Here is a 113,205-nt window from a genome sequence, read left to right on the forward strand (position 1 = left end):
TCTCGGTGCCGCTCGGCGACGCGGCGGGCTACTGGCACCCCGAGGGCGGCTGGCGGCGCACCCTGGTGGCCGACTGGGAGGGCCTCAGCCGGACCTCCCTGGTCAGCGGACCCGCCGTCGGCTGTCTGTACGAGCACTCCGGCGCCACCCTCCTCGCCTTCGCCGCCGCCGACCCGGTCCCCGAGGCCACGGTCCGCTTCGGGGTCTCCGAGGAGAACGACACCCACGTCGTCCATCTGAGCCTTCCGGCCGCCACCGAGCCGCACCGGCTGCTGCTCGTGCCGCGCGCGCCGTCCGTCGCCGCCGCCCTGCGGCCGCTGCGGACGTGGTTCGCCGCCGCCCACCCGCCGATGCCGGTGCCGGACACGGCCCGCGTCCCGGTGTACTCCACCTGGTACGCCTTCAACCAGGACGTCACCGCGACCGCCGTCGAGGCCCAGGCGGGCCCGGCCGCCGAGCTGGGCTGCGGGGTCCTCATCCTGGACGACGGCTGGCAGCGGTACGGCAACGGCCGGGGCTACGCCGGCTGCGGGGACTGGCAGCCGGACCCCGCCAAGTTCCCGGACCTCGCCGGCCATGTCGCCCGGGTGCGCGACCAGGGGTTGCGCTATGTGCTCTGGGTGGCGCCGCTGCTGCTCGGCCCCGAGGCCGACTGCCACGACCGCTGGGCGGCCTCGGCGCCCGCCCGGGCCACCGTGCCCGGCGCCGTCGTGCTCGACCCGCGCCTCCCCGACGTCCGCCGGCACGTCGTCGAGCTGTGCGTCTCGCTCGTGCGCGACCACGGCGTCGACGGCCTCAAACTGGACTTCCTCGACGAGGCCGGGGTCTACGCGGGCGACGGCGCCGGGGACGTCGGCCGGGCGATGACCGTGCTGCTCACGGAGGTGCGCCGGGCCCTGGAGGCCGTGCGGCCCGGGCTGCTGCTCGAACTGCGGCAGCCGTACGTCGGTCCGGGCATGGCACCGTTCGGGAACATGCTGCGCTCCTTCGACTGCCCGGCGGACGCGACCGCGAACCGGGTGCGGACCCTCGACACCTCGCTGCTCGCGGTGGGCGGGGCCGTCCACTCCGACATGGTGATGTGGTCCCGCTCGGCGCCGGTCGAGACGGTGGCCCGCCAGCTGATCGGGGCTCTGCACGCGGTCCCGCAGATCTCCGTACGCCTGGACGAGGCGCCGCCGGAGCATCTGGCGGCCGTGCGGTTCTGGCTCGGGCGCTGGCGGCTGCACCGGGAGTTGCTGCTCGACGGGCGGGTGGAGCCGGGGCGGCCGGACGAGCTGTACCCGGTGGTGGTGGCGGCGCGCGGCGACGAGTGTCTCGTGAGCGTGCACGGCGACCGGGTGGTGGAGCTCGACTTCGCCGCGTACCGCCGCTTCCACCTGGTCAACGGCTCGGACCGGGACCGGGTCGTGGTGGACGTCACCGGGGGCGGCGGCCGGGTGGCCGCCCGGGTCCACGGGCCGGACGGCCGTATGATGGATGATCCGCTGACGCTCCTGCCGGAGGGGCCCCGTCCCCTGGCCGTCCCGCGTGGCGGTCTGGTTTCGCTCGTACTCACGGAAGGACCGCGATGAAGGTCGGCATCACCGACGTCGCAGCCCACGCACAGGTCAGCGAGGCCACCGTCAGCCGGGTGATCAACCGGCGGCAGGGCGTGTCGAAGAAGACCCGCGAGGCGGTCGAGCAGGCGATGGCCGAGCTCGGCTACGAGCGGGTCACCCAGGGCCAACTGGTCGCGGTGGTCACGGAGTTCGTCTCCAACCCGTTCTTCGCCGACGTCGCCGAGCGGATCGAGTCGGCCCTCGCGCCGCACGGTCTGAAGACGGTGCTCTGCCCCGTCTTCCCGGGCGGTGTGCAGGAGTTGGACTTCCTGACCTCCCTCGTCGACAAGGGCGTCGCGGCCGTCGTCTTCCTCTCCGCGTCCAACACGGTGGAGGGCGCGGACACCGACGGCTACGAACTGCTGCGGCAGCGCCGCGTGCCGTACGTCGGGATCAACGGCGAGTTCGCGGACGGGGTGCCGGCCCCGGTCTTCTCCACCGACGACGCGCTCGCGGCCGAACTGGCCGTGGACCACCTCCACCGCCTCGGCCACCGGCGCATCGGCATGGCGTCGGGCCCGGCGGGGAACCGGCCCGCCGACCGGCGGGTGCGGGGCTTCGTCCAGGCCATGGGCCGGCGCGGCCTGACCGACGCGGAGCGCTGGGTGGTCCGCCAGTCCTACAGCGTGGAGGGCGGGCAGGCGGCGGCCTCGTCCCTGGTCGGCCTCGGCGCCACCGGGATCGTCGCGGCCAGCGACTTCATGGCCCTGGGCGCGGTGCGCGGGATCCGCCGCCAGGGCCTGTCCGTACCGGGCGACGTCTCGGTGGTGGGCTACGACGGGTCGACGGTCACCGAGTTCACCGACCCGGCCCTGACCACGGTCCGCCAGCCCGCGGACCGGCTGGCCCTGGAGGTGGGCCGCAGCGTGCTGGCCCTGGTCAGCAACCGCGAGGTCCCCACGGGCGAGCTCCTCTTCGACCCGGAGCTCGTCATCCGCGCCTCGACGGGTCCCGCGGCCCCGTAGGGTCGCCGGGCGGCGAACGGAAAGGGACACACGCCAGTGACGGAGACCGGCAGGAGCGGAGCGGCCTCGCTCAGCGCGCAGGCGCGCGAGGCCGTCCTCCAGCGCATCGTCGACCGGCGGTACGCCCAGGGCGCCCGGCTCGTCGAGCGGGAGGTCGCCGAGGAGCTCGGCATGTCCCGCGTCCCCGTCCGCGAGGCCCTGCGCGCACTCGTCGCCGAGGGACTCCTCGAACTGCTCCCGCACAGCGGGGTGCGCGTCCGCCGGCTCGAACGCGCCGACGTGGAGCATCTGTACGAGGTGTGGGAGCCGCTGGCGGTCCAGGCGTCGCGGCTCGCGGCGCGGGCCCTGGCGGCACGCGGGGCCGCAAGCGGGGCGGCCGGAACGGAGGGGCTCGCCGCGCTGGAGGCGACCCTCCGGCAGGCCGAGTCGGCGGCCGCGGCGGGCGAGGGGACGCGTGAGGTGGCCGCCCACACCGCGTTCCACGAGGGCGTCGTGGAGCTGGCGGGCAACCCGCTGCTCGCCCGCACCATGGAGCAGCTGAGCTGGCAGCTCCGGCTGCTGTTCGGCCTGCGCGAGGAGCCCGCGCACATGCGGGCCCAGCACGCCGAGATGTTCCGGCACATCGCCGCCGGGGACGCGGAGGCCGCGGCGGCCAGCACGCTGCTGCACGTACGGGACAGCAGGGCCGTCGCACTGCGCTCCCTCTTCGGCGACGCCTGAGAGTATTTGTATACCAAGACGAGTTCAACACCCTCCCCTCGACGCACACCAACGTCGTGAAGTGCGGATTTCGCGGTCTCGCCGGCACCCCCTTGTCCGGCGCCTTCGGCTTGGTATACAAAACGAGGAGTCACCGGCGCCTACTCCTCAAGGAGCTCCCATGCACGCGTCCTCGTCCTCCCCCGGCGCCCTCTCCCGCCGCACGATGCTGGCCGGTGCCGCCGCCATGGCCGGGGCGACGGCCACGACGGCCGCCACCGCGCCCTCCGCCCACGCCTCGGCCGCGTCGTCCGACGCAGCCGCCGTGTCCGGTGCCGCGGGCCGCCACGCCAGGGCCGTCGTCTTCCGGAACGTCCGCCCGTTCGGCGGGGCGAAGACCGACCTCGTCGTCGTCGACGGGCGCGTCGCGAACGGCCCGGCGCCGCGCGGCGCGAAGGTCGTCGAGGGCGGCGGCCGGATCGCCCTGCCCTCACTCGTGGACGCCCACATCCACCCCGACAAGACGACCTGGGGCGGCTCCTGGGTGTCGCGGCGGCCGGCGAGCGGCATCGCCGACTACGTCGCCCAGGACGTCGAACTGTTCAAGGCGCAGCGCCGCCCCGTCGCGGAACGCGCGTACGGGCTGATGACCCACGCCGTCACCCGGGGTACGCGGGCGATGCGCGCCCACGCCGATGTCGCCCCGGCCTACGGCCTTGCCGGAGTGGAGGGCGTCGCGGAGGCCCGCCGGCGGCTGCGCCACGCGCTCGACGTCCAGATCGTGGCCTTCCCGCAGCACGGCGTCATCCGCACGCCGGGCACGGCGGCGCTCCTTGAGCAGGCGGCGCGCGAGGGCACCATCGACATGATCGGCGGCATCGACCCCATCGGGTTCGACCAGGCCCTCGACGAGCAGCTCGACCTCGTCTTCGGCATAGCGGACCGCCACGGCGTCGGCGTGGACATCCACCTCCACGACCGCGGCGAGAAGGGCATCAAGGCGATGCGCGGCATCATCGACCGCACGCGCGCCCTGTCGCTGGCCGGCAAGGTCACCGTCAGCCACGTCTTCTGCCTGCCGGGCCTCTCCGACCGCGAACTCGGCTCCCTCGCCACCGACCTGGGCGCCCAGGACATCGCCCTCACCACGGTCGCGCCCTCCGACTCGCTGGTGCTGCCGATCGCACGGCTGCGCGAGCACGGGGTGCGGGTCGGGCTCGGCTCCGACGGCGTGCGCGACTCGTGGAGCCCGTTCGGCAACGCGGACATGCTGCACCGCGCGCAGCTCCTCGGGTGGGTCACCGACGTACGCCTCGACGAGGAGCTGACAGACTGCTACCGCGTCGCGGCGCACGGCGGCGCGGACGTCATGGGCCTCGCGCACGCCGATCTCACGCCCGGTGCCCCGGCCGACTTCGTCCTCGTCCGGGGCGAATGCCTGCCGCAGGTCGTCGTGGACATGCCCCAGCGGGACATGGTGGTGCACGGCGGGGCCGTGGTGGCCCGCAACGGCGAGTTCCTCGCCTGACGCACGGCGGCGGGGCGTGCCTGCCGGCAGCGGCAGCGCCCCCCCTGCTCCGCCGGGCGCGACGCGCCGTCACCGCCGCTCACGGCCTCGGTCCGCCCCGCTCGGATCCGCTCCGGATCAGCCGTGGGGCCAGGCCTCGGCGATCAGCTTCGCTCGGATCACCTGCCACTGGGCCGCCATGTCGTGCACCAGGTACAGGTCCCGGCTGCGGGTCCACGGCTGGCCGGACTCGGCGTCGTAGGCGTGGGGCATGGCGACGCCCCGGGGAGCGTACGCCCTCATGCCCCGGTCCCGGGTGGTCTGGACGCATCGTTTGTGGTGGTCGCGGAAGCCCACGACGCAGGCGGTACCGATGCCGCCGGGCAAGTGGCGGCGGGCCTCGGCGACCTGGGCGGCCACGCCGTCCGTGCTCAGGTAGGTGATGGTGCCGTCCGGTGCGATCACCGGCTCGATCGCGACGACGTCGGTCATGCCGTGTTCGGCTTCCAGGAAGCGGGCGATCTCCCACTGGGCGTAGACGGGGACGTTCCGCGCGGCGCGTATCCGGGCGACCGTCGCGGCCAGCTCCGCGTTCACGGGCCCGGGCTCGGGCAGCGTCGTCGCGGGGTCCCCGCCCCCGACCGCCGGCCGGTTGCCGAATCCGTACGCGACGACGAAGTCCACGGCGGCCAACGGCGCCGTCTCCGGCTCCCAGTCGAAGCCCACGTCGAGGAGGTGCGGGACGAGCTCCTTCGCCGCCGTCCTGTCGCCCAGCTCACGGGCCAGCACGGGAAGCATGTGGTGGGCGAGCCCCCGGGCTCCCGCCGCTCCGGCGACCCCGGCGGGCCCGCCCCCGCCGGCTCCGGCCGCCTGGGCGGGCGTGGCGGCGAGCACGGGCGGTACGGCGATCGCGGCGGTCAGCGCGGCGGCGAATTGGCGACGGTGCACGTCAGGTACGGCCCTTCGGTATCGGCCGACCGGATGCCGGCACGCCTCGCATGCTCCCTACACCGAACAACCGCCCCATGAACCCTCGATGGCCGCCCCCTTGCGCCGACGGGTCGGCCGGCTCCTCGGGGAAAGCCCGGGACATTCGCCTTGGGAGCGCTCTCAACACCTGAGCGGTACAGATATCCTGGTCCGCGTCGGACCGCAGCTCAGCAGACGCAGACGAGGAGCGACCGCCTTGCCCGATCAGACCACGGGGTCCCGCCCCACGCTGGAAGCCGTCGCCGCACGCGCCGGTGTGTCCCGCGCCACGGCCTCGCGCGTCGTCAACGGGGGTGCGGGCGTGCGCGCTCCGCTGGTCGAGAAGGTGACCAGGGCGGTCGAGGAGCTCGGCTACGTCCCGAACCACGCGGCACGCACCCTGGTGACCCGGCGCAACGGCGCGGTGGCGGTGATCATCGAGGAGCCGGAGTTCCGGATCTTCTCCGACCCGTTCTTCGAGCAGCAGGTGCGCGGCATCAGCCGCGAGTTGACGGCGCACGACTCCCAGCTGGTGCTGCTGTGGGTGGAGGGTCCGGGCGACCACGAGCGGATCGCGCGCTATCTGGGCGGCGGGCACGTCGACGGGGCGCTCGCCTTCTCGCTGCACAGCGACGACGCGCTGCCCGCCCTGATCGACCGGGCCCGGATTCCCGTGGTGTTCGGCGGGCGTCCCGCCCCGGGCACCGACCCGGCCGTCCCGTACGTCGACTGCGACAACCGCGGCGGCGCCCGGGAGGCCGTGGGGCACCTCGTCGGTCTGGGCCGCCGGACCGTCGCCCACATCGCCGGGCCCCGTGACCAGACGTCCGCGATCGACCGGCTCCACGGCTACCACGACGTGCTGCCCGACGCCGACCCGGATCTCCTGTGCCAGGGCTCGTTCACCGAGGAGAGCGGCGCCCGCGCCATGGCCGAGCTCCTCGACCGCAGGCCGGACCTCGACGGCGTCTTCGTCGCGAACGACCTGATGGCGACGGGTGCGCTGCGCACCCTGCGGGAGCGCGGGGTGCGGGTCCCCGAGGACGTGGCGGTCGTCGGCTTCGACGACATGGACTCGGTGATCGGCCGGACCTCGCCGGCGCTGACCACGGTGCGCCAGGACATCGAGGGCATGGGCCGGTTGATGGTGAAACTCCTGATGCGGCTGCTCGACGGGCCGGGCGGCGCGGCCCCCGACTCCGTGATCACCCCGACGTCGCTGGTACGCCGCGACTCGGCCTGAGGGCGGGACGGGGAACGCGGAGCGGCGGGGCCGGAGGTGTCTCCGGTCCCGCCGCTCCTGTGGGGGGTGTCGGGTCAGTCGAACGGGATGACGACCACGGAGCGGTCCGTGCCGGTCTGGACGCGCGCGTCCCCGTTCCCGATGGCGCTCCAGACTTCGAGGCGGACCGTCCCGCCGCTCAGGTTGCCGAGCGTCCCGGTGGCGGACTTGAGGCCGCGGGACTGGGCGTACTCCTCCCAGCCCGTCACCGGGTCGGTCGCGAAGTACTGGTACGTCTCGGTCCGTTCGAAGGTGCCGTCACCGGTGAGGTCGTAGCTGATCCGGGCCTGCTGGCCCAGGCCGACGGCCGTCCCGGCGTCGATCTGGAGGCGGAAGGCGGTGGCCCCGCCGGCCCTGAGCGTGCCGTTGACGCCCTTGACCTCGTAGACGACCGGCCGGTTCGGGGTCCCGTCGTGGTTGCCGCCCTGTGCCGAGAGGACGGTGTCGCTGCCCGCCGTGGCGCCGGTGGCCGTGGTGAGCGTGCCGCCGGTGCGGAGCTGGAAGGTGTTCCCGGTGCCGGGCTGCGGCTCGGGGTCGGGGTCCGTGCCGCCGCCGGTGCCGTTGCCCGTCGCGGTGGAACGCGCGGGGACGGTCAGGGACTTGCCGTCGGAGAAGGTGACCGTGCGGGCGGTGGAGCCGTGGTTGTGGGCCACGTACGTCCGTGTGGTGCCCTTGGTGAAGACAGCCGAGGTGGGGAGGGACCCGGTGACGGAGGCGTCGGGGGCGCCGAGTGCGTCGAGGGTGGTGAGCCAGTGGTAGGTGTGGGCCTTGGACTCCCCCGCCTCCGGGGTGTAACCGGCGTTGCCCGCGTCCCACTTGGCCTTCGCGGCGGCCGGGTCGGCGAAGGACTGGAACTCCCAGAGGATGTCCCGCCATTCGACGGCGGGTCCGCCGTTCTCGCGTTCCAGCTCGGCGATGTTGCGCCGGACGGCGTCCTTGTGGCCGCCGAGGTGGAGTGAACCGCCGGTCACGGGGAGGACGTTGATGCCGTGGATCTCCTCGGGGTTGGCGGTCCACCAGGTCGAGTAGGCGGCGCCGCTGCCCCACACCATGCCGGCCGTGTCGTGTTGGAAGCCCGCCGGGAAGACCTGCTGGTCGGCGTCGAACCAGTACTGGGCGATGGCCTCGCCCTCGGTGGTGAGGAGGTACGTGCCGAGGTCGCGCAGGGCGGTGTCGCCGGTGGCCGAGCCCCACAGCACGAGCGCGGCGCTGAGGTTGGTCGACTCGGAGGACGACTCCTGGTTGTTGCCGGCGGCGAAGCCCTGGTGGCCGCTGGCCCAGCTGTGCCCGGCGTAGACGTCGAAGCCGCGCAGGAAGGGGAAGGCGCCGTCGGTGCGGCTGGGGTTGGCGGTGTCGCGGACCAGGGTCTTCACCATGGAGCCCCAGGCGGAGTCGGCGGCCCAGGCCGGGTCGTACTGGGCGACGATCGCGGCCGCGTAGACGTAGTAGCCGTAGTGGAAGTGGTGGTCGTTGAGCTCGGTGTCGCTGCCGTAGGAGGCGGGGTAGCCCGTGAGGATCTTCCATGCCTGGTCGTACGAGAACTCACTCGCTCCGCCGGCCGTGAACCAGTCCTGGAGGCGGCCCTTGATGAGCCCGAGGAGTTTGTCGCGGATCGCGCCCTCGCCGATCTGGTCGGCGAGCGGCACCAGCTGGGCGAGCTTGCCGAGGGCCTTGCCCGTCCAGTACGTGTCGACGGCGCCGGAGAAGGGGTCGGAGGAGTTCGCGACCTCGTTGAGGTAGCCGCGCAGCCGGGCCGTGTCCACGCCCGCGCCGCCCGGGAGTCCGGGCAGTGTGGCGGCCGCCTTCTGGGTGGTGGTGAAGGAGGCCGACTCGCGGACCTTCATGGTGCCGCGGGGCGAGACGTACGTGTACGGGGTGAGCGGGTCGGTGCTGTGCAGCCACTGGTGCCGGTAGAGCGCCTGGAGGGTGCCGCGCTCGGTGCCCTCCTTCGCCTCGGTGGTGAGGCCGTAGGTGGCCCGGACGGTCCCCGCGTCGTAGCTCCAGTTCACCGTGGATCCGGTGACGAAGCTGTACGCGTACTTCCGGAAGGTCGCCAGCGCGTCGGTGGACGGCAGTACGGCGACGGAGAAGTAGTCCTTGCCGCCGAGGCCCGCCGTGATGGTGGAGCCCGCGACGTTCCAGTCGGTGCCGCCGGGCGCGAAGAGGGCGTAGTGGTGGCCCTCGACGGTGATGCCGAGGACGTTGCCCTGGTCGGCGAAGACGGTGGGCGCGGTGGCGGTGGTGATCCGGGCGTCGCCGCCCGTGCCCTTGGCGTACACGAAGGGCATGCCGTGGCCGATGGTGGTGCGCAGGGTGCGCGCGCCGTCGGACCAGTACGGGGTGACGGTCCAGTCGGACCAGGCGTCGACCTTGGTGTCGGGCGAGTTGAGCCCGGTGAGGCCGAGGGTGAGGTCGCGCTTGTGGGCGTACTCGTACTGGCGGCCGTCGCCGACGACGGCGGGGCTGGTCGGGTAGCCGATGTCCAGGCCGCCGGCGGTGGCCTGGTAGGTGAGCGGATGGCCGTACATGGGGGTGGAGTACGGGTTGTCGCCGTAGCGCTGGAAGGCGAGGGAGGACCACCAGTCGTTGGTGGGCACCGGCTTGCCCTGGGCGGCGGCGGTGACCTTGGGGGTGACCGGTGCGCCGGTGTTGGTGGTGGGGCCGGAGGTGCCGGCGGGGCGGGTGTCGGAGTAGCTTCCGGCGCCCACCGGGACGGTGGCGGCTGCCGCGGGGGTGGCGGCGGGGCCGAGTCCCAGGGCGGCGAGGGCGGAGACCAGGGCCAGGACGGCGACCGGTCGGGTGCGGTGCGCCGGGCGGGCGTGGCGCTCCGGGCGGCTTCGGGGGGCTGGACGCGTGCGGGGGGCTGGCATGAACGGCACCTCATGTCGTCACGACGGATCGAACACGGACGGGGGATGGGGGTGGTGCGGCATGCGTACGGGGCCCTGGAGGGGCTCCGAGGGCCTTCAAAGGCCTCCGAGAGCGCTCTCAAGCGCTTCGGATGGCCGAAAACGTAAAACTCTCGAAACCTGGGTGTCAAGAGAGGGGGTACAGGAGGGAGTTGGGCCCGAGTCCAACCCGTTACGCCTTCAAGTCTTGACGGGACACCCGGAGCGCAGGCACGCTCCAACCGCATTCTTGAGAGCGCTCTCAAGCAGTTCTCTCGCTCGCCCCGTAGCCAAGGGAGGCCCCCCATGCCCATCGCCCGAGCCGCCAGAACCACCACCGCCGTCCGCCTCGGGGCGGTCGTCCTGAGCGCGGCACTGCTCGCCGCCTGCGGAAGTTCACCGGACGGGGCGGCCACGGACGGCGCGGGCGGGAAGGTCACGATCACCGTCGACCTGTTCGGCTCCTTCGGCTACAAGGAGGCCGGGCTCTACGCCGCGTACGAGAAGCTCCACCCCGGCGTCACGATCAAGCAGACGGACACCGAGGACGAGGCCGACTACTGGAAGTCCCTCCAGACCCGGCTCGCCGGCGGCGGCGGTCTGGCCGACGTCCAGGGCATCGAGGTGGGGCGGATCGCCTCCGTCACGCAGCAGCAGGCCGACAAGTTCGAGGACCTGAAGAAGTACGGAGCGGACGGTCTCAAGGGACAGTTCGCCGAGGCCAAGTGGGCGGCGGCCACCGGGAAGAACGGCGAGGTGCTCGGACTCGGCACCGACGTCGGCCCCGAGGCGATGTGCTACCGCAAGGACCTCTTCGCGAAGGCCGGGCTGCCGACCGACCGCGAGGAGCTCGCCAAGCGCTGGTCCACCTGGGACGGCTACCTGGGGCTCGGAAAGCAGTACAAGGCGAAGGCCCCCGGCAAGAGCGCCTGGCTCGACAGCGTCGGCAGCCTCTACTCGATCATGATCGGGCAGGAGAAGGAGCGCTACTACGACGCCTCCGGGAAGCTGATCTGGGAGGACAACCCCGCCCTGCGCGCCGCCTGGGACCACTCCGTCCAGGCCGCCGAGGACGGCCTCAGCGCCGAACTCGACCAGTGGTCACCGCAGTGGAACCAGGCCTTCGCCGCCGGTTCCTTCGCCACGATCCCCTGCCCCGCCTGGATGCTCGGCTACATCAAGGGCCAGGCCGGCGAGACCGGCAAGGGCACGTGGGACGTCGCCGCGCTCCCCGGCGGGGCCGGCAACTGGGGCGGCTCCTACCTCGCCGTGCCGAAGGCCGCGCAGCACAAGAAGGAGGCGTACGAGCTGATCACGTGGCTCACCGCGCCCGAACAGCAGGCCACGCTCTTCGAGAAGCAGGGCAACTTCCCCTCCTCCACCGGCGCGATCGAGAAGGTCGGCGCCGCCACGGACCCGTACTTCTCGAACGCGCCGATCGGCAAGATCTTCGGTGACGCGGCGAAGGCGGCGCCGGTCCAGGTCCTGGGCGTGCACGACCAGAACATCGCCCAGCAGATCACCAACGCGCTGAGCGAGGTCGAGCGCAAGGGCACCGCGCCCGAGAAGGCCTGGGAGAACGCGCGGAAGGGTGTCGCGAACACCCTCGGCTGATCCCGGTGCCGGACGGGCGGCCCGCTCCCCCGCGTACGCCCGTCCGGCACCGCCGTTCCTCCGCCTCGACTCCTCCCCGAAGGGCCGCACCATGACCCTCACCGCACCCGCGACACCGCCACCGTCTCCGTCACCTTCACCGTCCGAGCAGCTCCCCGCGCCCCGGCGGGAGCCGTCCGTCCGGCGGGCCTGGCGGAAGGCCTCGCCGTACGCCTACATCGCCCCCTTCTTCACCCTCTTCGCCGCCTTCGGCGTCTTCCCGCTGATCTACACGGCCTACGTCTCGCTGTACCGGGTCGAGCTCCAGACGCCCGGCGACATGGAGTGGCGGGGGCTCGGCAACTACACCGCGCTGCTCGGCGACACGTTCTTCTGGACCGCGCTGCGCAACACCTTCACCATCGGCGTCCTCTCCACCGTGCCGCAGCTGGTCATGGCCCTCGGGCTCGCGCATCTTCTCAACTACCGGATGCGCGGCCGCACTTTCCTGCGGACCGCGATCCTGCTGCCGTACGCGACCTCGGTCGCCGCCGCCACCCTCGTCTTCGCCCAGCTCTTCGGGCGCGACTTCGGACTGATCAACTACGTGCTCGGTCTCGTCGGCTTCGGCCCCGTCGACTGGCAGACCGGCACGGTCGCCTCGCAGATCGCCGTCTCGACCGTCGTCGTCTGGCGCTGGACCGGTTACAACGCGCTGATCTACCTGGCCGGCATGCAGTCGATCCCGGACGAGCTGTACGAGGCCGCCGCGATGGACGGCGCCTCGCGCTGGCGCCAGTTCCTCCACGTCACGCTGCCCGGGCTGCGGCCCACCATCGTCTTCACCGTCATCGTCTCGACGATCGGCGCGACCCAGCTCTTCGGGGAGCCGCTGCTCCTCGAAGGCTCGATCTCGGGCGGCATCTCGCACCAGTACCAGACGCTCGGCCTCTACATGTACGAGCAGGGCTGGGGCTTCTTCCACCTGGGCCGGGCCGCCGCCATCGCCTGGGTGATGTTCCTGCTCATCGTGGTGCTCGTCGGGGTCAACGCCCTGATCGCGCGCCGCCGTTCCCGCAAGGAGGCCGGCCGATGACCGCGCCGAGCACCACCGAGGTCCCGCCCCGCCCGGCGCGGCCCGCCCGCTCCGTCCCGGCGGCCCCGCCCCGGCGCGGCGGACGCCCCTCCTCCCGGGCGGGCCGCACCCTGCACGCGGGTCCCGTCGCCTACGCGATCCTGATCGTCGCCGTCCTCGTCTCGGCCTTCCCCTTCTACTGGACGCTCGTCGCGGCGAGCCGCTCCAACGCCGACCTGGCGCAGGTCCCGCCGTCCCTGGTGCCCGGCCCACACCTGATACGCAACTTCGAGGCCGTGCTCGAAGAGGCCGACATCGGGAAGGCGTTGCTCAACTCGCTCATCGTCTCCGGGTCGATCACCCTCGGCACCGTCCTGTGCTGCACGCTCGCCGGTTTCGCCTTCGCCAAGCTGCGGTTCCGCGGCCGGGGCGCACTGCTCGCGGTGACCGTCGGCACGATGATGATCCCGCCGCAGCTCGGTGTGATCCCGCTGTTCATGCTGATCGCCGAGCTGGGCTGGGTGAACCAGCTCCAGTCGGTGATCCTGCCGGGATTGGTCTCCGCGTTCGGCGTGTTCTTCATGCGGCAGTACCTGGTGCAGACGCTGCCGGACGAGCTGATCGAGGCGGCCCGGGTCGACGGCGCGTCCACCGCCCGGATCTTCTGGTCGATCGTGGTGCCGATCGCCCGGCCCGGCATGGCGGTCCTCGGGCTGCTGACCTTCATGGCCGCGTGGAACGACTTCTTCTGGCCGGTCGTCGCCCTCACCTCCTCCGAGCCGACCGTCCAGGTGGCCCTGCGGCAGCTCGGCGGCGGCTACGTCCACGACCAGTCCGTGATCATGGCGGGCACCCTGCTCGGCACCCTTCCGGTGCTGCTGGTCTTCGGCCTGCTCGGCCGGCAGATCGTCGGCGGAATCATGCAGGGCGCGGTCAAGGGCTGACCCCCTCCGGCGCCCCGTCCCTCCCCAACAGACGTCTCACTCCCGGGAGTTCCTACCTCATGACCGCGCTCGACGCACGTCCCGACACCTCGACCGTCCTGCGGTTCCCGCAGGGATTCCGCTGGGGCACCGCCACGGCGGCGTACCAGATCGAGGGTGCCGCAGCCGAGGACGGCCGTACGCCGTCCGTCTGGGACACCTTCAGCCGCACTCCGGGCAAGGTGCGCAACGGCGACACCGGCGACATCGCCGCCGACCACTACCACCGGCTCGACGAGGACATCGCCCTGCTGCGGCGGCTCGGCGTCACCGACTACCGCTTCTCGATCGCGTGGCCGCGGATCGTGCCCACCGGTCGCGGACCGGTCGACTCCCGGGGCGTCGACTTCTACCGGCGGCTCGTCGACGGCCTGTTGGGGGCCGGCATCCGGCCCGTGGCGACGCTCTACCACTGGGACCTCCCCCAGGAGCTCGAAGACGCCGGGGGCTGGCCGCAGCGGGAGACCGCGTACCGCTTCGCCGAGTACGCGGGCGTCATGGCGGACGCGCTCGGCGACCGGGTGGCGACCTGGACGACGCTCAACGAGCCCTGGTGCGCCGCCTTCCTCGGCTACGGCAACGGCGTGCACGCCCCGGGGCGCACCGACGCCCTCGCCTCGCTGCGCGCCGCCCATCACCTCAACCTGGCCCACGGGCTGGCCGCGCGCGTGCTGCGCGGGGCGCTGCCCTCCTCGGCCGAGGTGTCCCTGACGCTCAACCTGCATGCGGTACGAGCCCTTTCGGAGTCGCCCGAGGACCGGGACGCGGCCCGCAGGATCGACGCCGTCGGCAACCGGATCTTCCTCGACCCGGTCTTCCACGGCCGGCTCCCCGAGGACCTGGTCCGTGACACGGCCGGGATCACGGACTGGTCGTTCGTCGAGGACGGCGACCTGGCGACGGCGGCGGCGCCGATCGACTCGCTGGGCATCAACTACTACTCCCCGGCGGTCGTCGCGGCGGGCGCCTCCGAGTCGCCCTCGCCGTGGGCGGGCGCCGAGCGGCACGTGCGGTTCGAACCGGCCCCCGGGCCGCGTACCGCGATGGACTGGCCCGTGGACGCGGACGGGCTGTACGAGCTCCTCGTCCGGCTGCGGGACGAACTGCCGGACGTTCCCCTGGTGGTGACCGAGAACGGAGCGGCGTACGACGACTACGCCGACCCGTCGGGGAACGTGAAGGATCCCGAGCGGGTGGCCTATCTGCACGCGCACCTGGCGGCGGTGCACCGCGCCCTCGCGGACGGGGCGGACGTGCGGGGCTACTTCCTGTGGTCGCTCCTCGACAACTTCGAGTGGGCGTACGGCTACAGCAAGCGGTTCGGCATCGTGCACGTGGACTTCGCCACGCAGCGCCGGACGCTCAAGGACAGCGCCCGGTGGTACGCGGAGGTCATCGCCCGAGGGGGGCTTGCGGAGGCCTGAGCGACCGTACGCGTGCCCGGTCCTACGCGCGCAGTGCGCCGGCGACGAAGGACCGGGTCCACGGCACGGCCGACTCGACGGGGATGTGCTGGTCGTCCGCCGGGAAGAAGTCCAGGAACCCGGCGGCCCCGTAGTCCCCGTATGATCGCCGCGATCTTGATCATCATCCGAGGGTCAGCGGCACTTCGCGGGGGAGTCGTCACATGAACAGGTTCCGGGCAGCCGCGGTCGCGGAGACGCGAGGGGGGGTGCCGCGACACCCCCCTCGGGTCCGCGGCACCCCCCGGTCAGCGACCCGTGGGGGTCACAGGGCCTGCCACAGGGCCGGGACGTTCGGCGGCTCCCAGCCGGTCTGGGCCTGGTGGCCCTGGAGGCAGCGGTAGGTCGAGCCGCCGTACGTGACGGTGTCACCGGCCGCGTAGACCTTGCCCGCCGACCAGGTGCCGCCCGGCTGCGGTTCGCCGGGGCCGGGGCCCGGGTCGGTCCCGGTGGTCTTCAGGGTCAGGCCGTAGTTCTGCAGCAGCGGGTTCAGCGGCTGGAAGAAGGTCGTGCCGCCGCTGGAGCAGTTGCCCGAGCCGCCCGAGGTCACGCCCTGGGCCTGGCTGCCGGAGATGTACGAGCCTCCGGAGTCGCCGGGTTCGGCGCAGACGGTCGTGCGGGTCACGCCGGAGATGGTGCCCTCCGGGTAGGTGACGCTGGTGTTGTGCTGCTGGATCGTGCCGCAGTGCCAGCCGGTGGTCGAGCCGGAGCGGCAGACGGACGCGCCGACGGGCTGGAGGACCGAACCGGTCACCTGGACGTTCGCGCCGCCGGAGCCCTTGACGTACGGGGTGGAGGTCCAGTTGGTGTTGGCGGCGACCCAGGCCATGTCGTTGCCGGGGAAGATCGAGCCCTGGAAGCTGCCCTGGGCGACCTGGTTGAAGCCGGTGGTCGTGGTGCCCGCGCGGCCGCAGTGGCCCGCCGTGGCGAAGCCCTGCGTCGTACCGCGGGTCACCGCGAAGCCGACTGAGCAGCGGCCGCCGCCCATGTAGTAGGCGTCGCCGCCCCGGATGTCGTACAGCGGGCGCGGTGCCTCGGCCGTCCTGACCACCCGCACCAGGTCGCGCGGGACTCCGGTGGCCCGGACGAGCCGCGCCCCGGCGCCGGGCCGTGTCTCCTCGACGACGAGGACGTTGGCGCGGACGTCGACGTAGCGGACGGGCGCCTCGGCCGTGGCGGCCCCGTCGAGGGTCCGCTTGGCCCGCTCCAGGGCGGTCAGGCTGTGCGGGACGAGCCGGGCGTCGGCTCCGGTGGCGCGTATCGCGGCCGCGTCGGCGGCGCGGGTGGTGGCCACGGTCAGGGTGCCGGAGTCCGGCCCGTCGACCCAGGCTCCGGCGAAGGCGCCGCCGAGGCCCTGGCGGAGCCGGGCGGCGGTGGCACCGGCCTCGGCCTCGTTGGCGAGCCGGGTCAGGGCCTGGGGGCGGGTGAGTCCCAGGTCGCGCTGCATGGCGGAGAGGAGTTCGGGCTGGGCGGCGGAGGCGGCGAGGGTCCGGGCTGCGGTCTTCGCGGCCGGGTTCCCGTCCGGGGCCGCGGTGGCGGTTCCGGCCTGGAGGCCGGCCAGCGCCATCCCGGCGGCGACCAGCGCGGTACACGCCGCGCGGGCGTGTCGTCGGAGCATGGGGTGTCTCCTCGGTTCTCGGTGGGGGTTCTGCCGGAACCGTAGGGATCCGCCTGGGGGCTACGGGAGTTGTCAGTCGGCCCCTGCCACGGCGTTATGCCCCGGGACGCTGATCCGGCCCGCGCTGTGGGCCAGCGCCTCCGCGTGGGCGGCGCGGGTGTGGTGGAGGACGGTGGCGGCCCGCCCGGCAGTCCGCCCCTCGGGGTGCCAGCCGATGAGATGGCGCCAGACCAGCGGGGCGCCGGTCAGGGGCCGGGTCACGATGCCCGGCGTCGCGGGGAAGGTGGCCCGGCAGAGGCCGACGGCCCGCCCCACCTGGACCAGGTGCACGCAGGAGGCGGTGTCCGTCTCGTACACGCAGGCCGGGGTGAAGCCCGCGCGCACGCACGCGGCGGCGAAGCAGTCGCCGAAGCAGCCGTCGCCCGGGACGTCGGTCCAGGCCTCCGCCGCCAGTTCGGCCAGGCCGAGTTCGGTACGGGAGGCCAGCGGGTGGTCGGCGGCCAGCATCACGTACACCGGGTCGCGGGCGACCTCCGTCCAGGCGAGCCGTCCCGCCTCGGGCGGCGCGCTCTCGCCGCAGACCCCGACCAGGGCGAAGTCCAGCCGGCCGGCGGCGACCCCGCGGGCGATCTCCCGCTCCGACCAGGAGGTGTACGTGGTCACCGGCGAGCCCGGCTCGGTGCGGGCGAGCCGGTCGACGAGGCCGCCGAGCAGCGGGCCGTGGGTGCCGCCGAGCCGGTAGCCGCCCGCGCCCTCCCGGGCGAACCGCACCGCCTCCTCCTGCAACTCGCACACGGCGGGGAGGACGACCCGGGCGCGGTCGAGGACGAGGTCGCCGAGCGCCGTGGTCCGCACCCCCTCCCGTCCGCGCTCGAACAGCGCCCCGCCGAGGGCCCGTTCGATGCGCTTGAGCTGGGCGCTGAGCGCGGGCTGCGCGAGGCCGAGCGCGGTGGCGGCGCGCGTGAGACTGCCCGCGTCCGCGATGGCCCGGATCGCCTTGAGGTGCCTCAACTCCAAGTCCATACCGAGAGCTTGACGCCCCGCCCCCAATAGGTCCAGACCAGGGACGGCCGGGAGCGCGCGTCCACGCGCCTCGATGATCCCCGTCCGCCTCAGTGCCGCTCCGTGAGGAGCGTCGCCAGGTCGTCGGCGAACGCGACGAGCCAGTCGAGCGCGGATCCGCCGCGGGCGTGCCGGAATCCGTGCCGGCGCCCCCAGAACGCGGCCTGCACGGCGTGGAGTTGTGCCCATCGCCGGACCCGCTCGCGGTCGAGTTCGGACGCGTCGACGAAGACGTCCAGCGCGTGCCGGGCGGCCGTGCGCAGGTCGTCGGCTTCGAGGAAGGCGAGGGCCCGGGACTTGAGGAGCGTGCCGCCGTCGTAGGCGGGGTCGCCGACGTACCCCTTGGGGTCGACGGCGAGCCATGGCTCGCGGTCGGCGCTCAGGATGTTGCCGGGGTGGAGGTCGCCGTGGATGAGGGTGTCCGGCTGCGTGGCGCCGAGTTCACGGACGGTCGCCACGGCGGCGTCGACGACGGTGGACGCCAGGGCGCCGGGGAACTCGGCCGCGTCCTCGCGGAGTTGCTCCTCCCAGGCGTCGGCCTGGTCCCGCAGCCGAGGCAGGCCGGGCGGCGCCGGGACGGCGAGCCGCCGGCCGAGCCGCGCCGCGACGGTCAGGACCTCGTCGCCGTCCCGCACCTCGGCCAGGGTCGACGTCCGGGCGCGTTCGAGGAGCATCGCGAAGCGCGCGTCGTCCCGCTCGTGGAGCAGGACGGCCCCGCGTCCGCCCCACGCCTCGAAGGCGTCCGGTTCGTGGATGTTGCCGGGGTGCGGAAAGGACACCTTCAGCGCGGCCGCCCCACCGCCCTTCCGCCGCACCGGGACGATGACGCCGACGCCGCCGTGCATGACGTCCCCGTCGGGGACGCACTCCCAGAGCTGCATCAACTGCTCGACGATTCCGGGCAGTTCCGCGAGCCATGCCGCCCCGGACTCCCCCTCGCGCTCGACGGTGGTCCGCGCGAACGCCTCTGGTGTCCTGATCATCCGTTCACCGTACGCGCCGGGGGAGGCCGCTCCACCAGGACCTTGAAGAATGTTCACATCCGTGACCGTGAATCACATACACATCTATTGACGCGTTCACGGCGAGGCCTCTAGCGTCCCACGGCAAGCGCTTTCTACCCGCCCGTGAACCCCTCACCCTGGAGACCAACGATGCGAACGGGACCCGTCATCGCGTGCGTCAGCCTGCTGGCCGGCACGCTCGTCGCCCTGTCCGGTACGACGGCACAGGCCGCGTCCACCACCTACGAGGCCGAGGCCTCGCCCGCGGTCTGCACCGGCACCGTCGACTCCGACTGGGCCGGCTTCTCCGGCACCGGATTCTGCAACGGCACCAACGCGGTGGGCGCCTACGCGCAGTTCACCGTGAACGCCCCGGCAGCGGGCACCGCCACGCTCGCGGTCCGCTTCGCCAACGGGACCACGGCCGCGCGGCCCGCGGCCCTCACGGTGAACGGATCGGCGGTCTCGTCGTCCTCGTACGAGGCGACGGGCGCGTGGACGGCATGGGCCACGAAGACCTTCACGGTGCCGGTCAACGCGGGCGCGAACACCGTCCGCCTCGACCCGACCGGCGCCACGGGCCTGCCCAACATCGACCGTCTCGACGTCGAGACGGCCGGCACCACCACCCCGCCGTCGGGCGCCGCGCTCTACGTCGCACCGAACGGCACGGACGGCGCCGCCGGAACCCTCGCGGCCCCCACCACACTGAGCTCGGCCATCGCGCGCGTCACGTCCGGCGGGACGATCTACCTCCGCGGCGGCACGTACCACCACTCCCGGACGATCACCATCCCCGCCGGCAGCAACGGCACCGCCGCCGCCCGCACGAAACTCTCCGCCTACCCCGGCGAGCAGCCGGTACTGAACTTCTCGGCCATGACCGAGGACCCGGCGAACCGCGGACTCGCCGTGAACGGCTCCTACTGGCACATCAGCGGCATCGTCGTCGAACGCGCCGGTGACAACGGCATCTTCGTCGGCGGCAGCGACAACGTCATCGAGCGCACCGTGACGCGCTTCAACCGCGACTCCGGACTCCAGCTCTCCCGGATCGCCTCCACCACGCCCCAGAGCCAGTGGCCGTCCCGCAACCTCGTCCTGAGCGCCGAGTCGCACGACAACGCCGACGCGGACGGCGAGGACGCCGACGGCTTCGCGGCCAAGCTCACGGTCGGCCCCGGGAACGTCTTCCGCTACGCCGTCTCCCACCACAACATCGACGACGGCTGGGACCTGTACACCAAGACCGACACCGGCCCCATCGGAACCGTCACCATCGAGGACTCCCTCGCCTACGAGAACGGCACCCTCTCCGACGGCACACAGAACGCCAGCGGCGACCGCAACGGCTACAAGCTGGGCGGCGAGGACATCGCGGTCGATCACGTCGTCCGGCGCAGCATCGCCTACCGCAACGGCAAGCACGGCTTCACGTACAACAGCAACCCGGGCACGATGGCCGTGTCGAACAACCTCAGCGTCGACAACGCGCAGCGCAACTACTCCTTCGACGCGGGCACTTCGGTCTTCCGGAACAACACGTCGTGCCGGAGCGGCAGCGGCACGAACGACCGGACCCTCGGTGACGCCGACGGCTCCAACCAGTTCTGGTCCGGCACGAACGGCTCCCGGTGCGCCGCGTACTCCGGCGCCCTCGGCTGGTCGTACGCCACGGACGGCCGCCTCGCCGTGACCCTCGGCGGCAGGCCGGTCACCCTGTGACCGACCCGCTCCCGTACGACACACCCCGTTCACGGAGCCGACACGGGACTGTCGTACGGGAGCGGGAATGCCCTTGTCTCACAGGCGAGTTGGCCCAGACATGACTCTCGGAGTAGTCCTCAGCACCACCAAGCGCCAGCTCCCGATCGACGACACCGTGCGCCTCGCGCGGGAGGCCCACGACGCCGGGCTGCACTCGGCGTGGTTCGGTCAGTCCTTCGCGTACGACTCGCCCTCGCTCGCCGCGATCGTCGGGCGCGAGGTGCCCGGACTCCATGTCGGCACCGCGGCGATCCCCGTCTTCGGCCGCCACCCGCTGATCGTCTCCAGCCAGGCCCAGACCGCGCAGGCCGCCACCGGCGGGCGCTACCACCTCGGGCTCGCCCTCGGCACCAAGCACTTGACCGAGGAAGGTTTCGGACTGCGGTACGAGCGGCCCGTCCGGCTGCTCCGGGAGTTCCTCACCGCTCTGCGCCAGCTGGTGGAGACGGGCGGCGCGGACTTCCACGGCGAGCTGCTCACGGCCACGACGCCGTGGCCCGCGGCCGTGCCCGGGGCCGAGCCGCCGGTGCCGCTGCTCGTCGCCGCCATGGGGCCGCAGGCCCTGCGGGTCAGCGGTGAACTGGCCGACGGGATCCTGCCGTTCCTGGCCGGGCCGCGCGCGCTCGCCGAGGACATCGTCCCCGCCGTCACCGCCGCGGCGGCCGCGGCGGGCCGGCCTGCGCCCCGGATCGTGGCCATCGTTCCCGGTGTGGTCACCGCCGACACCGAGTCCGTACGGCAGGAGGCGTTCGAATCCCTGTCGCTCTTCGACGGGATCCCCTCCTACCAGCGGGTCATCGCCCGCTCCGGCGGCACCCGGGCCGGCGACCTTGCGGTGGTCGGCGACGAGGAGACCGTCGCCGCCGAGGTGCGGCGCTACCGCGAGGCGGGGGCGACGGAGGTGGTGTTCACGTCGACGCACCTGGGCGGCGAGGCCGACCGCGTGCGAACGTGGAAGCTGCTCGGCGAGCTGTCGAGGGAGTCCGGCGCGAAGGACTCCGACACGAAGGAGTCCGGCACGAGGGGGTGAAGCCCCCCGGCATCACCCCCTCGCCCGTCCCCCTCGTCCCCCGCCCCCCTGGCCCCGTCCCTCCGCCCCTCCGTCAGGAGGCGTTCGGACCCACGTCCGCCGTCGTCAGGGGGCGGCGGACCGGGGCCAGGGTCGAGTACTCGTCCGCACCGATGTCCCGCACGGAGCCACGGGCGTGGCCGTCGAGGTCCTCGACCACGGCCACGCCCGTCAGCGAGGCCGCCCCGATCGCCGGGCTGTCCGCCGCGAGGCGGAACACGCCGTCGGACTCCTGCTGGAGGCGCGGGTCGACGCGGACGTAACCCGCCGCGGGCAGGTTCCCGTCGGCCGCGGCGCCCCACAGGATGTTGCTGTGCCAGGTGAAGCCGCTGGTCGCACCCATCGCGACGAGGCTGCCGACGTCCCCGACCAGCAGGTTGTCGGCGACGACCACGTCCTGGGGTGCGTAGTCCCGGGTCTCGCCCGAGAGGGTGCTCCTGTTGCCGCGCAGGGTGTTGTGCGCGATCACCGCGCGGTCGCAGGCGTCGTTGCCGCGCCGCTCCTCGGTGGTCTCGCCCTCGTGGTGGTCGCGGGTGGAGCCGCTGCCGATGACGAGGGCTCGGCCCGAGAGGCCGGCGAGGTAGTTGTTGACGACGAGGTGGTCGTTTCCGTAGACGCGGACGCCGTCCTTGCCGTCGAGGACGTGGTTGCCGTCCACCGTGGAGCGGTTGCCGTGGCGCAGCACGATGCCGCCGACGCTGTCGCGGATCGTGTTGTACCGGATCGTGTTGTCGGAGGACTTCACGGAGACGGCCTCGGGGTCGCCGTCGCACCGCTCGAAGAGGTTGTACTCGACGGTCGCGTGGGCGCCGGACAGGGCGCGGCCGCTGACGCCGAGGCGGATCGGTTCGCCGCCGTTGGCTCCGGTGTAGCTGTGGTCGGAGAAGTGGTTCCTGAGGATCTGGAGGCGCTGGGCCATGGCCGTCGTGCCGGGGCCGTCGACCACGACGAAGATGCCCTCGGTGGACTTGTCGTGGAAGTGGTTCCGGTCGATCTTGGCGTCGTCGCCGCGCACGACGACCCAGTCGAGTCCGGCGATGTCGGCGAACCGGAAGTCGTTGCGGGTCAGCCGGATGCGCGGGCTGTTCGCCGGGATCTCCAGGGTGGTGCTCTGCCGCAGGGCGAAGCCGCTGACGACGATGTTGCTGGAGTTGTCGAAGACGAAGCTGCGCTCGCCCTGGAGCACGGCGCCGCCGCGCGACGCGGAGACGATGGTGATGGGTGCGCTGCTCGTGCCGTTCCGGCCCGAGACGGTGATCGCGCCACCGGACGGGACGGTGTACGTGCCGGCGGCGACGACGATGCGGTCCCCGGCGACGGCCCGGTCGATCGCGCTCTGGAGGTCGTTCAGATTGGTGACCCGGGTCTCCGTGGCCGCCGAGGCGCCGGTCGCGAGGAGGGTTTCGAGCGGCAGGACGGCGGCGGCCGCTCCCAGCGTGCTGCCCTTGAGAAACGTGCGACGCCGCATGTCGGCTCCTGATGTCGTCCCCGTTGGCGTCCGGACGGTACGGCAACTCCCCCAGCTTGAGGCCGGTCGCTGACGTTCCGCTTACGCGCCGCTAACGGCGGCCGATCGGGTGGACCCTCGACGGGTGGGGGCGGGCAGTGGCATCTTCCCTTCCGGGGCCGGTTCACGATGGCCCGGCGGAGCGCCCCGGTCTCCGCGCCCGCTCGACCACGTGAAGGGGGAGAGATGGCCGGCCGACGCAGGGCGATCGCCCGACTGTTGACGATGTGCCTGGTCGCGGGCGCGGCAGGTGGCTGGGCTCCGGAGGTGCGCGGTGCGCTCCCCGCCGACCAGACGACGATCTCCCAGGACGACCTGCGGACCGGCTGGGACCGGGACGAGCCCGGTCTCGCCCCCGACCAGGTGTCCAGCTCGGACTTCGGCCTCCAGTTCTCCACCACCGTCGACGGCCAGGTGTACGCGCAGCCGCTCGTCGTGGGGCGCACGCTCGTCGCGGCGACCGAGAACAACAAGGTGTACGGGATCGACGCCGCCACCGGGGCCATCGGCTGGACCAAGGACCTCGGCGCCCCCTGGCCGGCCTCGGCGATCAGCTGCGGGGACCTGGTGCCGAACATCGGGGTGACCTCCACCCCCGTCTACGACCCGGCGACCAACGCCGTCTACCTGACCTCCAAGGTCAACGACGGTATCGACGTCCAGCATCCCAACTGGTACGTGCACGCGCTCGACCCGGTGACGGGAGCCGAGCGCGCGGGCTGGCCGGTGAAGGTGGCGGGCGCGCCGGTGAACGATCCGGGGCGGGCGTTCAATCCGTACACGGCGGGGCAGCGGCCCGGGCTGTTGCTCATGGGCGGTTCCGTCTACGCGGCCTTCGCCTCGCACTGCGACCGCGGCCCGTACGTCGGGTACGTCATGGGTGTCAGCACCACGACGCGCCGGACGACGCTGTGGGCCACCGAGGACTCGTCCGCCAACGGCATGGCCGGTATCTGGATGAGCGGTGGCGGTCTGGTCTCCGACGGCCCGGGCCGGATCCTCTTCTCGACGGGCAACGGGGTCTCGCCCGCGCCGGGCCCCGGCAGCCTGCCGCCGGGGCAGCTCGCGGAGTCGGTGGTCCGGCTCGGGGTGAACAGCGACGGGACGATGTCGGCACAGGACTTCTTCAGTCCCGCCAACGCCTCCCAGCTCGACCTGAACGACACCGATCTGGGCTCGGGCGGTCCGGTGGCCCTCCCGGGTCCGGTCTTCGGCACCAGCCGGTATCCGCGGCTGCTCGTCCAGATCGGCAAGGACGGGCGGCTGTTCCTGCTCGACCGGGACGACCTCGGCGGCCGGAGCCAGGGTCCGGGCGGTACGGACAAGGTGCTGGGCGCCTTCGGTCCGTACGAGGGCGTCTGGGGGCATCCCGCCGTGTACGGCGGGCAGGGCGGTTACGTCTACACGATCGGCAGCGGCGGCCCGCTGCGGGCGTTCGCGTACGGGCTCACCGGCTCCGGGCTCCCGGGGCTGACCAACACGGGCAGCAGCGCGCAGCGGTTCGGCTACACCTCGGGCTCTCCGGTGGTGACCTCGACGGGGACGAATCCGGGGTCGGCGCTCGTGTGGGCGGTCGCGTCCGATGGGGCGAGCGGCGCCAACGGGCAGCTGCGGGCGTACGACGCGGTGCCCGTGAACGGGGCGCTGCGACTGCGGTGGTCGGCGCCGATCGGGGTGGCGTCGAAGTTCTCCGTGCCCGCCACCGACGGCGGGCGGATCTACGTGGGGACGCGGGACGGGCACGTGCTGGCCTTCGGGCGGCCGGCCAACAGCGCCCTGACGGGCGCGCCGGTGGACGCCGGCGAGGTGGCGGTCGGGGCGGCGGGGAGCGTCACGGCCACGGTCACGGCGACCCGGGACGTGACGATCACCGGGGTGAGCACGACGGCGGGCGGCCCGTTCTCGGCGACCTCCGCCGGGCTGCCGCGCACGCTGCGGGCGGGCGAGACCCACACCGCGCAGGTGACCTTCTCCCCCACGGCGCCCGGCCCCGACACCTCGGCGCTGACCTTCTCCACGAACCTCGGCGACAGCGCGCTCGGGCTCACGGGGTACGGCACCCGGCCCGGGCTCCTCGCGTCGCCGGGCGCGCTCGACTTCGGCACGGTGCCGACCACGACGAGCAAGTCGCTCGGCGTCACGTTCACGAACACGGGGACGGCCGACGAGACGATCTCCTCGGTCTCCGTCCCTGGCGCCCCCTTCGGCTCGGCGGACCCGCCGGCCGTCGGGACGGTCGTGAAGCCCCGGCAGTCCGTCACCGTGCAGGTGACGTACGCCCCGACGGCCGCCGGGGAGCACACGGGAACGCTCGCCGTCGGCGGCGCGAACGGCACGGCGTCGGTCGCGATCACCGGCACGGCGGTGACCGGGCGGGCGGAGCTCACGATCACGCCCACCTCGACGGCCTTCGGCGAGGTGAAGGTCGGTCAGTCGGTCACCAGGACCTTCGACATCAGCAACACCGGCAACATCCCGCTCACCGTCACCAAGGCGAAGGCGCCCGCGGCTCCCTTCTACGTGAGCAATCCGATCAGCGAGGGCCAGGTCCTGGGTCCCGAGGACGTGGTCCACCAGGCCGTGACCTTCTCGCCCACGTCGATCGGGGCGGTGAGCGCCGCGTACGAGCTGACCTCGGACGACGGGCGGGGCCCGCGCAACGAGGCGCTGACCGGTACCGGCGTGGCCGGCACCGGGGTCACCGTGCCCTCGCCGGGCGCGGGCGGCTGGCGGCTCAACGGCGCCGCCGCGATCTCCGGCAACGACCTCCAGCTCACGCAGGCGAGCGCGTCCCAGCGGGGTGCGGCGGTCTGGCCCGTCCCCGTGCTCACCGACGGTCTCAAGGCCTCGTTCACCACGGTGATCGGCGGCGGCACCGGCGCCGACGGGCTCACCTTCGCCCTGCTCGACCCGGCCGGGACGACGCCGAACGCGCTCGGCGGCGTCGGGGGCGGCCTCGGCTACTCCGGGCTCCCCGGTGTGGCCGTCACCTTCGACACGTACCGCAACCCCGGGGACCCGTCGGCCAACTTCGTCGGCATCGCGACCGGCGGCAGCGGCTCGGCCCTCACGTACGCGGCGACGACGTCCAGCGTCCCGAACCTGCGGGCGGGCACCCACACGGTCACCGTCGCGGTCACCGGCAAGACGGTCACGGTCTCCGTCGACGGCACCCAGCGGCTGCGCACGACGGTGGCCTCGCTGCCGCCGGCGGCCCTGCTCGCCTTCACGGGCGGGTCGGGGGGCCACACCGACATCCACGCCGTGCGCGGCGCGGCGATCACCTCCCCGTCGTACGCGCTGCCGCCGCCGGGCCCGAACGGCTGGTCGTACAACGGCAGCGCCGTGCAGTCCGGCACGAGCCTCGTCGTCAACCCCGCGCAGGCGTACGTCAAGGGCTCGGCGGTCCAGGCCACGGCCGTGCCGTCGGCCCGGCTGCGGGCCCGCTTCACCGCGACGCTCTCGGGCGGCACCGGCGGCGACGGGCTCGCCCTGCTGCTCCTCGACGCGACCCGGAACACGCCGAAGGCGCTGGGGTACGGGGGCGGCGGGCTCGGCTACAGCGGGCTGCCCGGGGTGGCCGTCGCCCTGGACACGTACCGCAACCCCGGCGAACCGTCGTCGAACTTCGTCGGCGTGGCCACGAGCGGCTCGGCGTCCACGCTGCGGTACGCGGCGACCTCGACCGCCGTCCCCGCGCTGCGTACGGGCAGTCACACGGTCGACGTGAACGTGACCGCCGCCGGGCGGCTCCTCGTCCTCGTCGACGGGGTGCAGGTCATCGACGTGGCGGTGACGCTGCCGAAGAACGTCCTGATCGGATTCAGCGGCGCGACAGGCGGCCTGACGGATCGTCATGCGGTGTCGGGGGTCCGTGTCGGCTACTGAGCGGGGGTGCCGGGGCGCCGCCCGTACCGGTGAGCGGCGCACCGCCCCGACACCTGTCCGCATGCCGGACGTGCGCGGTAGTCTTCTCGCCTTTCGGAGCACGTACCCGATCTCTTCCGTGAGGCGAGCGATACACATGACCGAACTGAGCCGGATATTCGTGGACGAGTGCCTGCACGGGGACGGCGACCTCGGCGGGGCCGTCGCCCGGGCCGCCTTCCCCCCGGGCTTCGAGAAGGCCTGGCGGTCGTACCTGCTGCACCGGCCCTGGTTCGTGGACGCCGCGGAGACGGAGGCCTTCGCGCGGGACCTGGGGGGCCTCTTCGACCTCCTGGTGTCGCTGCCGCGGCGGCTGTTCGACGGTGACATGGAGCGGTACGGGGCGGCCATCGGGATCGACCCCCGGCTCGTGTCGCTGCTCCGCCGGGGCGGATCCGGGATTCCCGACCGGCTGGGCCGCGCCGACGCGTACCACGACGGCACCTCGTACAAGCTCCTGGAGTTCAACCTCGGCAGCGAGGTGGGCGGTCTCGAACTGGCCGTGTTCAACGAAGGGCTCCTCGGCGTACCGGAGTTCGGCGCCTTCGCGCGGAAGCACGGGCTCGGCCACGTCGACATCGGCGCCCGGATGGCGGCGGTGCTGCGGGAGCGGGCGAAGCCGGCCGTGTCGGGCGGGGCGGAGCCGGTCGTCGGGCTGATCGAGGGGCGCGGCGGGGTCGCCGCGTACGGCCGGATGATGATCGCCACACAGGAGGCGATGGCCGCGCACGGTCTCGACGTGCGGATCGGCGAGGTCGGGGACGTCCGCACGCGCCCCGACGGCAAGTTGACGCTGGACGGGACGCCGCTCGACCTGGTCGTGCGGAACTTCGCGGCCGGTCAGCTGTGGGAGGATCCGGCGGGGCCGGAGGTGGCGGAGCCGTTCTTCCGCGCCCACGAGGCGGGCAGGACCGTGCTGTTCACGACCCTGGAGAGCGGCTTCTACGGGAACAAGAGCGCGCTCTCGCTGCTCACCGACCCCCGGTGGAGCGGTGCGTTCGACGACGCCGAGCGGGCTCTGGTCGAGCGGCTGCTGCCGTGGAGCCGCACGGTGAGCGGGTCCGGACCTGCCGGGGTCGCGGAGATCGTGGACCTGTGCCGGGAGCGGCGGGAGCGGCTCATCCTCAAGCCCGGGGCCGGGTACGGCGGTCTGGACACGTTCGTCGGCTGGGAGAGCACCGAGTCCGAGTGGCGGGCGGCGCTGTCCGTCGCCGTCGAGCACGGCGGCTACGTGGCCCAGGAGCGGGTCGTCCCGCGCGCCGAGCCCGTGTACGACCCGGCGACGGGGACGGTCGACGACTGGATCGCGGTCCTGGGGGTCTTCCTCACCGACGACGGGTACGCCGGGACGCACGCGCGGGCGAACCGGGCGGACGGGGGCGCGATCGTGGGTCTGAGCAGCAATCCGGGCACGCGCATGGTCGGCGTGTTCTCGCATCCCTGACGGGCGCCCGGAGCTCTCAGCGCGTGCCGTCCTTCTTCCAGGGGCCGATGCCGAGCTTCCCCGTCGTGCCGAGGTCGAGCTCGGGCGTCACCATGACGGGAGCGGCGCCGGGGAGCGCGGCGGCGCTACGCGTGCGGGGTGGCCTCCTGGGGGCGCAGTGCCGCCACCGCGCTGAGCATCAGCTCCAGGGCGAAGGGGTAGCCGCTGTCCTGCATGTCGGCGGCGAGCAGCGGGTAGGTCGCGGCGATGTTCGGGTGGGTGTCCGGCGACAGTCTGCCGTACACCGACTGCCAGACCTCCTGGTCCCCCTCCCTCGCGGCGGGCGGCAGGGCCGCCGCGGCGGCGTCCTGGGCGGCGAAGGCGAGGGCCTGGTCGACGAAGGCGTGGTAGATGCGCACCGCGAGGGGGTCCGGGAAGCCTCCGGAGCGCAGGATGCCGAGGATCCGCTCGACGGCCCGGGTCTCGTGGGGGCGACCGGTCGTGCGGTACGCGCCGAGGACCGCGGCCTGCGGATGATCGAGGTAGCAGGCGTGGATCCGCAGCCCCATCGAGCGGAGGTCCTCCCGCCAGTCGCCCGTCGCCGTCCAGCTCTCCTGCGCCCGGCCGATGAGTTCGTCCGCGATCGCGAGGAGGAGGGCGTCGGTGTTGCGGAAGTAGCGGTAGAGCGCGCTGGGGTCGGAGCCGAGCGCCGCGCCCAGCCTCCGTACCGACAGGGCTTCGGCGCCGTGCTGGGAGACGAGGCGGAGCGCCGTGTCGACGATCAGCTGCTCGGAGAGGACGGCGCCCTGCTTGGTGGGGCGGCGGCGCTGTCGGCTGCTTTCGGGGACCACGCGTTCGGACATGTCCGGGACCTTACGTCAACACCATTGACGTGTAAACGGCCTTGCCGCTTCCATAGCGCCCAACCACCTGCCGCCTCTTGTTCTGGAGCATTCGCATGGCCAAGGCCGATCTGGTCTTCACCCGCGGTCCCGTCTTCACGGTGGACCCGGCCCGCACCCGGGCGACCTCGCTCGCCGTCATCGGCGAGCGGATCGCCGCCGTCGGCCACGACGAGGTGCGCGAGCTCATCGGCCCGGACACCGAGGTCGTCGACCTGACGGGGAAGCTGCTGGTCCCGGGTTTCCAGGACGCCCACGTCCACGCGGTGTTCGCCGGGGCCGAGCTGGCCCAGTGCGACCTGTCGGAGACCGTCAGCGTCGACGAGTACCTGCGCCTGGTCCGCGCCTACGCGGACGCGAACCCGGACCGCGAGTGGATCTCCGGCGGCGGCTGGTCGATGGAGAGCTTCGAGGGCGGTCTGCCGACCCGGCAGCTGCTCGACTCGGTCGTCCCGGACCGGCCGGTCCTGCTGTCGAACCGCGACCACCACGGCGCCTGGGCCAACACGCGGGCGCTGGAGCTGGCGGGGATCACCGCCGACACCCCCGACCCGGCGGACGGCCGCATCGAGCGGGAGGCGGACGGCACCCCCAGCGGCATGCTCCAGGAGGGCGCCGCCGGCCTCGTCGGCCACCTGGTGCCGCCGATGTCGGACGCCGACCGCCTCGCCGGGCTCTACCGCGCCCAGTCGCTGCTGCACTCCCTCGGTGTCACCGGCTGGCAGGACGCCATGCTCGGTGAGTTCCACGGGCAGCCCGACCCCTCCGACGCCTACCTGACGGCCGCCCTCGACGGCACGCTCACCGCCCGGGTCACCGGCGCGCTCTGGTGGGACCGCGAGCGCGGCGCCGAGCAGATCCCCGAGCTGGTCGCCCGGCGCGCGAAGCTGAACGCCGGCCGGTTCCGCGCGACCTCGATCAAGATCATGCAGGACGGCGTCGCGGAGAACTTCACCGCCGCCATGACGACCCCGTACCTGGACGGCTGCGGCTGCGCCACCGCCAACTCGGGTCTGAGCTTCGTCGACCCCGACGCGCTGCGCGGCTACGTGACCGAGCTCGACGCCCTCGGCTTCCAGGTCCACTTCCACGCCCTGGGCGACCGGGCCGTCCGGGAGGCCCTCGACGCGATCGAGGCCGCCATGGCGGTCAACGGGCGGCGCGGCAACCGCCACCACCTCGCGCACCTCCAGGTCGTCCACCCCGACGACCTCACCCGCTTCGCCGCGCTCGGCGCCATCGCCAACATCCAGCCGCTGTGGGCGGCCCACGAGCCGCAGATGGACGAGCTGACGATTCCGTTCCTCGGCGCGGAGCGCGCCTCCTGGCAGTACCCCTTCGGCGACCTCGTCCGCGCCGGGGCCACGCTCGCCGCCGGCAGCGACTGGCCCGTCAGCAGCCCCGACCCGATCGCGGGCATCCACGTGGCCGTGAACCGCCGCGACCCGGAGTCCGCCGACGCGCCGGTCTTCTACCCCGAGCAGCGGCTCGACCTCCCGACCGCGCTGGCCGCCTACACCGCCGGCACCGCCCATGTGAACGGGCACGACGACGCGGGCAGCCTGCGCGCCGGGAACCTCGCCGACCTCGTGGTCCTGGACCGCGACATCCTCACGGCGCCGCCGGAGGAGATCGGTCAGGCCCGGGTGGAGCGGACCTACGTCGGCGGCAAGCTCGTCCACGCGAGCTGACGGGTCCGGATCTAGCCGTGCTTCCGCACCGAGGACGCCCGGACGTCGAGGCGGGTCGGGACGAGCGTCCCGGCCGGTTCCCGGTCGCCGTGCTCCAGGACCCGCACCAGGTGGTCGATGCCGGCCTCCGCGATCGCCTCGGGCCGCAGGCTCAGGGTGGTCACGGGCGGCTCGGTGTGCTCGGCCGTGACGTCCTCGCTCACACAGGCGAGGAGCAGATCGCCGGGTACGTCGTAACCGTGGCGGCGCGCCGCCTCCAGGACGAGGGGCGGGCTCGCCTCGGCGACGACGAGGAGGGCGTCGGGCCGGTCACCGCCGGCCGGACCGCCGTCCTCCGCGCCCGCCGGTCCTCCCGTCAGGGCGGTCTCGACGGCGCGGACCACGGGTCCGTTGCCGTGTTCCGCGACCCGCACGACCCGCTCCGGCAGGCCGTGCTCCGCGCACCACTCCCGGTGGGCGGCGAAGACCTCGGCATGGAAGCGGGTGGTGCTGTCGGGTACGACGAGGACGGGTCTCCGGGCGCCCTGCTCGCGGAAGTGGTCCAGGGCGGTACGGACGGCGGCGCTCGTGTCGACGTCCACCCAGTACGCCCCGGGCCGTCCCTCCACGGAGCGGTCGCTGAAGACCGGGATGCCGGCGGCGAGCACGTCGTCGACGATCCGGTCGTCGGCACCGGGGTCGGTGACGACCACGGCGTCGAGCGGCAGCTCGGACCACTCGTTCTGCAGGGATCCGGCGGGCAGCAGGACCATGGCGTAGCCGCGTCGCAGCGCGGTCGCCGCCGTGGCCCCGGTCAGCCGGGCGAAGTACGGCGACTCCAGGAAGACCGCGGGGGCGTCGGCCATCTCCCCCACCACGTATCCGATCAACTTGGCTCGACCCGCGCGTAGTTGGCGCGCGGTGGCATTGGGCCGGTAGCCCATTCTGCGCGCGGTCTCACGGGCCTTCTCCCGCACTTCGGGAGAGAGCCTTCCGGTGTCGTTGAGAGCCGCCGAGACGGTCGTCTTGGACAGGCCCGCCTCGCGGGCGACGTCGACGAGACGGACGCGCGGGGTGGGTGAAGAGTGCTGCCCGCCGTGCCGTGATCCAGAGGTCATGAACCGATGGTGCCACCCTCCTGACCTTTGCAAAACCGTTCCCGCAGGACCTTGTGCGGGAACGTTCCCGCATTAATACTCGCTCCATCCCCCCAGCGCCCGTCACTACACCCGTAAAGGGGTGGGTCTGCATGCGCATGTCGAGAACCATCGCGCTCCTCACCTGTACCGCCGCCCTCGCCGCCACGACCGCCGCCTGTTCCGGCGCCACGAAGCCCACGGCCGCCCCCGGCGGCGGGCCCGGCTACGAGGTCACCCCGACCTCGCCGCCCGCGAAGGGCACCCTGGACTCCTTCACGTGGTCCCTCTACGCCGAGCCGTACACGCTCGACTACGCCCTCGCGTACGACTACCCGCCGAACACCGTGCTCGCCAACGTGTGCGAGCAGCTGTTCCGGGTCACGCCCGACATGAAGATCGAGCCCGGTCTCGCGGTCAAGTACGCGCAGCCCGATCCGCGCACGCTGGTCTACACCCTCCGCTCCGGGGTGAAGTTCCACGACGGCACGACGATGACCGCCGACGACGTCGTGGCCTCCCTCAAGCGCCAGATGGACCCCGCGACCGGCTCGCCGTGGGGCTCGGCCTTCAAGAACGTCGACTCGATCGAGAAGACCGGTCCCCTGGAGGTGACCCTCCGCCTCGGCAAGGCCGACGTCCTGCTGCACGAACTGATGGCCGCCTCCCCCGGCACCATCGAGAGCGCCGCGTACCTGAAGAAGGCCGGCAAGGACTACGGCACCCCCAAGGGCGGCGTGAACTGCACCGGCCCCTTCTCCCTCGAATCCTGGGACGCGGGCTCCGGCATCACCCTGAAGAAGAACGCCGCCTACTGGGACCCGAAGCTCGCGCCCAAGTCGGAGTCCGTCAAGTTCACCTTCATCGAGGACCCGGCGGCGCGCACCAGCGCCATGCTCTCCGGCACCGCCGACGGCGGGTACATGGTGCCCACGTCCTCGATCCAGCAGCTGCGGACCAGCGGCAAGGGCACGCTGCTCTTCGGCCCGAACACCGCCGCCGCTGACCTCGCCGTCCTCGACCTGCACGGCCCGCTCGGCAACCTCAAGGTCCGCCAGGCCCTCTCCATGGCCCTCGACCGGAAGAACATCGTCAAGGCCGCGGCCGGCGGTGTCGGCGTCCCCGCGAAGGCCCCCGCCGCGCGCGGCGCCTGGTCGCTCGCCCCGGAGAAGACCGCCGAGCTGTACGACACGCTGCCCGAGCCCGTCTACGACGTCGAGGCCGCGAAGAAGCTCGTCCAGGAGTCCGGCGCCTCCGGCCGCACCATCACCCTGGTCACCAGCACCCTCGCCCCCGAGATCAGCATCGTCGCCACCGCCGTGCAGGCCGCCGGCCGGCAGATCGGCCTCGACATCAAGCTGAAGTCCGTCGCCCCCGAGGCGTACAGCAGCATCTTCGTCGACCCCGACGCCCGCGCCGGCCTCGACCTGGTGATCACCAACGGGTACGACAACACGCCCGACCCGCTGGAGTTCTACCAGTACTTCCGCACCGGGGACTTCGGCAACTACGGCAACTGGTCGAACGCCGAGTACGACGTCGCCTTCGACCGCGCCAACTCGGAGCCCGACCCGGGCAAGCGCGCCGAGAAGACCGCCGAGCTCCAGAAGATCGCGCTGCGCGAACTGCCGAGCATCCCCGTGTACGAGGCGCCCTACAACGTCTTCCTCGGCAAGCGCATCACCGGTGCCCCCACCGGCATCGCCCAGCTGTACTACCCGTGGGCCGCGACGATCGGGGCCGCGAAGTAATGACCCGATACCTCGTCGGCCGGCTCCTCGGGCTGGTGGCGGTGCTGTTCGTGACCTCCCTCGTGGTCTTCGGCGCCATCCACCTGGCCCCCGGCGACCCGGTGACCTTCCTGCTCCACGGCCGCCCCGCGACGCCCGAGGCCGTGGCGGCCCTGCGCACCGAGTACCACCTGGACGACCCGCTGGCCGTCCAGTACGCGAAGTGGCTCGGCGGTGTCCTCACCGGCGACTTCGGCACCTCCGCCCAGTTCCACCAGGACGTGGCCGACCTCATCGGCTCCCGGCTGCCCAGCACGGCGCTGCTCGTCGCGTACGCGGCGCTGCTCGTCACGCTGATCGGCGTCGGGTCCGGGATCCTCGCCGCGCTGCGCCCCGGCCCGCTGGACCGGACGGTCCTCATCGGCACCGGTGTCGCCACGGCGACCCCGTCCTTCGTGAGCGCCATCGTGCTCGTGTCGGTCTTCTCGGTGCAGCTGGGCTGGTTCCCCGGCCCCGGCGGCACCCCGGTGGGCTTCTCCCAGCAGATCTACCACCTGACCCTGCCGGCCTTCGCCCTGGCGATGACCTTCGCCGGGCTGCTGGCCCGGGTCACCCGCTCCGCGATGCTCGACGAGCTCGGCCGTGAGCACGTCGAGGTGGCCCGCGCCCGCGGCGTCGCGGGCCGGACCGTGGTCCGCCGGCACGTCCTGCGCAACGCCCTCGGTCCGGTCGTCACGGTCGGCGGCACGATGCTCGCCGGCCTCCTCATCAGCACCTCGATCGTCGAGACCGCCTTCGACGTGCCCGGGCTCGGCTCGCTGCTCGTGTCGTCGGTGACCGCCCAGGACTTCTCGGTGGTGCAGGCGATCACCCTGCTCAGCGTCGCCGCCTTCGTCCTCGTGAACCTCGCCGTCGACCTGCTCGCGCCCCTCATCGACCCCCGGCTGTCGCTCCACGGGGAAGGCTCCTCATGACCACCACCACCTCCACGGTGCCGTACCGCAGGCCCGGCCTCCGCCGGCTGCGCGCCCTCGGCCAGGGTCCCCTCTTCACGGTCTCGGTCGCGGTGCTCGTCGCCCTCGTCCTGGTCGCCGTCCTCGCGCCCCTCCTCGCCCCGTACGACCCCGAGGCCGTCGACCTCACGTCGAGCCTCGTCGGGACCAGCGGCGACCACCTCCTCGGCACCGACCAGTCCGGGCGGGACATCCTGTCCCGGCTGCTCTACGGCGCCCGCACCGGACTCCTCGGGCCGCTGCTCGTCGTCGCCGTCTCCACCCTCCTCGGCACCCTCATCGGCGTCGTGGCGGCCTGGCGCGGCGGCTGGGCGGACACGCTCCTGTCCCGCTCGATGGACATGGTCTTCGCGATCCCCGGGCTGCTGCTCGCCATCCTGCTCGTGACCGTCGTCGGCTCCGGGATGACCGCGCCGGTGATCGCCATGGCCGTGGCGTACACCCCGTACGTGGGCCGGCTCGTGCGCGGCATCGCGCGCCAGGAGAAGGCCCGCCCGTACATCGAGGCGTACCGGGTGCAGGGCTGGTCCGGGTGGACGGTCTGCCTGCGCCACCTGCTGCCGAACATCGCCCCGACGGTCTTCGCCCAGTCCGCGATGAACTTCGGGTACGCGCTGATGGACCTCGCGGCGCTCTCCTACCTCGGCTTCGGCGTGCAGCCGCCGACCGCCGACTGGGGCGCCATGATCAACGAAGGCCAGTCGGCCGTCCAGCAGGGGGCGATGCTGCCCGCCCTCGCGCCCTCCGCGTGCATCGTGCTCGCCGTGGTGGCGTTCGGCATCGTCGGCGAGGGACTCGCCGACCGGATCGCGAAGCGTGAGCGGTGAACGGCATGAAGGAACACAGCGGCACGACGCCGGTCCTGGAGATCGACGGGCTCGACGTCCGGCTCCCCGAGGGCCGCGCCGGACGGCCGATCCTGGACGGCGTCAGCCTGCGGGTCGGCGCCGGGGAGAGCGTCGGTCTGGTCGGCGAGTCCGGCTCGGGCAAGTCGGTGGCCTGCCGCAGCGTCCTCGGACTGCTGCCCGGGGGCGCCCGCACCACCGGCGAGGTCCGGGTCGCGGGCCGTGACGTGCTCGCCATGAACCGCACGGAGCTGGCCGCGCTGCGGGCCCGGCAGGTCTCCATGGTCTTCCAGGACCCGCGGGCCTCCGTCAATCCGCTCCGCCGCGTCGGCGACTTCCTCACCGAGGGACTGCGCGCGGCCGGCACCCCGCCGGCCGCGGCGACCGCGCGGGCCCTGGAGCTGCTCGAAGCGGTCGGCATCCGCGACCCGAAGGGCGCGCTGCGCCGTCGGCCGCACGAGTTCTCCGGCGGCATGCTCCAGCGGGTGGTCATCGCTGCGGCGCTCGCCTCCGAACCCGCGCTGCTCGTCGCCGACGAGCCGACGACCGCCCTGGACGTCACGACCCAGGCGGAGATCATCCGGATCCTGACCCGCCTGCGGGCCGAGCGCGGCACGGGCATGCTCTTCGTCACCCACGACCTCGAACTCGCCTCCGCCGTCTGCGACCGCGTGTACGTGATGTACGCGGGCCGGATCGTGGAGACGCGGGGCACCGACGAGCTGTTCGACCGGCCCCGCCACCCGTACACGGCGGGCCTGCTCGCCTGCACGCCGGGCATCGAACCCGGCTCCCCCGCGCCCCGGCCCATCCCGGGACGGCCCGTCTCCCTGGCCGAGACGCCGCCGGGCTGCGCCTTCGCCGCGCGCTGCGCCCACGCCGTACCGCGCTGCTCCCAGGAGAAGCCGGTCCTCGCCCGGCACGGCGACGGACTCGCCGCCTGCCACCGCGCCGACGAAGGGATCATGCTGTGACCGTGTCGACAAAGGACGCCCCGGTCGTCGAGACCGGCCTGGTCGTCGACGGCCTGCGGAAGGTGTACGGCGACCACACGGCCGTCGACGGCGTGTCCTTCACCCTGGCGCCCGGCTCCTCCCTCGCGATCGTCGGCGAGTCCGGCAGCGGCAAGACCACCACGGTCCGGATGCTCGTCGGTCTGGAGCGCCCGGACGGCGGCACCGTCCGCCTGGACGGCCGGGACCGCTCCACGCTGCCCCGGGGCCGGGCCGAACGGCTGGCCAGGGCCCGGGAGATCCAGATGGTCTTCCAGGACCCGTACCTCTCGCTCGACCCCCGGATCACCGTCTCCGGCTGCCTCGACGAGGTGCTCCGCCTCCACACCGCCCTCGACGCGACCGCCCGCGCCGCCCGGGTCTCCGAGCTCCTCGACCAGGTCGGGCTCGGCACGCGCGAGGCCTCGGCCCTCCCCCGCGGGCTGTCCGGCGGGCAGCGGCAGCGCGTGGCGATCGCCCGCGCCCTCGCCGTGGAGCCCCGCGTCCTCGTCCTCGACGAGGCCGTCGCCGCGCTCGACGTGTCGATCCAGGCGCAGATCCTCGAACTCCTCGCCACGATCCGCCGCGACTCGGGCATCGGCTACCTGTTCGTCACCCACGACCTGGCCGTGGTCCGGCACATCGCGGACGAGGTGATGGTCCTCAAGTCCGGTCAGGTCGTGGAGGCCGGCCCGACCTCGCGCGTACTGGAGTCCCCGGAGCACCCGTACACCCGGCTCCTGCTCGACTCCGTGCCCCGGCGCGGCGGGTTCGCGGCGGCGAGCTGACGGACCACCGGTGGGCCGACGAGCGTCGCGGCCACCGGTCACCTGTCGCCGGTCACCGGTCGGGGGGCCGGTGACCGGTCGCACGCCTCGGGCGCCTCGTGCGCGGGCGCGCGGTTCGGTGACCGGGCGCGCGGTTCGGTGACCGGGCGCGCGGTTCGGTGACCGGGCGCGCCGCCCGGGGGTCAGGCCCGCAGCCGCCGGAGGACGGCGCGCATCGCGCGTTCCACGGCGGCGCGGGACGCGTCGTTGGGGTCGGTCAGTTCGAAGCCGTGGTGGCCCAGCGGCACGTCGACGAGTTCGACCTCCACCCCGCTCTTCGCGGCGGCGTCCAGGAACTCCTGGACCGTCGCCGCGAAGGCGGGGTGTTCGAGTCCGGCCCGGGTGAGGACGACCGGCGGCGCGCCCGGTCCCGGACCGAGCGCGTCGACCGGCCGGAAGCGGGACTCCACCGCGCCCCAGCCGGGCAGCGGCGCGAGGGCGGGGTAGTTCGCCGCCACGCACCGCAGCCACGGCGGGGGCGCGGCGAGCCAGTCCGCCGCGAGGAGTCCGCCGGTGGAGAAGAACCAGAGGGCGATGCGGTCGCCGTCCACGCGCGGGTCGGCGCGGACCAGTTCGACCGCCTCGGCGAGGTCGTCGGCGGCCCGCGGATAGTCGGCGAGGCCGTGCAGCCGGTGGTCGAGGGTCACGCCGACGGCACCGAGGCTCGCCGCGTAGCGGCCGTATCCGAGGAAGAACGGCGTGTCGCGCGGGGTGGGCCGCTGGTCGGGGGCGATCGGCCCGCCGTGGACGAAGACCACGGCCGGCCGGGGCGCACCTGCGGAGTCGCCGGCGTGCCCGTCGGCTTCCGGCAGGTGGAGGTCGACCCGTCCCCGCCGCTCGCGCGGCGCCTCGGGGACGTCCAGGAGGAACGGCAGGAGGTGCGTGGGCCGTTCGGGGGCGTGGACGCGCTCGGGGGCGCTCACCCGGTGGCCCTCTCCGGCCGCCGCGCGCAGCAGCGTCTCGGCGAGCTCCTCGGGGACGGAGAGCATCGGCCAGTGGCCGGTGGCCAGTTCGAGGAAGCGCACCCGGTCGTCGGCGAGCGCCCGGATCTGCGGCGGGCCCACTTCCACCAGCATCTCGACCAGGTCGATGCTCGATCCGTTGGCGGTGCACAGGACGCCGGTGACCGGAAGGGCGGAGCCGGCACCGGTCAGGCGCAGTGGGCGCGTGAGCGTGCCGGGCGGCTGCGGGGCGGCGAGCCGCTCCAGGCGGTCCAGCGCCGCGGCCGGGACGCCCTCGGTGCTGCCCCAGCGCGGCCAGGTGTCGCGCGTCGGCGGCGGGACCGGTCCGTGGTTCTCGGCCGCCCGGGTCGGGTCCGCGAGCCGGGCCCGGACCTCCGGGTCGGGCACGGAGCGTACGGGCGCCTCGCCGTCCTGCGGGAGGGCGGTGTCGAGGGCGACGACCCGGGAGACGCGCTCCGGCAGCCGGTCGGCGGCGCCGAGGACCGGATGGAGCCCGTAACCGTGCCCCACGAGGACGACGTCGGTCGCCCCGATCCCGTCCACGAGCCGCACCAGCTCCTCGACGTGAGTCTCCAGATCGGTGCCGGGCCCGGCCTCGCCGCGCCGGTCGCCCGAGCCGCTGAGCGTCACCGGGTACGCCTCCGCGCCCGCCTCCCGCAGCCGTACGGCCGTCTCCTCCCACACCCAGCCCCCGGTGAAGGCCCCCGGCACCAGCACGAACGTCGTCATGATCGTCTCCTCGTGACTCCTGGTCGATGCGTCGCGGCCACGCTAGGAACTCCCCTTGGGGGAGATTCAAGAGCGAGGTCCAAGAGGGAGCTTCGGGGGGAACTTCGGGGGCGCCGACGTAGGGTTCGACCCGTGGAGTCCGACGGGCTGTGGAGCATCGGGGACCTCGCCGAGCGGGCGGGGGTCACCGTGAAGACCGTGCGTTTCTACTCCGACCGGGGTCTGCTCCCGGAGGCGGGGCGCAGTTCCGGTGGGCATCGGCGGTACGGGCCCGAGGCGCTCGGGCGGCTGCGGCTCATCCGTTCGCTGCGCGCCCTCGATCTGCCGGTGCCGGAGGTGGAGCGGGTCCTCGACCGGGACGAGGCCCTGGAGGAGGTCGTCGCGGGGCAGTTGCGCGACGTGACCTCCCAACTGGCCGCGCTGCGCTGGCGCGAGGCGTCGCTGCGGCTGGTCCGGGACTGCGCGGCCGGGGAGCGCGCCGAGCGGTTGCGGCTGGTCGGCGCCGTGGGCATGCCGCCCGACACGACCGCCCTGGTCCGGTTCTGGCGGCGGACGCTGCCGGTGCGGCTGCCGGCCAGGACCGTGTCGGCGGTCCTCGATTCCGTGGTGCCGCTGCCCCCTCGGGAGCCGAGCCCCGCGCAGGTGCTGGCCTTCGCCCGGCTGCACGAGCTGGTCACGGATCCGCGCGTCGACCGGCCGGAGTTCCGGCCGGCGCCGCCGCTGCCGGACGGGGAGTACCGGCCGGAGGTGCTGTACGAGGGGCTGGCCGAGGCGTACGCGCTGGCCGCGTCCTCGACGGCCGTACGCGGTGAGGCTCTCGACTGTTTCGTCGCCGCGTACGCGCTGGCGCTCGGCGCCCCCGACACCCCCGCATTCCGCCGCCGTCTCCTCGGTCTGCTCGCCCGGAACGACGGTCCCGTGATCCAGCGCTACTGGAAGCTCGCCACCGGTCTCTTCGCCCCGGGCGAACCGGTCCTCGGCGCCCTCCATCACCACCTCTCCGTCGCCCTGCACGCCCAGGTCGAGGCCCGGGCCGTCTGACGGGACCATCCGCATCGTGGGCACCCGGCGTCCACACGCTGGGCGGCCAGGTGGCGGATCTCGCCATGCTCCCGACGTCGCCGCAGGTCAGAGGCGTGCGGAGAGGCCGTCAGGTGGCGCAATACTGCGGCAACACCACCCGGTCCCGTCCGCCGCTACGTTCCGTGGCATGCCAGCCGAACCCGCTTCCGCCGCCCTCCCGCTCGCCGCCGCCCGCCGTCGGCGCCTGCGGGCGGACCGGGCGCGGCAGCTCGCCGACCTGCTGCGTCACCAGATCCTGGCGGGCGGCTTCCCCGACGGGGTGCTGCCGCTGGAGGACGCGCTCGCCGCCGACTTCCGGGCCAGCCGGAACACCGTCCGGCAGGCACTCGACCTGTTGCGCGGCGAGCAGATCGTCGCCCGGCAGCCGGGGGTCGGCACGGTGGTGGTGTGCGAGAAGTTCCCGCACGGTCTGGAGCGCCTCCAGGGGCTTGCCGAGACCCTGCACGAGCACGGCAGGGTCACGAACGAGGTCCGTACGGTCGGGCCGGTCGGAGCGCCGGGGCCGGTGGCCCACCGGCTCGGCCTGCCCGAGCACGCGGACGTGCTCTGCATCGAGCGGCTGCGCCGCCTGAACGGGCTGCCGCTCTCGCTGGACCTGTCGTACCTGCCGATGGACATCGGCGGTGAACTGCTGGGCTGCGACCTGGAGAACACGGATGTGTTCCGGCTCCTGGAGCAGCTCACGGGCGGCCCGTTGGGGCACGCCGAGATCACTCTGGAGGCCGTCAACGCCGACGCCCATTCGGCGGCGGTGCTCCAGGCCCCGCGCGGGGCGGCCGTCCTCATGCTGGAGCGGCTCACGCATCTGCCCGACGGACGGCCGGTGGACCTGGAGTTCATCCGGTTCCGCGGCGACCGCATCACCATGAGCGGCGTCCTGCGCCGCTCCCTCTGACCCCACACCCCTCATCTCGTACCCCCACGTCCCCGTCCTCGTACCCCCACGCCCCCTTCACGCACCCCCACTTCCCCCTTCTCGTACCCCTTTCCTGGAGACAGCCGTGCCTCTCGTCCCCCAGCGCGCCGACGTGCCCGTGACCATCGACGAGTCGAAGTGCATCGACGGCTGCACGCTCTGCGTCGACATGTGTCCGCTCGACTCGCTCGCGATCCGCGAGGACAACGGCAAGGCGTACATGCACGTGGACGAGTGCTGGTACTGCGGCCCGTGCGCCGCCCGCTGCCCCACCGGCGCGGTCACCGTCAACATGCCCTACCTGCTCCGGTGAAAGGCCGAACCCCCATGAACCTCAAGGGACTCCGTCCCCTGCTCCCCCTGGCCCTGCTGCTGCCGCTGGCCACCGCCTGCGGCGGCGCGACCGGCGCCGACGCCGAGGACGGCGCGAAGACGGTCACGGTGACCGTCGGCTACCAGTCGAAGACCATCAACACCGTCACCGCCGGCACGCTGCTGCGCTCCCTCGGCTACTTCGAGGAGGAGCTCACCGCTCGCGGGAAGCGGGACGGCGTCACCTACCGGGTGGTGTGGCAGGACTACGCGACCGGGGCCCCGATCACCGCCCAGATGACGGCCGGGAAGATCGACATCGGTTCGATGGGCGACTTCCCGCTGCTGATCAACGCGGCGCGCGGCGTCCAGCTCAAGGAGCGGACCCGGCTGGTCTCGGTCACCGGGTACAACCCGCGCGGCGGGCTCAACACCGTGGTGACGGCGCCCGGTTCGCCGCTGCGTTCGCTCGCCGACCTGCGCGGCAAGAAGGTGTCCACGAGTGTCGGATCGGCGGCCGACGGCACGCTCGTCCGCGCGCTCCAACGGGCCGGGATCGACCCGGAGAAGGACGTGGAGAAGCTCAACCAGCAGCCCAGCGTGGGGGCTTCGGCCCTGACGTCGGGCAGCGTCGACGCGCTGTCGCAGTTCGTCGCCTGGCCCGGTCTCCTGGCCTTCCAGGGCCGGGCCACGGCCCTGTACGACGGAGCCGAGCTCGATCTGCCGACCTTCCACGGCGTCACCGTCCGGGAGGGCTTCGCCGCCCGGCGGCCGGGGGTCCTCGACGACTTCCTGCGGGCCCAGCGGCGGGCGACGGGCGAGCTCCGGTCCCGGCCCGTCGCCGCCGCCGAGTCGGTGGCGAAGGAGACCGGCCTCCCCGCCGAGGTGGTCTACCTCTACAACGGCTCCCAGGGCATCGCCACGTTCGACCCGGCGCTCCGTCCGGAGCTGATCGCCGCGCTGAAGGACGACGTGTCGGTCCTGAAGGCCGCCGGTCTCGTGAAGGACGTCGACGTGGACGCCTTCGTCGATGCGGCGCCCCTGCGCCGGGCGGTCCGTGACGCCGCCTACCCGAAGGCGGGCGCGGCCAGGTCCGAGCTGTGGCTGAAGGGGCAGGGCACGACCCGTACGTTCGCGACTCCCGGGGAGCTCCTGAAGGCCGTCGCGGCGGCGGGCAAGGACAAGGTGCGGGCCGCGTACGTGCCGGACGCCGTGACCGGGACGCTCTGGTTCGCCGACCGGGCGGTGTGGGTCACGGGCGGTTCCGGACCGCGGGCGTTCGTCACCCGGTCGGGGGCCGAGCGGTACGTCGCCACCCACGCCGGCGCCCGGATCGTCGGGTACGCGGACGCGCTGAGGGCGGCGTCGTGAGCGGGGGCCGCCGGCTGCTGCGGGTCGCCTCGCTCGGCGCCGCGCTCGGGCTGTGGCAGCTGCTGACCGCCCTGGACGTCACGCTGTGGCTGCGGTTCGAGCAGTTCCCCACGGTCGGGGAGGTCGCCGCCGCGCTCGCCGACCGGCTCGGCACCGAGGCGTACTGGCAGGATCTCGGCCACAGCCTGCGCCGGATCGTGGTCGGCTTCCTCCTCGCCGCGGTGCTGGGGGTGGCGGCCGGGACGGCCGTCGCCCGGTCCCGGTGGGCCGCCGACCTCCTCGGCCCGCTGGTGGAGGTGGCCCGGCCGATCCCGGCCATCGCCCTCGTACCGGTGGCGATCCTGCTGCTGCCCACCACCGAGCAGGGCATCGTCTTCATCACCTTCACCGCGGCGTTCTTCCCCGTGCTCGTGTCGACCCGGCACGCGGTGGCCGCGCTCGGCCCGGTGTGGGAGGAGGCCGTGCTCACCATGGGCGGCGGCCGGCTCCGGGTGCTGTTCTCCGTGGTGCTGCCGGGCTCCCTGCCGGGCATCTTCGGCGGTCTGTCGGTCGGCATCGGCGTCTCGTGGATCTGTGTGATCTCGGCGGAGATGATCTCCGGCGAGTACGGGGTGGGCTACCGCACCTGGCAGGACTACACGGTCGTCGACTACCCGGGGGTGTTCGTCGGCATGGCCACCATCGGCGTCCTCGGCTGGCTCACCTCCACCGCGGTCGAGGTGCTCGGGCGCCGTGTCACCGCCTGGCTTCCGCGCCCGGCCGCGCGCGGGACCGCCGGTCCCGTCCGCGCGACGGGCGGCGTCGCCACCGCGGCCTTCCGACGTACCCCCGCCGCCGTCCCCGTGGCGGAGAAGGAGCCGGTGTCATGAGTGTCGTGAGCCCGTCCACCGAGGCGCACCCGCGCACCGGCGCGCATCCCGGCGCCGGCGCGGAACTGGCCCTGCACGGCGTACGGCTCGGCCATCCGGGCGGCGCGGCCGTGGCCGCCCCCGCCGGGCTGCGGATCCCGCCGGGCGAGCTGCTGACCGTGGTCGGTCCCTCCGGCTGCGGGAAGACGACGCTGCTGCGCACCCTCGCCGGGCTGCTGCCCCCGCTCGCCGGGGAGGTCACCCAGGACGGGGAGCCGATCGTCGGGCCGGGCGCCGACCGGGCGCTGGTCTTCCAGCACGACGCCCTGCTGCCCTGGCGTTCGGTCCGCGCCAACGTCGAGCTGCCGCTGGCGATCCGCCGGGTCCCCCGGGCCGAGCGGCGGCGCGCGGCGGAGGAGTGGCTGGAGCGGGTCGGGCTCGCCGGGCACGCGCAGAAGCTGCCGCACCAGCTGTCCGGCGGGCAGCGGCAGCGCGTGCAGCTGGCCCGGGCGCTGGCGGGCCGGCCCCGCGCGGTCCTGATGGACGAGCCGTTCGGCGCGCTCGACGCGCACACGCGCGCCGGGATGCAGGACCTTCTCGTGGAGATCCTGCGCGGTACGGGCGCGACCGTCGTCTTCGTCACCCATGACGTGGACGAGGCCCTCCATCTCGGCGACCGGGTCGTCCTGTTCGCGTCCGGGGAGGTCCTGGACGTACCGCACCCGCGGTCGCGGGACGCCCGCCACGCACCGGCCACGGCCGCGCTGCGCCGCCGCGTCCTCGACTCCCTCTGAAGCCCTTCGAAAGCCCTGTGAAAGGCATCCCGTGAGCACTCCCCTCGCCGACCCCGCCCTCTCGGCACCCGCCCTCTCCGTGCCCGCCCTCGCCGACGCGACCGAGCTCTCCTGCGACGTGCTCGTCGTCGGCGGCGGCACCGCCGGCACCATGGCCGCGCTGACCGCAGCCGAACGCGGCGCGAACGTCATCCTCCTGGAGAAGGCACACGTCCGGCACTCGGGTGCCCTGGCCATGGGCATGGACGGGGTCAACAACGCGGTCGTCCCCGGCCGGGCCGAACCCGACGACTACGTCGCCGAGATCACCCGCGCCAACGACGGCCTCGTCGACCAGTCCACCGTCCGGCAGACGGCGACCCGCGGCTTCGCGATGGTCCAGCGGCTGGAGTCGTACGGGGTGAAGTTCGAGAAGGACGAGCACGGCGAGTACGCGGTCCGCCAGGTGCACCGGTCCGGCTCCTACGTGCTGCCGATGCCGGAGGGCAAGGACGTCAAGAAGGTCCTCTACCGGCAGCTGCGGCGCCGGGAGATGCGGGAGCGGATCCGGATCGAGAACCGGGTCATGCCGGTCCGCGTGCTCACCCACCCGGACGACGGCCGGGCCGTCGGCGTCGCCGGATTCCACACCCGTACCGGGGAGTTCGTCACGGTCCGGGCCGGTGCGGTGATCCTGGCCACCGGGCCCTGCGGCCGGCTCGGCCTGCCCGCGTCCGGTTACCTGTACGGGACGTACGAGAACCCGACGAACGCGGGCGACGGCTACGCCATGGCGTACCACGCGGGAGCCGCGCTCACCGGGATCGAGTGCTTCCAGATCAACCCGCTGATCAAGGACTACAACGGTCCCGCCTGCGCCTACGTCGCCAACCCCTTCGGCGGGTACCAGGTGAACCGGCACGGCGAGCGGTTCGTGGAGTCGGACTACTGGTCGGGGCAGATGATGTCCGAGTTCGCGACCGAACTCGCCTCCGACCGGGGCCCGGTGTACCTCAAGCTGAGCCATCTGCCCGAAGAGACCATCGGCGCCGTCGAGTCGATCCTCCACACCACGGAGCGGCCGACCCGGGGCACCTTCCACGAGGGGCGCGGGCACGACTACCGGACCCACGACATCGAGATGCACATCTCGGAGATCGGCCTGTGCGGCGGCCATTCCGCCTCGGGGGTACGGGTGGACGCCCACGCCCGCACGACGGTGCCCCGGCTGTACGCGGCCGGCGACCTGGCCTCCGTCCCGCACAACTACATGATCGGCGCCTTCGTCTTCGGCGACCTGGCGGGCGAGGACGCGGCGCGGTACCGGGCGTACGAAGGGGAGCTTCCGGCGGACCAGTTGGCCGCCGCGCACGAGCTCGTCTACCGGCCGCTCCGCCACCCCGACGGTCCGCCGCAGCCCCAAGTCGAGTACAAGCTGCGGAGGTTCGTCAACGACTACGTGGCGCCGCCGAAGACCGGGGCGAAACTGTCCCTGGCGGTGGAGGCGTTCACCCGGATGTCGGACGAGATCGCCGGCATGGGGGCGCGCACCGCGCACGAGCTGATGCGGTGCGCCGAGGTGAGCTTCATCCGGGACTGCGCCGAGATGGCGGCGCGGGCGTCGCTCGCGAGGACCGAGTCGCGGTGGGGGCTGTACCACGAGCGTCTCGACCATCCGGAGCGGGACGACCAGGGCTGGCTGCACCACCTCGACCTGCGCAAGTCCCCTTCCGGGGCGATGGAGTTCACGGCGCGGCCGGTCGAGCCGTACGTGGTGCCGGTGGCGGAGTTCGCGCCGCCGGCCGGCCCCGAGCGGCCGCTCGGCGAGGTCGCGCTCGTGCCGGTCGCGACGGCCGGCCCTCGGGACGGGGTGCCCGCCGCCCGGCCGGCCGCGGACGCGACCGCGCCGCGGGACCGGGCGGGGGCCGCCACCGCCCCGGCGCCCCACCTCACCCTGCTGCGCCTCCTGGCGCTCGTCGAGGAGTCCCCCGACCTGGCGGCGCTCCGGCCCTACCTCGACGACGCCGATCCGGGGGTCCGGGCCGCCGCCGTCACCGCGCTCGGGGAGACCGCCCCGGCCGGGGCGGGACCGGCGCTCGCGGCGCACCTGCGGGACACGGCACCGCAGGTGCGGGCCGCCGCCGCGGCCGCCCTGCGCGAGCTGGTCGAGGTCCTGCCCGCCGAGCCGCCGCTCGCGGCGGGCCTGCGGGAGGCGCTCGGCGTGCCCGACCCGGCCGTGCGCGTCGCGGCGCTCGACGTCCTGCGGGCCCTGCGGCTCGGTGCCGCCCCGCTGTACGCGGCCTCGCTCGCCGACGCCGACGTCGAGGTCCGCATCCAGGCCGTCCGGGCCCTGGTCTCGGTGGACGCGGTCGAGGAGCTCGCGGGGGCCGCCGCCGATCAGGCGCGCGAGGTGCGGGTCGCGGTGGCCCGGGGTCTCGCCGCCGTGCGCGCCCCCGCCCCGAAGCCGCTCGACCCGCTGCTCGACGATGCCGATCCGCTGGTCAGGGGGGCCGCGCTGGCCGCGCTCGCGGGTACGGGCTGCCCGCCGGAGTACGCGGCGTCCGCGGTGGCGGCGCTCTCCGATGCCGCCTGGCAGGTCCGGGCCGGCGCGGCGACCGCCCTGCGGGCCGCGCCGCCCGCCCTGGCCGTTCCCGCGCTCGCCCGGGCCCTCGCCGACCCGAACGCGGACGTCCGCAAGGCCGCCGTCCTCTCCCTGCTCCGGCACGGCGCCGAGCCCGCGGCCCGCGCCGCGCTCGCCGGGGCCGCCGACGACCCCGACGCCGACGTCCGCGCCTACGCCTCCCGCGTACCGCGCGAGACGCCCTGAGCCACCGCGGTGTGGAGGTGCTGGGCGCGGGACCGGGTGGGCGGGTCGGCGGGGAGGGTGCCGGTGAGGGGGAAGCCGCAGCCGAGGGCCGTCCGGCAGGAGCCCTCGTTGCCGACGGCGTGCACGAGTTCGAGGGCCCGTCCGGCGAACGGGCTGTCCTCGGAGACCGCCCATCGCGAGACGAGGGTCAGGGCCCGGGAGGCGATCCGGCGACCGCGCGCCTCGGCGGCGGTCCAGTAGCCGGCCCGTACGGGTGCCGCGCCGGCGTCCGTGGTGGTGAGGGCGATGTGGCCGAGGGGTGCGGACGGCCCGGCCGGTCCGGTCTCGACGACGGCGAACGCGGCCCGGGTCCCCGCCGCCCAGCCCCGGCGCTGGTCGGCCACCCAGCGGCGGGCCTCGCCCGCGGTGTCCAGGTGGGTGACGAGCCAGGAGCGGAGCAGCGCGTCGGCGTGGTGGCGTACGAGCACGTCGGCGTCCTCGTCCGTCCACGGACGCAGGAGCAGGGCCGCAGCGCCGTGGGCGGGGGCTCGGGCGGGGGCCTCCCGGAGGGTGATCTGCTCGGTGACGTGCCGCGTGCTCATGATCGGACGATATCCGGCCGGTCGGCGCACTCGGCGGCGTGGTGATCAGTGGCACATGGGTGAACGCGCGCATGCGGGGCGGCCGGGCGGGGAAGGGGCGCGGGGCGGCGTCGGGAGACCCGCTGTGGACGGTGGACCGAGGAGATGGTGAGGGTGACGGTGAGCGCGGAGGCTGTGGGCGCGCCGTGCTGGCTGAATCTGGCCGCGCGCGACCTCGACGCGGCGGAGCGCTTCTACGGGGCGGTGCTGGGCTGGACGTTCCGCCGGGGCGCGCTCGGTGACGCGTACGCGGTGGGCGAGCGGGACGGGGTGCCGGTGGCCGGGATCGCGGCGGTGGCCGCCGAGATGGCGGTGCCGGTGGCCTGGACGGCGTTCTTCGCCGTGGACGACGCCGACGCGGCGGTGGCGCGGATCCGGGAGCGCGGCGGCACGGTCGGCGTCGGGCCGGTGGCCTTCCCGCCCCGGGGGCGCGCGGCGCTCGCGACGGATCAGGAGGGCGCCGCGTTCGCCGTGTGGGAGGGGCGGCTGATCTCGCGCTGGCGCGTGGGCGAGCGGACGGCGCCGGCCTGGCTGGAGCTGCACACGCGGGACGCTTTCGACGCGGCCGTGTTCTACGGCGGGGTGCTCGGCTGGGCGGACGGGAACCCGGCGGGCGTCGAGGTCTCGTACGAGCGGGAGCAGGTGGTGCTGCGCTGGCACGGCGAGGCCGTCGCCCGGTTGAACAGCGGGCCCGTCGAGTCCGCCTCGCCACGTCCGCAGCTGCGTCCGCGCTGGCTCGTACGGTTCCGGGTGCCCGACCTGGAGGCGGCGACGGCCGCCGTCGTCAAGCACGGCGGGTCGGTCGTGCCGGGCGGCGAGTGGGGCGGGGTGCGCGCTCCGGAGGGCGCGGACCTGCATCGCGTGGTGGTCCGGGACCCCGACGGCGCACTGTTCACCCTGGACGCGCCGACGGAGGAGGACGTGTCCGAAGACCCCGACGATCGCGACTGAGCGAACGCCGGGGCCGATGAGACCGATGAGGCCGTTGGACCCTGTGAGCGGTACGGGCTACCGCAGGGCGGCGCGCGGGGCGCCCTCGGTACCGGTCCCGGTCCCGGTGCCGGGTGCGCCGTCCGCGCCGGTCGCGGGACGGCCCGCCGGGATGAGCGCGGCGACCACCGCGGCCGCGAGGCCGACCCCGGCGCCGATGAGCATCGCGGCGCGGAAGCCGTCCTCGGAGGGCAGGGCGTGCCCGCCGAACGAGGTGGTCATCTGGGCGAGGACGACTCCGATGACGGCGGCCGAGACGGAGGTGCCGATGGACCGCATCAGGGTGTTGAAGCTGTTGGCCGACGCGGTCTCCGCCTGCGGCACCGCGCCCATGATGAGCGCCGGCATGGCTCCGTAGGCGAGCCCCACTCCGGTGTTGCAGATGAGCGTCACGACGAGCAGACCCCAGGTGGAGCCCATCAGCGCGAGCGAGGAGGCGTATCCGACGGAGATGACCAGGGCGCCGACCGAGAGGGTGATCTTGGGGCCGCGGGCGGCCGACAGCTTGGCGCCGAGCGGGGCCAGGGCCATCATCATCAGGCCCGCCGGGGCCATCCAGAGGCCCATCGCCATCATCGACTGGCCGAGGCCGTAGCCGGTGGCCTCCGGCAGCTGGAGCAGCTGCGGGACGACCAGGGACTGCGCGTACATGGCGAAGCCGACGAGGACCGAGGCCGCGTTGGTGAGGAGGACGACCGGGCGGGCTGTGACCCGCAGGTCGACGAGCGGGTCACGCGTCCGCAGCTCCCAGGCGCCCCAGGCGAGCAGGACGACGGCCGAGCCCGCGAAGAGACCGAGGGTGGTGGCGCTGCCCCAGCCCCAGGTCGCGCCCTTGGAGACGGCGAGCAGCAGGGCGATCAGACCGGCGCCGAGGCCGAGGGCGCCCGGCACGTCGAAGCGGCCGGGGGCGGGGTTGCGCGGTCCGGCGGGCACGACGCGCCAGATCAGGAGGCCGACGAGGGCGCTGAAGGCGGCGGCGACCCAGAAGAGCACGCGCCAGCTGGCGTTCTCGGCGACGGCGGCGGAGAAGGGCAGGCCGAGGGCGCCGCCGACGCCCATGGAGGCGCTCATCAGGGCGATGGAGCCGCCGAGCTTCTCGGGCGGCAGGAGGTCCCGGAGGAGGCTGATGCCGACGGGGACGACGCCCATGCCGAGGCCCTGGAGGCCGCGTCCGACGATCATCGGGACGACGGAGGAGGCGAGCGCGCAGACGACGGAGCCGGCGATGAGCGGGACGATCGAGGCGAGGAGGACCCGGCGCTTGCCCAGGGTGTCGCCGAGACGGCCGGCGACGGGGGTGGCGACGGCGGCGGCGAGCAGGGTGGCGGTGATCACCCAGGAGGCGTTGGACGGGGCGGTGTCGAGGAGCTTCGGCAGGTCGCCGATGAGCGGCACCACCAGGGTCTGCATGAGCGCGGCCACGATGCCCGCAAGGGCGAGGACGCCGACGACGCCTCCGGTGCGGGCTTCGGGCTTGGAGCCGTCCACGGGTTCTCCCTCGGTTCTTCCACAATGAATGAATGATGTGCATCATGCACATTCCCTGCGTGATACACAAGTCATGCATGATGCACAGCACCTCGCCGCGAGGGAGAATGCCCCCATGGACAAGCCCGTGGACAAGCCCACTCACCTGGTCGAGTTCGAGACCATGCTGCTCGGCCGGCACGCCCACCTGTACGCACCCCGCTCCCGGGCCGCCGGCGGTCAGCTCGACCGCAGCGCGTACGTCCTGCTGAGCCGCATCCGCATGCACGGGCCGATGTCCATCGGGCAGCTCAGCGACGCCTTCGGCCTCGACGCCTCCACCCTCAACCGCCAGACCGCAGCCATGCTCCGCGCCGGGGTCGTCGAGCGCATCCCCGATCCCGACGGCGGCATCGCCCGCAAGTTCCGCATCACGGAGGAGGGCGAGCACCGCCTCGACGCCGACCGGGCCTCGAACATCGAAGGTCTTGAGCGGGTCATGGAGCACTGGTCGCCCGAGGACGTGGCCCGGTTCGCCGGCTTCCTCGAACGCTTCAACCGGGACATCGAGCGCCTGGAAGGCCGCCCCTGGCCCCGCCCCTGACGGCGAATCCGCTCCTCACGCACACCCCTGCGGGGCCCGTGGCCGATCCGGCCACGGGCCCCGCTTCCGTCGAATCCCTTTACGCGCGGGTCGTGCGGCGGTAACTTCCCGCCGACGCAAGAAGTTTCTGAAAGTTTCCGACAGCGTTTCCAACGGACGTCGTTCCCCGAGCCCGGGAGTGAAGCCCGACCGGTGACGCGGTCCCTCCCTGGAGATTCAGATGACACGCACCCGCAGAGGGCTGCCGGCCCGCGCGGTCGCCGCCCTGGCCGCCGCCGCCGGCATCCTCGGCCTGGTGGTCGCCGCGCCGCCCGGCGAGACCTCGCCCCGCACCGCGCCGGTCGCGGCCGCCGCCGACAACACGGCGACGGTCTTCTACTGGACGAAGACGAAGAACTGGTCGGCGTACAAGCTGCATTACGCCCCCGACGGCGGATCCTGGACGACCGTCCCCGGCGTCGCCATGGAGGCCGCCTGCACGGACTGGGTGAAGAAGACCGTCACCCTCGGTACGGCCACCGGACTCCAGGCCACGTTCAACAACGGCACGGGCACCTGGGACAACAACGGCGGCAAGAACTACGCCCTCGGTACCGGCACCATCACCGTCAAGGACGGGGTCGTCGCCCACTCCGACCCCTGCGCCGGCACCGAACCGACCCCGACGCCGACCCCGACCCCGACCCCGACGGCTTCGGCCAAGGCCACGGTCTACTACGCGACACAGACGCTCGGCTGGACCACCGTCAACCTCCACTACCAGCCCTCCGGCGGCACCTGGACCACCGTCCCCGGCGTCGGCATGACGGCCGCGTGCACGGGCTGGTGGAAGCGCGAGGTCGATCTCGGGACGGCCGCCTCCCTCAAGGCCGCCTTCAACAACGGCAACGGCACCTGGGACAACAACGGGGGCTCCGACTACACGATCGGCACGGGCGTCAGCACCGTACGGAACAACGTGGTGACGGCGAACGCGGCGGATCCGTGCGCGGCCGCCGTGCCCGACACCCAGGCCCCGACGGTCCCCACCCGCGTCACCGCGGCCGCCGACGGCGTCTCCGTGCTGCTCACCTGGGATCCCGCCTCGGACGACCGCGGGGTGACGAAGTACCAGGTCACCCGGGTCGGCGGCAGCGGCGGCACGGTCGTCACCGACGTCGGTTCCACCGTCTTCTCCGACACGGGACTCGCCGAGCGGACCGCGTACGGCTACACAGTGAAGGCCGTGGACGCGGCGGGCAACGTCTCCGCCGCCTCGGCGCCCGCGACGGCCACCACCGAGGACAAGCCGGCCGACCCCGCCACCGGCAAGCCCCTCGGCACGGACCCGCGCAAGGACCCGATCTACTTCGTCCTCACCGCCCGCTTCAACGACGGCGACCCGTCGAACAACCGCGGCGGCAGCCAGCACGCCAAGTCCGGCAACGCGGCCAACGACGACCCCATGTTCCGGGGCGACTTCAAGGGCCTCATCCAGAAGCTGGACTACGTCAAGGGCCTCGGCTTCTCGGCGATATGGGTCACGCCGGTGGTCCTCAACCGCTCGGACTACGACTACCACGGCTACCACGGCTACGACTTCTACAAGGTCGACCCCCGCCTGGAGTCCGCCGGAGCCTCCTACCAGGACCTGATCGACGCCGCCCACGCCAAGGGCATGAAGATCTACCAGGACGTCGTCTACAACCACTCCTCCCGCTGGGGCGCCAAGGGCCTGTTCACGCCCACCGTGTACGGCGTCCGGGACAGCCAGTGGAGCTGGTACTACGACGAGAAGCAGCCCGGCTTCGTGTACGACGGCCTGACGGTCGACGCCAAGTCCGGGAAGTCGTACTACAACGGCGACCTGTGGTCGACGGCCGAACCGACCGGCAACACCTGCCTCAACTGGGGCAAGCCCACCGGCGGCAAGAGCGCCGAGGGCTACACCGTCTACAACTGCCAGTGGCCGAGCCCCACGTCCGGCATGTTCCCGAAGGACCTCTTCCACCAGTGCTGGATCGGCAACTGGGAGGGTGAGGACTCCCGTTCCTGCTGGCTCCACGAGGACCTGGCCGACTTCAACACCGAATCACCCGCCGTGCAGAACTACTTGATCGGCGCCTACAACAAGTACATCGACATGGGCGTCGACGGATTCCGCGTCGACACGGCCGTGCACATCCCCCGCACCACGTGGAACCGCCGTTTCCTGCCCGCGATCCAGGAGCGGGTGACGCAGCGGCACGGCGCGGAGGCCGCGAAGAACTTCTTCGTCTTCGGCGAGGTCGCCGCCTTCGTCAACGACAAGTGGAACCGTGGCTCGGTGAACCACTCCGCGCAGTTCTACACCTGGAAGGAGCGCAAGGAGTACGACGCCGACGACGCCAAGGCCGCCCTGGAGATGTACGACTACGAGCAGCAGCAGGGCACGGGCAACCAGCCCACCTCCACCAACGCCTTCCTGAACGGGAACACCTACCACGCCCCCGACACCAGCCGTTTCTCCGGCATGAACGTCATCGACATGCGCATGCACATGAACTTCGGTGACGCGTCCAACGCCTTCTTCAACGGCAAGGACTCGGACGACAGTTACCACGACGCCACCTACAACGTCGTCTACGTCGACAGCCACGACTACGGCCCCAACAAGTCGAGCGAGCGCTACGCGGGCGGCACCGACGCCTGGGCCGAGAACATGTCGCTGATGTGGACCTTCCGCGGCATCCCGACGCTGTACTACGGCTCGGAGATCGAGTTCCAGAAGGGGAAGAAGATCGACTGCGGGCCGTCCTGCCCGCTCGCCACGACCGGCCGCGCGTACTTCGGCGACCACGTCGCCGGCTCCGTCACGGCCTCCGACTTCTCCCAGGTCTCCTCGGCCTCCGGAGCGGTCGCCACGACCCTCCAGCAGCCCCTGGTGCGGCACGTGCAGCGGCTCAACCAGATCCGCAGGGCGATCCCCGCGCTCCAGTCGGGCCAGTACTCCACCGAGGGCATCTCGGGCGGCATGGCCTTCAAGCGCCGCTACACCAGCGGCACGACGGACAGCTTCGCCCTCGTGACGGTCTCGGGCGGTGCCACGTACTCGGGCATCCCGAACGGGACGTACACCGACGCCGTCACGGGCGACGTGAAGACCGTCACCAACGGGACCCTGTCGGTCGCCGCGCCCGGCAAGGGCAACCTGCGGGTGTACGTGCTCAATGGCCCCGGCAGGATCGGCGCACCGGGCCCGTACCTGAAGTAGCCCCTCCCCGTACGGTCGCACCCTCCTCCCACCTCACACCTCACGCCTCACCCAGGGGCGTGCGGTGCAGGGTGACGAGGAGGAGCCAGACCTGTCCGGCGACGCGGGCGGGGGTGCCCTCGACGAGGCCGTGGAGCCAGTCGGCGAGCACCCCCGCGAAGGCGGCGGCCACGGCGGAGGCGATCAGCTCGGGTTCGGGGGCGCCGACCAGGGTGCGTTCGGAGAGGCTGCGGGCGCGCAGGTCCTGATGGAGGACGTGACCGAGCGGGCCGCCGCCCCCCGGGCTCAGCAGGGCCCGGTAGAGAGGGGCGTGCGGGGCGAGGCCCTCGAAGAAGGCGACGAGCGCGGGCGGCGGCGACGCCGGGTCGGGGACACCGCGCCAGGCATGCAGGGCGTCGACCGCGTCACGGACCACGTCGGCGCAGGCGTCGACGGCCAGCGCCTCCAGATCGGCGTAGTGGACGTAGAAGGTGGCACGGCCGACCCCGGCCCTGCGGACCAGCGCCGCGGTGGTGACGTCCGCCAGCGGGCGTTCGGCGCACTCGTCGAGGAGGGCCTGCCGCAGCTTGGCCCGTGTGCGGGCGGCCCGGGGGTCACCCGCCGCCACGTCTCCCGTCATCGCGGTCACCGGCTCAGGAGGACGGCGGCGAGGGCGAGGGCGCCGGGCAGCGCCTGGGCGACGAGGATGCGGCGGTTGGCGGTGGCTCCGCCGTACAGACCGGCGACGACCACGAAGCCCAGGAAGAACACCGTGACCCGGAAGCCCGTCGGGTCCTCGGCGACGAGGCCCCAGACGAGCCCGGCCGCCAGGAAGCCGTTGTAGAGGCCCTGGTTCGCGGCGAGCGGCGCGGTCGCGCGGGCCATGTCGGCGTCGAAGCCGGACAGGCCGCGGCCGGGCTTCCGCTCCCACAGGAACATCTCCAGAACCAGGATGTACGCGTGCAGGGCGGCCACCAGGCCCACCAGAACGTTCGCCGTCGTCTCCATCGTGCTCTCCCACCGTGGTGCCTATTTCCTGGACAGGTGTCCAGCATACATGGACACCTGTCCAGTAATCGAGGACGGCCCCGCGAAGGGGACAGGAGGGCTGATTCGTGCGCCTTCCCGGCGCCCACAGATCAACAGTGCGTAACACGAACAGGCTTCTCGGACAGAACACTTCCTTCCGTCCGACGAGTCTGGGATCTTGCGTCCACCCCACACATCACAGGGCCCGGCGGGCGCCACCCGCGCCACCGGGTCATCGGAGGACGCATTGTTTTCCCAGATATCCAGCCGGTTGAGAATCTCGGCCATCGCCGTCGCGGCCCTCGGCACGACCGTGGCGCTCGCCGCTCCCGCCGGATTCGCCCAAGCAGCACCGTCGGACACCGCGCCCGTCGCGGCGAGTTCGGCGGGGGCGACGCAGGCCACCACGACCACCACCACGAAGGCCGCGGCGGCACCGGCGGCCTGGGCCGCGGGCACCCGCGCCTACCTGGTGATCACGGCCCCGGGCGGAACGTCGTCCGTCACCGGCGCCGTGACGAGCAACGGCGGTTCCGTCTTCGCCACCTACGACGCCATCGGCGTGATCGTGGCGCACTCGACGTCCGCGTCGTTCCCCACGTCGATGCGCACCGTCAGCGGCGTCCAGCAGGTCGGGGCGACCCGTACCTCCGACGTCCCGGCCGACGCCTACAACCCGGCCCTCCCGGCGAACCCGGCGCAGTCCGCGACGACGCTGACGGAGTCCAACCGCTGGGACATGACGCAGATCAAGGCCGACCAGGCCTGGGCCGTCAGCACCGGCTCGGCGTCGGTGAAGGTCGGCGTCCTCGACACCGGCGTGGACGACCAGCACCAGGACATCGCGCCCAACTTCAACGCCGCCGACTCGGCGTCCTGCGCCTACGGCAAGGCGGACACCCGCGCCGGCGCCTGGCGCGACGTCGGCACGCACGGCACGCACGTCGCGGGCACGATCGCGGCGGCGAAGAACGGCAAGGGCGTCATCGGCGTCGCGCCGGGCGTGAAGATCTCCTCGGTCCGCATCGCGGAGCCGACCAGCAGCCTGTTCTTCGCGGAGAACACGATCTGCGGCTTCGTGTGGGCCGGTGACCACGGCTTCAAGGTCACCAACAACAGCTACTACACGGACCCGTGGGCGTTCAACTGCCCGGACAACGTGGACCAGGCCGCCATCATCGAGGGCGTCCGCCGCGCCCAGGCGTACGCCGAGGGCAAGGGCTCGCTCCAGGTGGCCGCCGCCGGCAACTCCAACTACGACCTGGCGAACAAGACGACCGACTCCGAGTCCCCCAACGACTCGACGCCGGTCACCCGCACGATCACCAACGCCTGCATCGACATCCCGACGGAGCTCCCGGGCGTCGTCACCGTCGCCGCGCAGGGCAACGGCGGCGCCAAGGCCTCGTACTCGAACCTCGGCAACGGCGTCATCGACGTCGCGGCCCCCGGCGGCGACGGCGCCTCCGGTGTCTACTCGACGCTCCCGGGCGGCAAGTACGGCAACATGAACGGCACGTCGATGGCCTCCCCGCACGTGACCGGTGTCGCGGCGCTGATCGCGAGCGCCAACCCGACGTTCACCCCGGCGCAGATCCGGGACCAGCTCGGCGTCCAGGCGACGGACCGGGCGTGCCCCTCGGACGCCCGCTGCACGGGCACCACGGCCAAGAACGGCTTCTTCGGCGAAGGCGCGGTCGACGCCCTGAAGGCCGTCGGGGGCACCACCCCGCCGACCGGCCCGTACTTCGAGAACCTGACCGATGTCGCGATCGCCGACAACGCGACGGTCGAGAGCCCGATCACGGTCAGCGGGGTGACGGGCAACGCCCCGGCGACCCTGAAGGTGGGCGTGGACATCAAGCACACGTACATCGGTGACCTGAAGGTCGACCTGGTGGCTCCGGACGGCACCGTCTACACGGTCCACAACCGGACCGGCAGCGGGACGGACAACATCGTCCAGTCGTTCACGGTCAACGCTTCGGCTGAGGTCGCCAACGGCGTCTGGAAGCTCCGCGTGAACGACAACGCGAACCAGGACACGGGCAAGATCGACGCCTGGACCCTGACCTTCTAGGGCCTGTCCGGTCGGATCCAGGGATCCCAGGACCCCAGGACCACGCGACCCCGCTGACGGGGCCGGAGCCGCCATGGCTCCGGCCCCGTTCGCATGCGCCGGGCAAGAAAGTGCGTACCGGGGGGTAGGCCCGCCCGACCCCCTTGCTATACGTTCCGTCTAACAAGCTTGCTAGACACGGTGTCTAACAAGCGTGCCCGAGCCGATCGCGACCCCAGGAGCCGCACCATGGCCAGCAGCACCGTTCGCCCGGAGAAGCAGGGGAAGGACGTCGCCGCATCGGACCTCGCCGCATCGGACCTCGCCGACTCGGACGTCGCCGACTCGGACGTCGCCGAGCGGCTGCTCCGGTCGGCCGCGAAGCTGTCGTACGACCCCGCCGTCGAGGTGGACTGGGACACGCCCCTCGACAAGGACTTCCACGGCCAGAGCCCCGAGTGGAACTCCCTCTACGGCACCGCGTACTGGAACGAGATGACCGAGGAGCAGCGCAAGGAGCTCACCCGGCAGGAGTCCGCCTCGGTCGCCAGCACCGGCATCTGGTTCGAGATGATCCTCCAGCAGATGGTGCTCCGCGACATCTATCTCATGGACCACACCGATCCCCGGTTCCAGTGGGCCCTCACCGAGATCGCCGACGAGTGCCGGCACTCCATCATGTTCGCCCGGGGCTCCCAGAAGCTCGGCGCGCCCGCGTACCGGCCGAAGCGGGCCGTGCTGGAACTCGGGCGCTTCATGAAGACCGTCGGCTTCGGCGAAGCCGCGTACGCCGGCATCCTCGTCGCCGAGGAGGTCCTCGACGTCATGCAGCGCGACTGGATGCGCGACGAGCGGGTCGTCCCCTTCGTCCGCACCATCAACAACATCCATGTCGTCGAGGAATCCCGGCACATGAAGTTCGCCCGGGACGAGACGCGCCGCCACCTCGCCCGCGCGAGCAGGGCCCGCCGTCACTTCCAGGCCTTCGTCGTCGCCGTCGCCGCGTACTACATCATCACCAGCCTGGTGAACCCGGAGGTGTACGTCCGGGCCGGGCTCGACCCCGAGCGGGCCCGCCGCGAGGCGGCCGCCAACGAGCACTACAAGGCGCGGCTGCGGGCCAGTTGCTCCGGGCTCATGGAGTTCCTGGCCGACGTCGGGATGCTGACCCGGCCGGCGCTCCGCTTCTACCGGCGCGCCCACCTCATCTGACCCCGCCCCGTCTCCCGCACCAGAGTCGAGCCGACGCCATGACCTACGCCATCACCCAGACCTGCTGCTCCGACGCGACCTGTGTCGCCGTCTGTCCGGTCAACTGCATCCATCCGACGCCCGAGGAACCGGATTTCGGCACCACGGAGATGCTGTACATCGATCCCCGGGCCTGCATCGACTGCGGGGCCTGTGCCGACGCCTGCCCCGTCGACGCCGTCGTCCCTGCGGACCGCCTCACCGACCGCCTCAAGGAGTACGAGGGCATCAACGCCGCGTACTACGCGGACCGCGCGCCCGCGCCGGCCGTCGCCTCGCCCATGTTCCACTCCTGGGGCGCGCCGGCCTTCTCCCGCTCGCTGCCCGCCGACTTCGCCCCGCTGCGGATCGCCGTCGTCGGCACGGGACCGGCGGGCATGTACGCCGCCGAGGACCTGCTCCTGCACACCAACGCCGAGGTCACGCTGATCGACCGGCTCCCGGTCGCCGGCGGACTCGTGCGGTACGGCGTGGCGCCGGACCACCCGGCGACCAAGGGCGCCGGGGAGACCTTCGCCCGTTTCCACTCCCACCCCCGCGTCCGACTGCGGCTCGGCGTGGAGATCGGCCGGGACGTCACCGTCGAGGAGCTCGCCGCGCACCACGACGCGGTGATCTACGCGGTGGGCGCACCCGCCGACCGGCGGCTCGGCATCCCCGGCGAGGACCTGCCGGGCAGCGTCTCCGCGAGCTCCGTCGTCTCCTGGTACAACGCCCATCCGGAGACCGGCGCGGACGCGGTCGACCTGTCCGCCGAGCGGGTCGTGGTCGTGGGCAACGGCAACGTCGCCCTCGACGTCGCCCGCGTCCTCGTCATGGACCCCGACGCCCTCGCCGCCACCGACATCGCCGACCACGCCCTCGCCGCCCTGCGCGGCACCCGGGTGCGCGAGGTGGTGCTGCTCGGCCGCCGGGGCCCCGAGCACGCGGCGTACACGGCGTCGGAACTCCTCGCCCTGAAGCACCTCCCGGGGGTCGAGCTGCTCGTCGACGACCGGGACCCGCGCACCGGGGAGGCGATCGACACGGCCGCGCCCGGGGACAAGGCCGGGCTCCTGCGGGACGTGCCCCGCGAGGCGGTGGACTGGACGCGGGAGCCCGCGCGGGACCGGCGCCGGATCGTCCTGCGCTTCCACTCGGCGCCGGTCGAGGCGGTCGGTACGGAGCGGGTGCGGGCGGTCCGGGTGACGGAGGAGGGCGCGGCGTCCGGTACGGAGCTCGGGGCGGGGCTGCTGGTCCGGGCCGTCGGCTACCGGGGCGTACGGCTCCCGGGGCTGCCCTTCGACGAGACCACCGGCACCGTGCCCCACGAGGCGGGACGGGTGACCGGTCTGCCCGGCGGCTATGTCGTCGGCTGGATCAAGCGGGGCCCCTCCGGGGGCATCGGGGCCAACCGGGCGTGCGCGGAGGAGACGGTCGGGGCCCTGCTCGCGGACGCGGTCGCGGGCGCGCTGCCCTCGCCGACGGGCACGCCGCAGGCCTTCCGCAAGCTGGTGCGCAGCCGCAGCGCCGGTCTCGTCGACGCGCGCGGTCTGGCGGCCATCGACCGTGCCGAGCGGGCACGGGGCCGGGACGCGGGGCGTCCCAGGGTCAAGCTGGCGACGGTGCCGGAGCTGGTCGCGGCGGCACGCGGCGGACGGTGGCGCCGGCCGATGTGACAGCGGGGGTGTTCGGCCCGGAGTGACGCGTGGGGAGGTTCGGCCCGTGTGACGCGTGAGGGTGTCCGGCCCGGGACGGCGGGCCGGTACGGCTCAGACGGCGACGCTCAGGGCCGCCTGGCGGACCACGATCGCGTTGAGCCGGACGGCGAAGGGGACGACGTCCGTCAGTTCCAGGGTGGTGGCCTCGGCCTTCGGCAGCTCGACGGTCACGTCGACGCAGAAGGCGAGGGCGTAGATGTCCTCACCGGTGTCCTCGTCCTGGAGGGCGAAGAACAGGTCCCGGTAGAAGCGGGTGCGGTGCTCGGACTCCTCGTAGAAGGAGAGTCCGGGCTGCCCTTCCTGCCCGGCGAGGCCGGTGAAGGCCTCGACGAGCTCCCGCTCGACGGTCCCCCAGAAGCCGGCCTCCGCGTACTCGGGGGGCAGGGCCTGCCGGACGGCCTCCTTCAGCGAGAGCACCATGACCAGGACGGGGGCGTGCTCCTGGAGGCCCCAGCCCCGGACCATCCGCACGACGGTGGTGTCGGGGACGGCGGCGGCCGCCGCCCGTATCGCCTCGAAGTCGAAGTTGACGGTCGCGGGCGCGATCGCCTCCTGGAACACCCGGTCGATGGACCGGGCCCGTTCGAGATGGTCCGGTCCCACCTCGACGACGGTCCTGAAACTGGCGGCCAAAGCTCCTCCTACATGATCTCGATGATCAGGAGGGGTCAGTATGCCGAGGCGCTTCCCGCCCGGTGAGGGGCGTCCGCCGTGCGGACAGCACGGCAGGGGACAGCACGACAGGGGACAGCACGGCAGGAGTCAGGACGGCAGGGGTCAGGAACGCCCGCGGGGCTTCCCGCCCTTGCCGCGGCCCGCGCCGCCCGCGCCACCGCTCCTGGCACCGCCCTTGCCACCGGCCTTGGCGCCGCCCTTGCCGCCGCTCTTGGCACCGCCCTTGCCGGCCGCCGCGGGCCTGCCACCGGTACGCGCGCCGCCGCCCGGCTTCGCGGACCTGCCCGGCTTCTGCTCCTTCTTCGGCTGCTTCTGCCCCTTCTGCGCCTCGGCGCGACGGCCCCGGGTGCTGTTCACCGTCCGGCCGCGCACGATCCCGATGAACTCCTCCACCAGGTCGGGGGCCTCGTCGGCCGCCGGCCACGACAGGGCCACGCGCGACTGCGGGACGTCGTTGAGCGTCCGGTACGTGAGGTCCTTGCGGTGGTGGAGCCGGGCGAGGGACTGCGGGAGGGCCAGCAGACCGACGCCCGCCGCGACGAGCTCGATCGCGTCGGCCGTCGTCTCGGGGCGCTCGTTCGCGGCGCGGCCCGGCGGCTGCTCCCAGCCGAGGGTGTCGTCGAGCGGGTGCAGGACGAGCTCGTCGGCGAGGTCCGACGCCCAGATCTCCTCGACCTCGGCGAACAGGTGGTCCTTGGGGACGACGACGACCGTGGTCTCCGTGTAGAGCGGGATGGCGCTGAGGTCGTCCCCGTCGACGGGGAGCCGGACGAGACCCGCGTCCGCGGCCCCGTCCCGGAGCGCGCCGAAGGCCTCGGGGGGCGTCACGGCGAGGAGGGTCAGCGGCACGTCGGGCAGGCGCTCTTTCCAGACCCGCACCCACTTCGCGGGCGTCACTCCCGGGACGTACGCGAGCCGGAAGGCGGAGGTACCGGCGGCGAGGGAGGGGGAAGGGGCGGGGGAAACCGAAGGGGAATCCGCGGGGGAAACGTCCGAGCCTGTCACCCCGCAAGGCTACCGGTAGCGGACGTGGTCGGAGGTCGCCCGCATGCTCGATACCCTTGACTCCATGACGTCGCACCAGAACGCCCAGACGATGAAGCCCGCGACCGCGGCGAAGAAGCTGGGTGTGTACCTCGAAGCCACCCCCGCCGAGTTCCAGGAGGGGGTCGTCTCGCGCGCCGAGCTGACCGAGCTCCAGGCCAACCCGCCGGCCTGGCTCCAGGAGCTGCGCAACAACGGCCCGCACCCCCGCCCGGTCGTCGCCAACAAGCTCGGCGTCTCCATCGCCGGTCTCGCGCGCGGCGGCATCACCGAGCCGCTCACCACCGAGCAGATCGACGCGATCAAGGAGGAGCTCCCCGCGTGGCTGCGGAAGGAGCGCGCCACCCAGTCGGAGGTCCGCGCGGAGACCGTCCGCATCAAGGAGCGGGACGCGGCGCGCCGCGACCAGAGCGCCTGACACCCCCTTCTTCCTTCACCGGCCCGTACCGAATCGCTTCGGTACGGGCCGGTGTGGCGTCCGGGCGGGTGCGGGAGGCATGTCCCCATGAGTGACACGAGCACTGCCTCCGAGCCGCCGGTCGTCGTCGGCGTGGACGGGTCCGCACACAGCCTCCGCGCCCTGGACTGGGCCCTGGGTGCCGGGGAGAGTCTCGGCGCGCCCGTCGTGGTGGCGCATGTCCGCTCCGACGCGCTCCAGCTCGGGGCCGCCCGGATCGCCTCCCTGGGCAAGGACCCGGAGCTGCCCGACACGGTGCTGACCGCGGTCCGGACCGTGGTGGAGGAGCGCGGGCACACCGTTCCCGTGCGGTACGTCTCCCTCGACGGGACCGTGGCCGACGCGCTGCCGACGGCCGCGCGGGGCGGGCGGCTCCTGGTGACCGGCTCCCGGGGGCACGGCGGCTTCGTGACGCTGCTGCTCGGCTCGACCAGCCGCACCCTGGCCATGACCGCGCCCTGCCCGCTCGTGGTCGTGCCGCACGAGGCGCGTACGGTCGAGCCGCCGGGCGGCCCGGACACGGGCCGGATCCTGCTGGGCCTGCACCCCGAGGAGACCCCGGACGAGGTGCTGGCCTTCGCCTTCGAGACGGCTCAGCGGCGGGGCGTGCCGCTGGAGGCCGTGACCGCCTTCCGGCTGCCCCCGCAGCCCGGTGCGGTGCTCGCGGCCCCGTCCCCGGCGCTCCAGGTGCCGCCGCCGCTGCCGGCGGCCGACGACTCGGCGGAGCTCATCGCGGGGGCGGAGCAGGAGCAGGAGGAGCGGCTGCGGCCGTTCGCGAAGCGGTGGCCGGATGTCCGGCTGGTTCCGTCGGTCGTGCCCGGGGACGCGGCGGGGCGGCTCGTGGAGGGGTCGAAGGACGCCGGTCTGGTGGTCGTGGGACGGCACCACCGGCACCGGATCGGTTCGCTGCTCATCGGTTCGGTCGCCCACGCGGTGCTGCACCACGCGCACTGTCCGGTCGCGGTGGTCCCGCCGGGAACCGCCGGGGGCACCCTCGGGACCTGACAGTCCCCGACGGTCCGGCGTAAGGAAGATTTTCCTCCCTTTTTCGACCGATTCAAAGAGTTTCACCCCTTTTCTTCCCATGTCAGTGGCGCCTGGTACACAGGGGCCATGACGACCACAGATCGCGGCTCCTCCGCACACCGCAACGTCCAGCCGCCTTCCGCCCAGGCCTCGCTCGGCGCGGGCGTCGTCGTGACCGACGCGTCCGGCCGCGTCCTCCTCGGGCTGCACCGTTCCGGGGTGTGGGAGCTGCCGGGCGGGAAGGTGGAGCCGGGCGAGTCCGTGGAGGACGCGGCGGTGCGCGAGCTCGCCGAGGAGACGTCCCTCGTCGCGGACGCCGCCGACGTGGAGGTGCTCGGGCTGATCCTGGACTCGGTGACCTCGTCGGAGCTGACCAGGATGACCGTGGCCACGGTGGTACGGGGCTACCGCGGTACACCGGCCGTCACGGAGCCGGACAAGATCGACCGCTGGGAGTGGACCGATCCGGAGCACCTGCCGACGGCGCTGTTCGTGCCGTCGGGCCAGGTGCTGAGGATGTGGCGCCCGGAGCTGACGGTGCCCGACGGCCCGTTCCACCGCTACGCCATGAGCCGCCTGCCCCGCTGACGGACCCGCGCTGCCACGGTGCGTCACCGAGCGAGGTGCGGCGGCCGTGGTTAGCGTGGCTCACAGGAACACGACATCGATCGCAAGAGAGAGAGTCACCGTCATGGCCGCACGACCCGCAGGCACGCCGGTCTGGACCGACGCGATGTTCACCGACGCCGAGGGCGCCAAGACGTTCTACGGCGACGTGCTCGGCTGGACCTTCGGCGAGGCCTCCTCCGAGTACGGCAACTACACGCAGGCGTACAAGAACGGGAAGGCGGTCGCGGCCGTCGTCCCGCCGATGCCCGGCCAGGACGCCCCGCCGCAGTCGGCCTGGTGTCTGTACTTCGCCTCGCCGGACGCCGCCGCCACGGCGGAGAAGATCAAGGCGGCGGGCGGCACCGTCGTCATGGAGCCGATGCAGGTCGGCGACTTCGGCTCGATGTGCATCGCGCAGGACCCGACGGGTGTCACGTTCGGCGTCTGGCAGGCGGGCGTCCACGAGGGCTTCGAACTCGAGGGCGAGACCGGCTCGTACGCATGGGCCGAGGTCTTCACCCGGGAGCCGGCGAAGTCCGACGCCTTCTTCACCTCCGTCTTCGGATACAACTCCAAGAAGATGCAGGACGACCACGTCGACTACCGGGTCTTCGACCTGGGAGGCGAGATGCCGGTCCTCGGGCGGATGAAGATGACGGCGGAGGACTTCCCGCCGGAGGTCCCGCCCTACGTCCAGATCTATTTCGCCGTCGACAACTGCGACAAGGCGGTGGAGGCGGCCGAGCGGCTCGACGGGCGGAAGGTCTTCGGCCCCATGGACAGCCCGTTCGGCCGTTTCGCGGCGATCCTGGACCCGCAGGGCGCGGCGTTCGCCGTCATCGACCTGAAGACCACCGTCGGCGAGATGCCCGAGATGGTCTGACCGGTCGGTCACCCGTCCACGGAACCGCCCCGGAGCCCATGGCCCCGGGGCGGTTCCGTGCGGTTCCGGTTCCGTGCGGTTCCGCGCGGTTCCGTGGACGGCGGTCAGGCGCTGTCGCGGACGGCGACGATGCCGTTGAAGACCCCCACGTACGCGGTGCCGTCCGGGCCGATGGTGATCGGCGCCCAGTTGTTGTCGTAGGCGAGGCCGGTGCCGGTGAAGCGGGAGAAGGCGCGCTGTCCGGTGCGGAAGTCGACGGCCGTGAGGTACCAGGCGTCGATGCCGAAGGCGTTGGGCCGCTTCTCGTAGAAGTAGAGCAGTCCGTTGGCGGTGGAGAGCTTCGGGACGGTGGAGGGCGAGCGGACGTCGCTCTCCCAGACGGTGTCGCAGCCGCTGCCGTCGGCGCGGACGTCGATCCGGGTCGCGCCGCCGACGACGCTGCGGCCGAGGGCGAGCGTACTCGGGTTCTCGTAGCCGTAGTTGTTCTCGACGACGAGGCTGTTCCCCCAGCTGATCAGGGAGTTGTCGGTGGTGGACGCGCCGGAGCGGAAGACCGGCACCTTGCAGACGAGTCGCTCGTCGGCGGGGACGGCGGCGCCGCGCCGGTAGACGAGGACGTTCATCCGGTCGTCGGCGTTGTCGGTGATGGCGACGTACTGGTCCCGGTCGCCGAACAGGTCGGGGGTGGTGCCCGAACCCTGGTTCACGGAGCCGGGCTTGGTCCCGGTCCCCCGGTCGTACGCCTCGCGCCACTCGATGCGCGGGGTGCCGTCTGCGCCGGCGCGGAAGCCGTACAGGGCGTGGTCGGTGACGATGGAGACGCCGTCCTCGGCGACGGAGAAGGAGTTCTGGATCTCCTCGCCGTCGAGCCTGATCGCCCGGAGCGCGCCCGTCGCGGGATCGACGGTGCCGACGCGGCCGAGCCGGGTGACCCACCAGATGCGGCCGTCCCAGTCCGGCATGACGGAGGTGACGGGGTCGCAGACGCCACTGGGGAAGAGATTGGTCCAGCTGACGCAGTCGTGCGGGACGAGGGAGGTGAGGTCCCAGTCGTTCTCGACGACGAACTCCCAGGCGCCGTCGGCCTTCTGGCGGTGGGCGATGCGCAGGACGTGCTGACGCGAGTCGGCGAGGACGACCCGGTCCTGGTTGTCGAGGTAGAAGTAGGCGCCGCCGGAGGTGTCCTTGAAGATCTTCTCGAAGTCGAGGCGCGTGATGGCCTCGACGGTGGAGGAGCGCTGCGGCAGCTTGTACTCGGCGAGGGTGTCGAGGGTGCGCGGGTCGAGCAGCTTCAGGAGGAAGCCGTTGAAGGTGCCGCAGACGGTGACGAGGCGGCCGCCGGAGTCGAAGGTGACGGTGGCGCACTCGCCGCCGACGGGGGCGATCTTCTCGCTGTCGACCTGCGGGTCGCGGCCGAGGGGCCCGGAGTACGGATGGGTCCCGCTGCCGGCCCCGTCGGCGTGCATGCCGCTGCGCCCGTTGGGGGCGAGGTACGGATGCTGCGCCGGGGCCTTGCCGGGCACGGGCCGGGCGGTGGCGGGGGCGCCGTCGTAGTGGTCGACGAGCCGGTGGCCGAGGGCGAGGGGTATCTCCTCGGCCTGCGCGACGGGGGCGGCGCCCGCGAGGAGGGTCGCGCTCAGCGCGACGATCAGCGCGAGCGCGCGCGCTCGTCTTCCGGGCGGGTGCGTGGTCACTGCGGCTCCTCGGGTTGCTGACAATCTGTCGCGCCGGCCGCCGACGCTAGGCCCGAGTCGGGGAGATGTACATGCAACTGCCCTCTGTTTCACAGGCAGTTCACGATCAAGCAACAGTCACGGCCGGAGGCTGGAGACCACGTTGGCGGTGGCGGCGACCCCGTTGTGGATCGTGGGCGCGATGCTGGTCCCCGCGAGGAAGAAACCGAGCAGAGCGCAGACGAGCGCGTGGGTGACCTTGAGCCCGCCGCTGCGCAGGAAGATCACGGCCAGTACCAGCAGCAGCACCACGACAGAAATGGAAACGGCCATCGCCTTCACGTCCCTCCGTCGCCGCACCGGAATTGCGGCGTTCGGCGGACAGTGTGGCGGAACGCCCGGTCCGTCCGGGCGTATGGCGGGGCGGCCATACGGGTGAGATGCGGGTGGGTTCAGTCGCCGAAGGTCTCGGCGATGCTCGGGTGGCGCACCGCGTCGAGCTCCGGATCGGCGAGCAGATCCGCGATCAGCGCCACGTCGCCGAAGACCTCGGTGGCGCTCAGGTCCCAGTCGGTGAGGACGAGCCAGCTCCCGTCCGCCGCCCACCAGGTGGCGGGGAAGCGGCGCTCCAGGGTGGCTCCGGGGCCGTTGCAGGCGTCGTAGTGGGCGAGGGCCGCGCCGAGGCCGCCGCGCCAGGCGAGGAACCGCTCGCCGGGGAAGGAATCCACGGGTGCCTGCGCGCCGCCGCAGGGCGTGTCGGGTCCCTGCGGGGCGTGCCGGGCGAGGAGTTCGACGAGTCGGACCAGGCAGGCCCGGTCCATCTCGGCCGGGTCGGGTCCGTCCAGCTCGGCGGCTCCGTCGACGCCCTCGAAGACCAGGTACGACGGGGTTCCCGACCAGTCCGCGAACCGCCGGCCGACGCGGCCGAGGACCTCGTCCCAGCGGAGCCGTACGGGACCGTCGTGGATCGCGTGGAGGAGCCAGCAGCGGTCCTCGTACCCGCCCTTGGGCTCGTATCCGCACTCCGCCTCGACGAGCACCGCACGCAGGCCGTCGAGGGGGTCGTCCTCGGCGGTCGGCGTCCACGGTGCGGTCACGGGTTCCCCTCGGCTGGCAGGCAGTCCTTCCACTCCACAGTACGGTCGCACCAGCGGTTCAGCAGGACGCGGTCGTGGCCGACGGCCAGGAGGCCGGCGCCGGTCTCCTCGCGGTAGGTCTCGACGGCGGCGACCAGGGCGGCCGTGGTGGAGGCGTCGAGCATCGCGGTCATCTCGTCGCAGATCAGCCAGCGGGGGCGCAGCGTCAACGCGCGGGCCAGGCAGGCGCGTTGGAGTTGGCCGTCGCTGACCTCGTGGGCGCGACGGGTGAGGAGGTCGGCGGTGAGGCCGACGGTCGGGGCGAGTTCGGCGACCCGGGTCCCGGCCTCGGCGCGGCGGCCGGTGGCGCGGAGCGGTTCGGCGATCAGGTCGGCGAGGGTGAGGCGGGGGTCGGCGGCCGTCCGGGGCTGCTGGAAGACGACGCCGACGGCGGTGCGGAGTTCGCGCGGGGCGCGGTGGCGCCAGGCGCGGATCTCGGTGCCTTCGAGGACGAGGCGGCCCGCGTCGGGGCGGTGGAGGAGCGCGGCGACCCGGGCGAGGGTGGATTTGCCGCAGCCGCTGGGGCCGAGGAGGCCGACGGACTCGCCGGGGGCGATCACCAGGGAGGCGCCTCGGAAGACGGGGGTGCGGCGCTCGTAGCCGGCGGTGACGGAGTCGAGTTCAAGCACGGGACGGCTCCGGGTGGTGGCAGGCCACCCCGGCGCGCGGCTCGGGGCGGGTGGCGCAGAGGTCGGTGGCGAGGGGGCAGCGCGGGGCGAAGGCGCAGCCGTCGGGCAGCGCGGAGAGCTCCGGGGGCATCCCGGGGATGGGCGTGAACGCCCGGTCGGGGAGGGCGTCGAGGAGCCCGCGCGCGTACGGGTGACGGGGTCCGGTGGCGCCGAAGAAGCGGTGGGCGGGGGCGATCTCGACGATCCGGCCCGCGTACATGACGGCGACGCGGTCGGCGATCCGCGCGGCGGCGGCCAGGTCGTGGGTGATGAGGAGCAGGCCCCGGCCCTCGTCGACGTGGCGGCGCAGTTCGTCGACGGTGCGGTCGACGAGGTCCCGGTCGAGGCCGGTGGTCGGTTCGTCGGCGAGGAGGAGGCGGGCGTCGCCGATGAGGGCGAGGGCGGTGGCGGCGCGCTGGGCGAGGCCGCCGGAGAGTTCGTGCGGGTACCGGTCGAGGTGGCCGGTCGGGAAGGCGGCCCGTTCGGCGGCGTCCTCCGCGGCCTTGCGCCGCGCCCGGCGCGGGGTGCCGGTGAGGGCCCGTACGGTCTCCTCCAGCTGGGACCGCACGGTACGGACGGGGGTGAGGTGGGCGGCGGGGCTCTGCGGTACGAGCCCGACGCGCCGGCCCCGTACCGTCCGGGCGAGGGTCTTCTCGTCGGCGGCCAGGAGGTCCGTGGGCCCGGCTCCGGCGGCGCCGGCCAGCAGGGCCGTACCCGAGGTCTCGGCGTTGCCCGGGAGCAGACCGAGGAGGGCGGACGCGAGGACGGACTTGCCGCAGCCGCTCTCGCCGACGAGAGCGAGGCACTCCCCCGCGCCGAGGTCGAGGTCGGCGTCGCTGACGGCGGCGACGGTCCGGCCGCCGCGCAGCCGGAAGCGGACGGTCAGGTCGCGGACGCTGAGGAGGGCGTCCTCGGCGCGCTCGGCGGTGACGGCCTCCAGAGCACGCAGCACCCTGCCCTCCGGAGCGTGTGGGGCGTTCACAGCATGAGCTCCGATCGGCGGCGCGGGTTGAGCCGGTCCCGCCACACACCCGCGAGCCCCGCGATGGCGAGGGTCGGCAGGATGAGGAGGAGGCCGGGGAAGAGGGTCGGCCACCAGTCCCCGGCGAGGAGCGAGGAGCGGGCGTTCTGCACGAGGTTGCCGAGGCTCGCCTGGTGGCTGGGGAGGCCGAGACCGAGGAAGGAGAGCGCCGACTCGTGCCACATGGCGTGCGGGACCATGAGGACGGCGGCGAGTCCGGCCTGCGGCAGGACCGCGGGCAGCAGGTGCCGGACGGCGACGCGCCACCGCGAGGCGCCGCCGGACACGGCGGCGTCGACGAAGGGCCGGGTGCGCAGCGAGAGGACCTCGGAGCGGACGATCCGGGCGGTGGAGAGCCAGTGGGTGACGGCGACGGAGGCGATGACCGGCCAGACGCCGGGCCGGAAGAGCGCCACGACGAAGATGCCGAGCAGCAGGTGCGGTACGGAGGAGAAGGCGTCGACGAGCCGCATGAGGGTGCGGTCGGTCCAGCCGCCGAGCGCCCCGGCGGCCGCGCCCACGGCGGTGCCGACGACGGTGGCGACGAGCGCGGCGACGAGCCCGACGAGGAGCGAGATCCGCAGCCCGTAGATGCAGCGCAGGAGCAGGTCGCGGCCGAGGTCGTCGGTGCCGAAGGGGTGGTCCCAGGACGGCGGGAGGAGCTTCGCCGAGAGGTCGACGGCCTGTTCGTCGAGCTGGACGAGCGGGGGCACGAGGAGGACGGCGGCGAGGATGACGCCGACGGTCACGGCGGAGCTCCACAGCCGCAGGCGGTGGGTGCGCGGGTCAGCCATCGAAACCCACCCTCGGGTCGGCGAGTCCGTACAGCAGGTCGGAGAGGAGGTTGCCGAGGAGGACGGCGGCGGTGGCGAGGACCGTGAGGGCCGCGAGCAGCGGGAAGTCCACCGAGGTGGCGGCCGTGACGGTGGCCGCCGCGATCCCGGGCCAGCTGAACACGGTCTCCACGAGCAGGGCGCCGGTGATGAGCTCGGGGACGCGGGAGCCGACGAGGGTGAGCATCGGCAGCATCCCGGAGCGCAGCGCGTGGCCGGTGAGGACGGTGCGCCGGCTCAGACCGCGGGCGCGGGCGCCGCGCACCGGGTCCTCTTCGAGGGCGTCGCCGACGCCCTGGCGGACGTACAGGAAGAACCAGGGCAGCTGGGAGATCCCGAGGACGAGCGCGGGCAGCACGAGGTGGCGGGCGACCTGGTCGGCGGTGACGGTGTCGCTGGCGGTGTCGGTGAGCCCGCCGGCCGGCAGGACGCCGAGCTTCAGGGCGAAGAACCAGATCGCGAGGAGGCCGAGCCAGAAGGCGGGCGCGGCTTCAAGGGTGTACGCGGCGGAGCTGACGGCCCGGTCGACGAGGCCGCCGCGGCGGCGTCCCGCGAGGAGGCCGAGGAGGGTGCCGAGGACGATGGCGATCAGGAAGGCGGAGACGGCGAGGAGGACGGACCAGCCGAGGCGCTCGGTGATGACCTCGGCGACGGGGCGGCGCATGACCGAGGAGTCGCCGAGGTCGCCGGTGACGGCGGCGGTGAGCCACTCCCACCAGCGGGTGAGGAGGGGCTGGTCGGCGCCGAGGTTGGCGCGGAGCTGGTCGAGGTTCTCCTGCGAGGCGGTCAGGCCGGCGGTGCCGGCGTAGGCCTTCACGGGGTCGAAGGGGGAGGCCGCGGCGACGGCGAACACCGCGAAGGTGACGGCGAGGAGGACGGGGACGGCGGCCAGGGCGCGCCGTCCCGTCATCCGCGCCATGGCCCCCCAGGGGAGGCGGCGCGTCACTTCTCCGCCGCTCCGGTCTTCTTCGGCTTCCAGCCTTCGACGTTCCACCAGGGGCCGGAGGCGAGGCCGTGGTCGTGCGGCTCGATCTGGGTGGTGAGCCCGTCCCAGCTGTCGTCGACGACGTACAGGTGGTCGATGTGGGTGAGGAAGGTGTAGCCGGGGTTCTTGGCGAGCTCGCGCTGGACGGTGTCGTAGGCGGCGCGTCGCTCGGCGGGGTCGTTCGTCCGGCGGCCGTCCTCCAGGGCGCGGTCGACGGTCTTGTTGTCGTACCGGGCCATGTTGTTGAAGCCGTCGCCGGCGAGGGAGGACTTCAGGAGCAGGTACTGGTCGAAGTCGGGGTCGCCGGGCGAGCCGCCGCCGGCGAGGACGGCGTCGGTCTTCATCCGGGGCTCGATGACCTCCCAGGTGCCGGCCTGGGTGGTGATGTCGATGCCGGCCTTCTTGGCGTCGGAGGCGTAGGCGAGGGCGTGGTCCTGGCGGAGCTTGTCGCCGGAGAGGTACCAGAGCGGGAACGCGGCGCGGACGCCGTCCTTGACGCGGATGCCGTCCGGGCCGGGCTTCCAGCCGGCCTCGTCGAGGATCTTCTGCGCGCCGGTGAGGTCGTGGCGGCGCTCGGTGCCCTTCGCGAACCAGGGGCTGTCGGTGGGTACGGGCCCGTAGGCGGGCTTTCCGGCCCCTTCGAGGATCTTGTCGACCATGGCCTGCCGGTCGACGGCGATGTCGAGGGCGCGGCGGACGGCGGTGTCGCCGGTGACCTCGTGGTGGGTGGGGAGGGTGACCGTGCGGTAGTCGTAGGTCTTGGCCGCGTACGTCTTCCTGGCCTTGTCGCCCTGGAAGCCGGCGGCGAGGTTGGGCGGCAGGATGGCGCCGTCGAGGTCGCCGGCGCGCAGCCGGGTCGCGCGGACGTCGTCGTCCTTGACGACGGCCATGGTGAACTTCTTCACCGCGGGCGCGCCGTCCCAGTAGGCGGGGTTGGCCTTGAAGCTGAGCTTCTCGCCCTTGGACCAGCCGGTGAGGACGTACGGTCCGGTGCCGATCGGCTTCGTGGTGAAGGCGCCGGTGTTGACGTCCTGCTTCGCGGCGACGTGCTCGGGCGCGATGGCCTGGACGGTGCGCTCGGCGAAGGGCGCGTAGGGGTACTTCAGGGTGAAGACGACGGTGTCGTCGCCGATCGCCTCGACCTTCTTCACCGCGTCGAGCTCGGTGCGGGAGGCGTTGTTCGTCTTCGGGTCGAGGATCGTGCGGTACGTGAAGACGACGTCCTTCGAGGTGAAGGGCGCGCCGTCGCTGAAGGTCACGCCGTCGCGGAGGGTGTACGTGTACGTGAGCCCGTCCGCGCTGATGTGCGGCAGCTTCGCGGCGAGGGCCGGCTCCAGCTTCATGTTCTCGTCGAAGGCGAGGAGCCCGTCGAAGATCTTGGAGTTGCCGTCCTTGCCGTAGCCGAGGAGCGGGCTGAGCGTCTCGGGCTCGTAGGCGATGCCGACGACCGCGGAATCCTTGGGGCCGCCGGAGGCCCCGGCCGTGGAGCCGGGGTTCGTGCAGGCCGCCGCCGTGAGGGCGAAGGCCCCCGCGAGTATCGCGGCGGCCGCGCCTCGGATGGATCGGGCGGTCATCGTGTCCACACCCCTTTTGGAGATCAACTGTTATTGCGAACGGCTTGCAATTAAACAGTATGTAAAGGGGTGCGGACACAGTGGCCCCTTACCTGGACCTCGGCGTTCCGCTACGCGGGGGCCGGGAGGTCCACCAGGGCGGCGATCGTGTCCTGGTGGCGGCCCGCCGAGCCGAGCGCGAGCTGGTCGGACTTGGCCCGCTTGAGCGCCAGGTGCGCGGGGTGCTCCCAGGTCATGCCGATCCCGCCGTGTAGCTGGACGCACTCCTCGGCGGCCCGGACGGCCACCTTGGAGCAGTAGGCCTGGGCGACCGCGACCGTGAGCGGGGCGTCCGGGCTGTCGGTGGCGAGGGCGTCGGCGGCGGCGCGGGCCACCGCCCGGGCGCCGACGGCATCCAGCCACAGCTGGGCCATGCGGTGCTTGAGCGCCTGGAAGGAGCCGACGGGCCGGTTGAACTGGTGGCGCTCGCGGGTGTGCCGGACGGTCTCCTCCAGACACCACTCGGCGAGGCCCAGCTGCTCGGAGGCGAGCAGTCCGGCGCCCGCGAGCAGCCCGCGGCGGACGGCGGCGCGGGCCTCGTCCGGTCCGGCGAGCCGGCTGCCGGTCCCGGTCTCCGTGGTGACGCGGGCGAGCGGGCGGGTGAGGTCGAGCGGGGTCTGCGGCTCGACGGCCGCCTCCCCGGCCGGTACGGCGTACAGGCCGTCGGTCCGGGAGACGAGGAGGACGTCGGCGGCGACGGCGTCCGCGACGCCGGTGACGGTGGCCGCGGTGGACGGCTCCGCGGACGGGGAGGCCGTCAGGGGTACGGCGAGCACGGCGACGCTGCGGCCGGTCGCGAGCGCGGAGAGGAGTTCGGCGGCCGGGGCGCTGTCCCCCGCGAGGGCGAGGAGCGTCTCGGTGGCCACGACCGCGCTCGTGAGGTACGGCGCCGGGGTGACCGCGCGGCCCAGTTCCTCCAGGACGACGGCGGCCTCGCGGTGGCTCGCGCCCTGGCCGCCGAGCTTCTCGGGTACGAGGAGTCCGGCGGCGCCCATGTCCCCGGCGAGGGCCTTCCAGAGCCCGGGGACGTACGGGCTGTCCGTCTCGATCCGGCCGAGCAGCTCCTGGTGGCCGGCCCGGTCGGCGAGCAGGGAGCGGACGGCGGCCCGCAGGTCGTCCTCGGTCTCGGAGTAGAGGAGGTCACTCATCGGGTCAGGTCCTTCCAGGCGACGTCCTTGTCGTTGCGGGGCTCGGAGGGCAGACCGAGGACCCGTTCGGCGACGATGTTGAGCAGGACCTCGGTCGTGCCGCCCTCGATCGAGTTGCCCTTGGAGCGCAGGTAGCGGTAGCCGGCGTCGCGGCCGGTGAAGTCGACGAGCTCGGGGCGGCGCATCTCCCACTCGCCGTACAAGAGGCCCTCCTCGCCGAGGAGTTCCACTTCGAGACCGCTGATGGCCTGGTTGAGGCGGGCGAAGCCGAGCTTCATCGCGCTGCCCTCGGGGCCGGGCTGGCCCGCGACGAGCTGCTGGCGGAGGCGCTCGCCGGTGAGCCGGGCCACCTCGGCGTCGACCCAGAGGTCGAGGAGGCGCCGGTGCAGGTCGTGGGTGCGCAGCTCGGGGCGCTCGCGCCAGGTCGTGGCGGCCTTCCCGATCATGCCGCCCTCGCGCGGGATGCGGGCGCCGCCGATGGAGACCCGCTCGTTCATGAGGGTGGTCTGCGCGACCCGCCAGCCGTCGCCGGTCTCGCCGAGGCGGTGGGCGTCGGGGATCCGGACACCGGTGAGGAAGACCTCGTTGAACTCCGCCTCGCCGGTGATCTGGCGCAGCGGCCGGACCTCCACGCCGGGGTCGGTCATGTCGCAGACGAAGTAGGTGATGCCCCGGTGCTTGGGCACGTCCGGGTCGGTGCGGGCGATGAGGATGGCCCAGCGGGCGACGTGGGCGCTGGAGGTCCACACCTTCTGCCCGTCGACCACCCAGTCTCCCCCGTCGTCCCGGACGGCGCGGGTGCCGAGCGCGGCGAGGTCGGATCCGGCGCCGGGCTCGCTGAAGAGCTGGCACCAGACCTCCTCCCCCACCCACAGCGGGCGGAGGAAGCGGCGCTTGACCTCTTCGGAGCCGTACGCGAGGAGGGTGGGGGCGGCCATGCCGAGGCCGATGCCGATGCGGCGCGGATCGTTGTCGGGGGCGCCCGCCGCGGCGAGTTCGGCGTCGACGACGGCCTGGAGGGCGCGGGGCGCGCCGAGTCCGCCGAGACCCACCGGGTAGTGCACCCAGGCGAGTCCGGCGTCGAAGCGGGCGCGCAGGAAGTCGGTGCGGTCGGTGGAGGCGGGCGGGTGGTCGGCGAGCAACTGCCGTGTGAGCGACCGCAGTTCCGTGGCGTCGGTCACGCGCGGGCTCCTTCCGGGAGGACGACCAGGCGGCCGGTGGTGGTGCCGTCGGCGACGCGCTGGACGGCGTCCGCGGCGCCGGCGAAGGGGACGCGCTCGCCGATGAGGGGCTTGATCAGGCCCTTGGCGGCGTAGGCGGTGAGGGTCTCGTGGCAGCGGGCGATGGCGCCCGGGTCCTTCGCCGCGTACAGGCCCCAGTGGAGGCCGAGGACGGAGTAGTTCTTCACGAGGGCGTGGTTGAGGGCGGGGGTCGGGACGGTGCCGCTCGCGAAGCCGACGATCACGATGCGGCCCTCGAAGGCGACGCACTTGGCGGACTGCTGGTAGGCCTCGCCGCCGACGGGGTCGTAGATCACGTCGGCGCCCCGGCCGCCGGTCGCGGCCTTGACGGCGGCGACGACGTCCTCGGAGCGGCGGTCGATCACCAGGTCGCAGCCGAGCGCGCGGGCGACCTCCGCCTTCTCCGGGCCGCCGACGACGCCGATGACGGTGGCGCCGGCGGCCTTGCCGAGCTGGACGGCGGCGCTGCCGACGCCGCCCGCCGCGGCGTGGACGAGGAGGGTCTCGCCCTCCTGGAGGGCGGCCCTGCGGTGCAGGCCGAACCAGCCGGTCTGGTAGCCGATGTGCAGCGCGGCGGCCTCGGCGTCGTCCAGGCTCTCCGGGGCGGGGAGCAGTCCGGCGGCGTCGGCGAGCGCGTACGCGGCGAATCCGCCGTGCGGGAGTGCGGCCGTGGTGATCACGCGGCGGCCGTCCTCGGTCTCGCCGCAGAGCTCCACGCCGGGCGTGAAGGGCAGCGGGGGCCGGATCTGGTAGTGGCCGCGGCAGAGCAGCGCGTCCGGGAAGTTGACGTTCGCGGCGCGCACCCTGAGGAGGACCTGCCCGTCGGCGGGCATGGGCGGCTCCACCTCCTCGCGGCGCATCACCGCGCCCGGTTCGCCGTTCTCGTACACACGCCATGCCTGCATCCGCGAGCCTCCTCCGTACCGAGTGGTCGGTGGCATACTAAGCGGTCGCTTGTCCGCTGCGGAACCGGTCGGCCGAACTTCGTCCGCCGGTCAGCCGGACTTCTTCGGCCGCGCCCTGACGTGCATGCGCTCCCCCTGAGGCCCGAAGAGGCTGAGGAACTCCACGGGGCCGTCGTCCGTCGGGCCGAACCAGTGCGGGACGCGGGTGTCGAACTCGGCGGCCTCACCGGCGGCGAGGACGACGTCGTGCTCGCCGAGGACGAGCCGCAGCTTCCCGGAGAGCACGTAGAGCCATTCGTACCCCTCGTGGACGCGGGGCTCCGGCGGCTCGTGCGGCTTCTCCTGGATCACCTTGTACGCCTGGAGCCCGCCGGGCTGCCGGGTCAGCGGGTACATCGTGCGGCCGTGGCGCACGATCGGCCGGGCCTTGACCCGGGGGTCGCCGGCGGCGGGGGCGCCGACCAGCTCGTCGAGGGGGACCTGGTGGGCGCGGGCGAGCGGGAGGAGCAGTTCGAGGCTGGGCTTGCGCTGCCCGGACTCCAGCCGGGAGAGGGTGCTGACGGAGATGCCGGTGGCGGCGGAGAGCTCGGCCAGGGTCACACCGCGGTCGCGGCGGACACGGCGGAGCCGGGGGCCGACCTCGTTCAGTACGGCGTCGATGCGTTCGTCGTCTTCGGTCATGGATCCAGTGTTGCAGAAACGGCAAGAACAGTTGCCGTTCGATGCGAGGGGAAGCGACTCTCGGGCCATGAGCACGAACGTAGGGAGCACGGACATGACGGTGACGAAGGACCGGTACGACGTCGTGGTGGTCGGCGGTGGGGCGGCCGGGCTCAGCGCCGCGCTGATCCTGGGCCGGTCGCGGCGGCGCACCCTGGTGGTCGACGCGGGCGAGCCCCGCAACGCGCCCGCGGCCCACATGCACGGGGTGCTGTCCCGGGACGGGATGAGCCCCGCCGCGTACCTGGAGGCCGGGCGGCGCGAGATCGCCGCGTACGGGGTCGAGTGGCGGGCCGGGACGGTGACGGGCGCGACGCCGGACGGACAGGGCGGGTTCACGGTGTCCCTCGCGGACGGTACGGCCGTGGGCGCGCGGCGGCTCGTCGTCACGACCGGGCTCGTCGACGAGCTCCCGACGATCGACGGGGTCGCCGAGCGGTGGGGGCGGGACGTGCTGCACTGCCCGTACTGCCACGGCTGGGAGGTCCGCGACCGGGCCTTCGGTGTGATCGCGCACCCGAGGATGCCCGCGCACCAGGCGCTGATGCTCTCCCTCTGGTCCCCGGACGTGACCCTCTTCCTGCACACCGCCGACGCGCTCTCCGCGCAGGACGCGGCGCTGCTCGACGCGGCCGGGGTCGAGGTCGTGGCGGGCGAGGTGGCGGGGCTCGTCGTCGAGGACGACCGGCTGACCGGGGTCCGGCTCGCCGGCGGCCGGGTGGTCGACCGCTCGGTGGTCTTCGTCGGGGCCGATCGCCTCGCGCCCCGGGACGGCGTCCTGCGGCAGTTGGGGGCGGCGCTGCGCGAGACGCCGTTCGGCGCGTTCGTGACGGTGGACGAGACGGGCCGGACGAGCGTGCCCGGTGTCTGGGCCGCCGGGAACGTGACGGGCCCGCAGGAGCAGGTCGTGAACGCGGTCGCGCTGGGCTACCGGGCCGGCGTGGCGATCAACAACGAGCTGCTGCTCGGCGACCTGGAGGACGTGGTGGCCGGTCGGCCGCGCGGATGAACCGGAGGTGCTGCGGCTGCGCCGCCGCGACGCAGGGGTGAGGATCGGTCATGGTGGCCGGAAGCCGGCGGGACCGACGGCACGGCCCGGACGGCAGCACGGCCCGGACGGCAGCACGGCCCGGACAACGGCACGGCCCGGACGGCAGCACGGCCCGGACAACGGCACGGCCCGGACGGCAGCACGGCTCCGGCAGTCACGGACGACGGAAGGACAGGACACCCCCCATGCTCGGTACGCAGTTCACCACGGGTTCCCCCAGCTGGATCGATCTCGGCAGCCCCGACCCGGCGGCCGCCGCCGCGTTCTACGGCGCCGTCTTCGGCTGGGAGTTCAGCTCGGCGGGACCGGACGCCGGCGGCTACGGCTTCTTCCAGCAGGACGGCCACACGGTCGCCGCGCTCGGACCGCTCACCGAGGAGGGCGCGAGCAGCGCCTGGACGGTGTACTTCCGGACGCCGGACGCGGACGCCACGCAGAAGACGGCCGAGTCCGCGGGCGGCACCGTGCGCCTCCCGGCGTTCGACGTCATGGACGCGGGCCGCATGGCCGCCCTCACGGACCCGGGCGGCGCCCGGTTCGCCGTCTGGCAGCCGGGAAGGGTCCAGGGCCTGGAGCGGACCTCGTCCACCAACACCCTCGTCTGGGCGGAACTCCACGTCGCCGACCCGGAGTCCGTCCTCGCCTTCTACCGGACGCTGTTCGGCTGGCGCTGGGCGGAGATGGAGGCACCGGGCATGACGTACCGGGTGATCTCCACCGCCCAGGGCGACCAGGAGGACGCCTCCTTCGGCGGCGTCGCCGAGCTCCAGGGGGAGACACCCCACTGGATCCCGTACTTCGCGGTCGAGGACCCCGACGCGATGGCCCGGACGGCCCAGGGCAACGGCGGCTCGGTCCTCATGCCGGCGGCCGACATCCCGGACGTCGGCCGCATCGCCTGGCTCGCCGACCCCTTCGGCGCCCCCTTCGCGGTGCTGAAGCCCGCGCCGATGGGGTGAGCGGGGCTCCCTCCGGATCCCGCGTCAGCGGGGGAAGAGTTCGAACGTCACCGCCGGGCGGCCGCCGAAGCGGTCGGCCGCGCGGGACGTCGCCGCGGTGAGGAAGGAGCGGACGTACTCCTCCGGGTCCTCGTCCGTCAGCGCCTCGATGTAGGCGCGGTGGCAGAGGAGCGAGCGGACGGCGCGGTCCAGGCCCGGGGCCGCGTCGATCGCGTGGGTCGGGGTGCTGGAGGCCGCGACCGCCACCCAGCGCACGCCGTTCCAGGGCTCCAGGCCCTCTGCGGTGAGCTCGGGGAAGATCCAGCGGTTTCCGGCGTCCGCCGCCGCGTCGAGCGTGGCGCGGCCGACGGCCAGGTGGTCCGGGGTGTTCCAGGGGGCGCCGGGGCCGCCGCCCCAGGTGTCGCGGTGGTTCAGGGTGACGACGAGCTCCGGGCGGTGGCGGCGGATCGCCGCCGCGATGTCGCGGCGGAGCCCGAGCCCGTACTCGATCACGCCGTCGCGGTGGTCGAGGAAGTCGACCGTCCGCACGCCGACGACGGCGGCGCTGTCCCGCTGTTCCCGCTCCCGCAGCGGGCCGCAGACGTCCGGGGCGAGGGTGTCGATGCCGGCCTCGCCGCGCGTGGCGAGGACGTAGACGACCTCCTTGCCCGCGTCCGTCCAGTCGGCGACGGCGGCGGCGCAGCCGTACTCCAGGTCGTCGGGGTGGGCGACGACGGCGAGGGCGCGCTGCCAGTCGCGGGGCATGTCCAGGAGGTCCGTGACGTCGTTCTCGATCATGAGCGCAGGATACGGGCCGCCTCGGCGACGGTCGGCCTGAACGCACCGGTGAGGATCACCGAGCGCGAGATGTGCCGCGGGCGGTCGGGGTTCAGGCCGCGCCGGTCCGCGAGGGCGACCGCGAGCCGCTGGGCGCGGACGAGCGCGGCCACCGGGTCGATCGCGTCGGCCGCGAACAGGGCGCCGGTGGACTCGACTTCGTCCCGGAGGCCCGAGGGGGCCGGGCCGAAGCAGGAGACCAGGCTGGTGCGGTCGCTGATGCTGATCGGGCCGTGCCGGTACTCCATCGCCGCGTACGACTCCGTCCAGGCGCGGGCCACTTCACGGAGCTTCAGGGCCGCCTCGTCGGCGAGGCCCACGGTCCAGCCGGTGCCGAGGAAGGTGAACTGACCGCGCCGCTCCCAGACGGCGGGGAGCCGCTCGTACAGCACGAGTTCCGCGTCGGCGATCGCGGGCGCGAGGTCCACCCCGAGCCCTGCGCGCAGGAGTTGGAGGGCCGTGGTGGCGAACCGGGTCTGGACGACCGAGCGTTCGTCGGCGAAGGCGAGGTCGACGATCTCGTCGGCGAGCTGTCCCGCCGGGCTGTCGGGGACGCCCGTGAGCACGAGGGTCGGGATGCGGCCTGCCGCGCCGGCAAGCAGGTTCACGACCTCCGTGGTCGTACCGGAGCGGGTGAGGGCGACGATCCGGTCGTAGCCGCGGCCGAGCGGGGTCCGGTCGGAGGCGGGGAAGGCGTCGGTCTCGCCCGCGCCGAGGGACTCGCGGAGCGCGGCGTAGGCGCGGGCGATGAAGTACGAGGTGCCGCAGCCGACGACGGCGACGCGCTCGCCCCGGCGCGGCAGCCGGGCGGCGTGGCGCTCGGCGGTCTCGGCGGCCCGGCGCCAGCAGTCGGGCTGGCTGGCGATCTCCGCGATGACATGGGTGCTCATGGTCCGGGTCCTCTCCTCGGGGACTCCCCCGTGGGGTCCGAACCGAGTTCTACCGGCTGCGGTCAAGAGCACACCATGAGCAATGGGAACTCACTGCTTGGACTTTTCCGCGGCCCCCGGACCGTCGGCCCCGCGCCGTCCGCCCCCGCAGGAGGCGCGGACGACGAGCCGGGGCCGCAGCTGCACCTGGTGGAGCGGGGCCGCGTCGCCCTCGGCGAGCCGCCGGAGCAGGATCTGCGCGGCCAGCCGTCCGAGCTGGTACTTGGGCGGCGACACGGCCGTCAGCGGGGTCTCCGCGACATCGGCGAACTCGTTGTCGTAGCTGATCAGGGCCAGGTCCTCGGGCACCCGGAGCCCCGCCCTGCGGACCGCCCCGAGCATCAGCGCGGCCTCCCGGTCGCCGAAGCAGAGCGCGGCGGTGACCCCGGCGGCGCGCAGGGCGCCGAGGGCCCGGTCGGCGCGGTCCTGGTCCCAGCGGGCCATGACGTCCCGCTCGTACGGCGGCGCCTCGGGCAGTCCGAGGTCGGCGAGCGCCCGGGCGAAGCCGGCCTCGATGGGCGCGGTGGTGGGTGCGTCGGTGCGGACGACGAGTCCGAGCCGTTGGTGGCCGAGGGCGCGCAGATGGCGCACGGCGTCGTAGGCGCCGCCCTCGTGGTCGGTGCAGACGTGTTCGGTGGCGTCGCCGGGGCCGTGGGCGGTGAGCCGGCGCTCGACGAGGACGGCGGGCACGGGCAGGGCGAGGAGTTCCTCGGCGCGCCGGCCGGGGTCGGTGGCGGTGTGCAGGCTGGGGACGAGGAGGAGCCCGTGGACGCCGTCGGCGAGGAGGCGGGCGACGGCGGCGTCCTCCTCGTCGGGGTCGTAGTGGGAGCAGGCGAGGACGAGCCGGGCGCCGTCCGCCGCGAGTTCCTTCTCGATGCCCTGGAGGACCCTCGGGTAGTAGAAGGAGGTGTCGGGGACGAGGACGCCGACGATCCGGCGGCCGGTCCTGTCCCGTTCGGGGCGGTGGGCGGCGAACGAGCCCGCGCCCTGCCGCCGCTCGACGAGGCCGAGGGCGACGAGGTCCTCGTAGGCGCGGCGGACGGTCGTCACCGACAGGCCGGTCTCGGTGGCGAGGGCGCGTTCGGTGGGGAGTTTGCTGCCGGGCGGCCAGGTGCCGTCGAGGATGCCGCGCCGCAGCTCGGCCATGAGCGTCCGGAACTTCAGCTCCCGGCCGGACGCCGGAGTCTCACGTCCCGCCATCCGGGCCCCCTCGCGCTCGCCGCGCCGGGCACGGCGCGCACATTGCTGATCGATTGCGCGCCGAATCCTATGCCCGGACGATCAGCACCGGCCCCGGACCGTCAGACCTCGTCCCTGGCGAGCGACAGCAGCCGGTCGAGGACGCGCGGCCCGCCGGCCCGTACCCCGTCGTGCTCGAACTCGTCGGTCACCCAGGTCCGCAGGCCGCGCACGGCGCTCGCCGTCTCCAGGGAGTGCGCGGTGTCCACGTACATGTCGTCGTGGTAGACGGCGGCGGCGACCGGGACCTCGTTGACGGCGAGGCGCTCGGGGTCGTAGAGCGGGGCCCAGTCCTCGCGTGCGGCGAGGAGCGCGGCGGTCTCGCGGAGCGGGCGCAGGGCGGGGTCGGTGGTGAAGTGCCAGGGATGGACGGTCTCGCCGGTGAAGAGGAAGGGCGCGCCGTCGGAGAGCGCGGCGGTGGCGTCGAACTCGGGGAACTCGCTCCTGACCCGCTCGGCGGCCCAGTCGGTGGGGCCCTGCCCCTGGGCGTAGATGGCCTCGTGGAGCACGGCGTACAGCGGGTGTCCCGCGTACGACAGGTGGGCCTGGACCTGTTCCAGGAAGGCGTCGGAGAGGGCGGGTCCGCCCGGGGTCGGGACGAAGGCGTGCTCCAGGAGGAGATGGAGCTGGTGGGTGCCGTCGCCGCCGCCGAGGAGGATGCCGAGGGACTGGAAGGCCTCCACGGTCAGGAGCCCGCCGCCCGGGAGGGTGACCTCGCGGTCGAGGAGGTGCGCGGCGATCGCCCGGGCGCGTTCGGCGTCCTGCGGGTAGCGGGCGAAGTGGGCCTCGTTCTTGCGCCGGACGCGGGGGTAGGCGGCGCGGTAGACCTCGTCGGCCGTCGCGTCCAGGGAGGGCAGGCCGCCGGTGACGAGGACCGTCTCCAGTCCTTCGGGGGCGGTGGAGAGGTAGTGGGTGGCGCAGAAGCCGCCGAAGCTCTGGCCGAGGACGGTCCAGGGGGCGCCGCCGGTGAGCCGTCGGCGGACCAGCTCGCAGTCCTTGACGATGGAGTCGGCGCGGAAGTGGGCGAGGTAGTCGGCCTGCTCGCGCGGGGTGCCGCGCAGGGGCAGGGTCTGGCGGTTGGCGGGGGTGGAGCGGCCGGTGCCGCGCTGGTCGAGGAGGAGGACGCGGTACTCGCGGACGGCCCGGCCGAGCCAGGCCTGCGGGCCGATGAAGCGGCGGGCGCCGAAGCCGGGCCCGCCTTCCAGGTAGACCAGCCAGGGGAGCCGTTCGCGGTCCTCGCCGGCCTTTCCGCTCGCGACGAGCTCCCGGCCGTAGACCTCGATCCGCTCGCCGTCGGGGCGGGTGTGGTCGAGGGGGACGGGGAAGCGGTGGTCGGTGAGGACGAGGCCCGGCTGGCGGTAGGTGGTCAACGCTGCTCCTGCTGCTCCTGATCGGTACGCCCCCGCCAGGACAGTGGATCACATGGCGGGGGCGTACCCGGGGACGGGGCGGGGCGGGTCAGGAGGTGGCGCGGGTCAGGAGGTGGGGAAGGAGTCCGCCGTCCTGATGCGGTCGCGGATCCAGACGCCGGCGGGCTTGAGGGAGCCGGTGCCGGTCCAGCTTCCGCCGGCGTCGCAGGTGCCGGGCTTGAAGACGGCGCCGCTGCGGTCGTCGTCGGAGAAGTTCCAGTTGACCCAGCTGATCTTCTTCGAGGCCATCAGGTCGAGGTACTTCTGCGTCATCGTGAAGTCGTTGGCGCCCTCGCCCGCGTAGTTCTGCGTGCCGAACTCGGTGACGAAGACGGGCAGCTTGGCGGCGGCGCGGGAGAGGGTGTTCAGGTACTCGTCCCGGTGGGAGTACGCGTAGAAGTGGAACGTGTACATGATGTTGGCCGCGTTCACGGGGTTGGACACGACCTCGGACTCGTCGGAGCCCTCCGAGACGCCGAACGAGGACCAGGCGCGCGTACCGACGAGGACCGGGGTCTCGGGGTCCTTGGCGCGGATGACGGGGATGAGCTCCTCGGCGTAGCCCTTGATCCGGGACCAGGAGACGCCGCTGGGCTCGTTGGCGATCTCGTAGAGCAGGTTGGTCTTGGAGCCGTGGCGCTGGGCGATCTCGGTGAAGAAGGCCTTGGCGCGGGCGAGGTTGTACCGCGGGTCGCCCGGGTCGAGCATGTGCCAGTCGACGATCACGTACATGCCGCGGGCGGTGGCCTGCTCGATGAGGGAGTGGGCCAGGTCGGTGTACTTGCGGGGGTCGGTCTCGTAGCCGTCCTCCTGGACGTACGTGGAGACGCGCAGGACGTCGGCCTTCCAGTCCTTGGCGAGGGCGTCGAGGGAGCCGCCGGTCAGGCACTGGGCGTACCACTGGGTGCCGTGGCTGGACATGCCGCGCAGCTGGATCGGGTTGCCGTACTTGTTGCAGAGCTTGGTGCCGCAGACATTGAGCTGTCCGTTGATCGCGGCGGGAGTGGTGGCGGCGGCGGTGGCGTCCGGGGTGGTGGGGGCCGCCTGGGCGGTGTCGACGTTCGACTCGGCCAGGCCGAGGAGCAGGGCGCCGAGAGCGGCGCCGGCGACGGCGAGGCGCCGGAGTCCGGGGCGGGGGTGGGAGTGGGAGTGGGAGTGGGGGCGTACGGATCGTGCCGAAGTCATGGGGGTCTCCACGGAACGATGAACGGTGGGTGGGGAACGGAGAGTTCGACTGGAAGGAAACTTTCCTAACGGATGAATAGCAGGGGTCCGGAGCACCCCGCAAGGGTCATGACAAGAGACGCTGTTCAGCTGGCTGACACCGAAGGGGCAAGCGAAGGGGCAACCGCTCGGCCGTCCGTCGGCCGTCGTCCGTCGGCCGTCGCTCAGCCCGGAACCAGGCCCTTGCCGGTGAGGTAGTTCCGGGCCACGTCCTCGGGGAGGCGGCGCCAGCTGTCCACCTGTTCGTTGAGTTCCGCGAGGTCTGCCGTGGTCAGGACGGTGTTGAGGCGGTCCAGGGCGTCCGTGACCCCCGGGCTCCCGGCGCGGGCGCGGTTGACGACGGGCACGATGTGATCCGCGTTCTGGAGGTTCTTGTCGTCGGCGAGCAGGACGAGCCCGAAGTCGTCGAGCGTCGCGTCGGTGGTCGTCGTGAGCACCAGCTGGTCCTGGCCGCTCTGGACGGCCTGCTTCGCCTGGGTCGTCCCGACGCCCTTGGGGTCGACGGCGGTCACGTCGATTCCGTAGACCTCCCTCAGACCGGGGGCGCAGTACGGCCGCTGGACGCATTCGTCCCCGGCCGCGAGCCGGACCGGGAGGCGGGCGGCGCCGAGGTCGCCGAGCGTCTTCAGGCGGTGCTCGGCGGCGAAGGCGGCGGTCACGGCGAAGGCGTTCTGGTCGACGGCACGGCCGGGGTCGAGGACGGTGAGCCCGCGCGGGGCGGCGAGCGCCCGGAGGGCGGCCATGGTCGTCGTCAGGTCGGGCGAGCCGACGGTCGGCGCGTCCGCGCCGTTGACCTTGGCGTTCAGCCAGTCGGCGAAGGTCGCCGCGTACTCCGGCACGACGTCGATCTGCCCGTTCTCCAGCGCCGGTTCGTACAGCTCGCGGTTGGTGACGGAGAGGATCTCCGTGCGGTAGCCGGCCTCCTCGAGGAGCAGCGCGTACATCTGCGCGAGCAGGTCGCTCTCGGTGAATCCGGCCGAGCCGATCGTCAGGCTGCGGGCGTCCCCGGGCGGCGGCGCCGTGACCTCGCCCTGATCCTCCAGGCTCGGACCCGCGCCGCAGCCGGAGAGGGCGAGCGCCAGCAGGAGGGCGACCCCCGGTGCGCGGGGCGGCCTCACACGCCGCTCCCCCGCGCCCCGGCGGGCGCGAGGCGCTGGACCCCCTCGAAGACCCCCTCCATCAGGAGCGCGAGGGCGGCGACGAGGAGCGCCCCGGCGACGACCTGGGGCGTCGAGGCGAGGTTGAACCCGGCCGTGATGATCCGGCCGAGCCCGCCGCCGCCGGCGAGCGCGGCCACGGTGGCGGTGGCGACGAGTTGGACGGCGGCGATCCGCACGCCGGTGAGGACGAGCGGCAGCGCGAGCGGCAACTCGACCCGGGCGAGGGTCTGACCGCCCGTCATGCCCATGCCCCGGGCGGCCCGGACGACGTCGGCGTCGACGCCCCGCATCCCGACGTACGCGTTCGTGAGCAGCGGCGGGACGGCGAACAGGACGAGCGCGATGATCGTCGGCCACTCGCCGTACGGGCCGAGGGGGCTGAGGAGCAGCAGGACGAGGACGGCGAAGGTGGGCACGGCACGGCCCGCGTTGGCGAGGTTCACGGCGAGCGTGCCGCCCTTGCCGAGGTGGCCGAGGACGAGGGCCGTGGGCAGGGCGACGAGGCAGCTGAGCGCGAGGCAGATGCCGGTGAGGAAGAGATGCTCCCCGAGCCGCTGCCAGATGCCGTTCTCGCCGGACCAGTGCGCGCCGGTGGTGAGCCAGGACCAGGCGTCGGTCAGCGTGGTCACGCGGCCTGCCCCCGGGTCCAGGGGGTGAGCAGCCGCTGCACGCCGAGGAGGAGCAGGTCGGCGGTGACGGCGATGACCACGCAGAGGGCGGAGGCGGTGAGGACCTGGGCCTTGAAGTAGGTGTTCATCCCGGCGTAGATGAGGTTGCCGAGGCCGCCGTGGCCGACGATCGCGCCGATGGTGACGAGGGAGACGGCGGAGACGGTGGCGATGCGGAGTCCGGCCATGGCGGCGGGCAGCGCGAGGGGCAGTTCGACGGTGAGGAGGAGGCGGATCGGCCCGTATCCGAGGCCGCGCGCGGCCTGGCGCGTCTCCTCGGGGACGGCCCGGAGCCCGGCGAGCACGTTCCGTACGAGGAGGGTGAGCGAGTACAGGACGAGACCGGCGACGACCAGGGCGGCGGAGAGTCCGTACACGGGCAGGAGCAGCGAGAACATCGCGAGGGCCGGGATCGTGTACAGGACCGTGGTGATCCCGAGGACGGGCCCGGCCGCCCAGCGCCAGCGGCGCGCGACGACCGCGAGGGGCAGGGCGAGCAGCAGGGCGAGGGCGACCGAGACCACGGTCAGCTGGAGGTGCTGGACGACGGCGTCGGCGAGGATCTCGCTCCGTGAGGACACGTAGGCGCCGCAGATCCAGTCGTTGCGGGCGAGGCAGTCGTCGGGCGGCGCGGTCACCTTCTCATTGCAGGTGGTACGCGGGGTCGTCCGCACCCCGGCCGGGGCCGTTAGGGGGTCGGTGTCAGACCGTCAGGGGTCCTGACGTCAGGTGCTCGTGTGGGAGGAGAGGACGGAGAGGACGTTGCCCGCGGGGTCCGTGAACCAGGCGATGGTCGGTCGGCCGTCCGCGCCCCGCATGATCCCCTTGTCGTCCGCGTCGAAGCCGGGGTAGCGCTCCGGGGTCACCCCGCGCGCCGCCAGGTCGTCGACGGCCCGGTCGACGTCGTCGACCTCGAAGTTGAGGATCGTGAACGAGGCGGGGGTGTGGTTCTCCTTCGGGTAGACGAAGATCCGGGTCCCGCCGGCGAGGGTGAGGAAGAGCATGCGCATGTCTCCCTCCCCCGCCTCCTCCACCGTCAGACCGAGGGTCTCGCCGTAGAAGCGCTTGGCGGCGTCGAGGTCGTCGACCGCGAAGCCGCTGAATGCCGTGGTCTCGCCGAACATGGCGTACTCCCTTCCGGGGGCTCTTCCGAGACCCCCCTCCAGGATCCGCCGACGGGCCGCGAAGCGCTCAGGGAGCGATCGGCAGCTGCCGCTTGTGCTCGGTGAGCCGGTAGCGGCGGACGATGGAGGCGAAGGCGGCCTCCCCGACCGGCTTGCCCTCCAGGAAGTCGTCGATGTCGTCGTACGTGACGCCGAGCGCGTCCTCGTCGGGCTTGCCCGGGTCCAGGGTCTCCAGGTCGGCCGTCGGGACCTTCCACACCAGCTCGGCCGGGGCGCCGAGCTCGGCGGCGACCGCGCGGACGCGGCGCTTGGTGAGACCGGTGAGCGGGACGACGTCGGCGGCGCCGTCGCCGAACTTGGTGAAGAAGCCCGAGACGGCCTCGGCGGCGTGGTCGGTGCCGACGACGAGACCGTCCTGGGCGCCGGCGACGGCGTACTGGGCGATCATCCGCTGGCGGGCCTTGATGTTGCCCTGGACGAAGTCCTGGTGGTGGGCGTCGCGGAAGGTCACCCCGCCCGCGAGGCTCGCCTCCAGGGCCGCGTCGCTGGCGGCCTTGACGTCGACGGTGAGGACCCGGTCGGCACGGATGAAGCCGAGGGCGGTCTGCGCGTCGCTCTCGTCGGCCTGGACGCCGTACGGCAGGCGCATGGCGTAGAAGGTGGCGTCGTGGCCGGCGGCCCGGACGCGCTCGACGGCGAGCTGGCAGAGCCGGCCGGCGGTGGTCGAGTCGACGCCGCCGCTGATGCCGAGGACGAGGGAGCGCAGCCCGGTGGAGGTGAGGCGCTCGGCGAGGAAGGCCACTCGGCGCTCGATCTCCACGGCCGGGTCGAAGGTGTCGGACACCTCGAGGTCCCGGGCGATCTGCTGCTGGAGGGCGGTGGACGCCGGGTCGGTCACGGGGGTCTCCTCGTCGGGGTCGTGCTTGCTGCGGTGTACCGGGGTCGACTCTATCCGCCGCCCGATCGGGTGACGGACGGGTCCGGGGCGCAGAGGACGTCGACCCGCTGGACGAGGTTGTTGGCGAAGCCGCCGCGGTTCCAGGGGGCGGCGAGCGGCTGGACGTGGCCCTCGGCGTCGGTGGCCCGCACGGTGAGGCGGTGCGGGCCCGGTGTCGCCGTCCAGGTGGCGTGCCAGGACGACCAGGCCCAGGGGTGCGCGGGGTCGTGGTCGACCACGGCGTCGGTCCAGACGGCGCTGCCGTACTCGCCGTACTCGCCGATCCAGCCGTACTCGCCGGTCCGGCCGTACTCGCCGGTCCGGCCGTACTCGCCGTACTCGCCGTACGCGCCTGTCTCGCCTGTCTCGCCTGTCTCGCCTGCCTCGAATGCCTCGCTGCGTCCGCTCGACCCGCTCGACTCTCCGACCTCGACGCGGGTGACCGGGCCGTGGCCCGACCAGGCGCGCCCCGCGAGCCGCACGGGCCCGGGGCGGACGACGCGAGTGCGGGACATGAAGTCCGGGAAGCCTGGCGGGATCATCAGGGCGCGGGGCGCGATGAGGGTGACGGGCTCCCCGGGCTCGTCCCCGTCCGTCGTGCCCCGGATGCGGTAGGCCACGCTCTGCTGGAAGCCGGTGTACGGGGTGGCGGTGACCGTGATGTCGTGGAGCCACTTCACGTGGGCCATGCCGTACCAGCCGGGGACGACCAGCCGGAGCGGGCTGCCGTGCTGCGGGGGCAGGGGCGCCCCGTTCATCGCGTACGCGACGAGGACGTCCCGCGCCGGGTCCGCGGCCACCGAGAGGGGCAGGCCGCGCCGGTAGTCCTGCTCGACGCCCCGCTCCACCCCGTGGTCGGCACCGGTGAACACGGCCTCGGCCGCGTCCTCGGCGGTCCCCGCCTCCGCGAGCAGCGCGGCGAGCGGGACGCCGGTCCAGTCGGCGGTGCCGACGGCCTCGACGAGCCAGGGCTGGCTGACGGGGCGGGGAGTGAGGCGGGCGCGCCCGTTCCCGGCGCACTCCAGCGTCACCCGGCGCGTGACGGCGGGCCGGGCGCGCAGCCCGTCGAGGTCCAGTGCGAGGGGCCGGAGCACCCGGCCGCCGACGGTGAGCCGCCAGCCGTCCGGGTCCGTGGCGGGGATGTCGTAGTGCACGAGGACGTAGTGGAGGCCGGGCGGGGTCACGTCGTACCGCAGCGCTTCCAGGGGCAGCCCGTGGTTGCGGGCGGCGAGGGCGAGCTCCTGCGGCGTGATGCCCTCCGCCGGGCCCGCGAGCCGCCCGGGGGCGCTGATGGAGCCCAGATCGGTCGGAGAGCCGTCCATCTCCTCATGGTGCGCCGGGCACCCCGAGGTGTCCTGTCGGTGAGGCCGGGGCCGCCGCGGTCGGCGGAAAGCGCGGGCCCGGTCGCCTCCGCCGGACCGGCCGGAAGCAGGGTCTCGGCCGTGCGTCGCGTCAGGACTGGTGGGAGCTGCGGAGGGCTCGGTCGAGGCCGTCCTGGGGGAGGCCCGTGAGGGCGCGCAGGAAGATCTCCTCGTAGGCGGGCTCGCCGATCGTCGCGCGGGCCGTGTCGGTGTACTTCTCGCGGAGGGCGCGCAGGCCGGGCAGGCCGCGCCGGGGCTGGCCGGTGGAGCGCCAGTACGCCTCCCCCGTGCCGGAGACGTCCGCCGCGCGCTCGCCGTCGCCGGCGGCCGCGAGGGCGGTGGCGAGGACGTCGAGGCCGAGGGCGACGCCGAGGCTCGCGCCGAGCCGCCGGGTGCCTTCGAGCATGGCGCGGGCGTGTCCTGCGGCGGCCGCCGGATCGCCTTCCAGGAGGCCGGTGAGGGCGAGCTGGTACTCCAGGGCGGTGCGGGTCCAGTGCTCGTCGAGGTCCTCGCAGAGGGCCCGGAGCGCGAGCGCCCGCCGGCGGGCCTCGGCGAGCCGGCCGAGTCCGGTGAGGGCGAAGACCCGGACGAGGCCGCAGCGGAGCCGGGCGGCGGAGTCGGCCGGTCCGCCGGCCACGGCGTCGAGGACGTGGTCCACGACGACGAAGGCGGCCATGGGGCGGCCGGTGGTCAGGGCGAGGAGCCCCGCGAGGGCGGCGGCGTCCAGGGTGAGGTCGCCGGGGCCGGGCCGCCCCGTCTCCGCGTCGGGGTCGCCCGGCCGCCCGTCCTCCAGGGCCTCCTCGTACTCCGTGTACCGGGCCTCGCGGGCGCAGCGTTCGCTGACGTCCTGGGCCGGGCCGAACTCGCCCTGGAGGACGAGGGTCACGCCGAGCGCCCACAGGGCCCGGGCCCGGGCGCGGCCCCGGGAGCCGCTGAGGAGCAGGGCCTGTTCGAGGCCGTCGCGGGCCTCGCGGAGGCGGCCCCGGCAGGACCAGGCGAAGGCGACGGAGCCGACGAGGTCGAGGGCCGCGTCGGGGTCGGTGCGCAGCTGCCGGTCGAGGGCGGTGCGGAGGTCGGTGTGGTGGGCGTCGACGCTCCGGTACCAGCGGAGCTGTCGGGCGCCGAGCCATTCGGTGTCGGCTCGGCGGGCGAGGCCGCGGAAGTGCGTGGCGTGCCGGTCGGCGACGGTTCCGGTCTCGCCGGTCCGTTCCAGCCAGGTCGCCCCGTACGCGCGGATCGTGTCGAGCATGCGGTGGCGCCCGGCGGCGTCGGGCGGGCGGACGACGGAGGAGCGGACGAGTCCGTCGAGGGCCTCCGGCAGGGTCGTGGCGGTCAGTGGGCCGCCGGAGCACACGGCGAGCGCGGACGCGAGGTCGAAGGGGCCGCGGAAGACGGAGAGGCGGGCCCAGAGGAGGCGTTCGAGCGGGGCGCACAGCTCGTGGCTCCAGCCGATGGCGGCGCGCAGGGTCTGGTGGCGGCTCGGCCACACCCGTTCGGTGTGGGCGAGCACGTCGAAGCGGGCTCCCGGCGGGCTGTCGAGGCGGGTCCCGAGCTGGTCGCGGACGGCCTCGGCGCCCTGGAGCCGGATCTGCGCGGCGGCCAGTTCCAGGGCGAGGGGGATGCCTTCGAGGCGTACGCAGATCTCCCCGGCGGGCCCGGCGGCGGGGAAGTCCTCCCCGGCGGCCCGGCGGAGCAGCTCCAGGGCGTCCCGCCCCGTGGGCGGCAGCGGGTCGAGGGCGACGACCCGTTCGCCTTCGACGCCGAGGGGGCGGCGGCTGGTGGCGAGGACGGTGAGTCCGGGGGCGGCGGCGAGCAGGTCGGCGACCAGCCGGGCACAGGGGTCGGCGAGGTGCTCGCAGGAGTCGAGGACGAGGAGCAGGCGGTCCTCGGCGAGTCTGCGGCAGAGCGCGGTGCTCGCCATGCCGGGCGTGTGGTCGGCGAGGTCGACGGAGTCGGCGACGAGGGCGACGAGGAGCCGGTCGCCGTCGAGGGGGGTCAGGTCGGTCCACCAGGCGCCGTCCGGGAACCGCTCGGCGACGCGGTGCGCGGAACGCAGGGCGAGCCGCGTCTTGCCGACGCCGCCGACACCGGTCACGGTGACGAGACGGTGCTCCGCCAACGCGGCGGATATGCGGCCCAGTTCCGTGCGGCGCCCCACGAACCCAGGGTTCTCGTCCGGCAGATGTCCACGCACGGAAGCAGTGTCCCTCATGAACGGCTCGAACGGACCGACGGATCCGCTTCGTTACGCATTCCCTGCCCGCCCCCTCTTCGCGTCATTTCACCGTCACCTCGACCGAGTGCCACCCCTGGGCCCCGTCGGGCATGGTGTCGGTGCGCTGTTCGGGCTGGGTGGCACCGGTGCCGTCGGTGGCCCGCACGGTGAGGGTGTGCCGGCCCGGTTCGGCCGCCCAGGGGTACGTCCACTGGCGCCAGGTGTCGCGGTTGTCCTGCGCGGCGAGCCGGGCGTCCCGCCAGGGGCCGTCGTCGATCCGTACCTCGACGCGGGAGATGCCCCGGTGCTGGGCCCAGGCCACTCCGGCGATCATGACGGTGCCGGCGCCGGGCCGGGCGAGGGGGCGGGGGGTGTCGATGCGGGACTGGGTCTTGACGGGCGCCTGGGCGGCCCAGCCGCGTGGGACCCAGTAGGCGTCGTAGGCGTCGAAGGTGGTGAGCTCGATCGACGCGATCCATTTGCAGGCGGAGACGTATCCGTACAGGCCGGGGACGATCATGCGGACGGGGAAGCCGTGGGTGAAGGGCAGGGGTTCGCCGTTCATCCCGAAGGCGAGGAGGGCCTCACGGCCGTCCATGACGGCCTCGACGGGGGTGCCGATGGTCATGCCGTCGACGGAGCGGGCGACGAGCTGGTCGGCGGGGCCGCCCTCGGAGGGCGGCCGGACGCCCGCCTCGCGGAGCAGGTCGGCGAGGTGGACGCCGAGCCAGCGGGCATTGCCGACGTAGGGGCCGCCGACCTCGTTGGAGACGCAGGCCAGGGTGATGTCCCGTTCCACCACTCTGCGGGCCGTCAACTCGGCCAGGGTGAAGGTGCGTTCCTCCCGTACGCCGCTTCCGTGGAGGCGCAGGTTCCAGCGGTCGGCGTTGACCTTGGGGACCACGAGCGCGGTGTCGACACGGTAGAAGTCGCGGTTGGGGGTGATGAAGGGGCCGATGCCGGGAACGCGGAGCTGGGCCCCGGCGGGCACGGGCGGAGCGGGGGAAGCCGGCCGGGGCAGGCGGAGCGCCGCCCGGGAGGCGGCGGCGTTCTCGGCGACGGGTGAGCCGACGGCCCTGCCGATGGCGGCGGCGCCGGTCGCGGCGAGCCCGGCGGAGGCGGCGACGATCAGGAAGCCACGCCGGTCGGCCGTGGCCGTCGCGGTGTCCGTTGCCGTGGCCGTGGCTGTGTCCGTCACTGTGTCCGTTGCCGTGGCTGTTTGCGTCGCCGTGCCGGGCCTCGGGGCGAGGAGGCGGCCGATCAGGACGTACAGCAGGACCGCGCCGCAGGCGGCACCGACGAGGGAGGGCACGGCGTCCATGGCGGAGTCCGAGTCGGGGCGGGTGACGGCGGCGAGCGCGCCGAGAAGGCCGAAGGCGCCGACCGCCGCCGAGCCGACCGCCCGGTGGCGGAGCGCGAGGAGTCCGATTCCGGCGGCGAGCAGCCCGAGGAGCAGCAGGATGCCGAGCTGGAGGACGGCCTTGTCGCTCTCGCCGAAGGCGCGGATCGCCCATTCCTTCACGGGCGCCGGGGTCCGGTCGACGACGGCGCCGCCGACGGCGGGGACGGGGCTCGCCTCGGGCCGTACCCAGAAGGCGGCGAGGTCCGCGACGGCGAGCGAGACGTATCCGGCGAGCAGGCCACCGACCGCTGCCAGGAGTCGGTCCGTGCGTGTGGGCTCACGCGGGGGCGCTGAGAGGGTCATGCTCCTCATTCGGCATCGACGGGGCTCCGGATGGGGTGATTCACCTGGAAGGGTGGAGGACGGTACCGACCGGACCTCTCCACAGCCCCTTCCCCGGACCCGGCCGGCACGTGCGTCGCTCGCGCATCGCTTGTCGTCGTCCTCGGCCTCAGCTCGCCCGTGCGGTGGCACACCGCCTCCGCCCCGGTGTCCCGTCCAACGAGCGGCGCATCCGGTCGAGACCGCGCCGTGCGTGGCTCTTCACGGTGCCGAGGGGCCAGCCGGTGCGCTCGGCGATCTGGACGTGGGTGAGGTCCCCGTAGAACGACATGGCGAGCACCTCACGCTGTGCGGCGGGCAGTTTCGCCAGCTCGGCGGCGACCACGAGCCGGTCGAGGACCGCGTCGGGGCCGTGGGCGGACGCGTCGCCCTCGGGGGACAGCCGCGCCCCGGCCGCGAGCACCAGGTGCCGGCGGCGGGTGCGGGCCGAGAGGGCGTCGGCGATCTTCCGGCGCGTGATGCCGACGAGCCAGCCGGGGAACGGGCCGCGCTCCGGCCGGTAGCCGCCACGGCCCCGCCAGGCGGCGAGGAAGACCTGCTGGCTGACGTCCTCAGCCTCCTTCGGGTCGCCCAGACAGCGGGCGGCGAGCGCGGTCACGAGGCCGGACCAGCGGACGTACGCGGCGTCCAGACAGCGGTCGTCGCCGCGCACGAAGCCTTCCACGACCTCGCGGTCGGGCAGGGTCCCGGCCTCGCTCCACCGCGAGGGCGACGGCGACGGCGACGGCGACGGCCGGAGGGTGGCGCTCGGTGCGGTCATGACGACGGCTCCTCTCCTCTGGCCGGGACCGGAAGCCACCGGTCGGCGGTCGGGGCCCCCGGGGCTCCTTCAAGGTTCCGTCGCGGCGCCGCCACACCTCCACTCGCATTGCTTGTGCGTCGTATTCGGGCGGGCCGGCCCGTGATCGAGCCCTCGCCGGGTCTCGGCCTCTCAGTCCTGGCCCCGGGCGTGCCGGAACCGGGCCAGTCCGTCGGCGAGTTCGACGACGGGCTCGGGGTAGTCGTACCGGGCCCGTTCGAGGCCGGGCAGCTTCCACGGTTCGTGGATCGCGGGACCTTCGAAGGCGGCGAGTTCCGGCACCCATCGGCGTACGTACGTACCGTCCGGGTCGTACCGCTTGCCCTGGATCACCGGGTTGAGCACGCGGTTGGGACGGCTGTCGGTTCCTGTGCCGGCCATCCACTGCCAGTTGAGCTGGTTGTTGGCGACGTCGCCGTCGACCAGCAGGTCCATGAAGTGCCGGGCCCCTTCGCGCCAGTCGACGTACAGCGTCTTGGTGAGGAACGATGCCGTGAGCAGCCGTCCTCGGTTGTGCATCCAGCCCTCGTGGGCGAGCTGACGCATCGCGGCGTCCACGACGGGGTAGCCGGTGCGGCCCTCCTTCCACGCGCGGAGGTCCGCCTCGGCCTCCTTGCCGCGCCGCCAGCGGTCGTGGCGGGTGCGGTAGTCGTCGACGGCGACGCCCGGGCGGGCGGCGAGGACCTGGTGGTGGAAGTCGCGCCAGCAGAGCTGCCGTACGAACGCCTCGGCGCCCGCCCCGCCGCGCGCCCGGGCCCGGTGGACGGCCTCGGCCGCCGAGACGGCGCCGAAGTGGAGGTACGGCGAGAGGCGGGAGGTCGCGTCGCCCGCGAGGTCGTCGTGGTGGTCGTCGTAGGCGTCGGCGCCCCGGGCCAGCCAGGCGGTGAGGCGCTTGCGGCCCTCCTGCTCGCCGCCGGTGGCCAGGCCCGCGGAGACGGAAGGGACGCCCGAGGGGGCGGGCAGCTCCTCGGAGCGGATCCCGTCGGGTACCCGGACCCGGCGGGGTGCCGCGAGCGGCTCGCGGAGCCGCTGGTGCGACCAGCGCCTGAAGTAGGGGGTGAAGACCGCGTAGTGGTCAGAGCCGCCGGGTGTCACGGAACCGGTGGGCAGCGCGGTGACGACGGCGTCGTGGACGTACAGGCGCCGCCCGTCCGCCTCCAGGGCCCTGCGCAGCCGGTCCTCGCGGCGCTGGGCGAAGCCGCTGCACCCGGCCGCCATGTGGACCTCGTCGGCCTCGGCCTCCCGCGCGACGGCGCACACCTGGGCGACGGGGTCGCCGGAGCGGATCACGAGCCGGCCGCCGCGCTCGCGCAGTCCGGCGTCGAGCGCGGCGAGACAGTCCGCGAGGAAGGCGACCCGGTTGGGCGCCGCCTGGCCGGCACGGTCCACGGCCGGGTCCCGTACGAACAGAGGGACGACCTCGTTCCCCTCGCCGAGCGCGGCACGCAGCGGCGGATGGTCGTGGACGCGGAGGTCCGAGGTGAAGAGGACGACCGAGACGTTCATGGCACCACTCCTGGCAGGGGACCGCCGACGGCCGCGCGACGCGCGGGCCCGGCGCTCACTGGGCTGACCTTGCGGGGGCCATTCGCGCCGAGGGGGTGGGCCGGATGCGGTCCGCCGCGGGGAACCCGCGGGGAAGTGACGGGACGTCGGATGGCGCCGTCACCCTCGCTCCGGACCGTCCGGCGCGGTGGCGGGCGCGGTCCGCCCGCCGGACGGGGGCCGAGGGCCGGGGGCCGCGTCGCCCGGGCCCTCGCCCGCCTTCTGCGCCGCCGCGGCGGCGTTCGCCTCCGCCGCCCGCGCGATGCCGCGGGCCATCCCGCCGAAGACCACGGCGTGGAACGGCGAGACGCTCCACCAGTAGGCCTGCCCCGCCAGGCCGTGCGGGTGGAACAGGGCCCGCTGCCGGTAGCGGGCGGCCCCGTCCCCGTGGGGCTCGACGTACAGCTCCAGCCAGGCGAGTCCCGGGAGGCGCATCTCGGCGCGCAGTCGCAGCAGCCGGCCGTGCTCGATCTCCTCCACCCGCCAGAAGTCCACTGAGTCGCCGGCCCTCAGGCGCGTGGCGTCCCGCCGGCCGCGGCGCAGTCCGACGCCGCCCATGAGCCGGTCGAGCAGGCCGCGGACGGCCCAGGCGAGCGGGAAGGAGTACCAGCCGTTCTCCCCGCCGATGCCCTCGACGACCCGCCACAGCTCCCGCGGCGAGGCGTCGACGGTCCGCTCGCGCTCGTCGGTGTAGAGGCTGCCGCCCGCCCAGTCGGGGTCGGTGGGCAGCGGGTCGCTCGGCGCGCCGGGCACGGACGCGGAGGACCAGCGCGTGACGATCCGGGCCTCCCGGACCCGCTCCAGGGCGAGCGACATCGCCGTGTCGAAGCCGAGGGGGGCGCCGGGCGGGTCCGGCACCCAGTCGGTGATGTCGTGTTCGTCGCAGACGACCTCGTAGCGGAGCGACTCGGCGAGCGGACGGGCGATCGACCGCGGGACCGGGGTGACCAGGTTGATCCAGTGACTGGACAGGCCCGGCGTCAGCACCGGTACCGGGAGGATGAGCCGCCGGGGCAGTCCGGCGATGTCGGCGTACCGGTGCATCATGCCGGCGTAGGTCAGGACGTCGGGGCCGCCGATGTCGAAGGCGCGGTTGACCTCCTCGGGCATCCGGGCGCTGCCGACCAGGTAGCGCAGTACGTCCCTGACGGCGATCGGCTGGATCCGGGTCCGCACCCAGCTCGGGGTGATCATCACGGGGAGGCGCTCGGTGAGGTAGCGGAGCATCTCGAAGGAGGCCGAGCCGGATCCGATGATGACGGCGGCGCGGAGCACCGTGGTGGGGACCCCGGATCCCAGAAGGATCCGCCCCACCTCGGCGCGTGAGCGCAGATGCGGCGAGAGCTCCCGGTCAGGGACGTCCCGGGGGGTGAGGCCGCCGAGGTAGACGATGCGGCCGACCCCGGCGGCGCGGGTCTCTTCGGCGAACGTGAGGGCCGCCAGGCGGTCGGTGCGCTCGAAGTCGTGCCCTTCGCCCATGGCGTGCACCAGGTAGTAGGCGACGTCGACGTCACGGAGGGCGGGGGCGAGCGTCCGGGCGTCGGTGACGTCGCCTTGGACGATCTCCACCTCGCCGGCCCAGGGATGGTCGCGCAGCTTCACGGGGGTACGGGCCAGGCAGCGCACCCGGTATCCGGCTGCCAGGAGTTCGGGCACGAGGCGCCCGCCGATGTAGCCGCCGGCGCCCGTGACCAGACAGAGCGGTCCTGGGGTCTCCTGCCCTGACGCGTCCCTCATGGAGCTGCTCCGTTCCGCTGTCGGGGGTTTCGACCTGGGGGCTTCGTGATCCCTTCCCCGGACACGGCCGCTGTGGATGCACCTGCCGGTATCTATAGGCTGATCGTGTGGCCAGTACAGAGGAGTCCGGGACCGGTGGGACCCACCCCGAGCACGCTCCGGGTGATCTCCAGAGCTTCGCGCGCGCGCTGCGGCGGGCGAACGGTGAGATCAACCGTCTGGTCCATGGTTTCGCGCTCACGCAGGGACTGCATCCCACGGACGTCCAGGCGCTCTCGGTCGTCCTGGACAGTCCGGAGCCGCTGACGCCGGGCCGTCTGAGAGAGCACCTGGGGCTGACCTCGGGGGCGGTCACGGCCTGTCTGGACCGGCTGGAGAAGGCCGGGCACATCCGGCGCGCCCGGGAGAGCGCCGACCGCAGGGTCGTGCACGTGCACTACGTGGAGGGGGCGAGGGCCGCCGCGCGCAGCTACTTCATGCCGTTGGCGCAGGCCGCCGACCGGGCCCGGCGCAGGTTCGACGAGGAGGAGCTGGCCGCGGCCCTGCGCTTCCTGGACGCGCTCAACGAGGAACTCGGCGACCTGCGCGTGCCCCGCCGCTGACCGACCCGCGCCCTCCGCCCGGCCCGCACCCCCGGCCTGTACCTCCGGCCCCCACCCGGCCTGTACCTCCGGCCCGCACCCCCAAGCCCTTACCCCCAGCCCCCCCCTGACCCGCCACTGTCCCGACGCATGCTTCAATCTCTCTCAATCATTGAGATTGTTTTTCATTGAGATACTTGTCGAGACCTCGTCCCTGGAGTCCGCATGTCCCGCTCCACACGAAGGGCAGTCCGTCTCCTGCCCCTCGTCCTGCTCGTCGTCTGGCTCGCCGTCGGCGGCGGCCTCGGCCCCTTCGCGGGCAAGCTCGGCGAGGTGGCCACCAACGACCAGGCCGCCTTCCTCCCCCGCAGCGCCGAGTCCACCCGGGTGATCGAGGCGCAGCGGGCCTTCCGCCAGGAGGAGACGCTCCCCGCGCTCGTCGTCTGGACCTCGCCCGACGGCGGCCCGGTCGGCCCGGAGGCACGATCCGCCGCCACCCGCGCGCTCGCCACGCTCACCGGCCGGCCCGGTGTCGTCGGCACCCCGTCCCCGGCCCTCCCGTCCGAGGACGGCGAGGCGCTGCGCGGAGTCGTCCAGCTCCGACCCGACCTCGGCGACGAGCTGGCGCCCACGCTCGAAGCGATCGACCGGGCCGCCTCCGCGGTGCCCGGGACCACCGTATGGCTGGCCGGCCCCGCCGCCACCCAGGCCGACCTGTCGGACGCCTTCGCCGGCATCGACGGGCTGCTGCTCGCGGTCGCCCTGGTGACGGTCCTGCTCATCCTGCTGCTCGTGTACCGCAGCGTCCTGCTGCCCCTGGTCATCATCCTCGGCGCGGTGTTCTCCCTCGCCCTCGCCTGCGCCGTCGTGTACGTGCTCGCCGACCACGACATCGTCCGCGTCGACGGCCAGGTCCAGGGCATCCTGTCGATCCTGGTCATCGGCGCCGCCACCGACTACGCCCTGCTCCTCGCCGCCCGGTACCGCGAGGAGCTGGCCCGCCACGAGGGCGACCGCTTCCCGGCCATGCGCGCGGCCCTGCGCGAATCCGCCGGGCCGATCACGGCCAGCGCCGCCACCGTGGCGCTCGGCCTGCTCGCGCTCCTGTTCAGCGATCTGACGAACAACCGGGCCCTCGGACCGGTGGGCGCCATCGGCATCGTCTGCGCCGTGCTGAGCGCCCTGACCTTCCTGCCCGCCGTCCTGGTCCTGCTCGGCCGCGCCGCCTACTGGCCCGCCCGGCCGCGCCCGGCCGACGCCGAGGGCGGCGGCACCGGCATCTGGCGGCGGGTCGCCGCGCTGGTGGACCGTGCTCCGCGCAAGGTCTGGGCGGCGACGCTCGCCGGGCTGCTCGCCTGCGCCGCCTTCGCCCCTGTCCTGGAGTCCAAGGGGGTGCCGCTCGACGAGATCTTCGTGAACGACGCCCCTTCCGTGGCCGCGCAGGAGACCCTCGGCCGGCACTTCCCCGGCGGGGCGGGCAACCCGGCGATCGTGATCGCCGCGGCGGACTCGCTCGCCGAGGTGACGGCGGCGGCCGAGGGCGTCGAGGGCGTGGACTCGACCGCCGCGGTCACCGCCTCCGGCCGGCCCGGCGCCGGTGCGCCCCTGGTCGTGGACGGACGGGTACGGATCGACGTCACCCTGACCGACGCGGCGGACAGCGAGGCCGCCGCGGCGACCGTCGCCCGGCTCCGCTCGGCCGTGCACGCCGTGCCGGAGGCCGATGCCCTGGTCGGCGGCTACACGGCCCAGCGCTACGACACGCAACGGACCGCCGAACGCGACCGGATGCTGATCGTTCCGGTGGTGCTCGCCGTCATCCTGACCATCCTCGTCGGCCTCCTCCGCTCCTTGCTGATGCCTCTGTTGCTCGTCGCCACAGTGGCCCTGAACTTCCTCGCCACGCTCGGGGTCTCGGCCCTGGTCTTCCGGTACGTCTTCGGATTCACCGGTACGGACTCCTCGGTGCCGCTCTACGGGTTCGTGTTCCTGGTCGCACTCGGCGTGGACTACAACATCTTCCTGATGTCCCGGGTCCGCGAGGAGTCGCTGCGGCACGGGGTCCGGGAGGGCGTCCTGCGCGGGCTGACCGCCACCGGCGGCGTCATCACCTCCGCCGGTGTCGTCCTGGCCGCCACCTTCGCGGCCCTGGGTGTCATCCCGCTCGCCTTCCTGGTGCAGATCGCCTTCATCGTCGCCTTCGGCGTGCTCCTGGACACCCTGGTCGTCCGCTCGCTGCTCGTCCCCGCCCTCGTACGCGACCTCGGCCCCGTCGCGTGGTGGCCGGGTGAACTCAGCCGGCGTGCGACGGGGCCGGAGGGCGGGGGTGCTCCTCCGAAGGGTGCCTCGACTACTGGGGCATGAGCACCGTGTCGATGACGTAGACCGTGGCGTTGGCGGTGGGCACGTTGCCGCAGACCACCTTCGCGGAGTCGTTGACCGTGAAGGACTCGCCGGAGCCCTCGGTGGTCAGCGTGCCCGTCTGGAGGGTCTCGAAGGAGCCGTTCTCCAGCTGCTTCGGGGCCAGCTTCCGGCCCACGACGTGGTACGTGAGGATGTCGGTCAGCTTCGCCTTGTCGGCGAGGACCTTGTCCAGGTCGGCCTTCGGGATCTTGGCGAAGGCGGCGTTCGTCGGCGCGAACACCGTGATGTTCTCCGCGTTGTTCAGCGTGTCGACGAGACCGGCCTTCTTGACGGCCGCGACGAGCGTGGACAGCTCGGGGTTGTTCGACGCGGCCGTGGCCACCGGGTCCTTGACCATCCCGTCGAAGGAACCCGCGCCCTCCTTCGGCACGGAGGCGCACCCGGGGCCGAAGGGGCCGTCGGCCGTCGCGGGCGTCGCGGACGTCGCCGAGGCCGAGGCCGACTGCGACGGGGCCGCCGCGGGGGCCGCCGCTCCGTCGCCGCTCGCCTCGGCCGAACAGGCGGTGAGGCCCAGCGGCAGCAGGACGGCGGCGGTCACGGCGACGGCGGCGCGGCGGAAGGTCTGGCTGTTCATGATCGCTCCTGGGGCTTCGGGGCTCACCGGTCGGTGTGTCCCACGCCCGGTATTCGGTGCGGGCCCGCGTCCGGACGGCTCTGTCGCCCGAATGAGTGATGAGGACCCGCCACGGTCGCTCGCCGGTACGGAGCTGTGCGAAGGATCGGCGATCCGACCCGTCCGGCGGGCCGTCGGCTCCGAATGCTCCACGTACCCCGACTGCCTTCTGGAGGATCTTCCCGGTGACAGAGAACCTACGGATCGGCGGAGCCCGGTCCACGGCTCCGGACCTGCCCGAGCTGATGGGCCGGGTGGCCCTCGGTGACCAGCAGGCCTTCACGGGCGTCTTCGAGGCCGTCTCCGGGCCGGTGCTGGGCCTCGTGCGGACCGTGCTGCGGGACCCCGCCCAGTCGGAGGAGGTCGCCCAGGAGGTGCTGGTCGAGGTGTGGCGCTCCGCGGCCCGCTACCAGCCCGCGCGCGGGTCGGTGATGACCTGGGTGCTGACCCTCGCGCACCGCAGGGCCATCGACCGGGTGCGCTCCGAGCAGGCGTCGTCGGACCGTGAGAAGCGGGTGGCGCTCCTGGAGCACACCCCGGCCTACGACGAGGTCGTGGAGCAGGTGGAGAGCCGCCTGGAGCGCGAGCAGGTACGCCGCTGTCTGCGGGGCCTGACCGAGTTGCAACGCCAGTCGGTGACGCTGGCCTACTACCGCGGTCTCAGCTACCGCGAGGTCTCCGAACTGCTCGCGGCGCCGCTGGGCACCGTCAAGGCGCGGATGCGCGACGGTCTCATCCGGCTCAGGGACTGCCTGGGGGTGGGCGCGTGAACACCGTGGATCCGCACATGCTGACCGGCGCGTACGCGCTCGACGCCCTGGACCCCGAGGAGCGCGGGGCCGTACGGCTGCACCTGGCCGGGTGCCCGTCGTGCGCCCAGGAGGTCGAGGAGTTCTCCGAGACCGTGGCCCGGCTCGGTCTCGCCGTCGCGGCGTCGCCGACCGCCTCGCTCCGCGCCGGGGTGATGGAGCGGATCGCGACCGTACGCCAGGAGCCGCCGCCGACCACGAGTCCGGTACGGGCCCCGCGCGGGCGGCGCGGCCTCCAGCTGTGGTCGCGCTGGGCCCTCGCGGCCTGCCTCGCCGGGGCCGTGGCTCTGGGCGGGGTCGCGGTCCGGCAGTACGAGCGGGCCGGCGAGGCCCGGCAGGAGACGGAACGGGCGCGGGCGGCGAACGACGCCGTCGCCGAGGTCCTGGCCGCGCCGGACGCCAGGGTCTCCACCAGCCGGCTCGGCGGGGGCGCCGTGGGCACGGTCGTCGTCTCGGCCTCGCTCGACCGGGCGGTGTTCGCGGCGTCCGGCATGGCGCCTCCGCCGGCCGGCAAGGTCTACCAGCTCTGGTACGACGACGGCGGGACCATGCGGCCCGCGGGGCTCATGGACCCGGGTGCCACCGCCGAGGCGACGCTCCTCGACGGTCCCGTGGACGGGGCGGCGGGGATGGGGGTCACCGTCGAACCGGCCGGCGGCTCTCCGCGGCCGACCTCCGACCCGGTGGCGGTACTCGCCTTCCCCGGGGCCTGACGCCGGATGACGGCGGCGCACCCCGCGCACGGTCGGGGCCGCGCCGCCGTCATCTGCTCTCGTCGGTCGGGCCGACGTGCTCGCCCGGGGTGGCCAGTTCCTCCACCGCCCCGGCTCCGACGACCGCGCCCGTGGACTTCTTGCCGCGCCGCAGCCGGCCTTCGAGCCAGGAGGCGAAGGTGGTGAGCGCGAAGTTGAGGACGACGAAGATCACGGCGACGACGGTGAAGCAGGCGATCGTGTTGGCCCCGTAGTTGGCGCTCATCGGGCGTACGGAGGCGAGGAGTTCGGAGAAGCCGAGCATCGCGCCGCCGAGCGCGGTGTCCTTGACGATGACGACGAGCTGGCTGACCAGGGCGGGCAGCATGGCGGTGACCGACTGCGGGAGCAGGACGTACGCCATGGTCTGGCCCTTGCGCATGCCGATGGCCTTCGCCGCGTCGGTCTGGCCGCGGGGCAGGGAGAGGATGCCGGCGCGGACGACCTCGGCGAGCACGGAGGCGTTGTAGAGGACGAGGCCGGTGACGACCGCGTACAGGGGACGGACGTCCGGGCTGACGTCGGTGAACTCGGAGTACGCGGCGTTGGCGAAGAGCATGAGGATCAGGACGGGGATCGCCCGGAAGAACTCGACGACGGTGCCGGCCACGCCACGGAGCCAGCGGTGGTCGGAGAGCCGGAAGATGCCGAGGAGGGCGCCGAGCGGCAGCGCGATCACCATGGCGAGCGCGGCGGCGATCACGGTGTTCTTCAGGGCGGGCAGGATGTACGTCTCCCAGACGCGGGCGTCGGTGAAGAAGGGCGCCCACTTGGACCATTCGAGCTGGTTCTTCTCGGCGAGGCTCGCCACGACCCACCAGACCACGGCGGCGAGGGCGATCAGGAACAGCAGCGTCCAGAGGAGGTTGCGCCGCCGGGCGCGCGGCCCGGGGGCGTCGTAGAGGACGGTGGGTTTGGTCTTCACCGTTTCACCGCCACCTTCTTGGCCACCCAGCCGAGGAACAGACCGGTGGGCAGGGTCAGGCAGAGGAACCCGGCGGCGAAGATCGCCGAGATGAGGATGAGCTGGGCCTCGTTCTCGATCATCTCGCGCATCAGCAGGGCCGCTTCGGCGACGCCGATCGCGGCGGCCACCGTGGTGTTCTTGGTGAGGGCGATGAGGACGTTGGCGAGGGGGCCGACGACGGAGCGGAAGGCCTGCGGGAGCACGATGATCCGCAGGATCTGCGGGAAGCTCAGCCCGATGGCTCGGGCCGCCTCGACCTGGCCGAGGGGGACCGTGTTGATCCCGGAGCGGAGCGCCTCGCAGACGAAGGCGCTCGTGTAGGCGGTGAGGCCGAGGAGGGCGAGCCGGAAGTTGATCGTGGTGAACCGGTCGGCGCCCAGGCTCACTCCGAGGGTCTGGAAGAGGCCGAGCGAGGTGAAGACGATGATGACGGTGAGGGGGATGTTGCGGACGATGTTGACGTAGACGGTGCCGAAGCCCCGCATCAGGGGGACGGGGCTGACGCGCATGGCGGCCAGCAGCGTCCCCCAGATCAGGGAGCCGATCGCGGAGTAGACGGTGAGCTGCACCGTCACCCAGAAGGCTCCTAGCAGGTCGTACCCCTGGAGGAAGTCGAACACGACTGCCTGCTCACTTCACGATGACGCCGATCTGCGGGGCGGGTTCGTTCTGGTAGCCGGCGGGGCCGAAGTTCTTCTTCACCGCCGCCTCCCAGGAGCCGTCGGCGACCATCTTCTCCAGCGCCGTGTTGATCTTGGCCTTGAGCTCGCTGCCCTTCTGGACGCCGATGCCGTAGTTCTCGTTGCTCATCTCGAAGCCGCCGAGCTTGAACTTGCCCTTGAACTCGGGCTGCGACGCGTACCCGGCGAGGATCGAGTCGTCGGTGGTGACGGCGTCGATGACCCCGTTCTCCAGGCCGGTCAGGCACTCGGAGTAGCCGCCGTACTCCTGGAGCTGGGCGTCGGGGGCGATCTTGTCCTTGACGTTCTGCGCGGAGGTCGAGCCGGTGACCGAGCAGAGCTTCTTGTTGTTGAGGTCGGACGGCTGCTTGATCGAGTCGTCGTCGGCGCGGATCAGGACGTCCTGGTGGGCCAGCAGGTAGGGGCCGGCGAAGTCGACCTTCTCGGCCCGCTTGTCGTTGATCGAGTACGAGGCCGCGATGAAGTCCACGTCACCGCGCTGGAGCAGCGTCTCCCGGTCGGCGCTCTTGGCCTCCTTCCACACGATGTCGGACGGGTCGTGGCCGAGCTCCTTGGCGATGTACGTCGCGACGTCGACGTCGAAGCCCGTATAGGTGCCGTCGGGGGTCTTCAGGCCGATGCCGGGCTGGTCGTACTTGATGCCGACGGTGATCTCGTCGCCACCGTCGTCGCGGGAGACGTCTCCGGCCGCGCCGGACGCGAGTCCTGCGGAGGTGAAGGAGAGGACGACGGCCGCGGCGACGGCGATGCCGGCCCTTCCGGTCCTGTGCGCGTTCATGTGGATCACCCCTGGGGGCTGCTGGTCGGGCGACGGCCTCGGCTCAGTGGTGGAGGATCTTGGACAGGAAGTCCTTGGCCCGGTCGCTGCGCGGATTGTTGAAGAACTCGTCCGGGGTCGTCTCCTCGACGATCCGTCCGTCGGCCATGAAGACGACGCGGTTGGCGGCGGAGCGGGCGAAGCCCATCTCGTGGGTGACGACCACCATCGTCATGCCGTCCCGGGCGAGTTGCTGCATGACCTCCAGGACCTCGTTGATCATCTCGGGGTCGAGCGCGGAGGTCGGTTCGTCGAAGAGCATCACCTTCGGATCCATGGCTAGGGCGCGGGCGATCGCCACGCGCTGCTGCTGGCCGCCGGAGAGCTGCGCCGGGTACTTGTCCGCCTGCGAGGCGACCCCGACCCGGTCGAGCAGCGCGCGGGCACGCTGCTCGGCGGTCTTCCGGTCCTTCTTGCGGACCTTGATCTGGCCCAGGGTGACGTTGTCGAGCACCGTCTTGTGCGCGAAGAGGTTGAAGGACTGGAAGACCATGCCGACGTCGGCCCGCAGGGCCGCCAGTTCGCGGCCCTCGGCCGGGAGGGGACGTCCGTCGATCACGATCTCGCCCGAGTCGATGCTCTCCAGACGGTTGATCGCCCGGCAGAGCGTCGACTTCCCGCCGCCGGACGGCCCGATGACGACGACGACCTCTCTGCGGTGGATCGTGAGGTCGATCGACTGGAGGACGTGCAGGGTGCCGAAGTACTTGTCCACGGCGCGCAGCACGACAAGCGCGTCACCGCCTTCCGGGACGGGCATGGCACCCTCCAGGCTCACGCCCCCCGTCGGACGCTCCCTCCTCACGTTCATGCTCCGCCCTCCGCCGGGCCCGCGCACGCCGGGGCCCGCGCATACCGGGGCCCGCGCACGCCGGGCGGGCGGGCACGGGCCGCAGGTGCGGGAGGGGCAGGAGGTCAGCCGGCGGTCTCCCGTGCGGCGAGCTCGACGAGGTCGCAGACCTCGACCGGCCGGGAGGCGAGCGAGGCGTGGCTCGCGTCGAGCTCGATGGTCTTGCGCGGGTTCATGCGCTGCGCCATCCGGCGCTCGTTGTCGGGGTGGATCATGCGGTCCTGGGTCGACACCTGGTACCAGCACGGCTTGACGCGCCAGGCGGGAGCGGTGACCGCGTCGCCGAAGGTGGAGCCCAGGGGGGCCTTCTGGGTGACGGCCATGACCAGGGCCTCCTCCTGGGTGAGGTCCTGGGCGAAGCTGTCGTGGAAGGCCTCCTGCTTGATCCAGAGGTAGCCGTCCGAGTCGGGGACGATGCTGTCGAAGGCGGCCGGCGGCGTCTCCTGGCTGATCTGCCCCGGGCTCTCGCCGGCGTCCGGGGCGAACGCGGCGACGTAGACGAGACCCGTCACGTTCGGCAGGTCGCCGGCCTCGGTGATGACGGCGCCGCCGTAGGAGTGACCGACGAGGAGCACGGGCCCGTCGACCTGCCGGACCATCTTCCGGGTGCGTTCCGCGTCGTCGGCGAGCGCGGTGAGCGGGTTCTCCACGGCGTGCAGCTTGTCGTAGCCACGCCGGTGGAGCTCGCCGATGACCTTCGACCAGTGGGCGGCGCCGCCCCAGAATCCGTGCACCAGGACGATCGTGGGCTTGTCTGCCATGGGTCTGCGTACCGATCTGTGCGAGGGATGGATCCCTCCCCTGTTCCCGCTCCGTCTCCCCGCGGCCACGCTACGTGCGCGACGGCGGACCCGCATGCCCGGACCGACCCCCATGCCCGGACCCTCCCCCGTGCCCGGAGCGCCCCCCGTGCCCGGACCGCCCCCGCGCGCCCCGACCGTCCCTGCGCGCGGCGACGGCCTGGCGGACACTGGGGGGTGGGAGCCGAGTGTCCGAGGAGGGTCCGCCATGACCACTACCGCGCCCAAGGTCAGTACGTTGCCGCCGGAGCACCGGGAGCGGCTGATGGCCTTCGCCGAGGACGTGTACTTCGAATCCGGTCACCGGCTGTTCGAGGAGCAGCAGCACTGCGACCGGTTCTGGATCGTGAAGACGGGGGCGGTGACGCTCGACGCCAGGGTGCCGGGCCGCGGGTCGCCGGTGATCGAGACCCTGCGCCACGGCGAGCTGGTCGGCCTCTCGTGGATGTTCCCTCCGTATCTGTGCCAGTCGGGGGCCGAGGCGATGACGCCGGTACGGGCGTACGAGTTCGACGCCCCGGCCGTCCGGTCGATGTGCCGCTCGGACTCGGAGTTCGGCGCCTCGGTCATGTTCTGGGTGGGGGCGATCCTGGCCCACCGTCTGAACGTGACGCGGGTCCGGCTCCTGGACCTGTACGCGCCGCACGGCAGCGGCATCTTCGCGTGAGCCCCGCCCCCTCCTCGTACGGGGAGGGGGCGGGGCCGCGATCAGGACCGGGACGGGCCCGGGCTCAGTTCACGAAGACGGCGGGGCTGCCGGCCTGGCTGGTGTCCAGGACGGGTCCGTACTTCGCCGAGAAGTAGCCGTTGGCCGGACAGGTGCCGGGGCCGCTGGCCTTGGTGAACAACTGGTCCGTGAAGGTGAGCGAGTTGTCGGTGTTCGAGGGCGTGGCGGTGAGGCTGCCGGCCCGGTAGACGCAGGTCATCACACCGAGGATGCTGTTGATCTTCAGGGTGGTCTGGATCGGGCCCGCGGCACCCGCCGTGACGGTGAGCGCCCCGCCGGAGACGACGGCCGTGCTGAACGGCAGGTTGTTCACGGTGATGCTCTGGACTCCCGTGGCCCCGACGATGTTGGTGGTGCAGCTGCTGAGCGTGTGGGCCGTGACGGTCTCGGTGGCGGTGCCGGGGGCGGCGGGGTTGCCGCTGGCCGTGGCGGTGAAGGCCGAGGTGTTGCAGGTGATGCCCGTGCTGCCGCCCTGCGTGGTGGCGATCCGGGCCTTCGTGCCGCTGGGGAGCGAGGCGGAGAGGACGTCGCCGACCGCGACGGCGGTGCCGCCGGCGCTGCCGGTGGTGAGGACGTTGCCGGCGGCGGAACCGACGGCGCCGGCCTGGGTGGTCGCGGCGAGCGTGGCGGAGACCGCGAGGGTGACGGCGGCGAGGAGAGCGTGCTTGCGCATGGGGATGCTTCCTTCCGTACAGAGGGGTGGGACGGAGGGTGGGGGTGAGGACGTCGGGGCGCACGGAGCGACGCACGGAGCGACGCACGCAGCGGCGTACGCAGCGGCGTACGCAGCGGCGTGCAGGGCGACGTACGGCCGCTGCCGGAACGGTCCGGCGCCACGGATGATGTCCGGCAGCGGTGTTCGTGAGAGGTGCGGGAGCGTGATACTCGGTGCGGTGTGCGGTGAGGACGTGTCCCGTCCCTCGGGGAACGGCTCCACCGAACACACGTGAGAACACCCGAAGACACTCGGCGCACCGAGAGGAAAACCCACGAGGGTTGTAATCCCGCCGAGTATGTGACGTCAACAAGCCCGGAAGGATGTGGCCGATGACGAGTGCCCGCGAGGCCGAGGAGGATCTCGTCCTGCCGGGGGCCCGCTCGGGCCGCGAACCGGGGCGCTCCCTGCGCCCGGGGCCGCGTCGGCTGAGCCCCGAGCAGGTGGCCTCACGACAGCGGGAGCGGCTGCTCGACGGGGTGGCCCGGACGGTCGCGGAGAACGGGTACGCCGGTGCGCGCATCAGCGACATCTGCCGGGAGGCCGGGGTGACCCGACCGGTCTTCTACGAGCTGTTCTCCGGCAAGGAGGACGCCGTCATCGCCGCCTACCGGGGCGGTACGCAGCAGGTGGTGCGCGCCATGCAGCGGGCGTACGACGAGGCGGGCGGCGCGGCGGACTGGACGGCCTCCGTGCGGGCCGGGCTGCGGGTGCTCCTGACCCTGCTGACCCAGACCCCCGCCTTCGCCACGATGGTGGTCGAGATCGAGTCGGTGGGGCCGGCGGGGCGCCGGGCCCGCGCGGAACTTCTGGCCAGTTTTCGACGGTTCTTCGCGGACGCTCCGCCGGGGCCCGCGTGGGTGGCGCGGGGCGAGCTGGTGGACATCGTGGTGGGCGCGGTCCACGCGGCGGTGCACCGCGCGGTCGACGAGGGCCGGTTCGCCGATCTCCCCCCGCTGCTCGACACCCTGGTGCACGTCGTCGTGGCTCCGTTCACCCCCGAATGATCGATCGTCGGGCGCCCAAAAGGCAGCGCTTGCACGCTAGTTGACCCCGGGTAACAGCAAGCCTTACGGTCCGGTAAGTTCCCTGTGGCACGTCTGCCTCCGCACCACGTGAGGAAGACCCGGGCAGCCGGGGGAACGGTCCGCGCCAGGACACCGCCGCGCAGGTCTGATTCCTCACCCATGTCAGGAGCGCCTCATGGCCTTGTCCAAAAACAACCGCACCGGCGGGCACGCCCCGTTACCCGACGAAGGAACCGGCAGACGCGGCCGGGTCCGGTTCCGACGCGCGGCCCTGATGGGCGGGCCCGCTCTGGCCGCCGCGGCCACCCTCGTGGTGCTGACCGCGCAAGGAGCCCTCGCCGCCCAGTTCGCCATCTCGGGCATGCCGTTCACGGTGACCGCCGACAGTCTGGAGGGCCGCGGCTTCGGGCAGTTCGGAGGCCTCGACAACATGCCGGAGGGCAGCCCGAACGCCGGCGACACCGGCGGCCAGGTCCTGGTCATCGTCACCGCGATCCGCGAAGCCGAACTCACCAACCTCTGCCAGAGCGTGGAGCTCGGCGGCACCTACCTCCACATCACGGCGGGCGCCAAGGGCACCCCGGTCAAGGCCTCGGGCCTCACCACCGACTCCACGGACATCTCCGGCAAGGTCGCCGACTTCGACAACATCGAGATCGGCGGCGACGCCAGCACCTTCGAGAAGCCCCCGGTCAAGGGTCCGCTGGGCGTGTTCGGCCAGCAGGCCGACACCGTCTCCATCAAGGACCTGCGGCAGACCAACTACGCCACGACCGCCGTCCGGTTCACCCTGCCCGACCTGCACATGCGCTTCAGCTCGAAGGGCTGCTGAGCGTGGCGTCCGGCCGCCCCCGCCACCCCTGGCGGGCCTTCCGGCTCTGGCGGTACCGCCGCCCGTTCGGCGCCGGTCTCACGCTCGCCCTGGGCGGCGCCGAGATCCTGCTGACCCAGCGGGCGAGCATCACCGTGATCCTCACGGCGGGGGCGGACAGCCTGGTGGGCTACGTCCTGCCCGTCCTCATGGTGATCTGCGGACTGCTCGTCGTCCTCAACCCGCGCCAGCGGCTCTTCTACTCGGTCGTCGGCGTCCTGGCGTCCCTGGGGAGCTGGGTGACCTCCAACCTCGGCGGCTTCGTCATCGGCATGATGCTGGGGCTCGTCGGCAGCTCGCTCGCCTTCGGCTGGCTGCCCGACCGGCCCCGCCGCCGGCCCTGGCGTCGCAGCCGGCGCCGGGAGCCGGGGTCGGCCGGGAGCGGGACGGCGGCGACCGCCGGAGCGGCGGCCGGACCCGCGCCCGAGCCCCGCCCAGGCGTCTGACCTGCCCGAACGGGCGGTCGCACCCGGTGCGCCCCGGCCTGCCGGGGCGCTCCGTCGCGCCTCCACCGTCCGGCGGTACGGTGGAGGGGCACCAGCGACCCACCCGTACGGACGGATCCGACGACGAGCGGCGAGGCGCGCATGACCGACCCGAGGACGGCACGCGAGGCGATCGCGCTCGTCACCGACGACTTCACCGAAATCCCCTTCTCCGAGGGGCCTTTGGACGGGGACGGGCCGATCGGCTGGCCGGGCTACTCGGCCGCGCACGGCCGTGCCGCCGCCCGTTCCGGCGAGACCGAGTCGGTGATCTGCGGTACGGGCACGATCGGCGGCGTTCCCGCGGTGGTGCTCTCCTTCGAGTTCCGATTCCTCGGCGGCTCCATCGGCGAGCGGACCGGAGCGCGCGCCGTCGCCGCGCACCGGCTCGCCCGCACCCACCGGCTGCCCGTGGTCGTCCTGCCGGCCACCGGCGGCAGCCGGATGCACGAGGGCATGCGCGCCCTCCTCCAACTCCAGCTCCTGGCCCAGGAGTCCGCGCTGACCCGGGCCGCCGGCCTGGCGCAGATCGCGGTCCTGCGGGACCCGACGACCGGCGGCGGCTGGGCCACCCTCGGGGCGGGCTCCGATGTCGTCCTCGCCCTGCCGGGCGCCCAGGTCGGTTTCGCGGGCTCCCGGGTGCGCCCGCAGGACGCCGACCCCGCCGCGTACACGGCGGAGGCCCAGCTCGCCCACGGCCACGTCGACGCCGTCGTCCCGCCCGCGGAGCTGCGCGCCGTGCTCGGCCGCTGGCTCACGCTCCTCACGCACCCGGCCGAGGGCCCGGTCGCTCCCCCGCACGCCCTGGGCACCGGCGCCGCGTCACCCGCCGCGTCCGGCCGGGAGGCCGTGACCCGTGCCCGGCACCCCGACCGGCCCCGGGCGCCCGCCTACCTCGACGCCCACTTCACGCTCCGCGCCGAGATCTCCGGCGACCGCTGCGGCGGCACGGACCCCGGCATGCTCTGCGGCTTCGGCCGGGGGCCCGACGGCGGCACCGTCGCCTACGCCGCCCAGTGCGGCACCGCCACGCGGCCCGCCGGCTTCCGTACGGCGGCCCGGCTCGTCCGCCTCGCCGACCGCCTCGGGATCCCGGTCCTCACCCTGGTCGACACCCCGGGAGCCGCCAACGACCCGCAGGCCGAACGGGACGGGGCGGGCCCCGCCATCGCCGATCTCTTCGAAGCCGTCGCCACCGCCCGGGTCCCGCTCACCTCGCTCCTCGTCGGGGAGGGCGGCTCGGGCGGCGCCCTCGCCCTCGCCGCCCCCGGCAACACCTGGGCCACCCCCGACAGCTACTTCTCCGTCATCGCCCCGGAACTCGCCACGGCCATCCTGAAACGCTCCCCCGAGGAATCCGTCGACACCGCCGACCGGCTCCGCCTGCGCCCGGAGGACCTCCTCGCCCTGGGCGTCGTCCGGGGCGTCGTCGACGGTCCCGCCCAGGTCTGAGCGCTGTGCTTTAATCGGATCCGTGGCGCGTGGCGCCGGCCAAAGAGCAGTGGGCCGGCCGGCGGTCGGGCGACCACCCGTTTCGTCGGAGGACCTCTCATGAGTCCGTTCCGTACAGACCACGCCTGACCGAGGTGCACTCGCGCGCGGCATTCCCGCGCGAGGTACCCCCGCGTCCCCTCCCGTGACCGACCGCCTCCGGCGCACGCTCTCACGGCACACCCAGGGCCCTCGCGCCCTTCACGGAGATCCCCATCATCATGCCCACATCCTTCAACCAGTCCGTCATCGACGAGTTCCGCGCGAACAGCGGAAGGGTCGGCGGTCCCTTCGAGGGCGGCGACCTGCTGCTCCTGACCACCACCGGCGCGAAGTCCGGCACGGAGCGCACCGTGCCCCTCGGGTACGTGCGCCACGACGATCTGCTGATGGTCGTCGGCTCGAACCTCGGGTCCGAGCGGCACCCCGACTGGTTCCACAACCTCATGGCCCACCCGCAGGTCCGGGTGGAGCTCGGGGCCGAGGCGTTCGAGGCGATCGCCGTCCCCGCCGAAGGGGAGCGTCGTGACCGGCTGTTCGCGCATGTGGTGAGCGCGCAGCCCGGCTACGGCGAGTACCAGGCGAACACCGCGCGCGTCCTGCCGGTGGTCGTCCTGGAGCCCGCCGCGACCGCCGCGAACAACGGCTCCGAAGACGACGAGCGACCCTCCGAGGTGACGAACCTCGCCGACAAGCTCATGGAGGTCCATCTCTGGCTCCGCGGCCAGTTGCGGCACGTACGCGGCGAAGT

Annotated in this window: 98 protein-coding genes and 1 pseudogene (2 of these 99 only partly in view); 48 read left to right on the top strand and 51 right to left on the bottom strand. The window is 73.3% G+C overall.

What is annotated here, in order from left to right:
• From ACFC0G_RS07625 to ACFC0G_RS07640, 4 genes are all read left to right on the top strand, one after another.
• A protein-coding gene (locus ACFC0G_RS07625; RefSeq protein WP_376398760.1) for a glycoside hydrolase family 36 protein crosses the window boundary here: on the top strand, positions 1-1,574 show its 3' portion. 202 nt of this gene lie to the left of the window's left edge; the window shows 1,574 of its 1,776 coding nt (coding positions 203-1,776); its start codon lies off the left edge, out of view; its stop codon occupies positions 1,572-1,574.
• Positions 1,571-2,566, top strand: a complete 996-nt coding sequence (locus tag ACFC0G_RS07630) for a LacI family DNA-binding transcriptional regulator (protein ID WP_376398763.1) — start codon at positions 1,571-1,573, stop codon at positions 2,564-2,566. Before ACFC0G_RS07625 ends, ACFC0G_RS07630 begins: the two co-directional genes overlap by 4 nt.
• A 36-nt stretch (positions 2,567-2,602) precedes the next feature.
• Positions 2,603-3,286 (top strand): GntR family transcriptional regulator, encoded by a 684-nt coding sequence (locus tag ACFC0G_RS07635; RefSeq protein ID WP_376398766.1) that lies wholly within the window; start codon positions 2,603-2,605, stop codon positions 3,284-3,286.
• Positions 3,287-3,446: 160 nt separating this feature from the next.
• Positions 3,447-4,793 carry an amidohydrolase family protein gene (locus ACFC0G_RS07640; protein ID WP_376398769.1) on the top strand — a complete coding sequence of 449 codons (1,347 nt, stop codon included), beginning with the start codon at positions 3,447-3,449 and terminating at the stop codon, positions 4,791-4,793.
• 117 nt (positions 4,794-4,910) lie between these two features.
• Here the strand turns inward: ACFC0G_RS07640 and ACFC0G_RS07645 are convergent, their stop codons facing one another.
• Entirely contained in the window at positions 4,911-5,720 is an 810-nt protein-coding gene (locus ACFC0G_RS07645) for a hypothetical protein (RefSeq protein WP_376398772.1), read from the bottom strand.
• Positions 5,721-5,958: 238 nt separating this feature from the next.
• Here ACFC0G_RS07645 and ACFC0G_RS07650 point away from each other — a divergent pair, with 238 nt between their 5' ends.
• A complete protein-coding gene (locus ACFC0G_RS07650; RefSeq protein ID WP_376398775.1) occupies positions 5,959-6,984 on the top strand; it encodes a LacI family DNA-binding transcriptional regulator in 1,026 nt (341 codons plus the stop codon).
• 74 nt (positions 6,985-7,058) lie between these two features.
• On the opposite strand, the gene ACFC0G_RS07655 is transcribed toward ACFC0G_RS07650, so the two are convergent.
• Entirely contained in the window at positions 7,059-9,893 is a 2,835-nt protein-coding gene (locus ACFC0G_RS07655) for a glycosyl hydrolase (protein WP_376398778.1), read from the bottom strand.
• 324 nt (positions 9,894-10,217) lie between these two features.
• Between ACFC0G_RS07655 and ACFC0G_RS07660 the strand changes: the two genes are divergently transcribed.
• From ACFC0G_RS07660 to ACFC0G_RS07675, 4 genes are all read left to right on the top strand, one after another.
• Complete coding sequence (locus ACFC0G_RS07660; protein WP_376398780.1) at positions 10,218-11,525, top strand: extracellular solute-binding protein; 1,308 nt, start codon at positions 10,218-10,220, stop codon at positions 11,523-11,525.
• A gap of 91 nt (positions 11,526-11,616) precedes the next feature.
• Positions 11,617-12,600 carry a carbohydrate ABC transporter permease gene (locus tag ACFC0G_RS07665; protein WP_376398783.1) on the top strand — a complete coding sequence of 328 codons (984 nt, stop codon included), beginning with the start codon at positions 11,617-11,619 and terminating at the stop codon, positions 12,598-12,600.
• Positions 12,597-13,523: a carbohydrate ABC transporter permease gene (locus tag ACFC0G_RS07670; protein WP_376398786.1), complete on the top strand. Its 927-nt coding sequence runs from the start codon at positions 12,597-12,599 to the stop codon at positions 13,521-13,523. The genes ACFC0G_RS07665 and ACFC0G_RS07670 overlap by 4 nt, the downstream gene beginning before the upstream one ends.
• Positions 13,524-13,582: 59 nt before the next feature.
• Positions 13,583-14,986 (top strand): GH1 family beta-glucosidase, encoded by a 1,404-nt coding sequence (locus tag ACFC0G_RS07675; protein ID WP_376398789.1) that lies wholly within the window; start codon positions 13,583-13,585, stop codon positions 14,984-14,986.
• 304 nt (positions 14,987-15,290) lie between these two features.
• On the opposite strand, the gene ACFC0G_RS07680 is transcribed toward ACFC0G_RS07675, so the two are convergent.
• From ACFC0G_RS07680 to ACFC0G_RS07690, 3 genes are all read right to left on the bottom strand, one after another.
• Positions 15,291-16,643, bottom strand: coding sequence for a carbohydrate-binding protein (locus ACFC0G_RS07680; protein WP_376398792.1), 1,353 nt, complete (start codon positions 16,641-16,643; stop codon positions 15,291-15,293).
• 72 nt (positions 16,644-16,715) lie between these two features.
• Positions 16,716-17,666 (bottom strand): LysR substrate-binding domain-containing protein, encoded by a 951-nt coding sequence (locus ACFC0G_RS07685; protein ID WP_376398795.1) that lies wholly within the window; start codon positions 17,664-17,666, stop codon positions 16,716-16,718.
• A gap of 89 nt (positions 17,667-17,755) precedes the next feature.
• Positions 17,756-18,688 carry an aminoglycoside phosphotransferase family protein gene (locus ACFC0G_RS07690; protein WP_376398798.1) on the bottom strand — a complete coding sequence of 311 codons (933 nt, stop codon included), beginning with the start codon at positions 18,686-18,688 and terminating at the stop codon, positions 17,756-17,758.
• Between the two features lie 171 nt (positions 18,689-18,859).
• On the opposite strand from ACFC0G_RS07690, the gene ACFC0G_RS07695 reads away from it, so the two are divergent.
• Entirely contained in the window at positions 18,860-20,434 is a 1,575-nt protein-coding gene (locus tag ACFC0G_RS07695) for a carbohydrate-binding protein (RefSeq protein WP_376398801.1), read from the top strand.
• A 100-nt stretch (positions 20,435-20,534) separates the two neighbouring features.
• Entirely contained in the window at positions 20,535-21,506 is a 972-nt protein-coding gene (locus ACFC0G_RS07700) for a TIGR03564 family F420-dependent LLM class oxidoreductase (protein ID WP_376398804.1), read from the top strand.
• A 73-nt stretch (positions 21,507-21,579) separates the two neighbouring features.
• Here ACFC0G_RS07700 and ACFC0G_RS07705 read toward each other — a convergent pair whose 3' ends face one another.
• Positions 21,580-23,013: a polysaccharide lyase 6 family protein gene (locus ACFC0G_RS07705; RefSeq protein WP_376398807.1), complete on the bottom strand. Its 1,434-nt coding sequence runs from the start codon at positions 23,011-23,013 to the stop codon at positions 21,580-21,582.
• Positions 23,014-23,238: 225 nt separating this feature from the next.
• Between ACFC0G_RS07705 and ACFC0G_RS07710 the strand changes: the two genes are divergently transcribed.
• Entirely contained in the window at positions 23,239-26,940 is a 3,702-nt protein-coding gene (locus ACFC0G_RS07710; protein ID WP_376398809.1) for a choice-of-anchor D domain-containing protein, read from the top strand.
• A gap of 136 nt (positions 26,941-27,076) precedes the next feature.
• Positions 27,077-28,423: a hypothetical protein gene (locus tag ACFC0G_RS07715; protein WP_376398812.1), complete on the top strand. Its 1,347-nt coding sequence runs from the start codon at positions 27,077-27,079 to the stop codon at positions 28,421-28,423.
• Positions 28,424-28,439: 16 nt separating this feature from the next.
• On the opposite strand, the pseudogene ACFC0G_RS07720 reads toward ACFC0G_RS07715, so the two are convergent.
• A pseudogene (locus ACFC0G_RS07720) lies at positions 28,440-28,541 on the bottom strand (DUF4232 domain-containing protein); the annotation flags it as partial.
• Between the two features lie 7 nt (positions 28,542-28,548).
• Entirely contained in the window at positions 28,549-29,265 is a 717-nt protein-coding gene (locus ACFC0G_RS07725) for a TetR/AcrR family transcriptional regulator (RefSeq protein WP_376398815.1), read from the bottom strand.
• A gap of 95 nt (positions 29,266-29,360) precedes the next feature.
• Here ACFC0G_RS07725 and ACFC0G_RS07730 point away from each other — a divergent pair, with 95 nt between their 5' ends.
• Positions 29,361-30,995 (top strand): amidohydrolase, encoded by a 1,635-nt coding sequence (locus ACFC0G_RS07730; RefSeq protein WP_376398818.1) that lies wholly within the window; start codon positions 29,361-29,363, stop codon positions 30,993-30,995.
• 11 nt (positions 30,996-31,006) lie between these two features.
• On the opposite strand, the gene ACFC0G_RS07735 is transcribed toward ACFC0G_RS07730, so the two are convergent.
• Complete coding sequence (locus ACFC0G_RS07735; protein ID WP_376398821.1) at positions 31,007-32,092, bottom strand: LacI family DNA-binding transcriptional regulator; 1,086 nt, start codon at positions 32,090-32,092, stop codon at positions 31,007-31,009.
• 131 nt (positions 32,093-32,223) lie between these two features.
• On the opposite strand from ACFC0G_RS07735, the gene ACFC0G_RS07740 reads away from it, so the two are divergent.
• From ACFC0G_RS07740 to ACFC0G_RS07760, 5 genes are read left to right on the top strand one after another with little or no spacing between them, the layout of a single operon-like run.
• Complete coding sequence (locus ACFC0G_RS07740; RefSeq protein WP_376398823.1) at positions 32,224-33,861, top strand: ABC transporter substrate-binding protein; 1,638 nt, start codon at positions 32,224-32,226, stop codon at positions 33,859-33,861.
• On the top strand, positions 33,861-34,814 hold the full coding sequence (locus tag ACFC0G_RS07745; RefSeq protein ID WP_376398826.1) for an ABC transporter permease: 954 nt from the start codon (positions 33,861-33,863) through the stop codon (positions 34,812-34,814). Before ACFC0G_RS07740 ends, ACFC0G_RS07745 begins: the two co-directional genes overlap by 1 nt.
• The gene (locus tag ACFC0G_RS07750) at positions 34,811-35,680 is read left to right on the top strand and encodes an ABC transporter permease (protein ID WP_376398829.1); all 870 of its coding nucleotides are present in this window, start codon (positions 34,811-34,813) and stop codon (positions 35,678-35,680) included. Before ACFC0G_RS07745 ends, ACFC0G_RS07750 begins: the two co-directional genes overlap by 4 nt.
• A 5-nt stretch (positions 35,681-35,685) precedes the next feature.
• On the top strand, positions 35,686-36,672 hold the full coding sequence (locus ACFC0G_RS07755; RefSeq protein WP_376398832.1) for an ABC transporter ATP-binding protein: 987 nt from the start codon (positions 35,686-35,688) through the stop codon (positions 36,670-36,672).
• Positions 36,669-37,478, top strand: a complete 810-nt coding sequence (locus tag ACFC0G_RS07760; protein WP_376398835.1) for an ABC transporter ATP-binding protein — start codon at positions 36,669-36,671, stop codon at positions 37,476-37,478. Before ACFC0G_RS07755 ends, ACFC0G_RS07760 begins: the two co-directional genes overlap by 4 nt.
• A gap of 182 nt (positions 37,479-37,660) precedes the next feature.
• On the opposite strand, the gene ACFC0G_RS07765 is transcribed toward ACFC0G_RS07760, so the two are convergent.
• Complete coding sequence (locus ACFC0G_RS07765) at positions 37,661-39,208, bottom strand: alpha/beta fold hydrolase (protein WP_376398838.1); 1,548 nt, start codon at positions 39,206-39,208, stop codon at positions 37,661-37,663.
• 132 nt (positions 39,209-39,340) lie between these two features.
• Here ACFC0G_RS07765 and ACFC0G_RS07770 point away from each other — a divergent pair, with 132 nt between their 5' ends.
• From ACFC0G_RS07770 to ACFC0G_RS07800, 7 genes are all read left to right on the top strand, one after another.
• The gene (locus ACFC0G_RS07770; RefSeq protein WP_376398841.1) at positions 39,341-40,249 is read left to right on the top strand and encodes a MerR family transcriptional regulator; all 909 of its coding nucleotides are present in this window, start codon (positions 39,341-39,343) and stop codon (positions 40,247-40,249) included.
• Positions 40,250-40,418: 169 nt separating this feature from the next.
• Positions 40,419-41,186 (top strand): GntR family transcriptional regulator, encoded by a 768-nt coding sequence (locus ACFC0G_RS07775; protein WP_376398844.1) that lies wholly within the window; start codon positions 40,419-40,421, stop codon positions 41,184-41,186.
• 106 nt (positions 41,187-41,292) lie between these two features.
• Positions 41,293-41,520, top strand: a complete 228-nt coding sequence (locus tag ACFC0G_RS07780) for a ferredoxin family protein (protein ID WP_125741086.1) — start codon at positions 41,293-41,295, stop codon at positions 41,518-41,520.
• A gap of 14 nt (positions 41,521-41,534) precedes the next feature.
• Positions 41,535-42,890, top strand: a complete 1,356-nt coding sequence (locus tag ACFC0G_RS07785) for an ABC transporter substrate-binding protein (protein WP_376398848.1) — start codon at positions 41,535-41,537, stop codon at positions 42,888-42,890.
• The gene (locus tag ACFC0G_RS07790; RefSeq protein WP_376398851.1) at positions 42,887-43,759 is read left to right on the top strand and encodes an ABC transporter permease; all 873 of its coding nucleotides are present in this window, start codon (positions 42,887-42,889) and stop codon (positions 43,757-43,759) included. Before ACFC0G_RS07785 ends, ACFC0G_RS07790 begins: the two co-directional genes overlap by 4 nt.
• Positions 43,756-44,532 (top strand): ABC transporter ATP-binding protein, encoded by a 777-nt coding sequence (locus ACFC0G_RS07795; RefSeq protein WP_376398854.1) that lies wholly within the window; start codon positions 43,756-43,758, stop codon positions 44,530-44,532. Before ACFC0G_RS07790 ends, ACFC0G_RS07795 begins: the two co-directional genes overlap by 4 nt.
• Before the next feature lie 31 nt (positions 44,533-44,563).
• Positions 44,564-47,338 carry a fumarate reductase/succinate dehydrogenase flavoprotein subunit gene (locus ACFC0G_RS07800; protein ID WP_376398856.1) on the top strand — a complete coding sequence of 925 codons (2,775 nt, stop codon included), beginning with the start codon at positions 44,564-44,566 and terminating at the stop codon, positions 47,336-47,338.
• Here the strand turns inward: ACFC0G_RS07800 and ACFC0G_RS07805 are convergent.
• The gene (locus tag ACFC0G_RS07805) at positions 47,305-47,919 is read right to left on the bottom strand and encodes a GNAT family N-acetyltransferase (RefSeq protein WP_376398859.1); all 615 of its coding nucleotides are present in this window, start codon (positions 47,917-47,919) and stop codon (positions 47,305-47,307) included. The genes ACFC0G_RS07800 and ACFC0G_RS07805 overlap by 34 nt on opposite strands.
• A 144-nt stretch (positions 47,920-48,063) precedes the next feature.
• Here ACFC0G_RS07805 and ACFC0G_RS07810 point away from each other — a divergent pair, with 144 nt between their 5' ends.
• Complete coding sequence (locus ACFC0G_RS07810) at positions 48,064-48,909, top strand: VOC family protein (protein ID WP_376398862.1); 846 nt, start codon at positions 48,064-48,066, stop codon at positions 48,907-48,909.
• 57 nt (positions 48,910-48,966) lie between these two features.
• On the opposite strand, the gene ACFC0G_RS07815 is transcribed toward ACFC0G_RS07810, so the two are convergent.
• Positions 48,967-50,436, bottom strand: a complete 1,470-nt coding sequence (locus ACFC0G_RS07815; RefSeq protein WP_376398865.1) for an MFS transporter — start codon at positions 50,434-50,436, stop codon at positions 48,967-48,969.
• 115 nt (positions 50,437-50,551) lie between these two features.
• On the opposite strand from ACFC0G_RS07815, the gene ACFC0G_RS07820 reads away from it, so the two are divergent.
• Both ACFC0G_RS07820 and ACFC0G_RS07825 read left to right on the top strand, forming a co-directional pair.
• Positions 50,552-51,019: a MarR family winged helix-turn-helix transcriptional regulator gene (locus ACFC0G_RS07820; RefSeq protein ID WP_376398868.1), complete on the top strand. Its 468-nt coding sequence runs from the start codon at positions 50,552-50,554 to the stop codon at positions 51,017-51,019.
• 220 nt (positions 51,020-51,239) lie between these two features.
• Complete coding sequence (locus tag ACFC0G_RS07825; RefSeq protein WP_376398871.1) at positions 51,240-54,251, top strand: carbohydrate binding domain-containing protein; 3,012 nt, start codon at positions 51,240-51,242, stop codon at positions 54,249-54,251.
• Positions 54,252-54,291: 40 nt separating this feature from the next.
• Here ACFC0G_RS07825 and ACFC0G_RS07830 read toward each other — a convergent pair whose 3' ends face one another.
• The gene (locus ACFC0G_RS07830; protein ID WP_376398874.1) at positions 54,292-54,870 is read right to left on the bottom strand and encodes a TetR/AcrR family transcriptional regulator; all 579 of its coding nucleotides are present in this window, start codon (positions 54,868-54,870) and stop codon (positions 54,292-54,294) included.
• Between the two features lie 5 nt (positions 54,871-54,875).
• The gene (locus ACFC0G_RS07835) at positions 54,876-55,238 is read right to left on the bottom strand and encodes a DUF1304 domain-containing protein (protein ID WP_376398877.1); all 363 of its coding nucleotides are present in this window, start codon (positions 55,236-55,238) and stop codon (positions 54,876-54,878) included.
• Positions 55,239-55,545: 307 nt separating this feature from the next.
• Between ACFC0G_RS07835 and ACFC0G_RS07840 the strand changes: the two genes are divergently transcribed.
• From ACFC0G_RS07840 to ACFC0G_RS07850, 3 genes are all read left to right on the top strand, one after another.
• Positions 55,546-57,339 (top strand): S8 family serine peptidase, encoded by a 1,794-nt coding sequence (locus ACFC0G_RS07840; RefSeq protein ID WP_376399519.1) that lies wholly within the window; start codon positions 55,546-55,548, stop codon positions 57,337-57,339.
• Between the two features lie 228 nt (positions 57,340-57,567).
• Entirely contained in the window at positions 57,568-58,530 is a 963-nt protein-coding gene (locus ACFC0G_RS07845) for a diiron oxygenase (RefSeq protein ID WP_376398880.1), read from the top strand.
• Positions 58,531-58,568: 38 nt separating this feature from the next.
• A complete protein-coding gene (locus tag ACFC0G_RS07850; protein WP_376398882.1) occupies positions 58,569-60,227 on the top strand; it encodes an FAD-dependent oxidoreductase in 1,659 nt (552 codons plus the stop codon).
• Between the two features lie 93 nt (positions 60,228-60,320).
• Here ACFC0G_RS07850 and ACFC0G_RS07855 read toward each other — a convergent pair whose 3' ends face one another.
• A complete protein-coding gene (locus tag ACFC0G_RS07855) occupies positions 60,321-60,902 on the bottom strand; it encodes a Type-2Aa cytolytic delta-endotoxin (protein WP_376398885.1) in 582 nt (193 codons plus the stop codon).
• Between the two features lie 144 nt (positions 60,903-61,046).
• Positions 61,047-61,949, bottom strand: coding sequence for a LysR family substrate-binding domain-containing protein (locus tag ACFC0G_RS07860; RefSeq protein ID WP_376398887.1), 903 nt, complete (start codon positions 61,947-61,949; stop codon positions 61,047-61,049).
• 64 nt (positions 61,950-62,013) lie between these two features.
• Here ACFC0G_RS07860 and ACFC0G_RS07865 point away from each other — a divergent pair, with 64 nt between their 5' ends.
• The 4 genes from ACFC0G_RS07865 (at position 62,014) to ACFC0G_RS07880 (ending at position 64,963) form a co-directional block, all read left to right on the top strand.
• Positions 62,014-62,406: a DUF5997 family protein gene (locus tag ACFC0G_RS07865; RefSeq protein WP_376398890.1), complete on the top strand. Its 393-nt coding sequence runs from the start codon at positions 62,014-62,016 to the stop codon at positions 62,404-62,406.
• 87 nt (positions 62,407-62,493) lie between these two features.
• Positions 62,494-63,450, top strand: coding sequence for a universal stress protein (locus ACFC0G_RS07870; RefSeq protein ID WP_376398892.1), 957 nt, complete (start codon positions 62,494-62,496; stop codon positions 63,448-63,450).
• Between the two features lie 108 nt (positions 63,451-63,558).
• The gene (locus ACFC0G_RS07875; protein WP_376398895.1) at positions 63,559-64,059 is read left to right on the top strand and encodes an NUDIX hydrolase; all 501 of its coding nucleotides are present in this window, start codon (positions 63,559-63,561) and stop codon (positions 64,057-64,059) included.
• A gap of 103 nt (positions 64,060-64,162) precedes the next feature.
• Positions 64,163-64,963 (top strand): VOC family protein, encoded by an 801-nt coding sequence (locus ACFC0G_RS07880; RefSeq protein WP_376398898.1) that lies wholly within the window; start codon positions 64,163-64,165, stop codon positions 64,961-64,963.
• A 104-nt stretch (positions 64,964-65,067) separates the two neighbouring features.
• Here the strand turns inward: ACFC0G_RS07880 and ACFC0G_RS07885 are convergent, their stop codons facing one another.
• The 12 genes from ACFC0G_RS07885 to ACFC0G_RS07940 all read right to left on the bottom strand — a co-directional run bounded on the left by ACFC0G_RS07885 (position 65,068) and on the right by ACFC0G_RS07940 (position 76,867).
• Positions 65,068-66,657 carry a hypothetical protein gene (locus ACFC0G_RS07885; protein WP_376398901.1) on the bottom strand — a complete coding sequence of 530 codons (1,590 nt, stop codon included), beginning with the start codon at positions 66,655-66,657 and terminating at the stop codon, positions 65,068-65,070.
• 117 nt (positions 66,658-66,774) lie between these two features.
• Positions 66,775-66,969 (bottom strand): hypothetical protein, encoded by a 195-nt coding sequence (locus tag ACFC0G_RS07890; protein WP_376398904.1) that lies wholly within the window; start codon positions 66,967-66,969, stop codon positions 66,775-66,777.
• 119 nt (positions 66,970-67,088) lie between these two features.
• Positions 67,089-67,733, bottom strand: a complete 645-nt coding sequence (locus ACFC0G_RS07895; protein ID WP_376398907.1) for a hypothetical protein — start codon at positions 67,731-67,733, stop codon at positions 67,089-67,091.
• Entirely contained in the window at positions 67,730-68,401 is a 672-nt protein-coding gene (locus ACFC0G_RS07900) for an ABC transporter ATP-binding protein (protein ID WP_376398910.1), read from the bottom strand. Before ACFC0G_RS07900 ends, ACFC0G_RS07895 begins: the two co-directional genes overlap by 4 nt.
• Entirely contained in the window at positions 68,394-69,422 is a 1,029-nt protein-coding gene (locus ACFC0G_RS07905; protein ID WP_376398912.1) for an ABC transporter ATP-binding protein, read from the bottom strand. Before ACFC0G_RS07905 ends, ACFC0G_RS07900 begins: the two co-directional genes overlap by 8 nt.
• The gene (locus ACFC0G_RS07910) at positions 69,419-70,255 is read right to left on the bottom strand and encodes an ABC transporter permease (RefSeq protein ID WP_376398915.1); all 837 of its coding nucleotides are present in this window, start codon (positions 70,253-70,255) and stop codon (positions 69,419-69,421) included. The genes ACFC0G_RS07905 and ACFC0G_RS07910 overlap by 4 nt, the downstream gene beginning before the upstream one ends.
• Entirely contained in the window at positions 70,248-71,240 is a 993-nt protein-coding gene (locus tag ACFC0G_RS07915) for an ABC transporter permease (protein WP_376398918.1), read from the bottom strand. Before ACFC0G_RS07915 ends, ACFC0G_RS07910 begins: the two co-directional genes overlap by 8 nt.
• On the bottom strand, positions 71,237-72,853 hold the full coding sequence (locus ACFC0G_RS07920) for an ABC transporter substrate-binding protein (RefSeq protein WP_376398921.1): 1,617 nt from the start codon (positions 72,851-72,853) through the stop codon (positions 71,237-71,239). The genes ACFC0G_RS07915 and ACFC0G_RS07920 overlap by 4 nt, the downstream gene beginning before the upstream one ends.
• 110 nt (positions 72,854-72,963) lie before the next feature.
• Positions 72,964-74,040, bottom strand: coding sequence for an acyl-CoA dehydrogenase family protein (locus tag ACFC0G_RS07925; RefSeq protein WP_376398924.1), 1,077 nt, complete (start codon positions 74,038-74,040; stop codon positions 72,964-72,966).
• Positions 74,037-75,221, bottom strand: coding sequence for an acyl-CoA dehydrogenase family protein (locus ACFC0G_RS07930; protein ID WP_376398927.1), 1,185 nt, complete (start codon positions 75,219-75,221; stop codon positions 74,037-74,039). The genes ACFC0G_RS07925 and ACFC0G_RS07930 overlap by 4 nt, the downstream gene beginning before the upstream one ends.
• Positions 75,218-76,186 carry an NADPH:quinone oxidoreductase family protein gene (locus tag ACFC0G_RS07935; protein ID WP_376398929.1) on the bottom strand — a complete coding sequence of 323 codons (969 nt, stop codon included), beginning with the start codon at positions 76,184-76,186 and terminating at the stop codon, positions 75,218-75,220. Before ACFC0G_RS07935 ends, ACFC0G_RS07930 begins: the two co-directional genes overlap by 4 nt.
• 90 nt (positions 76,187-76,276) lie before the next feature.
• Positions 76,277-76,867: a helix-turn-helix domain-containing protein gene (locus tag ACFC0G_RS07940; RefSeq protein WP_376398932.1), complete on the bottom strand. Its 591-nt coding sequence runs from the start codon at positions 76,865-76,867 to the stop codon at positions 76,277-76,279.
• Positions 76,868-76,934: 67 nt separating this feature from the next.
• Here ACFC0G_RS07940 and ACFC0G_RS07945 point away from each other — a divergent pair, with 67 nt between their 5' ends.
• Both ACFC0G_RS07945 and ACFC0G_RS07950 read left to right on the top strand, forming a co-directional pair.
• Positions 76,935-77,915: an NAD(P)/FAD-dependent oxidoreductase gene (locus ACFC0G_RS07945; protein ID WP_376398935.1), complete on the top strand. Its 981-nt coding sequence runs from the start codon at positions 76,935-76,937 to the stop codon at positions 77,913-77,915.
• Positions 77,916-78,142: 227 nt separating this feature from the next.
• Positions 78,143-78,916: a VOC family protein gene (locus tag ACFC0G_RS07950; protein WP_376398938.1), complete on the top strand. Its 774-nt coding sequence runs from the start codon at positions 78,143-78,145 to the stop codon at positions 78,914-78,916.
• A 24-nt stretch (positions 78,917-78,940) separates the two neighbouring features.
• On the opposite strand, the gene ACFC0G_RS07955 is transcribed toward ACFC0G_RS07950, so the two are convergent.
• The 16 genes from ACFC0G_RS07955 to ACFC0G_RS08030 all read right to left on the bottom strand — a co-directional run bounded on the left by ACFC0G_RS07955 (position 78,941) and on the right by ACFC0G_RS08030 (position 97,823).
• Positions 78,941-79,693, bottom strand: coding sequence for a PIG-L deacetylase family protein (locus ACFC0G_RS07955; protein ID WP_376398941.1), 753 nt, complete (start codon positions 79,691-79,693; stop codon positions 78,941-78,943).
• Positions 79,690-80,622: an SIS domain-containing protein gene (locus tag ACFC0G_RS07960; RefSeq protein ID WP_376398944.1), complete on the bottom strand. Its 933-nt coding sequence runs from the start codon at positions 80,620-80,622 to the stop codon at positions 79,690-79,692. Before ACFC0G_RS07960 ends, ACFC0G_RS07955 begins: the two co-directional genes overlap by 4 nt.
• 90 nt (positions 80,623-80,712) lie before the next feature.
• Positions 80,713-81,861 (bottom strand): GntR family transcriptional regulator, encoded by a 1,149-nt coding sequence (locus ACFC0G_RS07965; RefSeq protein ID WP_376398947.1) that lies wholly within the window; start codon positions 81,859-81,861, stop codon positions 80,713-80,715.
• 101 nt (positions 81,862-81,962) lie between these two features.
• Positions 81,963-83,270, bottom strand: a complete 1,308-nt coding sequence (locus ACFC0G_RS07970; protein ID WP_376398950.1) for an alpha/beta fold hydrolase — start codon at positions 83,268-83,270, stop codon at positions 81,963-81,965.
• 105 nt (positions 83,271-83,375) lie between these two features.
• Positions 83,376-84,494 carry a glycoside hydrolase family 5 protein gene (locus tag ACFC0G_RS07975; RefSeq protein WP_376398953.1) on the bottom strand — a complete coding sequence of 373 codons (1,119 nt, stop codon included), beginning with the start codon at positions 84,492-84,494 and terminating at the stop codon, positions 83,376-83,378.
• A gap of 203 nt (positions 84,495-84,697) precedes the next feature.
• Entirely contained in the window at positions 84,698-85,651 is a 954-nt protein-coding gene (locus ACFC0G_RS07980; protein ID WP_376398955.1) for an ABC transporter substrate-binding protein, read from the bottom strand.
• Entirely contained in the window at positions 85,648-86,322 is a 675-nt protein-coding gene (locus ACFC0G_RS07985) for an ABC transporter permease (RefSeq protein ID WP_376398958.1), read from the bottom strand. The genes ACFC0G_RS07980 and ACFC0G_RS07985 overlap by 4 nt, the downstream gene beginning before the upstream one ends.
• A complete protein-coding gene (locus ACFC0G_RS07990; protein ID WP_376398961.1) occupies positions 86,319-86,999 on the bottom strand; it encodes an ABC transporter permease in 681 nt (226 codons plus the stop codon). Before ACFC0G_RS07990 ends, ACFC0G_RS07985 begins: the two co-directional genes overlap by 4 nt.
• An 87-nt stretch (positions 87,000-87,086) precedes the next feature.
• Positions 87,087-87,485: a VOC family protein gene (locus ACFC0G_RS07995; protein WP_376398964.1), complete on the bottom strand. Its 399-nt coding sequence runs from the start codon at positions 87,483-87,485 to the stop codon at positions 87,087-87,089.
• A gap of 67 nt (positions 87,486-87,552) precedes the next feature.
• Positions 87,553-88,383, bottom strand: coding sequence for an ammonia-dependent NAD(+) synthetase (nadE, locus tag ACFC0G_RS08000; protein ID WP_376398966.1), 831 nt, complete (start codon positions 88,381-88,383; stop codon positions 87,553-87,555).
• 50 nt (positions 88,384-88,433) lie between these two features.
• Positions 88,434-89,744 carry a molybdopterin-dependent oxidoreductase gene (locus ACFC0G_RS08005; protein ID WP_376398969.1) on the bottom strand — a complete coding sequence of 437 codons (1,311 nt, stop codon included), beginning with the start codon at positions 89,742-89,744 and terminating at the stop codon, positions 88,434-88,436.
• Between the two features lie 130 nt (positions 89,745-89,874).
• A complete protein-coding gene (locus ACFC0G_RS08010) occupies positions 89,875-91,995 on the bottom strand; it encodes a regulator (protein WP_376398971.1) in 2,121 nt (706 codons plus the stop codon).
• A 64-nt stretch (positions 91,996-92,059) separates the two neighbouring features.
• A complete protein-coding gene (locus ACFC0G_RS08015; RefSeq protein WP_376398974.1) occupies positions 92,060-93,703 on the bottom strand; it encodes a molybdopterin-dependent oxidoreductase in 1,644 nt (547 codons plus the stop codon).
• Between the two features lie 148 nt (positions 93,704-93,851).
• Positions 93,852-94,502, bottom strand: coding sequence for an RNA polymerase sigma factor (locus ACFC0G_RS08020; protein WP_376398977.1), 651 nt, complete (start codon positions 94,500-94,502; stop codon positions 93,852-93,854).
• Between the two features lie 171 nt (positions 94,503-94,673).
• Entirely contained in the window at positions 94,674-96,047 is a 1,374-nt protein-coding gene (locus ACFC0G_RS08025) for a cryptochrome/photolyase family protein (RefSeq protein ID WP_376398980.1), read from the bottom strand.
• Between the two features lie 159 nt (positions 96,048-96,206).
• Positions 96,207-97,823 (bottom strand): SDR family oxidoreductase, encoded by a 1,617-nt coding sequence (locus tag ACFC0G_RS08030; protein WP_376398983.1) that lies wholly within the window; start codon positions 97,821-97,823, stop codon positions 96,207-96,209.
• A gap of 107 nt (positions 97,824-97,930) precedes the next feature.
• Between ACFC0G_RS08030 and ACFC0G_RS08035 the strand changes: the two genes are divergently transcribed.
• Together ACFC0G_RS08035 and ACFC0G_RS08040 are read left to right on the top strand one after the other, a co-directional pair.
• Positions 97,931-98,425 (top strand): MarR family winged helix-turn-helix transcriptional regulator, encoded by a 495-nt coding sequence (locus ACFC0G_RS08035; RefSeq protein WP_376398986.1) that lies wholly within the window; start codon positions 97,931-97,933, stop codon positions 98,423-98,425.
• Positions 98,426-98,629: 204 nt separating this feature from the next.
• Entirely contained in the window at positions 98,630-100,768 is a 2,139-nt protein-coding gene (locus ACFC0G_RS08040; protein WP_376398989.1) for an MMPL family transporter, read from the top strand.
• Here the strand turns inward: ACFC0G_RS08040 and ACFC0G_RS08045 are convergent.
• A complete protein-coding gene (locus tag ACFC0G_RS08045; RefSeq protein WP_376398992.1) occupies positions 100,755-101,402 on the bottom strand; it encodes a fasciclin domain-containing protein in 648 nt (215 codons plus the stop codon). The genes ACFC0G_RS08040 and ACFC0G_RS08045 overlap by 14 nt on opposite strands.
• A gap of 224 nt (positions 101,403-101,626) precedes the next feature.
• On the opposite strand from ACFC0G_RS08045, the gene ACFC0G_RS08050 reads away from it, so the two are divergent.
• Complete coding sequence (locus ACFC0G_RS08050) at positions 101,627-102,211, top strand: sigma-70 family RNA polymerase sigma factor (protein ID WP_376398995.1); 585 nt, start codon at positions 101,627-101,629, stop codon at positions 102,209-102,211.
• Positions 102,208-102,963 carry an anti-sigma factor domain-containing protein gene (locus ACFC0G_RS08055; RefSeq protein ID WP_376398998.1) on the top strand — a complete coding sequence of 252 codons (756 nt, stop codon included), beginning with the start codon at positions 102,208-102,210 and terminating at the stop codon, positions 102,961-102,963. The genes ACFC0G_RS08050 and ACFC0G_RS08055 overlap by 4 nt, the downstream gene beginning before the upstream one ends.
• A 49-nt stretch (positions 102,964-103,012) precedes the next feature.
• Here ACFC0G_RS08055 and ACFC0G_RS08060 read toward each other — a convergent pair whose 3' ends face one another.
• From ACFC0G_RS08060 to ACFC0G_RS08080, 5 genes are all read right to left on the bottom strand, one after another.
• On the bottom strand, positions 103,013-103,927 hold the full coding sequence (locus tag ACFC0G_RS08060; protein ID WP_376399001.1) for an amino acid ABC transporter permease: 915 nt from the start codon (positions 103,925-103,927) through the stop codon (positions 103,013-103,015).
• Complete coding sequence (locus tag ACFC0G_RS08065) at positions 103,924-104,589, bottom strand: amino acid ABC transporter permease (RefSeq protein WP_376399004.1); 666 nt, start codon at positions 104,587-104,589, stop codon at positions 103,924-103,926. Before ACFC0G_RS08065 ends, ACFC0G_RS08060 begins: the two co-directional genes overlap by 4 nt.
• A 10-nt stretch (positions 104,590-104,599) precedes the next feature.
• A complete protein-coding gene (locus ACFC0G_RS08070; RefSeq protein ID WP_376399007.1) occupies positions 104,600-105,448 on the bottom strand; it encodes a glutamate ABC transporter substrate-binding protein in 849 nt (282 codons plus the stop codon).
• A gap of 43 nt (positions 105,449-105,491) precedes the next feature.
• On the bottom strand, positions 105,492-106,247 hold the full coding sequence (locus ACFC0G_RS08075; protein WP_376399010.1) for an amino acid ABC transporter ATP-binding protein: 756 nt from the start codon (positions 106,245-106,247) through the stop codon (positions 105,492-105,494).
• Between the two features lie 155 nt (positions 106,248-106,402).
• Complete coding sequence (locus tag ACFC0G_RS08080; protein ID WP_376399012.1) at positions 106,403-107,098, bottom strand: alpha/beta hydrolase; 696 nt, start codon at positions 107,096-107,098, stop codon at positions 106,403-106,405.
• A gap of 247 nt (positions 107,099-107,345) precedes the next feature.
• Here ACFC0G_RS08080 and ACFC0G_RS08085 point away from each other — a divergent pair, with 247 nt between their 5' ends.
• Positions 107,346-107,804, top strand: a complete 459-nt coding sequence (locus ACFC0G_RS08085) for a Crp/Fnr family transcriptional regulator (protein ID WP_376399015.1) — start codon at positions 107,346-107,348, stop codon at positions 107,802-107,804.
• A gap of 64 nt (positions 107,805-107,868) precedes the next feature.
• On the opposite strand, the gene ACFC0G_RS08090 is transcribed toward ACFC0G_RS08085, so the two are convergent.
• Positions 107,869-108,537 carry a Tat pathway signal sequence domain protein gene (locus ACFC0G_RS08090; protein ID WP_376399018.1) on the bottom strand — a complete coding sequence of 223 codons (669 nt, stop codon included), beginning with the start codon at positions 108,535-108,537 and terminating at the stop codon, positions 107,869-107,871.
• A 374-nt stretch (positions 108,538-108,911) separates the two neighbouring features.
• On the opposite strand from ACFC0G_RS08090, the gene ACFC0G_RS08095 reads away from it, so the two are divergent.
• From ACFC0G_RS08095 to ACFC0G_RS08115, 5 genes are all read left to right on the top strand, one after another.
• Positions 108,912-109,586, top strand: a complete 675-nt coding sequence (locus ACFC0G_RS08095) for a TetR/AcrR family transcriptional regulator (protein WP_376399021.1) — start codon at positions 108,912-108,914, stop codon at positions 109,584-109,586.
• Positions 109,587-109,782: 196 nt separating this feature from the next.
• On the top strand, positions 109,783-110,439 hold the full coding sequence (locus tag ACFC0G_RS08100; protein WP_376399024.1) for a DUF6230 family protein: 657 nt from the start codon (positions 109,783-109,785) through the stop codon (positions 110,437-110,439).
• A 2-nt stretch (positions 110,440-110,441) separates the two neighbouring features.
• The gene (locus ACFC0G_RS08105) at positions 110,442-110,924 is read left to right on the top strand and encodes a DUF6114 domain-containing protein (protein ID WP_376399027.1); all 483 of its coding nucleotides are present in this window, start codon (positions 110,442-110,444) and stop codon (positions 110,922-110,924) included.
• A 141-nt stretch (positions 110,925-111,065) separates the two neighbouring features.
• Entirely contained in the window at positions 111,066-112,415 is a 1,350-nt protein-coding gene (locus ACFC0G_RS08110) for a carboxyl transferase domain-containing protein (RefSeq protein ID WP_376399029.1), read from the top strand.
• 260 nt (positions 112,416-112,675) lie between these two features.
• Positions 112,676-113,205 carry the 5' portion of a nitroreductase/quinone reductase family protein gene (locus tag ACFC0G_RS08115; protein WP_376399032.1) on the top strand. Its footprint extends 400 nt past the window's final position, so the window shows 530 of its 930 coding nt (coding positions 1-530); it begins with the start codon at positions 112,676-112,678; the stop codon falls past the right edge of the window.

This window comes from Streptomyces sp. NPDC056169, from assembly GCF_042268445.1.
Classification (GTDB): Bacteria; Actinomycetota; Actinomycetes; order Streptomycetales; family Streptomycetaceae; genus Streptomyces.

Coding starts and splice junctions, on each gene's coding strand:
- ACFC0G_RS07630 (WP_376398763.1), top strand. CDS start 1,571: ATGAAGGTCGGCATCACCGACGTCGCAGCCCACGCACAGGTCAGCGAG.
- ACFC0G_RS07640 (WP_376398769.1), top strand. CDS start 3,447: ATGCACGCGTCCTCGTCCTCCCCCGGCGCCCTCTCCCGCCGCACGATG.
- ACFC0G_RS07655 (WP_376398778.1), bottom strand. CDS start 9,893: ATGCCAGCCCCCCGCACGCGTCCAGCCCCCCGAAGCCGCCCGGAGCGC.
- ACFC0G_RS07660 (WP_376398780.1), top strand. CDS start 10,218: ATGCCCATCGCCCGAGCCGCCAGAACCACCACCGCCGTCCGCCTCGGG.
- ACFC0G_RS07665 (WP_376398783.1), top strand. CDS start 11,617: ATGACCCTCACCGCACCCGCGACACCGCCACCGTCTCCGTCACCTTCA.
- ACFC0G_RS07670 (WP_376398786.1), top strand. CDS start 12,597: ATGACCGCGCCGAGCACCACCGAGGTCCCGCCCCGCCCGGCGCGGCCC.
- ACFC0G_RS07675 (WP_376398789.1), top strand. CDS start 13,583: ATGACCGCGCTCGACGCACGTCCCGACACCTCGACCGTCCTGCGGTTC.
- ACFC0G_RS07680 (WP_376398792.1), bottom strand. CDS start 16,643: ATGCTCCGACGACACGCCCGCGCGGCGTGTACCGCGCTGGTCGCCGCC.
- ACFC0G_RS07685 (WP_376398795.1), bottom strand. CDS start 17,666: ATGGACTTGGAGTTGAGGCACCTCAAGGCGATCCGGGCCATCGCGGAC.
- ACFC0G_RS07690 (WP_376398798.1), bottom strand. CDS start 18,688: ATGATCAGGACACCAGAGGCGTTCGCGCGGACCACCGTCGAGCGCGAG.
- ACFC0G_RS07695 (WP_376398801.1), top strand. CDS start 18,860: ATGCGAACGGGACCCGTCATCGCGTGCGTCAGCCTGCTGGCCGGCACG.
- ACFC0G_RS07700 (WP_376398804.1), top strand. CDS start 20,535: ATGACTCTCGGAGTAGTCCTCAGCACCACCAAGCGCCAGCTCCCGATC.
- ACFC0G_RS07705 (WP_376398807.1), bottom strand. CDS start 23,013: ATGCGGCGTCGCACGTTTCTCAAGGGCAGCACGCTGGGAGCGGCCGCC.
- ACFC0G_RS07710 (WP_376398809.1), top strand. CDS start 23,239: ATGGCCGGCCGACGCAGGGCGATCGCCCGACTGTTGACGATGTGCCTG.
- ACFC0G_RS07715 (WP_376398812.1), top strand. CDS start 27,077: ATGACCGAACTGAGCCGGATATTCGTGGACGAGTGCCTGCACGGGGAC.
- ACFC0G_RS07725 (WP_376398815.1), bottom strand. CDS start 29,265: ATGTCCGAACGCGTGGTCCCCGAAAGCAGCCGACAGCGCCGCCGCCCC.
- ACFC0G_RS07730 (WP_376398818.1), top strand. CDS start 29,361: ATGGCCAAGGCCGATCTGGTCTTCACCCGCGGTCCCGTCTTCACGGTG.
- ACFC0G_RS07735 (WP_376398821.1), bottom strand. CDS start 32,092: ATGACCTCTGGATCACGGCACGGCGGGCAGCACTCTTCACCCACCCCG.
- ACFC0G_RS07740 (WP_376398823.1), top strand. CDS start 32,224: ATGCGCATGTCGAGAACCATCGCGCTCCTCACCTGTACCGCCGCCCTC.
- ACFC0G_RS07745 (WP_376398826.1), top strand. CDS start 33,861: ATGACCCGATACCTCGTCGGCCGGCTCCTCGGGCTGGTGGCGGTGCTG.
- ACFC0G_RS07750 (WP_376398829.1), top strand. CDS start 34,811: ATGACCACCACCACCTCCACGGTGCCGTACCGCAGGCCCGGCCTCCGC.
- ACFC0G_RS07755 (WP_376398832.1), top strand. CDS start 35,686: ATGAAGGAACACAGCGGCACGACGCCGGTCCTGGAGATCGACGGGCTC.
- ACFC0G_RS07765 (WP_376398838.1), bottom strand. CDS start 39,208: ATGACGACGTTCGTGCTGGTGCCGGGGGCCTTCACCGGGGGCTGGGTG.
- ACFC0G_RS07775 (WP_376398844.1), top strand. CDS start 40,419: ATGCCAGCCGAACCCGCTTCCGCCGCCCTCCCGCTCGCCGCCGCCCGC.
- ACFC0G_RS07785 (WP_376398848.1), top strand. CDS start 41,535: ATGAACCTCAAGGGACTCCGTCCCCTGCTCCCCCTGGCCCTGCTGCTG.
- ACFC0G_RS07795 (WP_376398854.1), top strand. CDS start 43,756: ATGAGTGTCGTGAGCCCGTCCACCGAGGCGCACCCGCGCACCGGCGCG.
- ACFC0G_RS07805 (WP_376398859.1), bottom strand. CDS start 47,919: ATGAGCACGCGGCACGTCACCGAGCAGATCACCCTCCGGGAGGCCCCC.
- ACFC0G_RS07810 (WP_376398862.1), top strand. CDS start 48,064: ATGGTGAGGGTGACGGTGAGCGCGGAGGCTGTGGGCGCGCCGTGCTGG.
- ACFC0G_RS07820 (WP_376398868.1), top strand. CDS start 50,552: ATGGACAAGCCCGTGGACAAGCCCACTCACCTGGTCGAGTTCGAGACC.
- ACFC0G_RS07825 (WP_376398871.1), top strand. CDS start 51,240: ATGACACGCACCCGCAGAGGGCTGCCGGCCCGCGCGGTCGCCGCCCTG.
- ACFC0G_RS07830 (WP_376398874.1), bottom strand. CDS start 54,870: ATGACGGGAGACGTGGCGGCGGGTGACCCCCGGGCCGCCCGCACACGG.
- ACFC0G_RS07835 (WP_376398877.1), bottom strand. CDS start 55,238: ATGGAGACGACGGCGAACGTTCTGGTGGGCCTGGTGGCCGCCCTGCAC.
- ACFC0G_RS07845 (WP_376398880.1), top strand. CDS start 57,568: ATGGCCAGCAGCACCGTTCGCCCGGAGAAGCAGGGGAAGGACGTCGCC.
- ACFC0G_RS07850 (WP_376398882.1), top strand. CDS start 58,569: ATGACCTACGCCATCACCCAGACCTGCTGCTCCGACGCGACCTGTGTC.
- ACFC0G_RS07865 (WP_376398890.1), top strand. CDS start 62,014: ATGACGTCGCACCAGAACGCCCAGACGATGAAGCCCGCGACCGCGGCG.
- ACFC0G_RS07870 (WP_376398892.1), top strand. CDS start 62,494: ATGAGTGACACGAGCACTGCCTCCGAGCCGCCGGTCGTCGTCGGCGTG.
- ACFC0G_RS07875 (WP_376398895.1), top strand. CDS start 63,559: ATGACGACCACAGATCGCGGCTCCTCCGCACACCGCAACGTCCAGCCG.
- ACFC0G_RS07880 (WP_376398898.1), top strand. CDS start 64,163: ATGGCCGCACGACCCGCAGGCACGCCGGTCTGGACCGACGCGATGTTC.
- ACFC0G_RS07890 (WP_376398904.1), bottom strand. CDS start 66,969: ATGGCCGTTTCCATTTCTGTCGTGGTGCTGCTGCTGGTACTGGCCGTG.
- ACFC0G_RS07910 (WP_376398915.1), bottom strand. CDS start 70,255: ATGGCTGACCCGCGCACCCACCGCCTGCGGCTGTGGAGCTCCGCCGTG.
- ACFC0G_RS07920 (WP_376398921.1), bottom strand. CDS start 72,853: ATGACCGCCCGATCCATCCGAGGCGCGGCCGCCGCGATACTCGCGGGG.
- ACFC0G_RS07925 (WP_376398924.1), bottom strand. CDS start 74,040: ATGAGTGACCTCCTCTACTCCGAGACCGAGGACGACCTGCGGGCCGCC.
- ACFC0G_RS07935 (WP_376398929.1), bottom strand. CDS start 76,186: ATGCAGGCATGGCGTGTGTACGAGAACGGCGAACCGGGCGCGGTGATG.
- ACFC0G_RS07940 (WP_376398932.1), bottom strand. CDS start 76,867: ATGACCGAAGACGACGAACGCATCGACGCCGTACTGAACGAGGTCGGC.
- ACFC0G_RS07945 (WP_376398935.1), top strand. CDS start 76,935: ATGAGCACGAACGTAGGGAGCACGGACATGACGGTGACGAAGGACCGG.
- ACFC0G_RS07950 (WP_376398938.1), top strand. CDS start 78,143: ATGCTCGGTACGCAGTTCACCACGGGTTCCCCCAGCTGGATCGATCTC.
- ACFC0G_RS07955 (WP_376398941.1), bottom strand. CDS start 79,693: ATGATCGAGAACGACGTCACGGACCTCCTGGACATGCCCCGCGACTGG.
- ACFC0G_RS07960 (WP_376398944.1), bottom strand. CDS start 80,622: ATGAGCACCCATGTCATCGCGGAGATCGCCAGCCAGCCCGACTGCTGG.
- ACFC0G_RS07965 (WP_376398947.1), bottom strand. CDS start 81,861: ATGGCGGGACGTGAGACTCCGGCGTCCGGCCGGGAGCTGAAGTTCCGG.
- ACFC0G_RS07975 (WP_376398953.1), bottom strand. CDS start 84,494: ATGACTTCGGCACGATCCGTACGCCCCCACTCCCACTCCCACTCCCAC.
- ACFC0G_RS07995 (WP_376398964.1), bottom strand. CDS start 87,485: ATGTTCGGCGAGACCACGGCATTCAGCGGCTTCGCGGTCGACGACCTC.
- ACFC0G_RS08005 (WP_376398969.1), bottom strand. CDS start 89,744: ATGGACGGCTCTCCGACCGATCTGGGCTCCATCAGCGCCCCCGGGCGG.
- ACFC0G_RS08010 (WP_376398971.1), bottom strand. CDS start 91,995: ATGAGGGACACTGCTTCCGTGCGTGGACATCTGCCGGACGAGAACCCT.
- ACFC0G_RS08015 (WP_376398974.1), bottom strand. CDS start 93,703: ATGACCCTCTCAGCGCCCCCGCGTGAGCCCACACGCACGGACCGACTC.
- ACFC0G_RS08020 (WP_376398977.1), bottom strand. CDS start 94,502: ATGACCGCACCGAGCGCCACCCTCCGGCCGTCGCCGTCGCCGTCGCCG.
- ACFC0G_RS08025 (WP_376398980.1), bottom strand. CDS start 96,047: ATGAACGTCTCGGTCGTCCTCTTCACCTCGGACCTCCGCGTCCACGAC.
- ACFC0G_RS08030 (WP_376398983.1), bottom strand. CDS start 97,823: ATGAGGGACGCGTCAGGGCAGGAGACCCCAGGACCGCTCTGTCTGGTC.
- ACFC0G_RS08040 (WP_376398989.1), top strand. CDS start 98,630: ATGTCCCGCTCCACACGAAGGGCAGTCCGTCTCCTGCCCCTCGTCCTG.
- ACFC0G_RS08045 (WP_376398992.1), bottom strand. CDS start 101,402: ATGAACAGCCAGACCTTCCGCCGCGCCGCCGTCGCCGTGACCGCCGCC.
- ACFC0G_RS08070 (WP_376399007.1), bottom strand. CDS start 105,448: ATGAACGCGCACAGGACCGGAAGGGCCGGCATCGCCGTCGCCGCGGCC.
- ACFC0G_RS08075 (WP_376399010.1), bottom strand. CDS start 106,247: ATGCCCGTCCCGGAAGGCGGTGACGCGCTTGTCGTGCTGCGCGCCGTG.
- ACFC0G_RS08080 (WP_376399012.1), bottom strand. CDS start 107,098: ATGGCAGACAAGCCCACGATCGTCCTGGTGCACGGATTCTGGGGCGGC.
- ACFC0G_RS08085 (WP_376399015.1), top strand. CDS start 107,346: ATGACCACTACCGCGCCCAAGGTCAGTACGTTGCCGCCGGAGCACCGG.
- ACFC0G_RS08090 (WP_376399018.1), bottom strand. CDS start 108,537: ATGCGCAAGCACGCTCTCCTCGCCGCCGTCACCCTCGCGGTCTCCGCC.
- ACFC0G_RS08095 (WP_376399021.1), top strand. CDS start 108,912: ATGACGAGTGCCCGCGAGGCCGAGGAGGATCTCGTCCTGCCGGGGGCC.
- ACFC0G_RS08100 (WP_376399024.1), top strand. CDS start 109,783: ATGGCCTTGTCCAAAAACAACCGCACCGGCGGGCACGCCCCGTTACCC.
- ACFC0G_RS08110 (WP_376399029.1), top strand. CDS start 111,066: ATGACCGACCCGAGGACGGCACGCGAGGCGATCGCGCTCGTCACCGAC.